Source organism: Providencia sp. PROV189 (assembly GCF_028480065.1).
In the GTDB taxonomy this organism is placed as follows: Bacteria; Pseudomonadota; Gammaproteobacteria; order Enterobacterales; family Enterobacteriaceae; genus Providencia; species Providencia stuartii.
Genome location: NZ_JAMPOG010000004.1, coordinates 230,686 through 346,028, shown reverse-complemented (window position 1 = coordinate 346,028; position 115,343 = coordinate 230,686). Strand labels below are relative to the sequence as shown.

Here is a 115,343-nt window from a genome sequence, read left to right as displayed (position 1 = left end):
ATCATTATTGAACAATATGAAATCCCAGTGTGTCACAGAACTGTTCAATTAGCACGGGTTGAACATCTGGTAATGTCAGGTTGGGAATGAAATGACACATCTGTGTCATCTTTAATTGCGAATAACCACAAGGGTTGATGCGGTTGAAAGGTTCTAGATCCATATTGATATTGAGCGCTAATCCATGGAAAGAGCAACCTTTTCGAATGCGTAGACCTAGCGAACAAACTTTATCACCATTGATATACACGCCGGGGGCATCAGGGCGTGGATAAGCTTCAATTTGGTAATGTGCAAGTGTCTTCACAACCGTCGTTTCAAGAGCCGTGACTAAATCGCGAACGCCTAACTTGTTACGTTTGAGATCAAGCATGACATACATCACTTGCTGACCAGGGCCATGATAAGTGACTTGGCCGCCCCTATCACTTTGGATCACGGGGATCTCTCCGGGAGCGAGCAGATGTTCAGCCTTACCTGCTTGGCCTTGGGTAAAGACGCGAGGATGTTCGACAAGCCATAGCTCATCGGCGGTCTCTTTGTCGCGGTTTTCAGTGAACTGGTGCATCGCATCAGAAACGCGTTGATAAGGGGCAAGCCCTAATTGACGTACAATAATGGTTCGTGCTGACAATGTTTTAACATCCACATTAGAAATGTGCCAGTAGTATAACGCTGGTAGCGGGTTATCGCCAGTTTTGTCATGTTATGAAAATGTTATATTGAGGGTTGACGCAATCTATTTGTGCTATGCAAAGTAACCTGTAACGCTATCTAGCGGGAAAAAAAGGCGGGTATTTGGACCCAGAAACGGTGAAAGTTTTTATATAGGGGGGAGTAACATAAAAGACGTTAGGAAAAAACCGAGTGGGTTTAAGCCACCCGATTTTTGATAAGACACAAAGTGAATTACAGAACCATTCTAACGCGCTCTAATGCACCAAGCTCTTCATATAATTTTTCGATTTGCTCAATATGTGTTGCATTAATGGTAATCGAAACGGAGTGGTAATTGCCTTTGCTACTCGGCTTCACTTCTGGAGAATAGTCGCCCGGAGCATGGCGCTGAACCACTTCAACGACCTGATCAACCAGCTCCGGCTCCGCTAATCCCATCACTTTGTAAGTGAATGAGCAGGGGAACTCAAGTAGTTCGTTTAATTTCGTTTTCATGGGCGCTCCTAATAACAATAATAGTGTTTGAAGGGGGATTCCCCCCTTCAAACTTTCAGATATACACTATATGGGGATGATATATATCTGATTCAAGGGTTAGCCAAACCAGCGATGGAACAGTAACTTAATATAGTCAATTAAACGACTGAAAAAGCCACCTTCTTCCACATCTTTCAGCACGACCAGAGGGCGTTGTTCGATGGTTTTACCATCAAGTTGGAAATTAATAGTTCCAACTGCTTGCCCTTTTTTCAGTGGTGCTTCTAGCTCGGATGTTGAGATATCATAGCTTGCTTTAAGATCTTTTAAACGTCCACGAGGGATAGTTAAGAACAGATCTTCTGTTACCCCAAGTTTAACGTTATTTTCATCACCAAACCAAACAGGCTCGGAGGCAAACTCAACCCCCGCTTGTAGCGGCTTGACGGTTTCATAAAAGCGGAAGCCATACGTGAGCAGTTTTTTACTTTCTGCATCACGGCCTTTCATACTTTTACCGCCCATTACGACGGAAATAAGGCGCATTTGGCCCTCTGTTGCGGAGGCAACTAAATTATACCCCGCAGCATTAGTGTGGCCTGTTTTAATGCCATCAACTGAGAGACTTTTATCCCATAACAAACCATTACGGTTAGTTTGGCGAATATTGTTAAAAGTGAACTCTTTTTCTTTGTAGATAGCATATTCATCGGGAACATCACGTATCAGAGCCTGTCCGAGTAATGCCATGTCACGTGCTGAGCTATATTGGCCTTCAGCATCTAAACCATGAACGGTTTGAAAATGGGTATTTTGTAAGCCCAGTTTGCTGACGTAGCCATTCATCAATTGGATGAAATTCGCTTGGTCACCCGCGACATAGTCCGCCATGGCAACACAAGCATCGTTACCTGATTGTAAGTTAATTCCACGAGTTAATTGAGAAACACTCACGCGGTCGCCGGGTTTCAGGAACATTAATGAGGAACCCTTAAATATTGGGTTACCTGTTGCCCATGCATCTTCGTTGACAGTGACAATATCCTCTGCACCGATTTTGCCTGACTTGATCGCTTGACCAATAACATAGCTGGTCATCATTTTAGTCAAACTCGCAGGGTCACGGCGTTGATCCGCATTCTTTTCAGCAAGCACTTTACCTGAGTTGTAATCAATCAAGATATAGGCTTCTGCATCAATTTCAGGTACTGCTGGAACAGGGCTATTTGGGAATGGCTCGTTAGCATTTGCCTGTGTCATAGTGAAAAGTAGCGATGCACCTAGCAAGGTATGACGAAGGGTGCGTGATGGGGCAAAATTTTTCATGTTTGTATTGTTACATCCGGAATTCGGTTAACACAAGGAGGCGCAGTTTAGCAAAAGTACAAGGATTGATTAATGCTTGCGCCAATGTTTTTACAATATTTTATACAGATCACATTTCAAGTTACTAGTCGGTTATCGAGCAAATAAAAAAGCCCCTTGATATGTTTAGGTTAAGAGGCGTCATTATTGTTGGTACTGATAATTTGAATAGTGATGAATACCTACCTTATGGAGCGACAACCATCGACGTTTGATTTAGTTCAGCCTGAATTCGGCCTTGTAGATCCACAGCCTGTTGCCTATCTGCAAATGGCCCTAATTGAACACGATAAATATTGTTGTAGGGCTGTAAGCGGCCGGGAACACCAAACTGACTTTTCAATTTTTCCAACATAGTTTTGGCGTTGCTTTGATTTCCGATAGCACCAACTTGAACTAAATAACCTCTTTCAGGAACGGCAGGAGTACTTGGCGTCGCTTGAGGGGCTTCTGGCTCAGGGGTTTTTAAGCTGCTTTCAGGCACAACGGGCTCCATTGGGGCTGTTGGCTGTTTCACGGGGAGCACATTTTCAGGGGTTGGTAAATTTTCCATTACAGGCGTTCCCATTGGGCCGGAGCCTAGCTGAGGGCGCCCTGGCAGGGCATAACTTTGTTTAACAAAGTTTGAGCCAACCGTACCTGGTCCTGATAGAGAGCCATCTTGAGCGACTTGGATAGCATCAATTTTGATGCGTGTGGTTGGCATTAAATTGAGGCGATCAGCAACGGCGCGAGAAACAGCGATGCTTTTGCCTTGTGTATAAGGGCCTCTATCATTCACACGAACAACCATCATTCGGCCATTCATCATGTTAGTGATACGCACATAGCTTGGAATAGGTAAAGTCGGGTGGGCTGCTGTTAATTCAATAGGGTTAACTCGCTCACCAATTGCTGTCATATTCCCTGCTGACTCTGAACCAAAGATAGAGGCATAACCTACTTGTGAAAATTGCGATGCGTCGCGAACAATTTGGTATTGCTGGCCGTTACGCTGATAGTCACTGTTGGCTGTTGGATGAAAAGGCTCATAATGAGGCTCTGCGCCAAGCACGTCTTGAGCAGGTACAGCCGGTACATTACTAGGCTGCTTAATGTTCTCTTCTGTGACACAACCACTAAGCAATGCAGTCGTAATGCCAAGCATAATCCATTGAAAACGCATACTAAGCCTCTTTTATAAACTCTTGGAAAGAAATTTTCTGTGTGTATGAATAGACATGATAATACCGAATCCGGCCATTAAAACAATCAGTGCCGATCCCCCATAACTGACGAGCGGTAGAGGTACTCCAACCACAGGTAAGATACCACTAACCATGCCAATATTAACGAATACATAAACAAAGAGGATCAACATTAAGCCACCAGCCATGACGCGACCAAAGGTGTTTTGTGCGTTTGCTGCGATATAAAGCCCACGCATGATCAGTAACAGATATAAGCCGAGTAAGACCAATACACCAATTAAGCCAAGCTCCTCCGCTAATACGGCAAAAATAAAGTCAGTATGGCGCTCAGGTAGAAACTCAAGCTGTGATTGTGTTCCATGTAGCCAGCCTTTACCCATCAGCCCCCCAGAACCAATCGCGATTTTTGATTGGATAATATGATAGCCAGCGCCTAATGGGTCGGTTTCAGGGTCGAGTAGCATCATGACGCGGGTTCGTTGGTAATCATGCATCAAGAAAAACCACAATAGCGGAATAAAAGCGGCAAGGGCGGTTGCGGCGATAGTGATTAAACGCCAGCTCATTCCTGCTAAAAAGAGCACAAATATCCCCGATGCGGCAACTAAGATAGAGGTACCAAGGTCGGGTTGGGCGGCAACTAACAAGGTAGGCGTAAAAATAAGCACGAGCGCTATCATGGTATTTTTTAGTGATGGCGGACAGAGGTCTCGGTTCATAAAGCGTGCCACCATCAAAGGAACCGCTATTTTAGCAATTTCGGAAGGCTGGAAGCGGATAATCCCCAGATCGAGCCACCGTTGTGCCCCTTTACTGATTTGCCCGAAAACATCGACAAAAATTAGCAAAATAACGCAAAAGATATATAAATGAGGGGCAAGGTTTTCATATAGGCGCGGAGGAATTTGCGCCATGATGATCATGACGATAAATCCTGAAGCGATTTGCCCCAATTTTCTTTCCATCATTTCAGGGTCTTGCCCGCTAGCACTCCACATAATAAACGCACTGTAAGCAAGTAACGCTAAAATAATTAACAGCATAGGCACATCGATGTGCAGGCGCGCTGAGAGTGATAATTTTTTCTTATCGTCTGTCATAGTGTTAACGGTCTTCCTCAGTGCCTGTTGGTACGCTATTAACCTCTATTTTATTATCACCTAATAAAACATGGTCAAATATTTGCCTAACGATATCGCCGACAGAAGGGCCAGCGCCACCATTTTCTAAAATAATGGCGACCGCAACGGTTGGTTTATCGTAGGGGGCATAGGCAATCATTAGTTTATGATCGCGTAAATGCTCGGCTAATTTGCTGGCGTTATAGGTTTCGTAACTAAACACCTGAGCAGTTCCTGATTTCGCTGCTGCCTTATATGGCGTGCCGATAAAACTACGTCTTCCTGTACCGTTTGGTGCATTGGCGACACCGTACATTCCTTGCTTCGCGAGCTCCCAATAACCTGAATGGATATCACCAATCTGAGCCGTCTCTTTATCTTCGTAAGGCACCATCGCATTGCCGAGCTTGGTGCCATACAATAAATGAGGGGTTTTCACTTGACCGTCATTGATGAGTGTCATCAAGGCTTTTGACATTTGAATTGGCGTTGCGGTCCAGTAGCCTTGTCCAATGCCGACAGGTATAGTATCCCCTTGATACCAAGGTTTTTTATAGCGTTTTTGCTTCCACTCTCGAGTCGGCATAATACCTGCTCGCTCTTCGGCAAGGTCGATACCAGTATAATCGCCAAAGCCAAATTTCTTCATCCAATCGGATATTCTATCAATCCCCATATCATAGGCGACTTGATAGAAGAACGTATCCGCAGACTCAATGATTGACTTCACCACATTTAATTTGCCATGCCCCCAACGCTTCCAGTCACGATAGCGTTTTTCAGAGCCTGGAAGCTGCCACCAACCTGGGTCAAAGATAGTCGTTGAAGGGGTAATCACTTTTTCGCTTAACGCCGCAACCGAAATAAAAGGTTTTACGGTTGAAGCGGGAGGATAAAGGCCTTGAGTTGTTCGGTTAATTAACGGCCTATCAGGGTTGTTTAAGAGTGCTTGATAGTCTTTGTTTGATATACCGTTAACAAATAAGTTCGGGTCATAGCTTGGGTTAGAGACCAATGCCAATATTTCACCATTACGCGGGTCAGTGACAACCACCGCGGCACGACTCGTTGTCAGCAGTTTTTCAATATAAATTTGCAGTTCAAGATCGATAGTTAAGTAGATATCTCGGCCTGCTTGCGGCGGTTGCTCATGTAGCTGGCGGATAACACGCCCGCGGCTATTCACTTCAACCTCTTCATAGCCTGTTTTCCCATGCAACACATCTTCATAGTAGCGCTCGATGCCTAATTTACCGATATCATGGCTGGCGGCATAGTTAGGCAGTTTTCCTTCTTTATCAAGGCGCTCTACGTCTTTATCGTTGATCTTAGCAACATAACCAATGACATGGGTCAATGCCGAGCCATAAGGATAGGAGCGACGTTGGTAGCTTTTTACTTCAAGCCCAGGGAAACGGTATTGGTTAACGGCAAAGCGCGCTACCTGTACTTCGTTTAGCTGTGTTTTTAGGGGGATAGAGGTAAAACGGCGGGAGCGTTTACGCTCTTTTTCAAAGTTAGCAATATCCTCATCGGTTAGACCGATGACATCACGCAGTTTATCCAGCGTGTCTTGGAGATCGGCCACTTTTTCAGGCACAATTTCTAATTGGTAAAAGGTGCTATTTAAGGCTAATTGTCTGCCATTGCGGTCATAAATAATCCCGCGGCTAGGGGCAATGGGAACGAGTTTTATCCGGTTATCATTCGATCTTGTTTGATAATCCTCGTGGCGAACAACTTGTATATGATAGAGATTAGTAACAAGAACAGCAGTTAATAGCACAATGACGCCGAATGCAATTAATGCTCGGCGAATAAATAACATTGATTCTGCTGTATGGTCGCGAAAAGGGGTGCGTTGATTTTTCATCCCACTGCCATATTGAACATATTAAAAACTGACTATTCCCGATGATAAGGGTGGTTAGTCGTAATACTCCACGCACGATAAAGACTTTCTGCAACAAGTACTCTAACAAGAGGGTGGGGCAGTGTCAGTGGAGATAATGACCAACTTTGCATGGCGGCTTCTTTACAAGCAGGTGCAAGTCCTTCAGGGCCACCGATGAGCAGGCTAACATTGCGGCCATCTTGTTTCCAATTTTCAAGTTGGTTAGCAAGTTTTGGGGTATCCCACTTCTCACCGGGTATATCCAATGTGACAATCCGATTACCTTTGCCGACGGCTGCCAGCATCAGTTCACCTTCTTTCTCGAGAATGCGTTTAATATCTGCGTTTTTCCCGCGTTTCCCTGCTGGGATCTCAATCAGTTCGAAAGGCATATCTTTAGGGAAACGATGGAGATAATCCATAAAGCCGGTCTGAACCCAGTCCGGCATTTTTGTACCTACAGCAATGAGTTGTAATTTCAAACTCAGCTCCAGAGTTTCTCAAGTTCATACATACGACGGCTTTCGTCTTGCATGATATGAACAATAGCTTCACCAAGATCAACCACAATCCAGTCAGAAACCCCTTGGCCTTCAACACCGAGTGGGTGCAAGCCATTTTTACGGCAAGCTTCAATTAACCGGTCTGCAACAGACATTAAGTGACGACTTGATGTCCCAGTGCAGATGATCATTTGATCAGTGATACTTGATTTACCATGAACATCGATCGAGATGATATCTTCAGCTTTTGCATCGTCAAGCTGATTGATAATAAATTGTTGGAGTTCAGTTCCTTGCAAAAGGTTCACCTTTTATTCTAATTATACTCAGCCAATACATAATGCCAGTAGCTATCCCTTAGAAGCTATTGGCGCCACTAATTAGGAGACAACTCGAAGTATGACGGGTATAACGTTAAACACTGTTTGTAATATACCTGTTAAGGCAGGGACATTTTACCCTAGATTTTCAGAAAAATCGGCTAAATTATTTTATATTCCTTAAGGTGTGTGATTTATATGGATAACTGGCGTTCAGGGCAAGAAATTTGTACAAACTTTACAAAGTGATAAATCAATAATCAGCTATCGTGAGTTTTATCTCACAAAGCAAAGGAGTCATGCGTGGAATCAATAATGTTTAATGTTGTTCTGTTTGGGGATGTTGAATTTCCTGCCGAGGATATCACCTCATTAACGGAGTCACATATTAAGTTGATTCCCATTACGGCCCTGACAGAGATAAAGTTTGCATATCAAGGGGTAATTTGTGATGAGGGAGCTCGTCAGCAACTCCTTGAACAACTTCCTGAAAACACACCACTGTTAACTACGCATGAATGGTCATGTCCAGAGCATCTCGATCGGTTTCTTATTCAACTGTATACCGGATATCGATTAACGCAATTAGCTAAGAATTTAACGCACCACCAAATTATTTGTTTTCACAGTCGTCATAAATATTTATTGATGGCTTATTCCCCGAAGGGATATAAAGCAACAGGTAAATTTGTGGCGGGTATTCAAAAAAATAGCGAACTCACTGAGGTTTACACCCAATATCGTTATCAACTACTGGATATTTTAGCCACAACACCAGCTCGCAAGTTACAAGTCAATGCGCTTCAACATATACAAGGCTATTTTAAATATAAAGCGACAAGAGATGAAAAAGTCCGTTTGGGGTGGCTAATCAATGATTATCAAGCGGGTTATCTTTCTATTAATAATCCGTTATCGATGATATTGCAGTTGCTCACTCAATACCCTGATAGTTATATCAGTGAGCAACTTTACTTATCACCATATCCGGGATGTGAAAAAATCAGAGCATTACTTCAATTTTGATAGAGGTGCTGCTGTTTGATATAAGCCATGACAGAAGCGGGGATCAAATCATCATTTAGATGGCCGGCACTTAAGCTATGACGGATTTCGGTGGCTGAAATATCAATGAGTGGCGTATCACCAAGGAAAATATACCCGTTCGGTGCTTGGCTCAGCTTATTGGTATCCTCTGTTCTGTGTTTTTTTAACCATGCTTGCATTTGCGGCTCACTGAAATTGGTCGCATAACCGGGGCGTGAGCAAACTAATAAATGGCATTTATCCAACAGCTGTTCCCAACCATTCCATGTATGGATCGACAATAACGAATCTTGACCAATAATGAATGCTAACGGCTGCTCTGGCCCCATCTCAGTACGTAATGAGGTTAAGGTTTCTATCGTGTAGGATGGGCTATTACGCTCAAGCTCTCTGGTATCGATGGTAAACAGCGGGTTATCTTGTATCGCTAGACGTACCATGTCTAATCGTTGAGCTGGGCTAGCTTCTGGTTGAGGTCGGTGCGGCGGCACATGATTTGGCAACAAAATCACTTTTTGTAAGCCAACTTGCTTGGCTAATGCTTCTACTGGGTGTAGATGGCCATAATGTATCGGGTCAAATGTCCCACCAAATAACGCTTGAAGGCCTTTGGTCTTAAAGGTCATGGATAAAACTCTCTGGTAAGGCTTTGGTACATACTAACATAGACAAGGATTGTAGGTCAGGCCACACCGAGTGGCTAAAGTCTTGTTTGGCATGTAGCTCTGCTTGTGTTAGCAACAAAAGTGCGGATTGTAATTGATGTAAGCTTAGACGTTGTAATGCTGCGCTCAATAATGGTCGGCGGCTTTGCCAAATCTTATGCTGATCAAACAAGGTTTTTAATGGCGTGGTAACCGATTGGCGTTTTAATGTCAGTAGTAGCATTAATTCACGTTGGATAGCCCGTAAGAGGATGACTGTTTCAGTATCTTCACGTTGAAGCTGTTCGAGAATATGCCAAGCGCGCCGTGATTTGCCGGCTAATAAGGCATCAACCCAATGATATGGCGTAAAATGTGCAGCATCATTCACGGCAGTTTCGACACGTGGCAAGGTTAATTTACCATCGGGGTAGAGTAGCGATAATCGCTCAAGTGCTTGTGCCAACGCGAGTAAATTCCCTTCATAACAGTAGCAAAGGAGTTGGTTGGCCTCTGTTTCTAAAGAGAGCTGCATATTGTGCGCCCGTTTTGCAACCCATTGAGGTAGGCGCTGATATTCAGGCGTTAGACAACTGATATAGACAGCTTCATGGCTGATAGCTTTAAACCAAGCACTGTTTTCTTGTGCTTTGGTGAGTTTTTGCCCGCGAAGCAATAGCAGGATATCTGGGTGAAGAAGTTGAGATAATTGAATCAGCTTTTCCGCCATGGCAGCACTAGGGCCATTTTCTGGCAGGATCAACGTCAGTGATTGACGGCTTGTAAATAAGCTCAGGGCTTGGCAGAGGCTGAATATTTCGTCCCAATCAGTGTGCTGTTCAAGTGAAAAGGTGAAATGCTCTTCAAACCCTTGAGTTTGAGCCGTTTTTCGGATGGCATCTTGGCTTTCTTGAATTAATAGGGGCTCATTGCCCCAGATTAAATAGCGGCCTCTCAGAGACTCTTGTAACTGAGAGGCCAACTGTTCAGGATAGATACGGATCATTATGGTTCAACAACAGGAACAACAGCTTTAGCGTTAGCTTTCTCAAGTTCGGCAGTATGAACAATTAACAGTTTACGGACTAATATCCGCGCTGCTTGTTCCCGCATCTCTTGTTTAACCAATTCATTTTCAGCATCTTTTGCAAGAGCTTCTAATGGGTTATCAAAGAAAGTACGCTCAACTTGGCTTTGTAACGGGTAAACCGAACCATTTGGCATCATGACTTGAGCATTGAGCACAAAGGTCAATTGTTTCTCTGCCGCTTTACCATCTTGGTAAATCGATACGGTTTCTGTTTTTTCTGACGATCCCGTAATTTTTAAAATTGGGATATCAGCGCTGCCATTTTCAACAAGCGTCACATTATTGAGTCTGAGTTGCTCCCTAACGGCTCTGGTTAGAGAGCTATAAGGTGCATTAGAACTTAACTGTAACGTCTTCAGTTCCTCAGGGATCTGTGTCGTTCCTTGAAGGCGAAAACCGCAACCTGCGGTGACTAGCACCGACAGGCTCAGTAATAAAGTTATCAGATAGCGCACCTGGCCTCCTTATCAGCCAACAACCAAGTTTAGTAATTTACCTGGTACATAAATTACTTTACGAATAGTAACGCCTTCGAGGTATTTCGAGACGCTATACTCTTTTGTTGCCATATCTAACACAAAGTCTTGCACTGCATCAGCAGGTACAGTGATACGACCACGCACTTTACCATTAACTTGGATAACGACTAATTTAGTGTCATCAACCATGGCTTTTTCGTCAGCGACAGGCCAGCTTGCAAAATCGACATCATCGGTGTGACCTAATGCTTTCCACATTTCGAAACATGCATGTGGAATAATAGGTGACAGCATCAAGGTGATCGCTTCAAGTGACTCTTGCATCAATGCACGATCTTGTTCGGTCTCTTGTGGTGCACGAACTAATTTGTTCATGAACTCCATGATAGCGGCAATCGCGGTGTTAAACGCATAGCGACGGTCAAAATCATCAGTCACTTTAGCAATGGTTTTATGTAAGTCGCGACGTAAGTCTTTCTGCTCTGTCGTTAATGTGCTGACATCAAGCGGCTGAGTTGCCCCTTTTTGTGAGTGCTCATGAACGATACGCCATACACGACGGACAAAACGGTTTGCCCCTTCGACGCTAGACTCTTGCCATTCAAGGGTTAGCTCTGGTGGTGCCGCAAACATCATAAATAGGCGCACGGTATCGGCACCGTATTTTTCAACCATCAATTGTGGGTCAATACCATTGTTTTTCGACTTAGACATTTTGCTCATGCCAGTATAAACCAGCTCATGTCCTTCGGTATCAACGGCTTTGATAATACGGTTTTTGTCGTCGCGCTCTACAGTGACATCACTTGGCGAAACCCAAACACGCTGACCATCACTGCCGGTATAGTAGAAGGCATCTGCCAGTACCATACCTTGACATAATAGGCGTTTTGCTGGTTCATCTGAGTTGACTAGACCTGCATCACGCATCAATTTGTGGAAGAAACGGAAATACATTAAGTGCATGATGGCGTGTTCAATACCACCAATGTATTGGTCCACTGGTAACCAGTAATTCGCAGCAGCCGGATCCAACATGCCTTCATCAAATTGAGGGCAAGTGTAACGAGCATAGTACCAAGATGACTCCATAAAGGTGTCAAAGGTATCGGTTTCACGTAAAGCTGGCTGACCATTGATGGTGGTTTTCGCCCATTCTGGATCCGCTTTAATTGGGCTGGTGATACCGTCCATTTCGACATCTTCTGGCAAAATCACTGGCAGTTGATCTTCAGGAACAGGAACAACTGTGCCATCTTCTAATGTTGCCATTGGAATTGGTGCGCCCCAGTAGCGTTGGCGAGAAACACCCCAGTCACGTAAACGGTAGTTCACTTTACGTTGACCCACGCCGATAGCGACTAATTTGTCTGCGATAGCATTGAAGCCAGCGGTATTATCTAAGCCGCTAAATTCGCCTGAGTTGATCAGTGCAAATTTTTCAGTCATCGCTTCTTGAGAAATATCAGGCTCATTGCCTTCAGCGTCGGCAATAACCACTTTTAGTGGCAGGTTATATTTATGGGCAAACTCCCAGTCACGTTGGTCGTGAGCAGGTACAGCCATCACCGCACCGGTGCCATATTCCATCAACACAAAGTTGGCTACCCAGATAGGTAATTTTTCTTGGGTGAGTGGATGAATAACATAAAGGCCAGTTGGCATCCCTTTTTTATCCATGGTCGCCATATCAGCTTCGGCTGTTTTGGTATTACGGCATTCATCGATAAAGTTGGCTAATTCGGCATTTTTTTCTGCGGCTTCGAGTGCTAATGGGTGACCCGCAGCAACCGCCACATAAGTTGCACCCATGAAAGTATCAGGGCGAGTGGTATATACGGTTAATTTGTCATCACGATCGGCAACGTTAAAGGTGATTTCGACACCCTCAGAGCGCCCAATCCAGTTACGTTGCATGGTTTTGACTTGCTCAGGCCAATCATCAAGCTTATCAAGATCGTTTAGCAACTCTTCAGCATAATCGGTGATTTTAATAAACCATTGAGGAATTTCTTTACGCTCGACGGGCGTATCACAGCGCCAGCAGCAGCCATCGATAACCTGTTCGTTGGCGAGTACGGTTAAATCATGTGGACACCAGTTTACAGCAGAGGTTTTTTTGTAGACTAAGCCTTTTTCATAGAGCTTAGTAAAGAACCATTGTTCCCAACGATAGTATTCAGGCGTACAAGTGGTAACTTCGCGATCCCAATCGTAGCCAAAGCCCAGCATTTTTAACTGGCCTTTCATGTAATCGATATTGGCATAGGTCCATGGTGCAGGTGCTGTTTTATTTTTGACAGCCGCGCCTTCAGCAGGTAAGCCAAACGCATCCCAACCGATTGGTTGTAAAACGTTTTTACCTAATAGGCGTTGATAACGGGAGATCACATCACCCATAGTGTAGTTGCGCACATGGCCCATGTGTAGTCGACCAGAAGGGTAAGGTAGCATGGACAGGCAGTAGTATTTCTCTTTGCTGTTGTCTTCTGTCACTTTAAATGTGGCTTTTTCATCCCAGTGACGCTGTACTTTTGGCTCTATATCTTCTGGACGATATTGTTCTTGCATGGCACCGATAATCCTATGGTGAATAAATGCTACTCAGTAGCGTTAATGTCTTTCTATAAGTTAGATCCGCATAGCATAGCGGATCCTACCCTAAAACAACAATAGTTGATTAGCTGAACCGACGGGGAAAGCTGGATATTGTTTTTGGGGGGCGGTGTCAGAATATTTTATTCCGATGAGCATCAAACTTAACTAAAAAACAGTAAGATTGGTAGTGTTTCACGCAAAAAAACTCAAAAAGCCAGCAAATATTGGGCAATACATAGGGAGGGGTATTTATTCACTCTATTTTATTAGCACTAAAGTGCAAAGATCCCCTAGAAACATAAAAAAGCATCAATAAATTATATCAATTAACAAAACCTATTTGAGTTGTTTGAGTACCTTAATCCACTGATTTCATTTTTGCCTATGCTATTAGGGAGGGCGTTGTGATTGAAAAACAAGTTCAGAGCCATTGTGGTACAGTGAAATTTAAGGTTGCGTTGACTGATAGATATAACACAGCAAGAAGATGTCACTGCCCTTTTTGCCGAATGCGTGGGGCAATCGTAATCTTTGCGCTCTTGTCAGAGACACTATTTTAGAAGGAAAAGATAAACTAACGGAATATCGTTTTAACACAAAGCAAGCCGCCCTCTTTTTATTCAATCTGCGGAATTTATACTTTTCATCAAAGACGCTCAACCCCACAAGAGTATGGAGTAAAGGTTGCTTGCATTGAAGGTGTCTCTCCCTTTGATTTTGCATCGGTCAATGTGATGGATGGAAGACATCTTCCGAAAGAGAGGGAGGTGTTGTTGGTCAACTTATTTATAAAAGTAAACATTGAACGCTAATGTTTATAATGTCTTATACCAAAATAATGCGACTTCATGGGCATTTTCCGTGCATAAATAGAGCGCTTTATCATAACCATGAATGCGAAAACCGTGTTTGTGATAGAACTTAGCGGCTGTGGTATTCGTAGATTGAGATTCTAATCTGATGTGATGTAAACCATTGTCGGTTGCCCAAGCTTCAATTTTTTCTAGTAATTGTTTGGCGATACCTTTACCTCTATATGGCTCATCGATGGCCAATTCATCAAGTTGAGCCATTCCATTCCAGCAAAGACTTGCACAGGCATAGCCAATCGTTTTATCCCCCAATTTCGCAACATATAAAACACCTAAACTTTCTTGTTCATTCAACCACTGCTCTGGAGAGAAATGATAATCCTTTAGGTAGGGCTTAATCGCTTTTTTCCTGTTTATATCGTCATAGGGATGGAGTAACTCATCAGTTATCATCACATTAAAATTACAGGCAGAAACATCCAGAACCGTATCGTCTTGTAAAGGGATAATTGTTATTTGTTGATCATTTTTCATCATGAGGCTTAGATTATTAGATTGATATTAATTGGGTTTTTAATCTATATCTGTATGTATTGTCGGGCAACAAATATTTAGATAAAACAAAATAGAAAGGTATAAGAGTGTCGTGCAGGGGGCAGCCATAGAGAGGTAGTCTCTCCCTATGGCTTGCAATAATTAATGCAGTATTTTCGCGAGGAAATCTTTAGCTCTATCAGATTGCGGATTAGCAAAAAAGTCTTCTTTTTTACTGTCTTCAACAATCTTTCCTTCATCCATAAAAATCACACGGTTAGCGACTTTCTTAGCGAAACCCATTTCGTGGGTAACGACCATCATAGTCATACCCTCGTTTGCTAATTCGACCATAACATCAAGCACTTCATTGATCATTTCAGGGTCAAGTGCTGATGTTGGCTCGTCAAATAACATTGCAACGGGATCCATACACAAGGCTCGAGCAATTGCCACACGCTGCTGCTGCCCACCCGAAAGCTGGGAAGGAAACTTATTTGCATGGCTTGCTAGCCCAACGCGTTCGAGTAATTTCAACCCTTTTGCTTCAGCCTCTTTTTTATTTCTATTTAGCACCTTTACTTGAGCCAGTGTTAAATTTTCTATAATAGAAAGATGCGGGAATAGCTCAAAGTGTTGGAATACCATGCCAACTTTAGAGCGAAGTTTTGCCAAATCAGTTTTTTTATCATTGACTTGGATACCATTTACAAAAATTTCACCCTGTTGAACTGGCTCAAGGCCATTCACTGTTTTTATTAATGTGGATTTACCAGAGCCTGATGGTCCACAGACAACCACGACTTCGCCTTTTTTGACTTCAGTTGTACAGTCTGTGAGTACCTGAAACTGGCCATACCATTTAGAGATATTTTTCAGGGTAATCATGTAACAGTCCTTTTCTTAAGATAATTCACCAGCATTGAAGCGCCGAAACTGATAATAAAGTACACGAAACCTGCAAACAATATCATTTCTACTTGTGTACCATCACGCTCACCAATATTGGTTGCCGTACGGAAGAAATCCGTCAAACTCAGTACATAAACTAATGATGAATCCTGAAATAGCACAATGCCTTGTGTTAATAACAGAGGGATCATCGCTTTAAAGGCTTGAGGTAAGATGACTAACCTCATTGTTTGCATATGCGTCATGCCCAGTGCAAGTGCGGCAGATGCTTGGCCTCGTGAAATACTCTGAATACCTGCTCGAATAATCTCAGAGTAGTAGGCGGCTTCAAAAAGCGAGAAGGCTACCATTGCTGAAATTAAACGGATATCACTTTTTGGTGATATGCCTAGAACATTTTGGACTAAGTTAGGCACAATCAGATAGAACCACAACAATACCATGACTAATGGGATAGAGCGGAACGTATTTACGTACAGTGCAGCGAACCAACTGATAGGTTTAAAAGTAGATAGACGCATCACGGCGAGAACCGTTCCCCACAATATCCCTACGACAATAGCCGTAATGGTAATTTTAGCGGTGACGACTAACCCATCAAGAAGAAATGGCCAACTTGGGGCGATGGAGCTCCAATCAAATTCATAGAACATATTATCGCCCTCCTAATGTGCCGGGTAAGCGAACTTTACGTTCTAACAAATTCATTAACAGCATAATGATCAAATTGATGCCGACATAGGCAAGCGTGATCGCAGTGAATGATTCCCAAGCATGGGCAGAATAATCAAGCAACTTACCTGCTTGGGCTGCCATATCAACGAGGCCGATAGTGGAAGCTATCGCCGAGTTTTTCACTAAGTTAAGCATCTCGGATGTCATTGGTGGCAAAATGACACGATACGCATTGGGTAAAAGCACATAGCGATAAGTTTGTGGCAAGGTCAGCCCCATAGCGAGACCAGCGTTTTTTTGCCCTCTTGGTAATGATTGTATTGCCGCTCTTACCTGTTCAGTCATACGGGCGGCGGTAAATAAACCAAGGCACAGTGTTGAAGAGATAAAAAATTGATAGTTAGGATCTAAGTCCATTTTGAACCAGTCGCCGATAGAACGGGGTAACAGCTCTGGGATCACTAAATACCAAGTAAAAAATTGAACAATTAAAGGGACATTACGAAATAGCTCGACATAAACGGTTCCTATCATCGCTAAAAAGCGATTAGGCACGGTACGTAAAATACCAAAGAACGAGCCGACCAGAAAAGCAATGATCCAAGCACAGATAGAAAGTGCGACAGTGACTTCTAAGCCAGATAATAACCAACCTAAATAGGTGGTATTCCCAAATGGGGCTTCCTGTAGGAAAATCCCCCAATTCCAATTGATTGACATAATTCTACTTCCTGTGGGCAATTTAGATTGACCCTACTACTGGTGAGAAAGTGCAAGGCGGGGAACGACCGCCTTGCAAATCCCACTTCAGTAACACCCTGTTTGTCTTTTTATTTAGTTAAGTGCTTTGTCATTAGGTGATTTGAACAACTCTTTCATTTCATCTGATAACGTGAATTTCAAGTTAAGATTTTTTGGTGGGATAGGTTGGTTAAACCAACGGTCAAATGATTTCTCAGCCGTACCAGAAGTTTGTGCCTTCGCGATAGTTTCATCGACTAACGCCTTAAACTGAGGATCATCTTTGCGTAGCATACAGCCATAAGCTTCTTCTGTTTGCGGTTTGCCTACAATCTCCCAAATATCTGGTTTTTTCGCTTTTGCACGTTCACCTGCTAACAACGCATCATCCATCATAAAGGCGACAGCGCGGCCAGATTCAAGGGTACGGAATGAGTCACCATGATCTTTTGCACTGATAATGCGCATTTTCATATTTTTTTCGTCGTTAAGTTTATTGAGCAAAATTTCAGACGTTGTTCCAGAGGTAACAACGACGTTTTTACCCGCGAGGTCGGCGAAGTCTTTGACTCCAGAGTCATTTTTAGTAAGTAGACGAGTACCTACTACGAAAATCGTATTTGAAAACGCAGCTTGTTTTTGTCTTTCTAAGTTATTGGTCGTTGAACCACACTCAAAATCATAGGTACCATTTTGTAATAGCGGTATACGGTTTTGTGATGTAATAGGGATAAGCTTAACTTCGAGATTAGGTTTGTTGAGTTTCTTTTTAACCGCATCAACGATTTCATTGGAGTAGTCTTGAGAGTAGCCGACCACTTTTTGGTTGTTGTCATAGTAAGAAAATGGAACGGATGACTCACGGTGGCCAACAACAATCACACCATTGTCGTTAATTTTTTTTAGAGTACCTGTTAGTTCTTCTGCTTGAACGGCACAAGTTGCTCCTAGCACCATCATCGATAATACAATCTTGCTCATACGCATATTTACAGCTCCTTTCTAAGATCGGAGATTTATCTCGTTTGTTGTGCTTGCTGATGTTTCGTGGATGCTATCAATACCACGATCACCTGCTGTATGTTTTAATATTGTTAAAAATTAAAGAAAAATGTTAAACAATGAAAATGAATTGTTTCAAAATCGGGAGCTATCTCGCATATTATTTGGGCAGTTCCTAATTTGTTGCACTATTACTGGGAAAACTTTCCTAAAAAGGGTATTTATGCACCACTAGTGTGAAAAATAATCTCATTTTCCTGTTGCTAGTGGGTATAATGCATCTTGTATGCCAATTTTTATCTTTAGGGGTGTAAATAGGATTGGGTTTGTAAAGTTAGCTCATGCTACTTGTACCGAGTCGTTTGCTGTGTAAGATGTAACCTTGATTAAATTGGTTAAATTTAAATATTGAATTAACTTATCATTATTTAACAGTGTGATTTCAGGACGAAGAAATAGAGACACGCATGAACAGGCAACTCAAATTAGGCAAAGGATTAGTAGTACTCGCCTGTCTGATGGTTTTACTTTGTATTAATCAAAGAGCCGTTGGAGAGCGTCTTTTCGCCCATTTTTCGCCTCAAGACCCTGTCGTGCAAATGCAATCCAATGGTCAGTCTATGGTGTTTAAAACGGCTGTTTCGAGTGAAAAAAGCGCGCAATTGTCTTCTTGTGAATTGAGTGCAAAATCACTACTGACATTAAGTCCTGCTGCTATTGAACCTCTCTTTTTTGTTTTCCTTTCTATCACTGCGTTAGGTATTTTTTACTCTCATTTATTTTCACGCAGAGCTAAGCGTGAGGATAAACATCCCCCACCAAGAGTTAGGCTCCATTTACAATATTGCAATCTTCGAGATTAGAACACCATCACGTTCAGCTTGTTGGTGTATTTTATTCTGGAGGAATTATGCGTTTTTTAATTAATGCGTTAATTATTTTATCTGCCTTATTTTCGGGAATGCTACAGGCAGCTGATACTGGCTGGCTAACAGATAAACATAATGACCATGCTCAAGTAAGATTGTTAAGTGCTTCCCAAAAAGATGGGAAGGTTGCTTTATTGTTGGATGTACAACTACAAGATGGTTGGAAAACCTATTGGCGTTCTCCAGGAGAAGGCGGTATTGCGCCGGAAATCAATTGGAAATCACCAGTAACAGATATGGATTGGCAGTGGCCAGCCCCTGGTCGTTTTGATGTTGCAGGTATTTCAACTCAAGGTTATATGGGAGACGTTGTTTTTCCTATCGTCGTTAATGCCGATGAAAAACTAGATAAACTTTCGGGAGTTTTAACACTTTCCACCTGTAGCAATGTCTGTATTTTAACGGATTATCCTTTCGAGCTCGATTTGACTGAACCTGAGCCTGAGAATTTTGAGTGGGCATTTAATCAAGCGATGGGGCGTATTCCTCCTACAGCGGGGCTAGTGCAAAACCATAATGTCGGGTTTGATGGTGACAAACTCGTTCTTGAATTACAAAAAGTGGCTGGCGAGCCGTGGAGCCAAAAAGCAGGGGTTTTTACTGATACACCAGAAGGAACCACGCTAGGTGTGCCAAATATTCGTTTATCGGGTGACAAGCTGACGGCGACCGTTGCGGTGAGTGATGATTGGGGAGATAAAGCGCCAGACCTGACAGGAAAACCGTTCTCTTTTGTGGTGACGGATGGCGCGCTTTCACAACAGGTAACAGCGCAAATCACACCTTTTACTGGCGCTACTCAGCAGGATAATGCTGGCGGTGCGATACCTCTTTGGCAGATTTTGGCCTTTGCGTTACTAGGTGGTTTGATTTTAAACCTTATGCCTTGTGTTTTGCCGGTTCTCGCGATGAAGTTAGGCTCGGTCTTGATGGTACCGCAAGGGGAGCAGAAAACCATCCGTCGGCAATTTTTGCTTTCTTCTTCAGGGATCTTAGTCTCTTTCTGGCTATTAGCGTTATTAATGACCCTGTTGCGCGTTGGGCAACAAGCTGTTGGATGGGGGATCCAGTTCCAAAACCCATGGTTTATTGGGTTTATGGTATTAGTGACAGCATTATTTACGGCTAACCTATTTGGTTTGTTTGAGATCCATCTAGGAAGTAAAGCGAGCACTCGTTTAGCGACTGCGGGTGGTCAAGGTAACAGTGGGCATTTCTGGCAAGGTGTGTTTGCAACCTTATTGGCAACCCCTTGTTCTGCACCATTTTTGGGCACAGCAGTGGCGTTCGCACTAGCGGCTCCGATAGGAGAACTCTGGTTAGTCTTTACGGCACTGGGTATCGGAATGAGTTTGCCGTGGCTATTAATCGCCGCTTTCCCTGCTATTTCTCGGCTGTTACCAAAACCTGGGGCTTGGATGAGTAAACTGAGAGTGGTTTTAGGTGTGATGATGCTATTGTCATGTCTATGGTTAATTAGCTTACTGATCCCTCATTTTGGTGAAATGGCTGCCTTAGCTATTGTGATCGTCTTTTTGCTTTTGCTGGTGGTTTTCATTGGCAAAAAATTCAGTTTACGCACTGCGGCAATTTCGTTTGTCCTGTTTGCATTATTAACAGGTGGCTTTGTTTGGGCAACGATGGAGCAAACGACAGGAAGTCGAACCCTTGTTCAGGATAATGTGGATTGGCAACCTCTGAGTGAGGAAGCGATTACACAGGCTCTGTCAGAAAATAAGCGAGTGTTTATTGATGTTACGGCAGATTGGTGTGTAACCTGTAAAGCAAATAAATATAATGTATTGCTAAGAGATGATGTTCAGCAACTCTTGAATGAACCAGATGTGGTCGCATTAAGAGGTGACTGGACTAAGCCATCACCAGAAATTACCGCATTTTTACAAAAACGTGGGCAGGTGGCTGTGCCATTTAATCAAATTTATGGCCCTAGGTTGGCTGAGGGTGAAATACTGTCAACGATACTTGATCGTGAAGTTTTATTATCAATTATGAATGAGGCCAAAGGAGCCGAAAAATGAAAAAAACAATTGTAGCTGTTCTGTTCTCGTCGCTAATGCTAGGTGCAACTGCTCATGCGGCTCCATTAACGTCTGACCAAGAAGCACAAGTGCGTAAGTTGGTACGTGATACCTTGGTTGAAAACCCTGAAATTTTAGAAGAAGCGATTGTTGCACTACAGGCTAAGCAAGGTGAAAAACAGCAAGCTCAAATGAAGGCAACGATTAAAGCCGAGCACGATAAGCTGTTTAATGATCCAGCAAGCCCACGACTGGGTGCCAAAGATGCAAAACTGGTGTTGGTTAACTTCACCGATTATAACTGCCCATTCTGTAAGCGTTTTGATCCACAGCTTGAAGAGATTGTGAAGAAATACCCTGATGTTGCTGTGGTGATAAAACCTCTGCCATTTAAAGGCAAAACATCGCTGGAGTCTTCTCAACTGGTTCTGACATTGTGGGAAAAAGATCCAAAAGCATTCCAAGCACTGCATCAAAAATTTATGCAAAAGCAAGGGATGTTAACTGAAGAAAACATCAAACAGGCGTTGAAAGCGACAGGTAATGAAAAATTAGTCGCTAATGATAAGAGCGAAGAAACTATTCGCACTAACATGATGTTAGCTGAAAAATTAGGGGTTAATGGTACACCTGCAACACTCATTGGTGAAGAAATGATCCCAGGTGCTGTAGATGCTCAACAATTAGAAATGATTGTTAAAGAGCAATTAGCAAAAGTGAAATAAGGTAAATATGGCTAGACTGAAAAAGTGGTCAAAAGAAATTATTGGGTTGGTGGTGATCTTGTTCGTCGTCTTTACCGTAATGGATTTTTGGCGTAAACCTGAAAGCCTAGCACCTATTTTGCTTGAGCCGCAATTACTTGCGACGGGTGAAACCGTATCATTAGCAGAGTTGAGTAAAGAACAACCTGTTTTAGTCTATTTTTGGGCGACATGGTGTGGGGTTTGCAAAATAACCTCTCCAACGGTAGCCGACTTAGCTAAGGCCGGTGTTCCCGTTGTTTCTGTGGCAATACGTTCTGGCAATAGTGAACGTCTGTTATCAGGGATGGAGAAAAAAGAGCTAAATTTCCCAGCAATCAATGATACACAAGGCTCGCTTGCGAATCAGGTTGGCATTAGTGCCACACCGACCTTTATGATCATCGATAACGGTAAAATGGTCAGTTTTACCAGTGGTTATACAAGCTATTGGGGAATAAAAACACGTATGTGGATGGCTTCTTTTTAGTTAATTTCTCGCTAGGCTATTTCAGGCCCTCTTGAAGATATGTTTCAAGGGGGCCTTTGTTTTACCCATCAGGGTTAAAATTCTAAATTACGAATAAAACGGTAATCAGCTGACTCAGGTTTCAGACGATATAAATTAGCTGGTCGGCCTGTTTCTTGCCGTTTTTCTCCTGTATCAATCAGTAAATCAGCCTGCTCTAAGCGACGGCGAAAAGATTTTTTTTGCAATGTTTTGCCGATTAATACTTCATGCACATGTTGCAGCTCTGTCAAAGTAAAGACTTCAGGTAAGGCAAAGCCGGGAACAATAGAATAGAGTGATTTTTGTTTTAATCGCTCTCGTGCTTGCTGATAAAGCATTGAGTGGTCAAAGGCTAATGACATGTTTTCAATGTCGCTGATAGCGACCCATTTTGCTGATCCGACACTATCAATGTAGTGCTGACATGCCTGATAGGCGATAAGGGCTGTATAACAAACGGTGACAGACCAACCTCGTTTATCACGAAAATGGTTACCGACAGTACAAAGCTGTTCAATGTAGGGGGGAATGACGCCCGTTTTTTCTTTTAGCTTTCTCAAGATAGCTTGCTCAAGAGTACTATCTTGCTCTTCATCGATAAACCCGCCAGGTAGCCCCCACATCCCTTTATCTGGATGATTTGCACGCTCAACAAGGAGAACCTTTAACGTCTCTTCATGGTAAGTAAATAGCACCGCATCTACCGTCACTAGCGGCGAAAGATATGCATTCCTATCGTATTTAGATAAATATTCTTGTTCATTCATGAGATGACAACCCACTAAGCTATTTCATGGTTAATAGGGCGATGATACGTTAAAAAAATATTTGTGTCATTAAGACACTTAATGCTTGACACCTTGGTGTCCATAAGACAATAATTTATTATTGTCATAAGGACACTAATGAGGTTAACTATGTTTAATATTAATTATTTCAAAGCAGACTCTTCGACTTTCATTATTAAATCCGTCAACGGAAAAGTGATTAAGCAAGGGAAGGGATTAAGTTTTTGGTATAACTCAGCAACAACATCTATTGCGGCACTACCATTAAATGCGCTTGAAGCGCCGTTTATTTTTAATTTACAAACGGCGGACTTTCAAAGCTTGCGTATTCAAGGGCAAATCTCATTTCGAATTAGCCAACCGGAAAAAACAGCAGAGGTATTGAATTATAACCTGACTCAAGATGGCAGCTCGTATGCGTCTGAGGACCCATTAAAATTAAGCGATAGGGTTGTGCGTAGTGCACAGACTTTAATTCAGGCAAAAATCCAACGCACTGCGATGCGTGATGCATTGTTGATAAGTCAAACATTGATCACAGAGGTCGCCAATCAGTTATCGATACATTCGGCGCTACAAGCATTAGGCATCGATATTCTTGATGTTTCGATTGCAGCCATTACACCATCACCTGAAACATTGAAAGCTCTTGAAGCAGAAGCGAGAGAATCGATTCTAAAAGAGGCCGATGATGCGATTTATGCGAGACGTAAGTTTTCTGTCGAACAAGAGCGTATGCTTAAGGAAGCCGAGCTGGAAACCGATTTATCCGTTCAAAATAAGCAGCAACAAATTGAAGAAGCACGTTTAGAAAATGAACGTCATTTATTGCGTGAACAGGCTGAAATTGAGCAGGAAAAGTTAGCCGCTCAAGTCAATGCCGAAGCTAAACGTAATGAGCTTGTGGCATTAAGCGTTGAAAACCAACGAATTCAATCGGATGCGGATGCTTACGCTATTGAGGTGAAAATGCGTGCTTATCGAGAACTGCCTGTCGAGAATTTAAAAGCGATGGCATTGGCAAAAATGGCACCGGAGCAGTTAATGGCTATGGCGTTTGAATCATTAGCGCTAAATGCAGGGAAAATTGGTGAGTTGAATATATCCCCCGATCTCTTTAGCCAAATATTTAAAAAAGGAGCTAAAGTATGAAAAGAGGAGAGGATGTCCGTTTTGTTTTAATTATGCGTAAAACGCGGTTACAGGCACTGATTGAACGTTTTAATACTTGGCCGCAAGCCAAATTTTATTTAGAGCATAATCATGTTGAGGTAAACGATTATCTTGAAGAGCACGATCACTATCAAAAACAATTAGTACAAGCAGAGGCGGTTCTGAAATCAATGGGGCGATTTCAATTGTTAGAACGTTCTTTACTGCCTAGCTACCAATTTACGGCTCGTGATATTGTGATTGTGATAGGACAAGACGGCTTAGTGGCAAATACATTGAAATATTTAAATGGTCAGCCTGTTATCGCAATTAATCCTGATCCTGCAAGATGGGATGGCAAATTATTACCTTTTGAAATAGGCCAACTGCGTGAAGTCGTTTTGAATACGTTAAAGGAAAAGATGCCAAGTAGAACGGTGACTTTTGCTCAGGCGACAACTAATGATGGGCAAACATTACTTGCGGTTAATGATCTATTTATTGGCCCTAAAACCCACACATCGGCACGCTATATTATGAGATGGAATGGGGAACAAGAATTTCAATCCTCCTCGGGGATCATTATTTCAACAGGCTTAGGGTCGACAGGGTGGTTTCAATCGATTTTAGCGGGTGCTCAAGCCGTTATGGGGGTAGCTCATCACCCGTTGTCACAAGGATTTTCTTGGCAAGAAAGGCGACTTCAATTTAGTGTTAGGGAGCCTTTTCCTAGTAAGACAACAGGAACTTCATTTGTTTTCGGTGCGATTGAGGAGAATTCACCGCTGCAACTTGAATCATTGATGCCGGAAAATGGCGTGATTTTTTCCGATGGCATTGAAGATGATTATTTAAATTTTAATGCAGGTTGCATCGCTTCTATTAGCGTTGCGGATGTACAAGGGCAATTGATTGGTTAAATGATAAAATTTAGGCGATGTAAAATAAAATCCCAGTCGTGTGCAATTAATGCAAAGACTGGGATTTTTGTTATTTATCTGAACTTGTTTTTGACCTGCGGCCTCGTGATATGGCTATCAGCATAAATATGATAACAACGCCCCACATTGGCCAATTACTCCAGCGTGCATAAGGTGTTAACCCCGTTGTTGGGGTAATAGATGCAGATAGTGTAGCAGCGGTAAATTGAGGCAACTTAGCTTGGACGGTACCATCTGCTCGAATAATTGCGGTGACGCCATTATTGGTAGCTCTAAGTAGTGGGCGACCAAGCTCCAGCGCTCTCATGCGCGCCATTTGGAAATGTTGCCATGGCCCAATCGACTTACCAAACCACGCATCGTTAGAAATGGTTAAGAGGTAATCGCTATTAGGTTGGAAATTATCGCGAACCTGTGTTCCAAGGATAATTTCATAGCAGATGGCGGCTGTTAGATGCATATTGCCTACAGCAAGCTGAGCTTGTTGATAATCGCCCCGGCTAAATCCTGACATTGGTAAATTAAATAATGGTGCGATAGGGCGTAAAATATCCTCTAACGGTACAAACTCACCAAAAGGCACTAAATGGTGCTTGTTATAGCGATTTTTTGATGGGTACAGATAGGGAGTTGTATCCCCTAATACAATGATGGTGTTATAAAACTGATAGTCACCGTCAATAGGACGGGCATCAACAATACCCGTGATCAGTTTGGTCTGGGATTCAGCTAATATTTTGTCCAGTGATTTTAGCCATGCTTGGTTATCTAATTCGACTGACGGCACTGCGGATTCAGGCCAAACAATTAAGGAAGCTTTGCCAATATAAGGGCTAGAAAGCTTAATATAAGTATCTTTGATTTTTTGTAAGTAGCTTGTTTCCCACTTCATGGATTGGGGAATATTGCCTTGTACAAGCGCCACTTCCGTAGTTTTTGACTCCAGAGGGGTATACCACTGATAGCTCTTGATGATTAAAGGAGCGAAAAGTAGTACGGCAGCGGCGACTAACGGCGTAATACGGCGACGTACCAACGCAAGCACGAGTAACCCACTAATACTAAATAATATTAGAGTTATCAGTTCTACACCAAAGATGGGGGCAAGGCCTTTCATTGGGCCATCAATTTGGCTGTAACCGAATTGAAGCCATGGGAAGCCTGTAAGAACCCAACCTCGTAAAAACTCGGTGAGCTGCCAAATGGCTGGAGCGGCAAAGACTAATCGCCATATTGTTGATTGGGGAAAGAATTTGCTGAGTAGATAACCAAATAACCCAGTGTAGAGGGAAAGGTAAGCTGCAAGCAGGATCACCAATAGGACATTAACAACCTCTGGCATTCCACCAAAGTCAGCAATGCTGACATACACCCAATTAACGCCCGAGCCAAATAGCCCAAAGCCCCATGCAAAAGCAATCGAAAAAGCTTGTTTAGGGGAGCGTTGTAGGGTCAGTAGTTGGAGAAATAGGATGGAAAGGAGAGCTGCAGGCCAGAGGTCAAATGGCGAAAAAGCCAGTGTACCACTGGCTCCGAAAATGAAAGCCAGTAGTAGTCTTAACCACTGACTTTGATAGTATAACGTTAAGTTCATTAACTCTTTTCTTCATCTAAGTTTGGTGCAGGCGCGCCATCTGGAATTTTTACGTGAAGTAAAATAATTCGGCGGCTATCCGACATGGCAACTTTAAATTGATAGCCATCTATAGTGATGGATTCACCTCGAGAGGGTAGATGACCAAAGGCTTGCATAACAAGGCCACCGACAGTATCCACTTCTTCGTCGCTAAAGTGAGTCTCAAACGCATCATTGAAGTCTTCAATTTGGGTTAAGGCTCTAACTGAGTAGGAGTGCTGACTTAGCTGACGAATATCGACATCATCTTCATCATCGTACTCATCTTCAATTTCGCCAACAATAAGCTCTAAAATATCTTCAATGGTAACAAGACCAGAGACACCGCCAAACTCATCAATGACAATAGCCATATGATAGCGTAGTGAACGGAACTCTTTTAACAACCGGTCGACCCGTTTGCTTTCAGGTACAACAACCGCTTGGCGCAACACTTTATCAATACTGAATGGCTCAGCGTCTGTACGCATAAATGGCAGCAAATCTTTTGCCATTAGTAGCCCTTCAATATGATCTTTATCTTCGCTGATGACAGGGAAACGTGAGTGTGCGGATTCGATAATAACATCAAGGCACTCATCCAGAGTTTGATTACGTTTTAAGGTTACAATCTGGGAGCGCGGGATCATAATGTCACGTACCCGCTGATCGGCAATATCCATGACGCCTTCTAACATGTCACGGGTATCAGGATCGATAAGGTCGTTCTGCTCGGAATCACGGATCAGCTCGACCAAGTCACCACGGTTTTTAGGTTCAGCGTGGAAGAGTTGGTTTAATAGTGCAAAGAACCCTTTCTTAGGACCAGGGTTGTCACTACTCGAAGAGTTATCGTCGCTCATGGCGTTTTATTAATTATTCCTCAATTGATGATAATGGTTAATTTAGCTAAATAAGTCAATTGCTTAGGTTTTTAACTCTGCCAAATATACATTCAACGGCGTGAGATAACTATGGTATTTACTCCCAAAAACGCGATTAGACTTATTCAGCTAATATTTAACATAAAAATAGACCGTGGGTCATTCTTTTTCTGCAAGATAAGGATCAGCATAGCCCAATTCAGCTAAAATTTCCGTTTCTAGGCTCTCCATTTCTTCTGCTTCATCGTCTTCGATATGATCATAACCAAGCAGATGCAGACAGCCATGTACAACCATGTGCGCCCAATGCTCCTCGGCACTTTTTTGCTGTTCGATGGCTTCCTGTTCAACCACTTGACGACAAATAATCAGATCGCCAAGTAGAGGTAATTCTACCTCTGGTGGCGCTTCAAAAGGAAAAGATAACACATTTGTTGGTTTATCTTTCCCCCGATAAGTCAGGTTTAAATGGTGACTTTCTTCTTCATCAACGATGCGGATTGTCACTTCACTTTGTGGTTGAAACTTAGGGAGTACGGCTTCTAACCAACGTTGAAACAGTGCTTCATCAGGTAGCCCTGTTGTTTCTTCGCAAGCGAGCTGTAAATCAAGAATGACTTCACTCATTTAATTATTTCCTGCTTTTCTAACGCTTTTTGCTGTTCTTTTTCTTCTCTAATTTGTTGACGGCGTTTGTTGTCTTGTTCTTCCCATTTTTCATAGGCAATAACAACTTTTGCGACAACAGGGTGACGAACAACGTCTTCGCTGTGGAAGAAATTAAAGCTAAGTTCATCAACATCAGAAAGCACTTCAATGGCATGACGTAGGCCTGATTTATTACCGCGAGGCAAGTCGACCTGAGTAATATCCCCCGTGATGACGGCTTTTGAATTAAAACCGATACGGGTCAGGAACATTTTCATCTGCTCAATGGTGGTGTTCTGGCTTTCATCTAAAATAATGAAAGCATCATTGAGGGTGCGACCGCGCATATAAGCCAGTGGTGCTACCTCAATAACATTACGTTCAATCAGTTTTTCAACTTTTTCGAACCCTAGCATTTCAAATAATGCGTCATACAGTGGGCGCAAATAAGGATCTACTTTTTGACTGAGGTCACCGGGTAAAAAGCCAAGTTTTTCCCCCGCTTCAACAGCAGGGCGAGTCAGCAAAATACGCCGTACTTCTTGGCGCTCTAAAGCATCTACGGCGGCTGCAACGGCAAGGTATGTTTTACCTGTACCCGCGGGGCCAATGCCAAACGTAATATCGTGATCTAAAATATTCGCTATATATTGCGCTTGGTTTGGTGTGCGAGGCTTGATAACACCACGTTTGGTCTTGATATTAACGGCTTTACCATAATCTGGAATACTATCGGCAGCCTGCTCTAATACGCGGCTTTCAGAGATAGCAAGGTGGATTTGCTCAGGGTCAATATCGGGGATCACACCGCGTATTGGAGCGGTATCAACATACAATTGGCGTAAGATTTTACTGGCCGCTTGGATATTGAGTGGTTTGCCTGATAGCTTGAAACGGTTATCACGACGATTAATTTCAATCGCAAGTCTACGCTCAAGTTGCTTGATATTATCATCAAATGGCCCGCAAAGGCTCATTAAGCGTTGGTTATCTGCGGGCTCTAGAAAGATTTCTTGTGTTGCGATTTGCAACGGTTTTTTATCGGTCACTGAGTATCCTATCGTTAGGGTTGGTAACTACCAACACCAAGCTCATCTTCTTTACGAGTACGTGCGATGACAGAAGCGGGTGATTCGTGAACGCGCAAGCCCATTTGGTCTTCTGTGCGGATCACTTTACCGCGTAGTGAATTGGCATAAACGTCAACGATCTCTACATCAACAAACTTGCCAATCATATCAGGTGAACCTTCAAAGTTCACAACACGGTTGCTCTCTGTACGACCTGAAAGCTCCATAACGTTTTTACGTGAAGGGCCTTCGACTAAAATACGTTGTACCGTACCTAACATAGCACGGCTGTAGCTCATTGCTTGTTGGTTTATGCGCTGTTGAAGGAGATAGAGACGCTGTTTCTTCTCATCTTCGCTCACGTCATCGGGTAGATCAGCGGCTGGTGTACCTGGGCGTGGTGAGTAGATAAAGCTAAAGCTCATATCGAAGTTCACATCAGCGATCAGTTTCATGGTTTTTTCAAAATCATCATTGGTTTCACCAGGGAAGCCAACAATAAAGTCAGAGCTAATGAGAATATCCGGACGTGCTTTACGTAATTTACGGATGATAGCCTTGTATTCAAGCGCGGTGTGTGCGCGTTTCATTAATGTCAAAATACGATCTGAACCGCTTTGCACTGGCAAATGTAGGAAGCTAACTAGCTCAGGCGTATCTTCATAGACTTCAATGATGTCATCAGTAAATTCAATTGGATGGCTAGTCGTGAAACGAATTCTGTCGATACCATCAATCGCGGCAACCAAACGAATTAATTCAGCAAAAGTACAGATTTCACCATCAAATGTTGCGCCACGATAAGCGTTAACGTTTTGACCCAATAGGTTTACTTCACGTACACCCTGCGCCGCTAATTGAGCAATTTCAAACAGGATATCATCACAAGGACGGCTAACTTCTTCACCGCGTGTATAAGGAACAACGCAGAATGTGCAATATTTATTGCAGCCTTCCATGATGGAGACAAAAGCGGTAGGGCCTTCCGCGCGTGGTTCTGGCAGACGGTCAAATTTCTCAATTTCAGGGAAACTGATATCGATAACAGGGCTACGGCTTCCTTTAACCTGATTAATCATTTCAGGGAGACGGTGTAGCGTTTGTGGACCGAAAACAATATCGACGCTTGGTGCGCGCTGGCGGATAAAATCACCTTCTTGAGACGCAACACAGCCGCCGACACCAATAATGATATCAGGGTTGCTATCTTTGAACGATTTCCAGCGACCAAGCTGATGGAAAACTTTTTCCTGTGCTTTTTCACGGATTGAACACGTGTTCAGCAGCAGTAAATCTGCTTCTTCTGGAATCTCAGTGATCTGATAACCATGGGTGCTTTCTAATAATGAAGCCATTTTTGATGAGTCATACTCATTCATTTGGCAGCCCCATGTTTTAATATATAACTTTTTATTCGTCGACATGTCTATATCCGGTGTTTTCGAAGTGGCTTAGTATAATGGACTCCGAAACGCGTTGTATACCCGTTATACTTTGAGCATAGAGCCTTTATGCGTAGCTGCTCGAAATATAATGGATATAAATCCAAAGTCCTGTCCCGTTTTGGGAAGGCGCACGCATTTTTGATCATAAACATCACTCTATGATATGAAAAATGCCAAAATAGCCTGAGTTAGTACCCAAAGGCTATGTAATACGCGGTCTCAAAGACAGGTTATCGCCTATTTTTTTCAAGATTAACCTGTATTGTATTCATTTGCAGCATCAGTGACCAGAGTCTCTGAAAGAGATATTCCCTGTCAGCGTAACAATTTTTCGGTACACTACGTAAATCAAATAGTTAATAGTAGCTAATGTAATGAATAAATTAACAGAATATTATGATGTTGTCGTCGTTGGTGCGGGTATGACTGGTGCCGCCGCGGCTCTTGGGTTTGCTCAAGAAGGGATGCGAGTTGCATTACTGGAAAAAGCAGAGCCAACCGCTTTTGACGCCAATAGTGCTCCTGATGTCCGTATTTCTGCCATTAGCCGTTCCTCTGTCGATTTACTTAAACAGTTAGGTGCTTGGCAACATGTTGAAGCAATGCGCAGTGCGCCTTATCGACAACTTGAAACATGGGAAGAAGAAGGGAGCAACGTTGTTTTTGACGCCCATGACTTAGGGTTGCCTGAACTTGGTTTTATGGTAGAAAACCGAATATTGCAGCTGGCTCTGTGGCAGGAGTGCGAAAAATACGCCAATCTTGAACGTATTTGCCCCGCTCAATTACTGTATCTTTATCAACCTAAAGGCCAAAAAGAGTGGGTAGTCTCTCTGGATGATGGGCGTGAGCTACAAGCGAAATTAGTCATCGGTGCGGATGGCGCAAACTCCCAAGTACGTAAATTAGCAGGAATTGGCAGCCGTGGTTGGCAGTATCGCCAGTCTTGCATGTTGATCACCGTCCAAACAGCAGGGCCGCAGCAAGATAAGACATGGCAGCAATTTTTCCCGTCAGGCCCTCGGGCATTTTTACCGCTTTATGATCATTGGGCCTCGCTGGTGTGGTATGACAGCCCAGCCAAAATCCGCCGATTACAATCAATGTCGATGGAGCAACTGACTGGGGCGATTACGGAAGCTTTTCCTGAGCGTTTAGGGAAAGTCACCGCATATGCTTCCGGCGCATTTCCGTTGACACGCCACCATGCGAATCGTTATGTGATTGAGGGGCTTGCGTTGGTTGGCGACGCCGCACATACCATAAACCCACTGGCAGGACAGGGGGTTAACCTAGGCTATCGAGATGTTGATGTTTTGCTGAAAGTGGTTACACAGGCAAAAGAGTACCTTGAACCTTGGTCTTCCGTAGAGGTATTAAAACGCTATCAACGTCGACGCTTGCCAGATAACTTAGTCATGCAAGCGGGGATGGATGCATTTTATATGGCATTTAGTGAAACGCTACCCGGCTTGAAAATGTTAAGAAATCTTGGTCTTATGGCTGCTCAACGTGCCGGTGAAGCGAAGAAAATCGCATTAAAATACGCATTAGGATTATAAATTTCATCCTAAATAACCTAAGTTGCGGATAGAAATTGCATTAATGCCCAAGTTGCGATTAGAAAGTTTGACGAGAACCTCAATAATCGCAAGAACTTGGGCAATGATTAATGTTGAAAAAATACACACCGACTCAAAGTCGTATGGATGATTACAGCGCAGATGATATGCGCTGTAATGACTTGAGCGGTAACCAACTTATTTGCAGTTAACAAATACGCTGCTTATTTTTTGCTAATATCCACCGGTTTTGGTTGGTCAGCTACAACATCAAAATTTTCTTCAGTAATAATTGAATCAATGCTTTCGCCTTTTGCAGCAAACGCATTGGCTAATTTTTCAGTATCTAACTCTTTTTCCCAACGAGCAACGACGATACAAGCACAAGCATTACCCACTAAGTTAGTTAGTGCACGACACTCAGACATGAAACGGTCGATACCTAGAATCAAAGCCATACCTGCAACAGGAATGCTTGGCACCACCATTAGAGTCGCTGCCAAGGTAATAAAGCCAGCGCCTGTCACACCTGCTGCGCCTTTAGAACTGATCATTGCAACCAGTAACAGTGAGATTTGTTCCCAAATAGTCAGATCAATATTTGTCGCTTGAGCAATAAACAGTGCGGCCATGGTCATGTAGATGTTGGTTCCATCAAGGTTAAATGAGTAACCTGTTGGGATAACCAAGCCAACTACGGATTTTTCACATCCTGCATGTTCCATTTTTCTCATTAAGCTAGGCAATGCGGCTTCAGACGATGAGGTACCTAATACTAGCCATAGTTCATCTTTAATGTATTTGATCAGTTGAATGATCGAAAAGCCATTATATTTAGCGACAGCACCAAGCACTATCAGAACGAACAGTAATGATGTGATATAGAAGGTCATAATCAGCATCATTAAGTTGCCGATTGAAGAAATACCGTACTTACCTATAGTAAATGCCATGGCTCCGAATGCACCAATAGGAGCAAGTTTCATCAGCATGGCAACCATCTTAAAGACAGGCTCTGAGAAGTTTTGCAGTAATTTAACGATAGGCTCGCCATGCTTACCCGTTGCAGCAAGAGCCAAACCAAAAATGACGGCAATAAACAGTACTTGCAGAATATTACCGTTAACGAGCGGGCTAATAACGGTATCAGGAATGATATTCATTAAAAAGCCAACAATAGAGGATTCATGGGCTTTTTCTACATATCCTGCCACTTTACTGCTATCGAGTGTTGCTGGGTCAATGTTAAGCCCCGCACCGGGACGAATGATATTCGCGACAATTAGGCCGATAATCAGTGCGATGGTTGAGAAAGTGATGAAATAAAGCATCGCTTTCCCTGCAACGCTACCAACCGCCTTCATATTGCTCATACCGGCTATACCAGTAACAACGGTTAAGAAAATAACAGGTGCGATGATCATCTTAACAATTTTAATGAAAGCATCACCGAGTGGTTTTAAGGATTCTCCAATATCAGGGAAAAAGTGACCAAGTGCGATACCAAATAAAATGGCAACAATAACTTGGACATAAAGGATCTTATAGAGTGGTTGTTTTATAATGTTTTGCATAAATCTTCTCTGTAAAATATTGCATCACTGCAAATTATAATTATTAGGATTTGAGAACGTTTTTATTTTGGGAATGATAGGTTGGATGAAATTTGAGTCATGGCAGAAGGCAGAGTGCTCCTGACGCCATTAACCGAGTCTAACCAAAATTCACGCGGAGATTATCACTATTATTAGTTACGATAAAATGATTAAAGTCACATATTCGATAATGAAGTTATCTAAAGGTAAATAAAATTAACTAAGTGTTACTTTTCGAAGCTAAGTGATAAGTGTAGATGACTATTCGAAAGTCAAAAATAGAGAAGTAAGATGAGATGATACAAAGAGGTTAAACAGGGAGTAGCAAGCGTCTAGAGCAGGCGTAGCCTAATCTTGAGATACTTTTCTGTACTGATAAGCGGAAAAGAGAAAAGATATCCATTTAGGCCATTCGGCTCGTTATTCTTTATAGTTATTAGTTATAACAAAAAGTTCAATTCACTGAATAAAGCCATCGTCTATAAGGTCATCATAAACATAGCTTATCCAGTGAATTGAATACGTGATTATAGCAGCTCAACAATACCTTTTTGACCGTCGACTTTAACACGCTGACCATTTTTAAGCGTATTCATCACACGACGGATACCCATAACCGCCGGTAATCCTAATTCGCGAGCGGTTACTGCGCCGTGAGAAAGCGGGCCACCACTTTCGGTGATAACGCCACTTGCTCGATAAAAAAGTGCTGTCCATGCAGGATTGGTGGTACGAGCAACCAAAATCGCGCCTTGAGGGAATTGGGCAAAATCTTCAGGCCCATGAACTAAAAAGACTTCACCTTCAACGGTGCCAGCGCTGCCAGCTAACCCTTTTAGGGATGACCCATCGTCTTCGGTTTCTTCTGATATTTCGCCATAAACCCATTGTGGTGTTGTACTTCTAGCCTGTTCATAGCCTGCTTTGTTGCTGCTTATATGTTGGCGTAATTCGCTAAATGCTTGAGTAGTTTCAGCGTTAATAGCGTCTGCTAACTGCTGTTCTTTCGCAAAATAGATATCCGAGGCTTGATCAATGACACCGCGGATCACCAAGCGCTCACCTAGGGCATGTAAGCCCCTGCGCATAGGTAAAGCCAGGCGAGTGGTTTGGTAATGCTCTAAATCATCTAATGCAGTGTATACCCGTGCCAACCTAATTAACTCTTGCATAAAATAACGCAACTCTTCTGGCGTTTGCGAAATGATCTCAAATTCGGTTTTTGACTGAGCAATTTTTTTACTTAACGCATCGCTGGTTTGTCCATCATTTTCTAAATCCGCCATTGCGCTTATTTGTGTAAGAACAATATGAGGGGCATCTAGCCATGTAGGGTGGTAGGCATCAAAGTCCATTTCACGATGACCATGGTTAGTTAAAAATGCGGTAAATTCAGTGAAAAAGTCGGGATGCGCTTGCTTCAATGTATCCATAATTGAATCTGCATCGATAGCTTTTAATAGCGCAAATAATTTCGCATCATGGCGAACAAGGCGTGATAAGCTCCATAATTCGTTATTCACTTGCCCTGTTTTGGTCTCTGACATTGCAATTAGACTATCAAGTGTCTTATGAGCTAACTGTTCATCCCCTTGATAAAGCATTTTCAGTAAGGCGATTAAGGCTGCGTATAATGAGCGTTGAGTAAGTGAAATCGCAATGTTCGGTAAAAAGTAATCAGAGCCTAATTTATTGATCCTTTGTATGTAATCCCACAGTTCACTCAATTTTTTCTCTTGGAGAGGCTCTTGGTTAAGGGCGCCAATTCCAATCAAATATCGGTCGAGGTCTCGCATCCAAGTAATAGGTAGCTCTTGTACCCATGCAAATTTACGGGCAATTTCAGGCAATGAAGATAAGAGAGTGGGTAAATCATTCATCATTGATGTAGGAAGACGGTTATGGTAAAGCGCAACGGCGTTTTGGTTACCATAAATATAATAATCTTTCATCGTGAACCATTTACCATTAAAGGAAGGTAGCCCCATTAAATTTAAACTGTAGTTCAAAGAGGCATGGAAACCCGCCTCACACATATCCCATGTCAAAGGTGTGATTGGATTAGGGAAACGTTCTGCCGACTCGTCGCGTGTCCAAATTGGGGCAATTTGAGTCACATTACGTGATTGTAATAACCATAATTGTTGGTCATGAAATGCCCACTCAATATCTTGAGGGAACTGAAAATATTGCTCTGCACGAATGGCGAGCTCGGCGACTGCTTGGCACTGTTCAGAAGTTAGTGTTGTTTGATTTTTGGCTGGGCTCACTAAAGGGAGTATTTCCGTTCCCTTATCGGTCATAACAATTGCACGCTGCTTCTCGGCGATTTCTTGGTGAACGATTTGCAAGGAATCGCGATCAACTTGGTATTCATCAATAGGCTCTTCACCACCAACAACGGTTTCTCCTAATCCAAAGGCAGCGTTAATCAGTACAGATGATAAATTACCCCGTACAGGATCAATTGAGAAGGCAACCCCGGCGGCTTCATTTTCACGTACGTCTACCATACGCTGTAATACAACCGCCATCGCGGCATGTTGATGGGGTAACTGTAAATGTTGTCGATAAAGCATGACATGGGTATGCCAAAGGGAAGCATAGCATTGGCGGATCGCATCATGAAGCGACGGGAGATCGCGTACGCCTAAAATAGTATCGTGTTGGCCTGCAAATGCGGCTCCTGGCATATCCTCTAGTGTCCCTGAAGAGCGTACAGCCAGAGGAACATGAGTTAATTGACTATCATGTAAGCGGGTTGATAACAGGGTGGTCAGGCTATCAGGCAATGGCGCCGAGAGTATGAGTTGTCGGATAGATTCGCTGGCATTTTGTTCATTGTCAGGGTGTTGAGCAAGGAGTGAACTAATTTGTCCAAATAAAGGGGAAATGAATTGCTTGTAGGCTTCGCAAGAGAGGATTAAGCCGTCAGGAACAGGGAGGGCTTGGATTGTTTTTGCCAAACTAGCCCCTTTACCACCACTGATAGCAATATCTGCCGCTTGAGTATCATTTAGACTATAGATGAGTTCCATTTTCCACCTTCTTTTTCTTAAATAGGAAATGCAGTACAAGTAATGCCAACAAAGCACCAACAATGACGTCGATACCGTAGTGGTAGTGAAGATAAACCGTTGCAACAATGAGACCTGCTGCTAAAGGGGTTAGGCACCATGCGATTTTTCGGTAGCCTGTTTTGAATAAAAAACCAACGATATACAGGGTGATCCCTGTGTGTAAGCTTGGGAAAACATCCATTCCAGTGATCCCTTTTTCCACCATACCCGTCAGAAAAAGGGTCATTGCACCATTGTGGACAGGGTAAGTAAATAATGTTGGGAAAGCACCGTATGGCCCGACAGCAGGCAAAATGAAATAGCCAATAAATCCAAAAAAATACATCAACATTAAGCCCAAAAAGTAATGCTCAGAGGTGTTTTTTTTGCGTTGTAAAAAGAAAAATAGAGCACTACCAATAACTAAAAAGTAAAAGCTGAAATAACAAAAAGCAATTAACTCACTGAACCATGGGGCTTGAAGAGCGATCATATGCTCTGGAAGGCTTTTATTAAGCCAAAGATAACTGTCTATGGTGTATAAGAGATGATCCGCGCTCCATGAATAAAAATGAATTCGAATGGCTTTAAACAGTGGGAAGATGGACCAGCAAGCGATAAGTTGTAATAAACCTACCCAATAGAAACGCGGGGATTGCCATTTGGGAAGTTTGCTACAGGCGACTAATAGGATCCAAAAGATGCCGCCAGTGAGTACCGATGGCCAAAGAGTCTCTGTCAGATCTGAGCCAAAAACCCCAATGCACCCTAAAAGCCAGATAATAAATAATTGAATGGCAAATAGCCGATTAAATAAATGTAGATAGTGTGTTTTTAGCATGGAGCAGAGCCTTTGTATTGAATAATTTTATAACCAATAAAGGCACTGATAAAACTCGGAATAAGTACCGTAGGCCAGATGAAGGTAAAACAAGCAAGTAAGGGTAACCAAACTAAACTGGCTAATCCTCCTCCTAATATTTTAAAAAAAGTGATGGTGTTACGTGCATCGGCATAAGTCGCTGCAAACCGAGAGGCCAGTAAAATAGGAATAAAGATAAACATTAAAAAGAAGCCAAGCCAACGCCAAGTTGTACTGTGAGTTGAGGGGCGAGCGTCGGGAAGTAATTGGGGTGTTGGGTTGTGTTGGTAACGTAAAAATGCCTCTGCATAGGAATCGCCTTGCATGAAAGCGTGGCTAGCATACTGTTCAGCGTGTTTAAAGGTTTCTTCATCAGGGCAATTAACGGAAACATCATCCAGAGATTGTGAGATTTGAGTATGGATGCGTTTTTCCCATTCGCGATCGGACTCTTCATTTTCTTGGGCAGTAATCTGGATTGGTTTGCCAACATAGATTTCGGCATGACTCGCAAAGCGGTCGGGCATGGCATAAAACAGCCCTAATGGCACGATATTAAATTCAATCTGTTGAGAGAGTAAAGTGCGAATGATCCGTGCTGCACCACGTTGATAAGGCAATGGTCGGTGGCCCCATTCACTACTTCCCTCTGGGAAGAGAAACAGTGAGCCTCCTGCTTTGAGATGCTCAACACCCGCATCAACCGGGTTTTCGAAGCTGCTTGCACTGATCCCTAAACGTTCTTTATCTTTTTTGCGTACGACGGGAATACCCGTGAAATAAAGGCGCATGATAAAGCTATTGAGCAGTTGGATGGATGCGAGTGCTTGCCCCAGTGGAGAGACTTTTAAGGTTAAATAGCCATCAAAGGCACTGTTGCGATGACTACACAAAAAGAGAGTTGGTTTATTAGTTTGCTGTAGTGGCACATGACCGACAAGGGAACAATTTGGGTAGTATATGCGACGAATAGTTGATGAAACTATGCGGTAATAAAGGGGCAATGGCTTCCCTGCAAGAACTAAAGGTACTTCTTTATTTTGACCCATGAGACTTTTTTACCTTTGTGTATACCTGAAAAACACACATAAAATTCGAATAATCAATCTTGCCAGTGTCACATTAAATTGCGACATCATAAGTGTTTAGCTGTTTATCATTATGTATGTTTATCTACGGATAAAGTTATATATGAGCTCACTTAATACATATTTGAGATAAGTCCGAACGGAAAGCCATCTTAATCAGCACGCTTTTTGATTTAATGTCGCAATATCAAAAGCGAGCGTGCGTAAATTAGGAATATGTCCAACTAATCCTCGGTGAGTACGAGCTTGATTAATAAACACATAATTTTCACCTAATGGCGGTGTTTCTGTTTCACATAAAATGGGGTGCTCCCATCCTTTAAGTAAACCATCGATCGGAAGGTGGTCATCGCCTTTGGTGAGCGCCTGTTCAACTAAATTAGGGTAGTGCTTTTGTATCGCTTTTGCGTTCAAAAATAGTTGCCCTTGGTCATAGACGGCGCATTTGACTGTTTGATGGTTATCACTCAAAAACCAGGTTTGAGGAACTGACTGTTCGGCGGCATGGCGTACAGACACACATTGACTAAAGGCTTTTGCATTCATTAGGTTATTTGCTAGCTCTTCACGTAGGTGTTCCGTGGAGGCAGAGATATTGGCTGTGGGTGAGCGATAAGGGCCGAGAGAGAAGCTTTTCCAGCATTCTTCATCATAAATATCAAATTCTTCGACTAGATTACCTTTTTTATCTATGACTTGAGGAGAGCTAGGAAGCAGCTGGTAGGCACTAGGGCAACTGGCAATATCATCAGCAGAAAACCCATGAAAGAGTTTCCCTGCTGGGTAATACCCCGATTGAATCAAGGCTAAAGATTGAAATGTTCCAACCCAAGGAGGACCAAAAGCATACCATTTAGCAATGCTGTCGCGATTTTTTTGTGTTGCCGATAGTTGTAGATAGTAGCGGATCGCACAGTTTGATGATGAATGAGCAATCAGTAATATTTTTTGCTGCTCCCCATAACGTTGTTTTACTTGATGGATTTTGGCGTCAAGTTGAGCGGCTAAATGGCGGTGATCTGCGCGCCAATCATATGCAAGGAAAAATAGGTCAATACCATCGCGATAGCCTAATGCTTTTTCTAAGAGCTGCTTTAACGGTGCGGTGATTAAATTCTCGATTAAACCAGGAATAACTGAGAAGCTGTGTAGTTGTTGGACACCAATATGAGCAGCGGAGTCCGTATATTGATAATGATTCTGTCGAATTAAGCTACGATAGTCTCCCCAAATTAAGGTTTTTTTCTGCCTATCGTATAACTGACTTCCTAAAATACCTGGTAGGTAAATAATGGGCAAATTCAGTGTATGGTCAATTAATCCAGCATGACGCAGTTGTTTTGCAATGGCTGCTATCTTAATCGCGTAATAAGCCCGATTTAACGGCATAATTCACATCTCTTATTGAAAACATGAAAATGAGAAAAGTGCTAATTAGAATGAGAGTAAAATAAAAGTTAATTGCACTTTTCCAGATTGTAATATTCGTTTTTCTCTTCTACTTGTTCGTTTACCTATGCGCGAAACTGGATTGGTATCACTAAGAAGTTGTAGAGCTGCTCGGGCATACCGTTCGAGCAATTTGAAATATCTTTTATAATATACTTTTTTCAGGTGTGATAGATATTTTGTGTCATTTCAGTAAACACATTAAAAAGGAATGATGCATGGCACAATCTTTCATTTTCGGTAAAATCCTAAAAGTATTTTAAGAGGATAGTATTTTGACTTCATTGATTAAATAACGCAATGACGCCACATTATCTGCGGAACCCCTCGAATAACAAGCCTAGTGAAGCTCATATGGGGAATGTTGGAGTAAAGACCTCATGTGACATAAGGCTGCTTTCGAGTCTCAACAAGTGAGAAAGCACCAAACTAAGATATTGAATAAAATTGACTACGAGCACACACTTCTTTTATTTTCGGCACAAGCCATTCAAATAGTTACTGAAAAATTGAGAATACTGATCGGCTCTTTTTTATCTTTAATGTATTACTGTGAAATATTGTCAAATGTAATACCGTAAATGTTAATCTTCTTTGTTATTAAAAAATAGGAGTGTGAAGGATAGTGTTAAGCTCATTGTTTTTTTACTCGTAAAAAAGAGTTATGATAATTACTTGGAAGTAAAAAACTAATAATATGCAGAGGGATTATGAAAAAGAAAATATTAGTTTCGATATTAAGCCTTTTATTAATATCAGTTACGGGGTGTAATGATTCTAATGAAAGCTCAAATACCACTCCATCTCAGAAAAATAAAGCAGAACAATCTGAGTCAAAACAGAAAAACACTAACTTCAATGAAGCTAAATTGGCCCAAAAGATTGAAAAAGGTAATTTATGGACATATGCCATTGAGGAGGAATTTGGCAATATAATAAGGAAAGAAACATCAGTGATATCAGGTGGTTTAAATCCTAATATTTTAAATAATACAAAAAGTGTATTAGATTCATTCAGTTCTGATAAAAATATGACACTTAACCTTCCGGCTTTTAAAGCAATTGATAACAAAACGGATCTAAAAAATAGGGCAGAAATAAGTGGAAGCTTACTGTCATTGGACATTACTTTTTCAATGCATTTCAATAATTCAGAACTAAATAATATCAAAGAAGCATTTGATTATATGGCGACGCTTTCCCCAGAGATCCCTGAATTAGACGCTGCAGGTATTGCTTATGGTAAAAGTTATGTTGATTTATATGAAAAAATGATAAAATTAGGTGATTATGCCATTATCAAAAAAACATATCGTTTAGATGATTATGCGCAAATGCAAGTGTTATACGACGATGCTAAAAAAGCCTACATCAAACTTATTGATGAAAAAGAAAAATTAGAAAATGCATATGAAAATTATTATCAAGATATGCATGTTGAAGAGCTTAAATTAGTGAAGGAAAAAGGCTTAATTATTCGTTTTCAAATTATGAACTCATTGGATCTACTGTCTAATACTATTGAGTCAATGGAGCCAGAGAAAATTGATTTGAAAGTACTTTCTGATGAAATTGCTAAAATTGAAGCTGAGTCAGTCGAGTTAGAAAAATTATTCGGCAATGAAGTGTTACTCAATAAAGAAAACATAAAAAGCTCAGATTATGCAGTTAAAGAATATTTAAGAAAATATCAACAAATTGTTATCGAATTAAAAGTGTTAGAGAAAAAAGCTAAGGAAGGCAAGAATGTGTCGAATGATATTGATACGATTTTTATAAACTATGAATCCTTGATAAAGGATTATAATTCATTAATAACAAAATAATAAATTTTTAATAGAAATGTTAATTGGGCTAACTCAGTTTTGAGCTAGCCCTACGAACTAAGTATTAATATCATCAGTGTTAATTCTTAACGGAAAATTATTAAGATAAATCAAAGATCGTGAGATATCACGGGAGAAACAATTTTGGAATGAGTCAATGATTTCTCATTAAAACGTGTCAATAATGCTACCTTGTTATTACCTGATAGGTATGCGGATAAAATATAGATATTTTTGTTTTCTGCGAAAAATGCTGACATACCAAAGGGAATGGCTACAGGGTTTTGCTGTTAGATGATTTCTCTCTGGTGTTTGATATACAGCAAAAGGCGTTAGAGTAAGTCAAAACTATTGTACCTGATAGTCTGGTGAATCAATGGCTCCCTAGTTAGCTTAGCTAGCCAATAAGCGCTGAGGGCTATCAAACAAAATTAAGCATCTTTTTGCTCTAAGAATAAGCGACTCAGCCGCGACTATCCGCGTGCGCCAAAGCAGTGGCAACAGAAGCCACAAGAAACGCTTTATACGCCCCATCCTATATAAAGTGAAAGAAGACGGCGGCGATGTGAAGAAGGCTGCTTAAACTGCTCTCGTTTCAAATTTAAAAGATAAGCAGCTCTACCTCTATGAAAGTGGAGTGGTAATTTATGGCTTTCTGTGGTGATTAAACGGCAAATTCTCGGGGTAAGCGATCTCCTTATTGCTCGTGTCGATGGGCTAATGGGCTTTCTTGAAGCATCAAATAGCCTCTATCCTCAAGCAAAGCACTATGCCGCTTAAAACACTACGATGTGTTTATGGTAGGTTTGAAACCTGTTTATTGAGCTAGATGAACAGGAGAATAAATCAGGCAATAAGATTTGGTTATAGGGATGACACTGTAATGGATACACTGTCTGATTATTTTTGTTTCTCTGAAAATATCTCAAGGTCATCTATACGATAGGTGCTGTTCATCGTTTTGCCGCTGACGAACACTAAGTGGGTATACGGAACGAAAATAGTATCTGAAATGGCTGTACATTGGTCTACTTAAGGCTCAGAAAAATAGATGATGCAAACCTGTAACTGAGCTTGAGTGATAAATGAAGTTGTCTCTTTTGAGAAAGTATAAGGGATGGCCCAAAGGTATATTAGGTGAAAATTTTACTTTGAAGTGGAGTAGGGGGAGGGATGGCTGGGGTACCAGGATTCGAACCTGGGAATGCCAGGATCAAAACCTGGTGCCTTACCGCTTGGCGATACCCCAATATATCAGATTTTTTATCCCTAGTTAGGGATGGTGCGGGAGGCGAGACTTGAACTCGCACACCTTGCGGCGCCAGAACCTAAATCTGGTGCGTCTACCAATTTCGCCACTCCCGCAAAACATGGTGGCTATGACGGGATTCGAACCTGTGACCCCAACATTATGAGTGTTGTGCTCTAACCAGCTGAGCTACATAGCCATGTCATACAGTAAAACTGCTTTTTTAACTTCACTGCATGGGATTCAAGACAACCTACGAAGAGGAGAAGATGGCTGGGGTACCAGGATTCGAACCTGGGAATGCCAGGATCAAAACCTGGTGCCTTACCGCTTGGCGATACCCCATCCGAGGATGTCTTCTAAATTCGTTAATTTAAGATGGCTGGGGTACCAGGATTCGAACCTGGGAATGCCAGGATCAAAACCTGGTGCCTTACCGCTTGGCGATACCCCAATCTTAAATTCAATAACCGAGAAGGAAATGGTGCGGGAGGCGAGACTTGAACTCGCACACCTCGCGGCGCCAGAACCTAAATCTGGTGCGTCTACCAATTTCGCCACTCCCGCAAACATGGTGGCTATGACGGGATTCGAACCTGTGACCCCAACATTATGAGTGTTGTGCTCTAACCAGCTGAGCTACATAGCCATCTTTTTTGCATTACCTTCATCGGCGTTGCGGGGCGCATTATGCTAATTACAGCTAAGACAGTCAACTGCTTTTTTCACTATTTTTGTGAAAATGCGTCCGTTTGTTTGATGAATAATCATTTTGTCGATAAAGACAGCAAAAAACAAGTCATTCATCGAAAAAACTGTGACATGTCACATGAGAGTAATTGTATCCATCTTAATATGTTGGGATGCCAAACTAACAGTGAAATGGTGATCCAAAAGATCTATCAACGCACGATTTGCCTGTTTTTGGCGTTAAGGAAAAAGAATCTAATCCAGAGCAAAAACCAGAAATGGAGCAACAGTTTCTGGTTTTTGCTGGTGGGATTGTGAGATCAGTTATCAAGGAGTTTTTGGAGCAATTCCCCATTGAGCATAGCGCGTTTTGTTAAGGCGAAGGCGCCGATTGCCGAGGTATGCACTAATTGTGAGGTAACTACCGGTAAGTTTTCACGGAACTCTTTGAGTGTTTGGGTATCGATACAACTTTGGATAGCTGGCAGTAGGACTTGCTCGGCTTCCGTAATATCACCTGCAATAACCACCTTTTCAGGGTTAAACAGGTTGATTGCGATAGCAATGGCTTTACCGATTTGGCGGCCGACATGCTGTATCACCTCTGTCGCCAGAGGGTCATTTTTATTTGCAGCTTGGCAGATATGCTGTATAGAGCAACGTTCTAGTGTGAGTGAGCTAGTAAAACCTTGTTCTAGGCGCTGTTGAACACGGTTTTCAATAGCTTGATTTGAGGCGATAGTTTCGAGGCAACCAAAATTACCGCAATGGCACAAATCACCTAGAGGGTCCACTTGGATATGACCGATTTCACCGAGGTTACCACGGTGATTTAGTAAGATTTCATTATCAATGACCAGTCCAGCACCTGCACCGCGGTGGATCCGAACAAGTAGCGAGTCTTTGCAATCTTTTGTGGCTCCAAAGTAGCTTTCTGCTAAGGCAAGGCTACGGATGTCGTGCCCAACATAGCAGGTAATTTTGAAATGAGCCTGCAAATTATCAATAAGGTGCCAGTTATCCACTTTAATGTGTGGCATATAGTGAACAATGCCGCTGTGTGGGCTAACGAGGCCGGGTAAAATGACTGAGATGGCTATAAGCTCTTTAAGACGGCGTTGATTGAGCGCAATAAAGTCTTCTATCGCTTCAATCAGTTTTTGCTCTACTGCTTGCTGAGAAGGCGCTGAGATTGGATAGTGGGCATCGACAAGTAGCTTGCCGCTTAAATCATAAAGGGCGATAGTGGCATCATAACGACCTAAGCGCACACCTATCGTATGAAAGTTTTTATGCTCTGATACGATAGATATGGCACGTCGCCCCCCTGTAGAGGCTTGCTGGTCGACTTCTTTAATGAGGCCGCGCTCGAGTAGCTGACGAGTAATTTTAGTGACACTTGCGGGGGCAAGTTGGCTCTGCTCTGCAATTTGGATGCGAGATATAGGACCATGTTGGTCAATGAGGCTATATACCACGGCACCGTTGAGTTGTTTTACCAGATCAATATTACCAATTTGCTTTAGCGAGTGACTATGGTTCATCAGCTATATACTCATTTTTTGTAGACTTCCTCTCCGTTGACATAGGTTGAAAGGATTTGGAAGTCGTGGTTAAACGCAGTTAAGTTCGCAACTTTACCCGGCGCGATAGACCCTAAGTGGGATTCGACGCCAATCGCTCTAGCGGGGTAAAGTGTTGCCATTCTTAATGTTTCATCTAATGCGATACCGACATGTTCTACCGTATTTTTAACTGCTTCAATCATGGTTAGTGACGATCCACTGAGGGTTCCGTTCTCATCAACACATAATCCATTCCGGTAGTATATGGTTTTGCCTGCAAAGATAAAATGATCCATTTCACCAGTTTGAGGATCAATACCAGCAGGCGCGGTAGCGTCCGTAACTAAAACTAATTTATCACCTTTCAACCGTTTACTGTTACGAATATTTGCCCATTGTACATGAAGACCATCTGCGATAATGCCAGCGTACACTTCTGGAGTATCATAAATTGCCCCTACTAAACCAGGTCCGCGACCTGAAATATATGGCATGGCATTAAAGAGATGGGTTGAGAAACGGATACCCGCTTTAAAGCCGAGGCGCGCTTCTTCGTAAGTTGAATTTGAATGGCCCGCAGAAACGATAATGCCAGCATTGGTCAATTGGCGAATATAAGACTCACCCACGATTTCCGGTGCTAAGGTGACCTTGGTAATCGCATCTGCATGAGCGGCTAAATAATCAATCATTTGCGCAGAAGGCTGACGAATGAATTCAGGATTATGCGTGCCTTTTTTCACGATGTTGATGTAAGGGCCTTCTAAGTGTAGGCCGAGCGCTTGATGACGATGTGTTTTTAAGTACTCCGTCATCACTTCTACACCATGCTTCATCAGTTCATCGGAACAGGTAATTAAGGTTGGTAGAAAACTTGTGCACCCAGAACGCTCATTGGCTTTTTGCATTATCTCCAGATGCTTCAATGTCACATTTTCTTTGTTATCATTGAATTGGACGCCACCACAGCCATTGACTTGTAAATCAATAAAGCCGGGAGAAAGAATAGCACCTTGTAAATCGTGCTGCTCGATATCAGAGGGAAGTTCATCTAATGGGCAGATATCTTTAATAAGAGCACCATCTATGATGACAGCATGGTTATCTAATCTTTCATGACCTGTATAAATAATACAATGGGTTAATGCGTACATGGTATTTGGCTCCTGACTTCTGGAGAGATAAAACATCGGGTCACCGACCTGCTTCAACAGGTCGGGTGATCGAATGATTATGAGTTAAATTTTTCGATAATGTCAGATTCTAGCTGCGTAAAATATTTGAGTGTTTTTACTTTTAGCTCAAGCGTTGCGGGTTCATCACAGACGATCAATGCTTTTTGGTGCATTTGCACACAACTGATAGTCCATAAATGATTGACTGAACCTTCAACCGCAGCTTGAACGGCGTTGGCTTTGTTGGCACCCGTTGCCAATACCATCAGCTCTTCCGCATCCATTAATGTTGCGACACCTACAGTAAGGGCAAACTTCGGTACTTGATTGACATCATTATCAAAGAAACGTGAGTTAGCGATGCGCGTCTCGGGGGTTAATGTTTTGATACGAGTACGAGAGCGTAATGATGAGCCGGGTTCATTAAAGGCAATATGACCATCATTACCGACACCACCCATAAATAGATTAATTTTGCCATAAGACTTAATTTTATCTTCGTAGCGTTGGCATTCAGCATCCACATCCGATGCGTTACCATTTAGCAAATTGATATTTTCTTTTTGAATATCAATATGGTTAAAGAAGTTTTCATGCATAAAAGTATGGTAACTTTGCGGATGATCTTCTGGGATACCCACATATTCGTCCATGTTGAACGTTACAACATGTTTAAAGCTCACTTTGCCTGCTTGATACAACGCGATAAGCGCTTTGTATGTCGCAAGCGGAGTTCCACCGGTCGGCAAACCTAAAACAAAAGGGCGCTCGGCTGTTGGGTTAAAAGCGTTGATTTTATCTGCAATATATTGTGCAGACCAAATCCCAACGTCGTGAGCAGTTTTTAGTGGGAGAAGCCTCATGATACTTTACCTCTAGTAACAGTCTGTTAATTCTATGAAATCTGAAAGATCGCCATACTCTTTATGGCTTAAGTTACATGACATTTGTTGCAAATCAGCGATTGTACTCAATCGCCAGCATGTAACTTTGCTATTTTGAGTTGCTATGCCCCTGACTTTTTATTAACTAACTATAGGAAATTTCAGGGAGTATCGATTCTCTATTAGCTATACAGCTAAATCCAGTAGATAAGTTATTTTTAATCATAAAATAAGTTTTCAATAATAGCCACTAATTTAGGTGGATAATGAAAATTATCATTGACATTTATCACAAATCGAACCTATTTATTTTGTATCGCGAAAAAATTCATCTAGACTATGAAATTGCTACACTCAGACACCTAAATTATTATTATGGTGTATGAACAATAAGATCCTGTGAATGGGGCAATAATAGGGCTTTAAAGGGGGAGTTCGTGAATATTCTTAGCTACTTACAGCGGATCGGCAGGGCATTGATGGTGCCTGTGGCTGTACTGCCAGCCGCCGCAATCCTTATGGGGATTGGATATTGGATTGACCCAGATGGGTGGGGCGCCAATAGTGCAATCGCAGCGTTACTTATTAAATCAGGCGCAGCTATTATTGATAATATGTCTGTGCTGTTTGCCATTGGTATTGCCTATGGTATGTCGAAAGATAAAGATGGTGCAGCGGCGCTGACAGGGTTTGTGGGGTTCTTAGTGGTGACAACGCTGTGTTCACCAGCTTCTTACTCCATGATTATGAATGTTCCGCTTGAAAACGTTCCTGCTGCCTTCAATAAGATTAATAACCAGTTTGTGGGTATTCTGGTCGGTGTGCTCTCGGCTGAGCTGTATAACCGTTATAGCGGGGTGGAATTACCTAAAGCGTTATCATTCTTTAGTGGACGTCGTCTGGTTCCAATCCTGACTTCTTTCTTAATGATTATCCTTGCTTTCATTCTAATGTACGTATGGCCAGTCGTTTATAATGCATTAGTCTCATTCGGTGAAAGTATCAAAGATTTAGGTTCAGTGGGCGCAGGTATCTATGCCTTCTTTAACCGTTTATTAATCCCAGTTGGTCTGCACCATGCCTTGAACTCTGTATTCTGGTTTGACGTTGCAGGTATTAACGATATTCCTAACTTCCTCGGTGGCGCGAAGTCAATTGAAGAAGGTTTAGCGACGCCAGGCATCACAGGACGTTATCAAGCTGGTTTCTTCCCTATTATGATGTTTGGTCTACCAGGCGCTGCTTTGGCTATCTACCATTGCGCTCGTCCTGAAAATAAAGCCAAAGTTGCAGGTATTATGCTTGCGGGTGCTTTTGCTGCCTTCTTTACAGGTATTACAGAGCCACTTGAATTCTCATTCATGTTTGTGGCGCCTGTACTGTATGTGATCCACGCCTTATTAACCGGTATTTCTATCTATATCTCTGCCACAATGGAGTGGATCTCAGGATTCGGCTTTAGTGCAGGTTTAGTGGATATGTTACTGCAATCACGTAACCCTCTTGCGCTGCAATGGTGGATGTTGATTGTTCAAGGTCTCGTTTTCTTCTGTATTTACTATGTTGTTTTCCGTTTTATGATCACCAAGTTCAAACTGTTAACGCCAGGTCGTGAAGTGAGTGCAGGTGATGAAACAATTGACGGTTATGATGAAAACTTGAGCTCAGCTGATAGCACAGATAGTGATATTCAGAAAGAAGCCCGTCAATATGTCGCAGCTGTCGGCGGAAGTGACAATATTACAGGTATCGACGCATGTATTACTCGTCTTCGCTTGAATGTGAAAGATTCCAGTATTGTTAATGATGCGATGGCTAAACGCCTTGGTGCTTCAGGGGTTATTCGTTTGAATAAACAAAGCGTGCAAGTCATTGTAGGTACACGTGCTGAACTGGTCGCATCGGCGATGAAAGAAGTGATTGCGAAAGGCCCAATTGCAGCTTCTGCTTCAGCAACAGAAACTGAAAAAGCCAAGATAGCCGAGCCTGTGAAAACAAAAGGTGAAACAATTCTTTCACTGGTAGCACCTGTCAGTGGTGAAGTGTACTCCCTTGATGATGTGCCAGATGAAGCTTTTTCTAGTCGTATCGTTGGCGATGGTATTGCCATTAAACCAACCAGTGATGAGGTGCTTGCACCAGCATCAGGAACCGTCGTGAAAATTTTCGAAACTAACCATGCGTTCTGTTTAGAAACAGAAAATGGTGTTGAGTTAATTGTTCACATGGGTATCGATACTGTTGCTCTAAAAGGTGAAGGTTGTGCGCGTTTAGTGGAAGAAGGCAGTGAAGTGAAAGCCGGTACACCAATTCTGAAGTTGGATATCGCTTTCCTAGAAGCTAACGCTAAATCGATGATCAGCCCTGTTATTATCAGTAATATCGATGATTTTGCTGGTGTTGAAATTTTAGCTAACGGAAATGTGACCGCGGGTGAAACCGTGATCTACAACGTGCTAAAATAGTGGTTTGCTAATCAGTTATTGACAGAGTCAAAGGGAGGCGTAAGCCTCCCTTTTTTATTTATATACTCAGGGCTATATAAGGGCTGCCACTATACTTCGTCGTTGCCTTACTGAAGGGGCGATACTCACCGCGCAAAGTTGCTATTATGCGTATGCGATTTCGGATTTAAAGAAAAGTTTTGATTACAGTATCGCAATAAACACAGAAGAATCGATAACAGAAGCATTGAGCTATTTTTCAATGCTCCATGCAAAACATCATCGCAAAGTGGCCTTATGGTCATTAATTCAAGATAAAATCACTAAGTTATGGATAATTAACAACTAATTTATCTATAACAATAAAGTATAGCCGAAACCATACTGCAAATTGGCGGCTTGATTTGGCATAAGAATAATATCCCAACTATTCTTATGCTCTTCACGTGACAATGAGACTACTCATGACAGTCAGCATCGCAGTGACAAACCGGAAAGAAACATTTTTCACACATAAAATAGGTATCAACCATTAAATTTCCTTACATTACTTTTCTAATTGATAACATACAACACAGCCTTGAATGCGCCAACATGGCTTCTTAAGTCCGTCTTCACTCCAAATTATTTCATTCTGTTACCTTACAATACATTTTATGTCTAATTCGGCTAGTGAATAATGCTCATTATGCGTATTTGTGACTACATAAGAGAAATTGATAAAAATAATTGCTGACTTAATCCTTAATTCCTATAATTTGAGCACTATATTTAGGATATGGACGTTTGGATTCAAGCGGTCCATCAATTGCATTCATCATTTGATGGGCCACGGGTTATTTTTAAGTGCCATTTTTTATTAATTTGGATTGATTTGTCAGGACAGTATTAGCGTATTTTAACCTTATGAGCCTTGGGTGACGGCTAAGGGCGGTAGCGTATCAAAATATCAGAAATGCTTTACTTTCCAAATTTGAGTGAATACATCACCTCGCCGCCGAATTGTTTCGGGAAAATGAATCACAATGCCAATTGCTTTTGCTTAAATAAAAGGATCATCGAATGAAAATTTACCGCCCATTATGGAATGAAGTCGCATTGCTCTCTCCGCAACAATTTCAACAGCAAGCGCAATGGGAGGCTTTCACTAACCAAGGTGTTTCCGGTTTATTCTCTCCCTTTAACTGGGGAGTGAAAAGTTGAACTGGATGAGTCATTTTTGTCGTCCGGTCGTTTACAAGTTCATCAACTAAGGGCATGGTTGCCGGATGGGGCGTTAATAGATACCCAAGTCAGTGATATCACTCCAGAGCCCCGAGAGTTAAATTCCACCGCGTTATCTCAAACTGACAGCATTGTGCTGGTGCTGGCCTTGCCACTCCTTCAACAAGGGATCATCAATGTTCAGAAAAAAGGGGGCTTTTCTGAACGTTCCCTTCGTTATCAGGAAGAGTGGGTGAATGTGCCGGATGTGTTTGGTCAGGATGATGAATCCATGGCAGTTGCCCGTTTTAATATTGCTGTCCGTTTTCAGCATGAAAATAATGATGCGTGGCAAACGTGTCCTATTGCACGCCTAACTCGTGATGGTCAAGGTGGCTGGGCAATAGATAGAACATTTATTCCCCTCCATGACGCAATTTTCAGCAAGCCGAGAATTATAAGAGCGATTAGCCTTGCTGAATCGCCAAATACGCTCCCGTTGCCAACGACTGATGTCCATGCGCCGTGAGAGCAATGAACGTTTAGCTGATTTTGCCGTCGCCGATGTTTCCTTATTTTGGTTGTTAAACGCCTTAAACTCCCATGCTAATGTCCTCATGAGTTATGAACGCTACCCACAGCGCCACCCTGAAATCATTTGGGCTGAATTGACCCGTTTGGCGGGGAGTTTATTAACCTTTTCGTTAGAGCATGATCTCGCGACCATTCTTGCCTATGTCCATGACGACCTCGAAAATACGTTTCCACCGTTGTTTGACTTGCTGAGCACCTTGTTAGAAACCAGCTTGCCGTCTCGTGTGATTGCACTTGAAATGACGCGCCCAGATCCACAAACTTGGCGAGCTTCATTGCATGACCTCCGACTCAGAGAGGAAGCGGACTTTTACCTGTCTGTCCGTTCAGATAAAACGGCGTGGGAAATTGCCGAAAAATTCCCAACGCTATGCAAAATTGGTGCGCCCGATACTGTTAACACACTTTACAGCAAAGCCTTAAATGGTATCCCACTCACCCCGGTTGATCGCGTGCCTGCGGCACTGCCTGTGCGCATGGAAAACCAATACTTTGCGCTGGATATGGAGGCGCCGGAGATGCGTGAAATGTTGGAAGAAGGCGTCTGTATGCTGTATGTGCCATCTTTATTTGGTTTCTTAGAGTTAGAACTGTTTGCGGTATTACGCTCATGAGCCAATACATTGATATCGATAAACTCATGGCAAAAACCTGGCTGATGGTGACCCAGCTAAAATACGGTCGGTATGACCACGATTCAGAGTCCCTTTACGATACGTGTTGTCAACAAATTGAGGTCGTAAAAAGTGCATTGGGACAAACAAAGTTGGCTCCCGAAGATGTTGAACACATTATTTACGCGCAATGTGCATTATTGGATAAAACGGCGATGGAACTATTGGCTCAAGGTGATGAAGAGGGGGAAGCATTCTACGCTTGGCGAGTTGCGCCCTTGCAAACGCGCTATTTTTCATCGCTGGATGCAGGGGAAGCGTTATGGGATCGTATCCGGTCAGTGTTGGGACAGTCTCAACCGGACGATACCGTATTAACCTGTTTTCACCGCGTCTTGATGCTCGGTTTTAGCGCCCATGAGGCAACAACTGAAACGCTAAGTTCCGAGCAGAAAGTATTGATGGATAAACTCTTTGCACAGATTTCACCGCCGGAGTCTACTTTGCCATTAGTTATCCAACATCAGCAAAAATCCAGCCTGAAATTAATACGCTCTTTCGGGTTTTGGAGCGCGTTGTTGCTTATTGGTATTGCCGTCATCACTTGGGGCGGTCAAACATGGCTCAATCAATTGCTTTCTGTGATGTAACCGCTTCGTCCATCGATTTCACTTCTTATCCATTTCTGAGGGAATAGAATATGCCTAATTCAGTCATCAATGCATTAACACAAACTGTGAAGAACGCAGTTTCTCATGCCCGTTATCACTTAACGGTTCAAGACTGTCCTGATTTCTTAGATGTACTCAGCTTTGAGTCTGAAGAGGCCCTCAGCCAACCTTGGCGATATGAAGTGACATTAACGTGTATAAATGCGCATATTACTCCCGAGCAGATGCTACTGAAGTCGGGAACATTTACCTATCAAACGCCATTATTGCCCGGTTTTCCTAATCAATCGATACGAACGGTGTATGGAGTTATCTGTGAATTCAAACACTTGAAAACGTCTGCGGATGAAACTTGGTACAGCTTGATATTAGTTCCGCGTGTTGCCTTACTTCAGTACACCAAACGCAGTGAAGTGTATTTAAATCAATCGGTGACAGAAGTGGTTGAAAAGGTACTGCGCCGTCATGGTTTGGAAGGTGCCGACTTTGAGTTTCAGCTTTCTCGTGAATATCCAGTTAGAGAACTGATTACGCAGTGGCGGGAAACGGATTTAGCCTTTATTCAACGGCTTCTCGCCGAAATTGGTATCTATTGGCGAATGGAAATGGACACTCAATTAGAGTTGGATAAAGTGATATTCCATGACGCACAAGAGCACTATCAGTTTGGGGTCTCACTTCCTTATCGCCATGAGTCTGGCATGAGTGACAGTGGTCAAGATAGTGTGTGGGGATTGCAAATTTCGCATCAGGTGGTCAGTAAGGGCGTCGCAACCCGTGATTATAACTACCGTCAGGCATTAACACCACAGGACAGTACCGAAGCGATTTCAGGGTTTGAAGGAGTCACTACAGGGGAAGTGTACCACTACGCGGAACCTTTCTTGAATGTCGGTGATATTGATACCCCAGAGAGTGGGGCCTTTTTTGCCCAGCTACGCCATGAACGCCTACTCAATAGCCAATCTTTGGTATCTGGGCAATCGATCTGCCCGATACTGGGTCCAGGGCAAGTCTTAGAAATGAGCGGAGGTTTTCCTCAGCTGGCGAAAGACGGTGTGTTAATCACCCATGTTCACCATCGTGGCGCTCGGGATTCTAGCCTTCAGGTGCAATTTACCGGGCAACTCTACCGTGAAACCTTCTGTTTCAGACCCCCTTTACTCCCTCGACCTATCATTGCCGGTACGTTGCCCGCACGAGTGGAAAGCAGTGAAAAAGGCGATACCTATGCGTGGCTCGATGAATTCGGACGCTATCGTGTGAAGTTGGATTTTGATAGAGAGTCGTCTGAGGCCGGTTTCGCCTATTTATGGCTACGTTTAGCAAAGCCCTATGCCGGGGAGGCTTACGGTTGGCATGCACCACTGCTGGATGGAACTGAAGTTTCGGTGCAATTTGACGGTGGTGACCTTGACCGACCATATATTGCTTATGCGCAGCATGACTCTGAACATCCCGATCACGTGACACGAGATAACCATACCCGAAATGTGTTGCGTACGCCTGCCAATAATAAGCTGCGCATGGAAGATAAGCGTCAAGAAGAGCATATCAAGCTGGCGACGGAGTATGGCAAAACTCAACTTAATCTAGGCCACTTGGTTAATGCACAGCGAGAACAGCGCGGAGCAGGGTTTGAATTACGTACTGACGAACACGGTGCAATTCGCGCAGGAAAAGGGTTATTTATCAGTGCAGATGAGCAACCAAAAGCGCAAGGGGAAGTGCTGGACATGACCCAAGCCGTGCAGCAAATCCAGCAAGCTAACCAACAGATGCAAACGTTGTCACAAACAGCGGAAAAAGCCGGTGCACTCGCAGCTGATATTCAATCGCAAATTGAGCTCTTAGACTTTCGCTTACAGCAGTTGCAATCTGCCGTGTTACTTGCCAGTGCGCCGCAAGGGATTGCATTAACGTCCGGTGAACACCTTCAATTAAATAGTTTAGGTAACACGATGGTTAACGCAGGGCAACATCTTGATATGGGCGCGATGCAAAACTTATCCGTCGCTGTTGAAAAAGCCTTAGGGTTATTTGCACACAAAGACGAAGTGAAAGTGATAGCGAATCAAGGTGCTGTCGAAATCAGTGCTCAACATAATACGATGGATTTATTTGCCCAGCAGCAAATCACTATCACCAGCAGCGAAGATGAAATTGTGATATCAACACCCCACACGCTAACCCTTAACGGCGGCGGCTCATACCTAAAACTGAGCGGACAAGGTGTTGAACATGGTTCATCAGGCGATTACATCATCAAAGCCGCAAATTATGTGGTGCCAGGCTCGGGGGCCGATATCGCATGCGAAACGTTGCAGTTCGATGTGACGGATATTGAAACACAGAAGTTAGTGTCTAATCGTGCATTGCATGATTAAAGATAGGAATATTAATGTGAACAAACATATCAGCAACTTATTGATAATAATGATTTCTATTTTCTTTGTTTCTACCGTGCAAGGAAAAAGCAGTACGTCTCCAGAGAGTACAGTTTTTGAGTTTTACTCTAAATATCTAGCAGGTAATAGTGGTAGCCTATTCAAACTACAAAAAGAATATATGACATCAGAGTTGGAAATGAAACTGACGGATTCGACTGATTGTAATTATGATTCAGATAGATCTAAAGATGAATTAAAAAAAATATGTAAAAAAGACAGAGAATGTAAGGTGAATAATGGAAATACTATTTGTAACTGGCAGGGAACGTGGATTGAAACTGATGTTAACTATTTTTTAAAGTCACAGGACGATTCTTTATCGTGGCAGAAGAATATTAATGTGTTCCCTATTTCAGAAAATAAAAATCTAGCTTATGTTTTCTCTATTTTAGGAGATGGTTCAGATGAGAATAGATACCTTCTTATTGAACTAAAGAAGGATAAAAATGAATGGAAAATAAATAAAGTAATAAATACATATGATCAGGGGGATAAGTAATTGCTATGTGGGATCAAAATAAATCAGTTGAGTACATCAAGAATAATGCAGAACCCTCAGCCTTGGCCAATGCGCATCTTATGTAAAAAAAGCACTAATTCATGGAGGGGCATCAATAAAAAATTCAGGTATAAACTCAGCTAAAGACTACGGCCCTTGGTTAATTGAAAATGGGTTTACCCCTGTTCCCGGCGCTGAAGCACAAAAAGAAGGCATAAGTTATTCAGTTTTAGGTCAGCAAAAAGGTGATGTTGTTATTATTGAGCGGCTTAAAAACCCAAAAAATGCTAGAAGCATCCATGGACACATGGCTATGTTTGATGGAAAACATTGGGTTTCTGATTTTGTGCAACAAAGAGGCTTTTATCCAAACCAAGAGTATCGAGATGAGAGTACTCCATTTGTATTATATCGCTACGCTGGCAATCAACCCGCAGACGAAAAAAAAGAAGAAAAAACAGGTGCCAAGTTAATTAAAATTGTGTATCCCATTCCTAAAAATGAGCGTGGTCAAGAATTCTCAAATTTAGATGACATTATGGCGCATCTCAATGGTGAATCAACGGGGAGTTATTTACTGGGCCGTAATGGAATATGGCATAGCGGTATCCATATTACCAATGCGACGACCCCTTGGTGTGCCTTAAGTGCTAAAAAGTTTGAAGAACGCAGTGTGTTTGCGGGAGCCTATACAGGAGAACAATCGATACGTTGTATGGCTGACGGTGAAATTATTGCTTATCGAATCAATAAAGAGTATCAAACAATCCCATGGAAAAACTTTATACTTCAATTATCTGCTTCGTTTGTACTGGTTCGTCATACGCTTCAGTTAGGGGATAGTGAACGTAGCCGATTGCGATTTTATACGTTGTATATGCACTTAGCGCCTCATAGTGCGTATCAAAAAGAAGAAACAACGCCAGTTTGGAAGCTACAAAATACTCTTAATGCCTACCCAGCTGTCTGGCGAGAACAACCTAAAACACCGCGTTCAACTACGTTAGCGAAAGGCTCACTGGTAGAGTGGTCGCCAGAAAAAAGTGAAACCAAATTAACCATTACGAAAAAAAATCAATCACGAGAGTATGGACTCGTTACCGTTAAATCGAATGAAGGCAGTCGTCAGCAAGTCTGGATTTTAGTGGATAACAACAACATTGCTCGTCATGATGAAAATGATATTACGCCGTCTTGGTGGAAGGGTTTTCGTTTGGCACCCGCACAGGATGTGATGGAATTTGATAAAGTCGTCAGTTTGAACACACCGATAGCAATTAAAGCGGGGGACAGTATCGGTCATATGGGCTTTTATCAAGCACCCAAAGAGCAGGGGATTGAGTCACGCTATCAAGTGCATATTGAATGTATTAGTCATGATGACAATCTCCCGCAGTTTTTAAAAAATCCTGACGCCGTTGGTATTAATGACCCATACTATTTAAAATGCTTACCTGGATTAATGTTGTGGGAAAAAAAAAGGTGAAAATGAATTTGTTAAAACAGAACGGATAACAAAATGGGAAAGTCTGCATAAATTAAGTGAATTAAAAATAGAAACAGACAAACAACAGCAAAAATACTATTTTTTACCTGAGCATCTAGGGTATTTTCCCAAACAGATTGATATCAGTGACACAGATAAAGATAAAATCGGCTCACTGATAAAGCGTGTTGAAGAAATTCAAGCCGATGAAACAAAACAAGCGGAATACCAAAATATTACCCAACATGCGCTTTTTCTGTCGCGTTATGATTTAGAGAAAATAGGCTTTAGGGCCTTAACCAGTGAAACAACAACGTTTGATTATTTAAACGGGTACATTCAACCCAAAGCCACTTATATCAGTGCGATATTTGATACTATTTTGGCTGAAGCTAAAGTGTCACCACGCCCTGAAAAAGGGATTATTGCCCATAATTATCAACGTTTAATTAATAAAATCAAAGGCAGTGCAACGGAGCACTACAATCCAGAAGAATACCGTCGCGCTTTCCATAACCCCATGTTTTCCCATATCGTGAATAAAACTATTGTCAAACACCCTAGTGATTGGTATTACAAAAAAAACGATAGTGTATGGCAAAATTTTCTAAACATGCTGAGTGAAGAGGCTCCCTTATGGCGTTCTTACAGCGAAGAGTTCCTTGATAGCATGGTTTGGATGCAGGATGTGACTAAAGAAAAATTAGGTCCTGAAGTGTGGCATATGCATCCGTTAGTGTTTTTGGATTCATTCCATAGTAAAAAGTATGATTTTTCAACTAAAGAAGGCACGATCCATGCAATTATTAGTGAGTGTAAAAATCAGGGAATTTCTTTAAACACACAAATAGCATACATTTTAGCAACTGTAAAAAGAGAGACGGGGGATGCATTTCAGCCTGTACGAGAAGGAAATTACGGAGGAAGAACGGTTAGTGATGAATATAGAAAGAAAAAATTCAGGTATTACCCATATTATGGTAGAGGTTATGTACAGATAACATGGAAATACAATTATGAGAAATACTCACAAAAACTAAATGTCGACATGGTTAATGAACCAGATTTAGCATTAAATCCAGAGTATTCATTGTTTATTTTAATTGATGGTTTTAAATATGGTGAATTTACAGGTAAGAAAATAACCGATTATATTAATGAGTCTAAAACTGATTTTTATAATGCAAGAAAGTGTATCAATGGATTAGATCAAGCAGATCAAATAAAAGGCTTTGCAGAGGATTACTTGGAAAAACTAAATAATGGCTTATTAGCATGAAAAAAAATTATTTTATATGTCTCCTTCTATTTATACAATTTTCTGTACATGGGCAAGAAATTCGTTGTGGCTGGTTAGATAATCCTACACCAGGAAATCTTTGGCTTATCGATCGTGATGCTGAGTGGAGTATATCTCAGCAAGGAGGGCGTGAATCGGAAGGAATTGAAAAAATTATTGATAATTCTATTGACCCTTCAGAAATAATTTACACTAACGGTAATTATGGTGTCAGGTGTGCCTGTTTATCTGTAGAGGTTGATAATAAATCAAAAACAATTATAAAGATATACTCTTTTGATCTGCTTAATATCAAACAATGCCGTGATGATAAAAAAATACAACATTTTATCAATTAAACTTAATGGTGATTATGCTTTGATATTACTGACTTAGTAGAAAACTAAGTGATAATAGTCATGAAATTTAAAAAAATGTTTCTTATGATGTTGCTGCCTTTAAGTGCTTTCTCAAATAATAAAATATTCTTTCAATGTGCGACTGAAAATGGCTCAATTAACTTGGCGTTAGTTGGTGAAAATTTAAAGTTAACAATGAAAAATAACGATTCTATTTTTATTGAGCAGTCTTCTAAATTATTGGAGAGTAAGGGCTTCTCATATAATTATTATTCTAGGTATAATACTGAGTATTACAGGGTTACTTACTCAAATAACAATATGGGTTACGCAATATATAAAAATTACGAAGATGGCCAATATAATAGCGGGTTACAAGTGACAGACTTGAGTGTTAATAAAGAATATAATTTTGATTGCAATAAAATAAAGGTCGATAAATTAGATGAATTATTCAACATTCTTGATTGTGATAAAGAAAGCGCGTTAGGCTGTATGCATTAACTCATTTATTTTGAAGGGGAACGATAAATCGAATTATTATAACCAGAGAACTAACATGAACAATGTAATTGCGCTACCATTAAAATTTTTACGAGAATATTCAGCAAGGGAAATACTCTCTAGCCCAGGCAATAAAAGAATTTCAACGCAAAAATAAGGCGGTTATTTAATGCAGTGGATTAAACGAAATAATGAAAAATCATTATGGTTTCTATGGTTACCCTTTGTGATAGCGATTGGGATATGGAGCGTATTTCACTCAACGGCTAGCGCAGAGACATCTATTGAAGATGAAGAAGTTCGATTAATTATTCATAGTCAGATAGATAGGCCAATATCTGGATTTAGTGTAAATGGTGTTCACGGAGGAAATGCTTCAGCTTATGGTGGCGGTGCTGTCACATGCTGCGGAATTATTAAAGGTGATATAGCCGTAGTTAAATGGACATTAAGCGTAAAAGGCTCTCAATATGATGCTGGAATGCGCCCAGAAAAAAGAAAAGTTGAAATATTATTACCAGAAAGAAAAAAAGGTGAAAACAACCTTCACGTTCTTTTTCTACCAGAGAATAGAGTTTCATTGAAATGGAGCAGTTACATTTTTAAATCACCTTTTGAAAAATAAAATATAAATGGTTATATGGAATATAAAATTATGAGCGAAAATTCAAGTTATCATCAGAAGGAACAAGCTAGCCCAGATGCTATCATAGCGGGTACCAGTCGGGCGAAACAGCAAAGAGAAGGGAAGTTAGGTAATTGCTCAAAAACATTACATATAGCTTTATTTTTTGATGGTGTTGGAAAAAATATAGATCAAGATCAGCCTAAAGAAAAAATGAGTAATATTGCTAAACTATTTCGGACTTTTAAGGATAGCGCGTATAAAATTGACACTGAAATATTCCATAAATATTATATTTCCGGTCTAGGGACTCCTTATCAAGCTCTAGCGGGTAAAAAAGCCAGTCAAGTCGCATCGGAAATCTATAGTGATTTTAAAGATGAGGCATTGGATGAAATTATCAGTGCTGAGATTGATGCGTTTAAAGATATTGGCATTGATTCTTTATTTGGGGAAGGTGGTGTTAAAGATATTGAAGAATTATTGTCTCCCAAAGGTCAAATGAAATTGATGGGAGAGACTCTTATCGATTATACAGCCAAAATAAGCAAAAAAGGCATTGAGGAACACCTTTTTTAAGAGATAACGAGTTTATTGCTTATAATTTTGTGACTGGTGTTGAAACGCGGATTAATGATTTAAAAGAGGTCATAAAAAGGGCTTACCAAGAAGCGAAAAATACTGGTGACATTCCACTTCATCGCATATCAGTTTCTGTGTTTGGCTTTGATATGGGCGCGACATTAGCGCGATACTTTATTGGCGTTTTAATTAACCAAATTTGCCAAAAAGATTATGATACGGGTCTCTATTTTTACGGGGGCGTTCACGGTGGTGCTTGGGTTGACATTCCTTTTGTGGGCCTATTCGATTGCTCTCGTGACACGCCTGAAAGTGAGGATAACGGATTAGATTATGGATTAAATATACTAACACTTCCGGCAAAAAGTAATAAGGTAACGGAAGTTGCTATTGACTCATTAATTACTATGGTTGCAGGGCGTAAATACATTGACCATATGACACCGCTGCCTACAATAGTTAAAAAGTCTTTACATTTGATAGCTGCCCATGAAAAACGCAAATGGCGTTGTCTCTATTTAACGGGCAGAAGTGGGGAACATCATCAGGAAGAGCTATTACCCGGTTGCAGTGAGGATATTGGCGGGGGATTAAGAAATAATGAACAAAAGCCCAATGAAGAACTCGCTAAAGTCGCCTTAAATAAAATGCATTTAGCCGCATTTCATGCTGGAGTTCCATTTCCTGAACTCGATGCATTGCGCGAAATGGATTTTGATACGTGGCTCTATTTCCAATATGAACAAAAGGTGGAAGGAAAAAAGGCAACAGAATGGGTAGATTATTATCAATCAGGCATTCCATTAAAAAAATTGACATTTACGGCCTTGAATGCTCACCTCGACAGTTATTTTGCGTGGTTAGGCCAGAAGCATTATGAATATAAAAATGAGCTACGAAAATTAGAGGATCAAGAGAAAGCCGAATTATTATCCGCAGGTTCACATCAAGGTGGTTTTAATATTTCAGCTAAGTCTAGACAAGCTGCGTTCGGTGCTTCTGAAAAAATGGCGTTATTGAAGAAAGATTGGGGGTGGTTATCTGAAGTAGCAAAAATGGCATGGCAAGTCAAAACACGAAAGCTTAGCCCTGTTCCACCTGAAATTTTTGATAAAATATACTGGCCCGCTAAACGTCGGGCACAATACTATATCGACTGTGGCACGGCGGGATATGATAATATGCCATTTCCGATATCATATGTTCCTGTTTCAAATGAGCTCTATAGTTGGTTTGTCCACGATATACAGCGCGCAGAGGGAATAAATTATCACTATTTTTATATTCGTTTAATGGAACCACTCTCTGGGGATTTTCCGCCAGATGAACCTGAAGTAAATACACCTCCAGAGCCACCACTGTATGTTGGTAATGATTTTATATTCACTGGGTGGCCTAAATTTTAAAATTTCACACTCAATCAATATTATAAGGAAGTTATGACTGAAGGAAAAATAGGTACCGCATTTTTATATACTAAAAGAAAGTCACTTTCATTTTTTTGTTATTATATTTTAACTGCAATTTTATTGACATTATCAATTAAGGTGGTTAATTCTTTATTTGTAAGCGCTAATTATCGATACACTCATGAGGCCCTATCAAAAAGTATTGACTTGGATTTGGGGTTTTCTATTTCATTTGCCTATGGTTTGGTTATTCTGATCATTTATGGTCTCGCTTATTGTACTTTTTCATTACTGGAAATCCAGCGATTGCGCAGTATTGGCTATCGGTATCCTATCGCTATCTGTTTCATTATGTTCTTACTGAATAGAGTATCTAATTACTTTTATACACTAGTTGGATTAAATTGGATTTCGATTGTTATCGGTGTTATTTCATTCATTTATTTTATTGTATTGATTTTTCTTTCAGAAAAGGAAATGTATATAAACCAGAAAACCAATGTAACGAAGCCATAGTGTGAATAGTGTGAGTCTGAATCTAAAACCATTGAGGATTTTGGACTCACATAAAAACATTTAGAAGTATTCAAATTATTGTGAATTCTCAATTTTTTTAAATATCACAGTCAAATTTATTTCCTTTTAATGAATTAAGCGTATTCGTTACATTTGCCTGAATAAAATATTGTCCTGATATTCCGAGGTTACGCTTTACGCCAATTCCTTCTTGATAAATATATCCCAACCGCGAATAAGCTTGTGAAGTGACTTGCTTGGCATACGCAACAGGCGGCATATCGTTCAGTGAACTATATGGGCGAACATGGTTGTAGTGTTCACGCCATAGCTCGATTTCGTATCTGGCTTCGTCTAAGGTTCTGAACCCATGAGGGTTCAGACATTTATTCCTGAATTTACCATTCAGGCTTTCCGCAAAGGCGTTTTGCGTGGGGTTTTCTGGCTGGATAAAGCCCAATGTTATACCGGTTTCCTTGCTCCAAAAAAACATCGCTTTGCTGGTAAATTCGGTCCCATTATCGCAGGTAACCTTGTTGGGTTTGCCTCGTTCTTCCATCAATTGGTCCAAGGATCTGGCGACCTGCCTGCCACTGATGGCCACAGAGACTAATTGACCGACCATTTCCCGCGAATAATCATCCACGACATTCAGTACCCGAAAGCACCGACCATTGCTGAGTTGGTCTGAAACAAAGGCCATAGACCAACGTTAATTGGGAGCCGTTGGTACTTCCATGGGCTGCTTTGACTGGGTTAGCTTCTTGCGCTTCTTCGTCCTGACCTGCAAGCCTTCCTCGATGTAGAGGCGATATGTACGTTTACGGTTCTGGACTCGGCCTTCACCTCTGAGCAAACCATGCAGCATCAGATACCCATAGCGGGGATCTGGTATCCGCCATAATGTGCCATCGACAGCCATCAAGGTTAATCCGTTCCAGTGTGATAATGGCAGTTTATCAAGCCAGAGCTGGCTTGTTTTTTCAAATACTTTGCGAACGGCATCTTCCCCTAACCGTTGCCGAGCCTGAACAACGGCACTTGGTGCAACGTAAGGTCGGTTGCTCGGTAAAACAATATCGAGATGAAAAACGAGTTGAGCCATGGAAAGAGAACGAAAAAGAGACATTCGTCAATGAGTTCTGCGGAAAGGAGGTCAGAAAGGGCTGTAAATTCTTTTGGCGAGAAAGCCAGAACAGTCTCGAAAGCTTGGCTAAGTAACATAAAAAATCTGTAATCTTCGGATGATTACGTATTTTTGCAGAACTGTAGGATCATTCAATCCATTATTTAGTTCTTAACTGATCAACATTAAGGCGTAAGCCTCCCTTTTTTATTCCCTTAAATTTGGCGAAATTTCAAAACACATTGTCCGTTATGCGTAAGTTAATCACGGCTCTTCACAATAAGATAACAACGTTATCTTGAATGGAGATGTATTGGTGACTCTACTACTTTGTCTTTTTGGTTTTATTTCTGGGATCACGACGGCACTTTTTGGTTTCGGTGGGGGCTTTATTACGGTTCCTCTACTCTATGCGCTCATTACCTTGGTGTGGGGGCCAGAGAGCGAAGCAAGTGCAGTTGCGATGCAAATTGCCGTCGCAACTTCAACCTGCGTGATGATTTTCTCTGCCTCACTATCAAGTAGGGCGCATTATCGGAAAGGTCATTTAAATTGGAGCATTATTCGCCCGTTTATTATTCCTATCTCTTTAGGCGGTATTTTGGGGGCTTTTATTGCGCTCTCTGTTGATAGTGAATGGATCCGTTGGCTCTTTATTGGCTATCTTGTTATTACGATTTTAGATTGCCTGATAAGACCCGGGTTTATGAAAACACACACTGAGGGCATAACGCCTTCAGGCGGCGGTGTTTTTGCTGATATACCTATTGGTTTAGTCATAGGGGCGGTTGCTGCATTTCTCGGTGTGGGGGGGAGTGTGATGACGGTGCCACTAATGCGACGTCGTGGGGCGACGATGATCCAAGCTGCTGCGTTTGCAAACCCACTAACATTACCGATGGCGATAACAGGAACGTTGACCTACTTTTATTTTGCGTTAACGGAACATGTTCAATTAGGTGCTGGCTTTATTGGGATGGTTTATATCAAGGGGGCATTAATTCTGATTGTGACATCATGGCTAGGAATTCGTTTTGCCAGTTTATTGATGCCATACTTGAGCGATAAGCGCCATGCTCAAAGTTATCCACTGCTCCTTCTTATTGTGTTAAGTGTTATGCTATTAACCTAATATATTGCTTTAATATCATTGTTTCAGGTGCGAAATACAGGGCAATATGTGTTTAATCAATACATAGTTGATCAAACGGTTGTTTCTTGACAGATTATGGTAGAATATATTTTGCTATTACGCGCTTTTGGCATTGAGGAATGATGACAATGAATGAGGCAGAGACTCGCCCAACAAATTTTATCCGTCAGATCATTGATGAAGATCTGGCGAGCGGGAAACACACTTCGGTGCATACACGTTTCCCACCTGAACCGAATGGCTATTTACACATTGGTCATGCAAAATCAATTTGCCTGAATTTTGGTATAGCGCAGGATTATCAGGGTCAGTGTAACTTACGTTTTGACGACACCAACCCAGTCAAAGAAGATGTTGAATATGTCAACTCGATTCAAGAAGACGTTCAGTGGCTAGGTTTCCAATGGAGCGGTAAGGTTCACTACTCTTCTGATTATTTCGATATTCTATATCAATACGCTATTGAGCTTATCAACAAAGGCTTAGCGTATGTGGATGAACTGAGCCCAGAGCAAATTCGTGAATATCGTGGCACTCTAAAAGAGCCGGGTAAAAATAGCCCTTATCGTGACCGTAGTATTGAAGAGAACTTAGCGCTATTTGAAAAAATGCGTGCGGGTGGCTTTGAAGAAGGTAAAGCTTGCTTACGTGCAAAAATCGATATGGCATCACCTTTTATCGTTATGCGTGATCCCGTTTTGTATCGTATTAAATTTGCAGAGCACCACCAGTCAGGTAATAAATGGTGTATTTACCCAATGTATGACTTCACGCATTGTATTTCCGATGCATTAGAAGGCATTACACATTCACTGTGTACATTGGAATTCCAAGACAACCGCCGTTTATATGATTGGGTGCTTGATAACATCACGATTGACTGTCATCCACGTCAATATGAGTTTTCACGCTTAAACCTTGAATATACGGTCATGTCTAAGCGTAAGTTGAACCAATTAGTGACAGATAAATTAGTTGATGGTTGGGATGACCCGCGTATGCCGACAATTTCGGGTTTGCGTCGCCGTGGTTACACCGCTGCATCTATTCGCGAATTCTGTCAGCGTATTGGCGTGACTAAGCAAGATAATAACGTGGAAATGGCGTCGCTGGAATCATGTATTCGTGATGATCTTAACGAAAACGCGCCGCGTGCGATGGCGGTGATCGATCCTGTACGCCTAGTCATTGAAAATATGCCAGAAGGCGAAGAGATCTTGACCGCACCTAACCATCCAAATAAACCTGAGATGGGAACTCGTGAAGTGCCGTTTAGCAACGAGTTGTATATTGATCGCGCAGATTTTCGCGAAGAGGCTAACCGTCAATACAAACGTTTAGTGTTAGGTAAAGAAGTTCGCCTACGTAATGCTTATATTATTAAAGCAGAGCGCGTGGAAAAAGATGCAGAAGGGAACATCACAACGATTTACTGCACCTATGATCCACAAACCCTAAATAAAGACCCTGCCGATGGTCGTAAGGTGAAAGGCGTTATTCATTGGGTTAGCGCAGCGCACGCACTACCTGCTGAAATTCGTTTATATGACCGTTTATTCACCGTACCAAACCCAGCGGCGGAAGAAGATTTCTTATCGGTCATTAACCCAGAATCATTGGTTATTCGACACGGGTTTGTTGAGCCGAGCTTGCGTGAAGCTGCAACAGATAAGCCATATCAGTTTGAACGAGAAGGCTATTTCTGTGCAGATAATCGTTTAAGCAGCGCAGATAAACTGGTGTTTAACCGTACGGTAGGCTTGCGCGATACTTGGGCGAAGATAGAGAAACAATAATTGCCCCCTTGTGTGTGTCGAGTCTATAGGGTTTTCCTATGGCTCGATGCGAGAACACGTTAGGTATAATAAAAAAGCTTCAGGGCTATATTCAGCCACTGAAGCTTTTTTTATGGGAGAATAGCCGATATCACCAAGACTAAGGCTTTTGGGTATCCACTTTTTCTTTTAGTAATTGATGTAAATATTGATTCGCGGAAGTGACTTTCCCTTCGCTGTCTTTGACCTGATACTCTTCACCTGTGATAGAGGATTTGGACGCGACGTTATCAATAAATTGTTCAGTGGTGCTCAAGCGTTTGTGTGTTTTGCTTAACTTTAAGCGTAGATGAGACTCCGCATCGGTTGCACTGTGCTCAGAGCCATTACGGGTAAAGGTTAAATTCTGCTGTTTACCTAGTTCAGTTAACAGTGCTTCTGTGCGCGTGCGTTCTTCAGGGCTTAGTGCCAGTGCTTGTGTGGCCACAAACAGACCTAATAATAAAACGAAAACAGTAGAAAAACGGCGGACTAGATAAGTCATGTTTGATTGCAAAATTTGCTCTCCTTAATTTGATATAAGGAAGATTATAGCGAGTCACTTTACAGCAGCTAGAGGAAATAATCTGAGAATAAGAGGTTATGGCATAAATCGGTAGCCAATCCCCGTTTCCGTTAATAAATGAATAGGGCGAGCGGGATCATTTTCCAGTTTTTGGCGTAAATGCCCCATATAAATACGTAAGTAATGATTATGTTCAACATAATTAGGCCCCCAAACTTGTAACAATAGGTGGCGTTGCGTTAGAACTTTGCCACTGTTTGCTACGAGTTCACTGAGCAAGCGAAACTCAATAGGGGTGAGATGTAACTCTTCATTTTGTTTGGTGACGAGACGATTGATAAAATCAATTGTGACATCACCAAATTGGAATATTGCGTTTTCTTGAGTGACTTTACCGAAGCGACGTAAAGCGACTCTGACCCTTGCAAGTAATTCGCTAACACCAAAAGGTTTAGTCAGGTAATCATCTGCTCCGGCATCTAATGCCGCGACTTTCTGTGACTCCTCCTCGCGAGCGGAGAGAACGATGATCGGGATACTACTCCATTGGCGCAGATCACGGATCAGATCTAAGCCATCACCATCCGGTAAGCCAAGATCCAGTATTAACAGATCAGGTTGGCGAGTTCCCGCTTCAATTAACCCCCGATGACGGTTTTCCGCCTCAAAAACTTTCCAGCCTTCCCCCTCCAAAGCTAATCGGACAAAGCGACGGATCTCTTTTTCATCTTCAATGATCAGTATTTGATGGGGATTCACAATAATTATCTAGCTCTTCAATATCTGGAAGTTGTTTAAAAGGTAGAACAAAGTGGAAGCTAGCTCCACCTTTTTTATTATTTTCGGCCCAAATGTTGCCATCATGCAATTGAATAATGGCTCGACAAATTGCTAACCCAAGGCCTACACCGGGAATAGCCGACTCTTTTTGGGCGCGAGAAAATTTATCGAAAATGATTTTTTCCTGCCCATCAGGGATAGCGTTGCTCGCATCCCAAACTTCAATATGTACTTGATTATCCTCTATTTGAGCACAAATTCCCATCGGGGTATCTTTATCACTGTATTTAGTCGCATTCTCCAGTAAGTTAATTAATACGCGCTCGATTAAATTGCCATCGCAATAGAGCAATAAGTTGGCAGGAATATCAATAGATAGAGGGTGGCTATGCAAGGTGTAATCAAGGGTTCTAACCGCACTGCCTGTGATCTCTTGCAGTGATTGCCACTCAAAATTAGGTTGAATACTGCCGGATTGCAGCCGTGCCATATCTAATAAATTGTTAACTAAACGTGAGGTGCTCAGTATCTGCTGGCGCATTTGATTCACTTGCTCAGTATAAGGAGAATTTTCAGCGCTCAGATTCAAGGTCAAAATTTCCGCCTGGCCAAACAGCACCGTCAAGGGGGTTTTAAGATCATGAGATAATGCGGCTAATAACGAATTTCGTAACTGCTCACGCTCAATATCTAATTTTGCACTTTCCGCTTGCTTTGACAATTGCAAACGCGCTAAAGCGCTAGCAATCAGCCCTGTAAAAGTTTGCAACATGCGCTGCTGTTCAGGGATCAGCAACTGACGGAGATTGTTGGGTTCAATGGCGAGTACAGCCAGTGTTTGATCGGCGGTTGTAATGGGTTGTAATTGATAAGGTACACTTGGGAGGGTATCTGTCCCCGCACCAGCAGGTTGCCGCTTCTCGAAACTCCATTTAGCAATAGCCTGATCAATTTGCATAGGGCTATGACCTTCACATAACAAAGGGGAGAGCTGATTGTTTTCATCTGGTAACAATAAACAGGTTTTTGCTTGAAAGGCATTATTGATAAAGTGATAGCCAGTTTTACCAATATCTTGCTCTGTGAGTGCTCGGCTTAATTCTTTTGTCATTTCATATAGATGACGAGTTCGTTGCTCACGGTAGCGCGCGATCCTCGCTTGATATCGCATACCCGCAGTTAGATTCCCGACCACGACACCGACAATTAGCATGACGGTAAAGGTGACCAAGTACTGCATATCCATAATGGCGAGTGAAAAATGGGGTTGTACAAAAAAGAGGTCAAAGCTAATTACATTGATTAGCGCAGCAAAGATGGATGGGCGACGTCCATAAAAAAGCGCGACTAATACAACACCCAGTAAATACAGCGTAACAAGGTTGGCTTTATCGAGAGCCAGCAAAAAAGTACGTGAAAACAGGGTAATCACCGTACAGATAGCGATAGCCACTAAAAACCCATTAACATCACTCCGCCATTTTTCAGAAAAAGGCTTACGTTCAGGCTCCTTAACCCAATCATTTCTCTCTTCGAGTGCAACAATAACTAAATCAAGATCTGGGCCTAATGCGCCTAAACGTTCAGCAAAGTTTGTATGAGTACCAAAGTCTAGCCAGCGGCGACGCTTCGTGCGCCGACCTACCAATATTTTGCCTAGATTGTGTTCGCGCGCATAGCGTAAAACCGCTTTTTCTTCGTAAGGATCGGATAACGTTGTTGTCTCGGCTCCCAAGTCCTGAGCCAAGCGGAGCGCTTTAAGGATAGCCCTACGGTGCCCTTCAGGAAGGCGATGTAACTTTGGTGTTTCGACATAAATGGCGTGCCAAACAGAGCCTAGTTTTGCCGCTAACCTTGCTGCCGCTCGCACCAGTTTTTCGTTGCCATTATGGTGACCAATACATAACAGTAAACCATCTCGAGTATGCCAAACAGGAACGTGCCCTTTACCATCGCGAAACTCTCGCATTTGGTCATCGACTCGGTCGGCAGTACGGCGTAAAGCCAACTCTCTAAGGGCTATCAAATTACCTTTACGGAAAAAATGTTCGATCGCACGCTCGGCTTGTGCGGGGATATAGACCTTACCTTCTTTTAGGCGCTGGCGGAGATCGTCTGGGGGAAGGTCGACTAAAACGATTTCATCGGCGGCATCGAATATGTGATCGGGAACCGTTTCACGTACGTGGATCCCTGTAATGCTACCCACAATATCATTCAAACTTTCAATATGTTGCACATTGATAGTCGTTAAAACATCAATACCCGCATCAAGAAGCTCTTCAACGTCTTGCCACCGTTTCGGATGGCGGCTACCTGCTGGGTTACTAAATGCCAACTCATCCATCAAAATGATAGCAGGGTGCCTTGCAATAGCAGCATCAATATCAAAAGCACTCATACGACGGCCTCGATGGTTTAAGCGGCGCGGCGGTAACTGAGATAAACCATCAAGGAGCGCGGCGGTTTCTTCCCTTTCATGGGTTTCGACGACCCCCACTAAGACATCTAGGCCTTGTGCCCGCAGGCGCTGTGCCTCCTGTAGCATCGCATAAGTTTTTCCGACGCCTGCACAGGCGCCGAAAAATATTTTGAGTTTGCCACGACCACTTTCATTGGCTTTTGCCAGCAATTCATCTGGATTTGGACGTACAGGATCTTGATTGTCCATAACTAACCTCAGTAAGTAGGGAGATTGGCCTGCTGCTTAAACTCATCCAATGCCACGTTCAGTTGCAACACGTTCACAACGGGTTCCCCCATAAAGGCAAGGAGTGGCTTTTCTGTTTGTGCCGCTATCAATGATTCTACTGCTTTTAGTGGGATCTGTCTGTTCTTTGCGATACGCGGTGCTTGATAGAGTGCTGCCGCAACAGAAATTTGTGGATCTAAGCCACTGGCAGAGGCGGTGAGTAGATCGACAGGGATAGCTTGTCCCGCATCTGGATTTTGCATCCTCAACTGTTGACTACGCTGTGCGAAATCTTCGTTTAAAAGTGGGTTACTTATTGCAAGATTACTCCCACTTGAGGCTAACGCATTGTAAGGATAATCAGCCGTCGCTGAAGGTCGGCCGAAAAAATAGCGGTCAGATTGGTAATTTTGACCAATCAAAGTAGATCCAATAACACGCTCTTCTTGCTGGATGAGCGAACCTTGGGCTTGCCAAGGAAATAGAACATTCGCGAGCCCAGTAACCAATAGAGGATAAGCGACACCCGTTATAATCGCCAATAAAATTAATACCACAATGGATGAACGGATCGTGTTCATAATTGATTCCTTATAAACCAAAGAGGCTAATGACCATGTCAATAAGTTTGATGCCAACAAAAGGAACGATCAGACCGCCAAGGCCGTAAATACCAAGGTTGCGTTGTAATAACGATTGTGAGCTCATAGGGCGATAATTGACCCCTTTTAATGCCAATGGGATCAGAAACACAATGATCAAGGCATTAAAGATCACCGCCGATAATAATGCGGAAGCTGGTGAATGGAGCTGCATGACGTTGAGGGCATTAAGTTGTGGCCAAGTTACCGCAAAGGCGGCTGGAATAATGGCAAAATATTTGGCAATGTCGTTTGCAATACTAAATGTGGTGAGCGATCCCCGAGTCATCAACATCTGTTTGCCTATGTGCACCACTTCAATCAGTTTGGTTGGGTTTGAATCTAAATCCACCATGTTACCCGCTTCTTTCGCGGCCTGTGTACCAGAGTTCATGGCAACGGCGACATCGGCTTGTGCAAGGGCAGGGGCATCATTGGTGCCGTCGCCTGTCATGGCAACCAAACGGCCTTCCGATTGATATTGTCGAATTAAGGCTAATTTGGCTTCTGGCGTCGCTTCTGCTAAGAAATCATCAACACCCGCTTCTGCAGCGATAGCGGCTGCCGTTAGGTGGTTATCCCCAGTGATCATTACCGTTTTGATCCCCATGCTACGCATTTGAGCAAAACGCTCTTTGATGCCACCTTTTACAATATCTTTTAAGGCAACGACACCAAGAACAGTTTGGTTATCTACGACGACCAATGGAGTTCCCCCTTGATGAGCAACTTGTTCGACTAACTTGTCTGCTTCGAGTGGGAATTTGCCATGATTAGCTTCAACATAACGGCGAATGGCATCGGCTGAACCTTTGCGGATCATCCTGTCACCAACATTGACGCCGCTCATACGGGTCATTGCCGAAAAAGGAACAAAAGTGGCATTTAAGGCGTGAATATCTCTTTCACGTAAATTAAATTTTTGTTTCGCGAGTACTACAATGCTGCGACCTTCAGGTGTTTCATCGGCTAACGATGAGAGTTGAGCTGCGTCAGCTAATTGTTGTTCAGTGACACCTGATAACGGTAAAAAGGCAGAGGCTTGGCGATTACCTAATGTGATTGTGCCTGTTTTATCCAGTAATAGCACATCAACATCCCCAGCAGCTTCAACCGCACGCCCGCTGGTGGCGATGACATTCGCACCTAACATGCGGCTCATCCCTGCAACACCAATAGAGGAGAGTAATCCACCAATGGTGGTTGGGATCAAACAAATTAATAGCGCAATCAGCACTAAAATAGAAACTGCATTGCCAGCACCTGCATATTCTGCTGCAAAGAGAGTAAAGGGATACAGGGTTGCGCAGGCGAGCAAGAAAATAATGGTAAGCGCGGTCAATAGAATAGTCAGTGCGATTTCATTAGGTGTTTTGCGACGTTGCGCTCCCTCAACCATGGAGATCATTCGGTCAAGAAAAGTTTCACCGGGATTAACGGTACACTCAACGATCAGCCAGTCTGACAATACACGGGTGCCCCCCGTCACTGAGGAGAAATCCCCACCAGATTCACGGATCACGGGTGCTGATTCCCCCGTAATTGCACTTTCATCGACGGAGGCACCGCCTTCAAGCACTTCACCGTCACAAGGAATGGTTTCACCCGCACGGATCAAAACGATATCACCTTTGCGTAGCTGGTCTGAATTGACGGTTTCTTGCGGGGCATCCAAGCTAGGGTTAGCAAGACGTACCGCACTGCTGAGTTTCTTAACCCCTTTGAGACTAGCCGCTTGTGCTTTGCTGCGCCCTTCTGCGAGCGCTTCAGCAAAATTAGCAAATAAGACAGTAAACCATAACCATAAGGTTATCATGCCACTAAACCAAGCATCCCCAGTACTATAATGGGTGAGCATCGCTAGCCATAACAGCGTGGTAATAAGACTACCGATATAGACCACAAACATGACGGGGTTTCGCCATTGAGCTTGCGGTGTACATTTTTTTATCGCATCAATAATCGATTGACGAACGAGTTTACGGTCAAAAAGCTGAGTTTTTTTACTGTTCATTTTATTTCCCTCATTATGCTGCTAACCCAATTTGCAAATGTTCTGCTATCGGACCCAGCGCAAGTGCGGGCACGAAAGTTAGAGCACCGATGAGTAAAATGGTTAAAATTAATAAGCCAATAAAAACAGGCCCATACGTCGGTAAACTGGCGGTACTTGCCATTTGAGGTTTTTTCATTGCTAATGAACCCGCGATAGCAAGAACAGGGAAGATGACACCAAAGCGGCCTAAGAGCATGGTGATTGCCAGTGCAACATTGTAGAACGGTGTGTTTGCACTAAGCCCTGCAAAAGCACTTCCGTTGTTGTTGGCAGCAGAAGAGAAAGCGTATAGCACTTCACTAAAACCATGAGCACCAGGGTTAAAAATGGCAGCGCGGCCCACATCTGTCATTAAAGCGAGTGTAGTACCGTAAAGTACTAATGTCGGTGTAACTAAAATAGCAATAGCCACCATTTTCATTTCTCTCACTTCAATTTTTTTACCCAAATATTCGGGAGTACGGCCAATCATTAAACCGGCAATAAATACGGCAAGTAAAACAAAGAGCAACATGCCATACAGACCGGAGCCGACGCCACCAAATACCACTTCACCAATCTGCATTAGCCACATTGGCACCATACCGCCTAACGCAGTAAAAGAGTCATGCATGGCATTGACGGCACCGCATGACGCTGCGGTAGTCACAACGGCGTATAATGCTGAGCCAAGGATCCCAAATCGGCTCTCTTTTCCTTCCATATTGATTGAGCTATTTGCCGCAAAATCAGCTAAAAAAGGGTTGCCAACATACTCGGCATAAATCACCGTTGTAGCCGCGATGACAAAAATAATCGCCATGACCCACAACAGGGCATTTCCTTGTTTGTTATCCCCCACGGAGCGACCAAAGGCAAAACATAAGGCTGTTGGGATCAAAAAGATCGCTAACATCTGTACGAAGTTAGTCAACGCCGTTGGATTCTCAAAGGGATGAGAAGAGTTTGCGGCGAAAAATCCGCCTCCATTTGTGCCCAAGAGTTTTATCGCTTCTTGAGATGCCACAGGCCCCATTGGAATGAGTTGAGCTGAACTATCTAGATTATTGCTTAAGACATAAGGCGAGAAATTCTGGATCACACCTTGGCTAACAAAAAAGAGCGCAAAAATAACCGCTAACGGTAAGAGTAAATAGAGCGTAATACGCGTGAGATCCACCCAAGCATTACCCAGCGTCTTACTGCTGTGGCGTGCAAAAGCACGGATCAGAGCGAACACGACTGCGATGCCTGTTGCTGCGGATAAGAAGTTTTGTACGGTTAATCCAGCCATTTGGCTCAGGTAACTTAAGCTGCTTTCACCACTGTAAGATTGCCAGTTGGTATTGGTTACAAAACTAATTGCAGTATTAAAAGCGAGATCCCAATTCATCCCTTGAAATTTTTGTGGGTTAAGAGGGAGGTTGCCTTGAAATAGCAGCAGAATAAAAAGTAACGCAAAGCCCAATGTGTTAAACAGCAAAATGGCGAATGCGTAACGTGACCAATTCATCTCTGCCATTTCTCGACCTGGCTGTTTTAGCCCACTGAAACGCCAAATGATCGTCTCAGTTTTGGCGATAAAGTGTGGCATATCGCCTTCTATTAATCGGGCAATAAATAGTCCGAGTGGTTTCGCGAGTACAAATAGCACCAGTAAAAAACTGGCAATAAGTAGTAATGCACTTGTGGCCATCTTAGAAATCCTCCGCGTTAAGCAGGGCATAAATGAGATAAACCAGCAGTAAAACAACGAAAACTGCCCCAATAATGGAAAGTAATGACACAGTCGTTTCTCCTTATTATTTCCATAGGAGTAGGGTAAGGATTACGTTGTAAAGAAGCTGATAAAAAGTCAGTTAGGGGTGTAAAAAAAGTATAAAAATCGCAATAAAAAGCGGCAGTGTGACGCTTTGTTAATCGATGTTGTTAATTTATTGTGATCGTTTTGTTGTTTTTATTCATTTTGCTGTTAATTATTGTAATAAACCTACATTTTTTCTCAAAATTGACGATTTTTTTATCTTTTAAGTGGTCAGATCAGTAGTAAAATTACCAATAGAAGAGTATTATTAAGGCAGTTAATTTATCTTTCATACTATCTGTACGATTTTGGTCACTCTTGAATGGGTACTATGTGTAAGTTAGGGGCAAACTAAAATCGGCAAATAATGTGGCTACTGACAGGAGGATATCGATGTCCGCATATCACGAATACTCCCGGAATCAGGTGCTTTTACGCCGCACAGCAGCGTTAACCGCTGGCATACTTGCATTTCCGGTTATGGTTTTTCATCCACAACGCGCAAAGTTTTATAGCTACCTTTATAAAGTGTGGGCTAAAACAAGTGATAAGCCTGTTTGGCTTGAGCGCTCAGAAATGACCATGAATACTCATCGCTAATTGGCGATCCCGCTCCCCGCAACACTAGGTTGTGGGGGGGAATATTAATTTCAAATGCTAGATTATTTAACCTGATCTATCTCCACCATTCCCTCTTTTTCTATGCCGATGAGGCGCTCATTAGCGCATCACTTTTCCTTTTTCATGGACCAAAGTATAATGCCAACTATGAAGCGACGGCGCGCCTTTAAATTTCAATTAAGACTCAATAGTCAGTAATGGCATGACATAGCGCACTTTGCAGGGCTTGTTGCTTTTTTCAACCACGCCTCCTTAGCGCTCCAAAATGAAAACCATGAGGCAGGAAAAACGATATCCTGTATACAAAAATGGCTTCATGGCTGATCCTCACGACCATTATGAATATAGTAGGGATCTTACCCTTTAGGGTGGGGAGGATGTCAAAAGCTAGACACTCTAGATAGCTTGTCACAAAACCAACCATTTTTGCTAGAACAGGCAAAACCGATGCAGTAAAAGGACAATATTATGCGTAACTTAGCGTTGGAAGAACTTATTAATAATGAGCTGAAAGTCAGCGAATTCCAAGACTATGCGCCGAACGGTTTACAAGTCGAAGGGCGTTCACATGTACAAAAAATTGTAACGGGAGTCACTGCCTGCCAAGCATTACTTGATAAAGCCGTTGAAATGAATGCGGATGCTGTCATTGTTCATCATGGTTACTTTTGGAAAAATGAACCCGTTGTGATCAAAGGGATGAAAAGAAAGCGTCTAAAAACGCTCCTCGAAAACGATATTAACTTATATGGCTATCATTTACCTTTAGACGCACATCCTCACTTAGGAAATAATACCCAGTTGGCGCATATCATGGGGGTTAAAATTGATGGTCATATTGAGCCATTAATGCCATTTGGTTACTTTGATCAGCCGATTACGCCTGCTGAATTAACAGAACGACTGGAAACGCATCTTGGGCGTAAAGCACTCCATTGTGGTGATACGGGGAAACAAGAAATTCGCCAAATTGCATGGTGCACAGGGGGGGGACAAGGCTTTATTTTGCAAGCCGCGGAATTTGGTGTAGATGCTTTTGTAACAGGGGAAGTATCTGAGCAGACGATCCACATTGCAAGAGAAATGGGGATCCATTTTTACTCAGCGGGGCATCATGCGACTGAGCGTTATGGGATCAAAGCACTTACTCAGTGGCTGGTAGATAACCACGGGCTAGATGCGGTATTCATTGATATTGATAATCCTGCTTAAGCGTTATTTAAAATAAACATGTGCAGCCCAATCAATATTGGCGCTGCACATAGACAGTGAGTTGAATTTACTGTGTGCGATAGCGAAGGGATGATAGGCTGAGAATAATGCTGCCTATTACCAAAACCCCACCTAAATGTTGGCTCCAGCCTGCCACCATCAAACCTACCGCAAGTCCTATATAATAAAATAGCCCTAAAATGGCACCCGCAGTGCCTTTATTGTCGGAATAGCGGCTAAGTGCATGAGCTAGAATATTAGGGATTGCAATACCATAGCCAATGACGACCCCTATTACAGGCGCGATAAACCACACTGAATGCATTAGGATAAAAACTAGGCAACCACTTATTAGTGAAACAAAGCTTGATAGCTTAACTAATTTTTCTGGTGACCAATTTTTACCCAATAAATGGCGATTTAACGTCGAACCAATTCCTACACCTAACGCTAATAAGATCCCAGTTAGGCCAAATTGTTGTTGAGATAGCCCTAATTGTTCAAAATGAAAGGGCGCCAGTTGGTAATAACTGAATAAATTAATGTTGAAAAATGCTATCAATATCACATTTCTGACAATTTCTTTATCCCTAATCATGGTGAATAAAGTGGTTAAAAATGGGCTGTGTATCACATTTGCTGGTCGAGTTTCTGGAAGTCGATAACAAGACCACAACAATAACCCAATAGCTAAAACCGCTAAGCCAATAAAAACGGCTTGATAACCGCCACTACTGACTAATAATGAACCTGCTAACATACCCATTGCTGGGCTAATGGCTAGAGCGATCCCCATAATAGAGAATACTTTAGATAATTCATGGCCTTGATAACAATCACGCATGGCTGTTTGGGTGCCAATAGAGCCTACAGCTGCACCAAAAGCGGATAACATGCGCATAAGCAATAATAAATAAAAATGCGTTACAAATAAGGCTCCAATCGAGGCAACTCCATACAATAAAAGCCCTGCAAGTATTGTTGGGCGGCGGCCTAGTGTGTCACACATTCTTCCCCAAAATACGACGCCGAATGCAAATGCAAAGAAATAGAGTGAAAGCGTCTGTGAAGCTTGTTCTGCATTAACATGGAAAGCGATAGCAATCCCCGTTAATGCTGGGCTGTATATGGTTTCAACGATTTGTGGAAACATCATTAAGGCAACAGCCAGCCATAATGAAAGAGGGCGTTTCATATTAATAATCCTATATCTGTCACTGATGGCGAGCAGTTTAGTTGTATTTTTACTGTCTTATTACAATAATAAAGACAATAAACATCAAAAATAGGACATGTTATGGCATGGCTTAATCAGCAAGATAAGTTTGAGACACATTGGTATCAAGCTCCGATATTAGGGATTGCAGCGGAGATGGGGCAACACGACTCAGGCTTTCATGCTCACGATATGGGGCAATTACTGTTTACGCAGCAAGGTTGTATCCGTATTTCATTGGAAAACTGCTTATCATTACTTCCTCCTGGCAGAGTGGCTTGGATCCCCGCACAGGTTGTTCATCGTGCGCAAATGCGGGCGTCTGTTGGCTATCGCTCCGTTTATCTAAGCCAACAGTTTGCTCAGCAAATTGGTAGTGAAGTCATGGTGTTAACGGTAACACCGCTATTGAGAGAGCTTCTTGAACGTATTGCTATTGCACCTTTTGATAGCCAGTGGCAAACAGGGCGGTTAGCCAATTTATTACCTGTGTTTATCGATGAATTGCAAAATGCGAGTAAAGAGCCGATGTTTATCGCTATACCGCAAGATCGCAGACTGAAACATGTCAATATGGAGCAGCTTCCTCCACCATTAGTCGCGCTGGCCCAAACTGTTGGAGCAAGTGAAAAAACGATTACACGTATTTTTTTGCGTGAAACAGGCATGAGTTATCAGGTTTGGCGCCAACAATGGCGTTTTATAAAGGCTGTAGAGCTTCTTGCTCAAGGGAAGCCCTACCATTTTATCACTCAAGAATTAGGGCTAACGAGTGATAGCGCATTTATTAGTTTTTTTAAAAAAATGAGTGGTGTTACACCAAAAGAATACCAATCAACTAGCTAAATCATGCGATAGAAAAGCCCCGATTTTCGGGGCTTTGGTATGTAGGGAATCGAATCGTTTTAGTGAGAATATTATTTTTTTGATAGGTTAGAGTTAAACTCACGTTTCCCGTAGCCAGTATATAGCTGGCGAGGACGTGCGATTTTCAGACCATCATCATGCATTTCGTTCCAGTGTGCAATCCAGCCGATAGTCCGTGCAATAGCAAAGATCACGGTGAACATAGATGATGGAATACCCATTGCTTTCAGGATGATACCTGAATAGAAGTCAACGTTAGGATACAGTTTTTTCTCAATGAAGTATGGGTCGTTTAGTGCAATACGCTCCAGTTCCATCGCCACTTCGAGTAGGCTATCGTTCAGGCCAAGCTCATTTAGAACTTCATGGCAGGTTTCACGCATAACAGTCGCGCGTGGGTCATGGTTTTTATAAACACGGTGACCAAAGCCCATCAGACGGAAAGAGTCATTTTTATCTTTCGCACGCTCAATGAATGCTGGAATGTGTTCAACAGTTTGAATCTCTTCCAACATACGTAGACAAGCTTCGTTAGCACCACCATGAGCAGGTCCCCATAGCGAAGCGATACCCGCAGCAATACATGCAAATGGGTTTGCACCGGAAGAGCCAGCAGTACGTACGGTTGACGTTGAAGCGTTTTGTTCGTGGTCGGCGTGTAGGATTAAAATACGATCCATTGCGCGCTCAAGCACTGGGTTAACCACATACTCTTCACATGGTGTAGAGAACATCATGTACAAGAAATTACCTGCATAAGACAGGTCATTACGAGGGTAGACGAAAGGTTGACCGATGGAGTACTTGTAGCACATCGCCGCAACCGTTGGCATCTTAGACAGCAGACGATACGCAGTGATTTCACGGTGGCGAGGGTTGTTAACATCCAGCGCATCGTGATAGAAGGCTGCTAGCGCACCTGTCACACCACACAATACTGCCATAGGGTGTGAGTCGCGGCGGAAGCCTGTAAGCATACGGGTAATTTGCTCATGGATCATGGTATGGCGAGTTACCGTATTCTTAAAGGTATTGTATTGTTCTTGCGTTGGCGCTTCGCCGTATAACAGGATGTAGCAAACCTCTAAGTAAGAGGCTTCGGTTGCCAATTGGTCAATTGGAAAACCGCGGTGCAGCAGAATGCCTTTATCACCATCAATGTAAGTGATTTTTGATTCACATGAAGCAGTAGAGGTAAATCCAGGGTCGTAGGTGAAATACCCTTTTGAACCTAAAGTTCGGACATCGATAACGTCTTGACCGAGAGTTGGGGTTAGAATGTCTAGTTCAATTGTACTTGCACTCTCAGTCGTTAGCTTAGCTTTGTTATCAGCCATTTACGGTCTCCTTAGCGCTTGATAATCAACACCCAACAACCAGAACTCAGCGTTATACTGCGTCTTTACACATTGTTCTACCGGTGTGTTGTGGAAATCAGCTAGCTATCACATTAAATCCTGAAATCTGACTACCGATGACAATGTCTTTTAGGTTGTTTACGAGTGTGTAGATGTTATGTTCTTTTTGTTGTTTTCCCTACAATATCATTATTTTTAGTAAGGGAAACTAGTTTCATAACTTTTCAGTTTTCTTTCACGCCGATTGAGATATTGGCGACGTTCAGATAATTCTACCAGCCATATATGTAAGATAAATGTTGAATCATTGTCAAATAAGATAAGCACATTTATATAAAATGTTTAAATCGTGATCCCTCTCACTGTTCGGGCTAAATGTCACCAAACATTTTGTGTGGGAATTGTAATAGCAATGTGAAGACTTTATACTGGCAGCAGGTCTCCGGATTACCCTGATGTAGGAGTTCCAGCGTAATCAGTATGCAACTCTACTTGAACATGATGGACTAACGTTTAGCTTAAGTTGCATTTTGTACCCCTGTCGCTGTCCATTTCCGCCCCAGGTCCGGAGGAAGGAAAATAATAAAGAGCTGTGTGGGCAAAATTGTGAAAAAACAAAGACCTGTCAATCTTGATCTGCAGACGATCCACTTCCCGATCACTGCAATCTCTTCGATCTTGCACCGTGTCTCTGGCGTCATTACTTTCATCGCAGTTGGTATTCTGCTTTGGTTGTTAGGGACATCTCTCTCCTCTCCAGAAGGCTTTCAATACGTATCCGAAATAATGACCGGCTTTTTTGCTAAGTTCATTCTTTGGGGAATTCTAACAGCATTGGCTTACCACATTTGTGGTGGTATTCGTCATATGCTGATGGACTTCGGCTGGGTTGATGAAACACTAGCCGCAGGTAACTCATCTGCAAAAATCACGTTTGTTATTACTGTCGTTCTGGCAATTCTGGCGGGGATATTAGTATGGTAAGTAATGCTTCAGCTTTAGGCCGCACTGGTATTCAGGACTGGCTGTTAATCCGTGGTTCAGCGATCGTTATCGTACTCTACGTACTGTATCTTGTTGGCTTTATTGCCATCAACGATATCACTTATGAAACATGGCGTGGTTTCTTCGCATCTTCTGTGACGAAAGTATTTACTATCCTCACATTGTTCTCGATTTTAGTGCATGCCTGGATTGGTTTATGGCAGGTGCTCACTGACTATGTTAAGCCATTGGCACTACGTTTAGTGTTGCAGCTTGTTATTGTTGTTGCGCTGCTGGCTTACTTAATTTACGGAACAATTGTGGTGTGGGGTGCATAAATGAATCTGCCAATAAGAGAATTTGACGCTATCGTTATCGGTGCAGGTGGCGCAGGTATGCGCGCTGCATTGCAAATTTCGCAACTTGGCTTATCTTGCGCCTTGTTGTCAAAAGTTTTTCCAACCCGTTCTCATACGGTATCAGCGCAAGGTGGTATCACTGTTGCACTAGGTAACACTCACCCAGATAACTGGGAGTGGCACATGTATGACACCGTAAAAGGGTCTGACTATATCGGTGACCAAGATGCCATCGAATACATGTGTAAAACGGGTCCAGAAGCGATTCTTGAATTAGAACATATGGGCTTACCATTCTCTCGTTTGGACGACGGTCGTATTTATCAGCGTCCATTCGGTGGTCAGTCTAAAAACTTCGGTGGTGAGCAAGCGGCTCGTACCGCTGCTGCTGCTGACCGTACTGGTCATGCTCTGTTGCATACGTTGTATCAACAAAACCTGAAAAACCACACCACTATTTTTTCTGAGTGGTATGCCCTTGATTTAGTTAAAAACCAAGATGGCGATATCGTTGGTTGTACGGCAATTTGTATGGAAACTGGCGAGCTAGTTTACTTCAAAGCTAAAGCAACGATCCTTGCAACAGGTGGTGCAGGCCGCATCTATCAATCCACAACAAACGCTCACATCAATACGGGTGACGGTGTTGGTATGGCTGCCCGTGCGGGTGTGCCACTACAAGATATGGAAATGTGGCAATTCCACCCAACAGGTATCGCAGGTGCAGGGGTTCTGGTAACAGAAGGCTGCCGTGGTGAAGGTGGATACCTATTGAATAAAGACGGCGAGCGTTTCATGGAGCGTTATGCGCCTAACGCGAAAGACCTTGCTGGTCGTGACGTTGTTGCTCGTTCAATTATGATTGAAATTCGTGAAGGCCGTGGCTGTGATGGCCCTTGGGGACCTCACGCGAAATTGAAATTGGATCACTTGGGTAAAGAAGTTCTGGAATCACGCCTACCGGGTATTCTTGAGTTATCTCGTACCTTTGCTCACGTTGACCCAATCAAAGAGCCAATCCCAGTTATCCCAACGTGTCACTATATGATGGGCGGTATCCCAACTAAGGTTACAGGTCAAGCGATTCGTTATAACGAAAAAGGCGAGGATGAAGTCATTCCAGGTCTGTTCGCTGTGGGTGAAATTGCGTGTGTATCTGTACACGGTGCTAACCGCCTTGGTGGTAACTCATTGCTCGACTTAGTGGTATTTGGTCGTTCTGCGGGTCTACACCTGAAAGAGTCACTGATGGAGCAAGGTTCAATGCGTGAAGCATCTGAATCTGACATTGATGCTGCAATGGCTCGCTTTAACCGCTGGGAAAATGCACGTACGGGTGAAGATCCTGTTGAAATCCGTAAAGCGCTGCAAACCTGCATGCAACATAACTTCTCGGTATTCCGTGAAGGTGATGCAATGGCGAAAGGTTTAGAAGAGCTGAAAGTCATCCGCGAGCGTTTGAAAAATGCACGTCTTGATGACACATCGACCGAGTTCAACACTCAACGTATTGAATGTTTAGAGCTGGATAACTTGATGGAAACAGCTTATGCAACAGCACAAGCTGCAAACTTCCGTACTGAAAGTCGCGGAGCGCATAGCCGTTTCGACTATCCAGATCGTGATGACGTTAATTGGCTGTGTCACTCATTGTATTTACCGCAATCTGAAACGATGACGCGTCGTGAAGTGAACATGCAACCTAAGTTGCGTGAACCCTTCCCGCCGAAAGTACGTACTTATTAATGCGTGGTGTTAATCCAGTTGCGGAGAAATGAACTATGAAACTTGAATTTTCGATTTATCGCTATAATCCGGACGTAGATAACGCGCCACGTATGCAAGATTACACGCTCGAAGTGCCTGAAGGGCGTGACATGATGTTGCTGGATGCGTTGATCCAACTGAAAGAGAAAGATCCAACATTGTCATTCCGTCGTTCTTGCCGTGAAGGTGTATGTGGCTCTGACGGCGTTAACATGAATGGTAAAAATGGTCTGGCTTGTATCACACCCCTGTCTGCGTTGACTCGTAGCGGAAAGAAAATTGTGATCCGTCCATTACCAGGTCTGCCTGTTATTCGTGACCTGATTATCGACATGAGCCAGTTCTATACTCAATACGAAAAAATTCGTCCGTATCTTATTAATGATAATAAGAACCCACCGGCGCGTGAGAATTTACAGTCACCGGCACAGCGTGAAAAACTCGATGGATTATATGAGTGTATTTTGTGTGCATGTTGCTCAACTTCTTGCCCATCGTTCTGGTGGAACCCGGACAAATTTATTGGTCCAGCAGGTCTTTTAGCTGCATACAGGTTCCTAATTGATAGTAGAGATACTGAAACAGATGCTCGATTAGATGATCTGAACGACGCTTTTAGTGTTTTCCGCTGTCATAGCATCATGAATTGTGTCAATGTATGTCCTAAAGGACTAAATCCAACGAAAGCTATCGGGCATATTAAATCTATGTTACTAAAACATAGTGCATAAAACCGATTTAACCTGCGGTACGAAAGTACCGTAGGTTATTAAATAGTAAAAAGTAAAAGCAAAAAAGTGAAAGTAATAAGCCAAACTGCAAATGATGAAGACGCGAGCAAACTCGAGGAACCTTTAAAAACTGCAGTCAGTTTTTAAAGGTTCCTTAAAAGGGGAGCCCGGAGTGATAAAGGGAAACCCAAAGTGAGAACATGCATAAAGCACGTCCAGAAGAACCTTTATCGAGGCCGCTTAAACGCGGCAATTAGTTAACCACGGCGAAAACTAAAGCTGTAAAAGCTTAAGGGATCACAATGCAGAACGGCGTAATGAAGGACTGGCTGGATTCGAGCTTTCTGGCAGGCGCGAACCAGGCTTACATAGAACAACTCTATGAAGATTATCTAACTGACCCCAATTCTGTTGATGCTGGCTGGAGAGAAATCTTCCAGCAACTGCCTGGAGCAGGCACCAACGCTGAGCAATTCCACTCACAAGCACGCGAATATTTCCGTCGCTTAGCAAAAGACTCGACTCGTTATCATACCTCTGTTAGCGATCCTGCAATCGACGCAAAACAAGTAAAAGTTTTGCAGTTGATTAACGCATTCCGCTTCCGCGGGCATCAAAATGCAAATCTTGACCCATTAGGTTTATGGAAACGTGAATCTGTTCCCGATTTAGATCCAGCATTCCATAATCTAACGAAAGAAGATTTCGACGAAACATTCAATGTGGGTTCTTTTGCGATTGGCAAAGAGACCATGAAACTTAGCGACCTGTATGATGCACTGAAACGTATTTATTGCGGTTCTATTGGTGCTGAATACATGCATATCACAAATACTGAGGAAAAACGCTGGATCCAGCAACGCCTCGAGTCTGTGAATGTCGCTGAGCAATTTACGAAAGAAGAAAAACGTCGCTTCTTAGCTGAATTAACAGCAGCAGAAGGGCTAGAGCGTTATTTAGGCGCTAAATTCCCAGGTGCAAAACGTTTCTCATTGGAAGGTGGTGATTCACTGATCCCAATGCTGAAAGATTTGATTCACCATGCGGGTAAACAAGATACGCGTGAAGTTGTACTAGGTATGGCTCACCGTGGTCGCCTTAACGTTCTTATCAACATTTTAGGTAAAAAACCGGCTGAACTATTCGATGAGTTCGCAGGTAAACACAAAGACCACTCAAGTGCTGGTGACGTTAAATATCACCAAGGCTTCTCTTCTGATTTCCAAACCGAAGGCTCACGTGTTCACTTAGCATTGGCATTTAACCCATCTCACCTTGAGATAGTTAGCCCAGTTGTTATTGGCTCTGTCCGTGCTCGTCGTGACCGTCTTGATGAAGGCCGTAGCAATATGGTGCTACCAATCACCATCCATGGTGACTCTGCGGTAGCAGGCCAAGGCGTTGTTCAAGAAACACTGAACATGTCTCAAGCGCGTGGTTATGAAGTTGGTGGTACTGTACGTATCGTCATTAACAACCAAATCGGTTTCACAACGTCTAACCCGAAAGATACTCGTTCAACAGAGTATTGTACTGACATCGCGAAGATGGTCCAAGCACCTATCTTCCACGTGAACGCTGATGATCCAGAAGCGGTAGCATTTGTCACTCGCTTAGCACTAGATTTCCGTAATACCTTTAAACGTGATGTGATGATTGACCTCGTTTGTTATCGTCGTCATGGTCATAACGAAGCTGATGAGCCAAATGCAACTCAGCCAATTATGTATCAAAAAATCAAAAAACATCCGACCCCACGTAAAATCTATGCTGACCGTCTAATTGAAAGTGGTGTTGTGACTGCTGATGAAGTCACTGAGATGGTTAATTTGTACCGTGACGCGCTAGATAGAGGCGACTGTGTCGTTGAAGAGTGGCGTGAAATGGGGCTACATTCTTATACATGGGAACCGTACCTGAACCATGAATGGAATGAAGAATACAAATCCACATTTGATTTAAAACGCTTGCAAGAGCTTGCGGTTAAAACCAGTACTATCCCTGCTGAAGTTGTCACTCAGTCTCGTGTTGAGAAAATTTACTCTGACCGTGCTGAAATGGCAAAAGGCGAAAAACCTCTTGATTGGGGCGCAGCAGAAACATTGGCATATGCAACCTTGGTTGATGAAGGTATTCCTGTTCGTCTATCTGGTGAAGATGCTGGCCGTGGTACGTTCTTCCACCGTCATGCTGTTGTTCATAATCAAACGAACGGTTCAGTATATGTACCGCTGCAAAATATCCATAACGGGCAAGGCGTGTTTAATGTTTGGGACTCAGTTCTGACAGAAAACGCGGTGTTGGCATTCGAATATGGTTACGCGACGACAGAACCACGCGCTCTGACGATTTGGGAAGCTCAATTTGGTGACTTCGCAAACTGTGCACAAGTGGTTATCGACCAATTTATTAGCTCAGGTGAGCAAAAATGGGGTCGTATGTGTGGCTTGGTAATGCTTTTACCACACGGTTATGAAGGCCAAGGCCCAGAGCACTCCTCTGCACGTTTAGAGCGTTATCTGCAACTGTGCGCAGACCAAAACATGCAAGTGTGTGTGCCGTCAACGCCTGCTCAGGTTTATCACATGTTACGCCGTCAGGCACTACGCGATATGCGTCGTCCTCTGATTGTGATGTCACCTAAATCACTGCTGCGTCATCCATTAGCGGTATCAAGCATGGAAGAGCTGGCGAATGGTAAATTCCTGCCAGTAATCGGTGAAATAGATGAAATCAATCCGAAAAACGTGAAACGCGTCATTCTGTGTTCAGGTAAAGTTTATTACGATCTGTTAGAACAGCGTCGTAAGAATGAACAAACAGATGTTGCTATCGTGCGTATTGAGCAGCTATATCCGTTCCCACACGAAGATATTCAGCAAGCGCTGGCGCAATATGCGCATGTTAAGGATTTCGTATGGTGTCAAGAAGAGCCATTGAACCAAGGCGCTTGGTATTGCAGCCAACACAACTTCCGTGAAGCTATCCCAGCAGGGGCGACTTTACGTTATGCAGGTCGTGCTGCTTCTTCATCTCCAGCAGTTGGTTATACGTCCGTTCACCAAGAGCAGCAACAAGCTCTGGTTAATGACGCGTTGAACATTGAATAATTAAAGGATAGAAAATGAGTAGTGTAGAAATTCTTGTTCCAGATCTTCCTGAATCCGTTGCTGATGCTACGGTTGCCACATGGCATAAAAAACCAGGTGATAGCGTTGAACGTGACGAAGTGCTGGTTGAAATCGAAACGGATAAAGTTGTACTAGAAGTTCCTGCAAGTGAAGCGGGTGTACTAGAAGCTATCGTTGAAGACGAAGGTGCAACAGTGTTATCTAAACAACTGTTAGGCCGTATTCGTTTGGGTGATAGCACTGGCATGCCAGCGGATGTGAAACCTGCTCAAGAAGCTGCACCTGCACAACGTCAAACGGCGAGCTTGGAAGAAGAGAGCAATGATGCACTGTCTCCAGCGATCCGTCGCTTAGTTGCAGAGCATGATCTTAACCCAGCAGATATTAAAGGCACGGGTGTTGGTGGTCGTCTGACTCGCGAAGATGTTGAAAAACATTTAGCAGCGAACAAATCAGCGCCTGCTGCTAAAGCACAAGCACCTGCTGCTCCACAAGCGCCACTGGCACATCGTAGCGAAAAACGTGTACCAATGACACGTCTGCGTAAACGTATTGCTGAGCGTCTGTTAGAAGCGAAAAACAGCACTGCGATGTTAACAACCTTTAACGAAGTTAACATGCAGCCAATCAAAGATCTGCGTAAGCAATATGGTGAAGCGTTCGAAAAACGTCACGGTGTGCGTTTAGGCTTTATGTCTTTCTACATTAAAGCAGCGGTCGAAGCACTGAAACGTTATCCAGAAGTGAATGCTTCTATTGACGGTACAGATGTGGTTTACCACAACTATTTCGACATCAGTATTGCGGTATCGACACCTCGTGGTCTGGTAACACCAGTATTGCGTGACGTTGATGCGATGAGCATGGCTGATATCGAGAAGACAATTAAAGAACTGGCTGTTAAAGGTCGCGACGGTAAATTAACGGTTGAAGACTTAACTGGTGGTAACTTCACTATCACTAATGGCGGCGTATTTGGTTCTCTCATGTCCACACCTATCATTAACCCACCACAAAGTGCAATCTTAGGCATGCATGCTATTAAAGATCGCCCTATGGCGGTTAACGGTAAGGTCGAAATTCTTCCAATGATGTACCTTGCATTATCTTATGACCACCGCCTAATTGATGGTAAAGAGTCAGTTGGCTTCTTAGTGGCTATCAAAGATATGCTGGAAGATCCAACTCGTTTACTGCTGGACGTATAGCAACATAACAGGGCAGGGGCATACCTGTCCGGTCTGAAGTAACCGATGCAACCGGCTCCCGCCGGTTGCTAAATCAGTAACAATTGCAGGAGGCGAATAAACGCCTCTTCAGACTCAATTATGGATAGAACATCATGAATTTACACGAGTATCAGGCAAAACAGCTTTTTACACGCTACGGTTTGCCAGCACCAACGGGTTATGCCTGCTCATCAGCAGATGAAGCTGTAGAAGCGGCTAAAAAAATCGGAAACGGCCCATGGGTTGTTAAATGCCAAGTTCACGCAGGTGGACGTGGTAAAGCTGGCGGCGTTAAAGTCACAAGCAATATCAACGATATCAAAGAATTTGCTGAAAAATGGTTAGGTAAAAACCTTGTTACTTACCAAACAGATGCAAATGGTCAGCCTGTTAACCAAATTCTTGTTGAACATGCGACAGATATTGCTAAAGAGCTGTATTTGGGTGCAGTAGTTGACCGTGGCACACGTCGTGTTGTGTTTATGGCTTCTACCGAAGGTGGTGTTGAGATTGAGAAAGTTGCTGAAGAAACGCCAGAACTGATCCACAAAGCAGTTATCGACCCATTAACAGGTCCTATGCCTTTCCAAGGCCGTGAATTAGCATTTAAATTAGGCTTAACGGGTAAACAAGTTAGCCAATTCGCTAAGATCTTCATGGGCCTAGCGACTATGTTCTTAGAGCGTGACCTTGCTCTAATCGAAGTCAACCCATTAGTTATCAATACTGAAGGCGACCTAGTTTGTTTGGATGGTAAATTAGGTGTTGATAGCAACGCACTATATCGCCAAGCAGAAATGCGTGAAATGCATGACCCATCTCAAGAAGATGCGCGCGAAGCACAAGCTGCACAGTGGGAACTGAACTATGTTGCACTTGATGGCAACATCGGTTGTATGGTTAACGGTGCAGGTCTTGCAATGGGAACCATGGATATCGTTAAACTGCACGGCGGTGCACCAGCTAACTTCTTAGACGTTGGTGGTGGCGCAACTAAAGAACGCGTAACTGAAGCATTTAAAATTATCCTTTCAGATAAGAGCGTTAAAGCTGTTTTCGTTAACATTTTTGGTGGTATCGTTCGCTGTGACCTGATTGCAGACGGCATCATTGGTGCAGTAGAAGAAGTTGGCGTGAATGTACCAGTAGTGGTTCGTTTAGAAGGTAACAATGCAGAGTTAGGTGCGAAGAAACTGGCTGATAGCGGTCTGAATATTATCGCAGCAAACAGCCTGACGGATGCAGCTAAGAAAGCAGTAGCAGCGGCGGAGGCCAAATAATGTCTATTTTAATCGATAAAAACACCAAAGTAATTTGCCAAGGTTTCACTGGCGGTCAAGGTACTTTCCACTCCGAACAAGCGATTGCTTACGGTACTAAAATGGTTGGTGGTGTGACTCCGGGTAAAGGTGGCACAACTCACTTAGGCCTACCTGTATTTAATACTGTTCGTGAAGCTGTAGAAGCGACAGGCGCAACCGCTTCTGTTATCTATGTTCCAGCACCATTTTGTAAAGATTCTATCTTAGAAGCAATTGATGCAGGCATTAAACTGATTATCACTATTACTGAAGGTATCCCAACGCTGGATATGCTGACTGTGAAAGTGAAATTAGATGAAGCTGGCGTACGCATGATCGGTCCAAACTGCCCAGGTGTTATCACGCCGGGTGAATGTAAAATTGGTATCCAACCAGGTCATATCCATATGCCAGGTAAAGTCGGTATCGTTTCACGTTCAGGTACGCTGACTTATGAAGCGGTAAAACAAACGACAGATGCAGGTCTTGGCCAATCAACTTGTGTTGGTATCGGTGGTGACCCAATCCCAGGTTCAAACTTCATTGACATCCTGAAGATGTTCCAAGAAGACCCACAAACCGAAGCAATCGTCATGATCGGTGAAATCGGTGGTAACGCAGAAGAAGAAGCGGCTGCTTACATCAAAGAGCACGTAACTAAGCCAGTTGTTGGTTACATTGCAGGTGTAACAGCGCCTAAAGGTAAGCGTATGGGCCACGCTGGTGCGATTATCGCTGGCGGTAAAGGTACAGCTGACGAGAAATTTGCTGCATTAGAAGCTGCGGGCGTGAAAACAGTACGTAGCTTGGCAGACATTGGCGATGCTGTGAAATCAATGTTGGCAAAATAAGCTCTCGCTTAGCATAAACATTTAAAACAGTGAGGCTCGTATTCCAAAAGAATACGGGCCTTTTTTGTTGTGCGTGGAGCGCTAGACACAGAGGGATAACACAGGTGCTGTTATCGATAAATTAGCGGATTATCGCAGTGTGGATACGTGAGATGGAGTGTCGTACTCTTTTTGGCGGCCTAGTTTTTTTAGATTTAATTGTACTATGCAACTACCCTCTAACGGGTTCCAATTATCGCCGTTTGACGGTTATTTATACTGCTTAAATGTTGTACTCTAGTCTTAAGTTGGGTGTTTTTCACTCAATGTGATTAAATATACTACTAAAGTGCCATTTTTAATAACGGATGCTTAGTCTTAATTAATAAATCTAAAATAGTCAAATAAGCAGAGATTATTTAGTAATTAATAAAATTCATAATAAAAACCAAATAGGCTAATATTATAAATTAAATTATCTTTTTATGAAGTTTTAAATAAAAAGTTAATTTTTTAGGCTCTCTTTTAGAAAATTAAGAATATTTGTACTATTATCAATAACAGACAATTAACATTTAAATAACCATTAATTGATGATAAGGATAATCGCTTAACAACAATCAAAAAAGTTGACGCAAATCAATTCATTAGTACTAGCATTATTTTTATAATTTGCTTAAATTGGTGTGCGATCAAATACTCATTTTTCTATTATAGGGTATAATTATTGATATATATTCAGAATTCAAATCTGAATCACGCAAAAGAAGTTTATTGTATGTGAAGATAAGCGTACTATTATTATAGTGTCGTTAGAGTTTTTGATTTTGTTAATTATTTGTTGTTTTGAGGCATTTTTTGCTGGTAGTTAAGAGGCTTTCTTTAATTGTATTGGAAGCTGGGTTGCCGCAAGTCGGTGTCTTCCTGCTAGGAGCAAGGAGTCAAGATGTTTGATATTGTCGAACTGTCAAGATTACAGTTTGCCTTAACTGCGATGTATCACTTCCTGTTCGTACCACTAACGCTTGGTATGGCGTTTTTGCTTGCGATCATGGAAACGGTATATGTGCTGTCTGGTAAGCAAATTTATAAAGATATGACTAAATTCTGGGGCAAGTTATTTGGTATTAACTTTGCTCTAGGTGTTGCCACTGGTTTGACTATGGAGTTCCAATTCGGGACTAACTGGTCTTACTATGCCCACTATGTTGGAGATATCTTCGGTGCACCACTGGCAATCGAAGGTTTGATGGCATTCTTCCTTGAATCAACGTTTGTTGGTTTGTTCTTCTTTGGTTGGGATCGCTTAAGCAAAACTCAACACCTTGCGGTGACTTGGTTAGTTGCTTTAGGTTCTAACTTCTCTGCGCTGTGGATCCTCGTTGCGAACGGTTGGATGCAAAACCCTATCGCTGCAGACTTTAACTTCGAAACAATGCGTATGGAAATGGTCAGCTTCTCTGAGCTGGTCCTGAACCCTGTTGCACAAGTTAAATTCGTTCACACAGTTGCTGCTGGTTATTGTACTGGTGCGATGTTTGTTCTGGGTATCAGCTCTTACTATATGCTTAAGGGCCGTGACCTTGCGTTTGCTAAACGTTCATTTGCAATCGCTGCAAGCTTCGGTATTGCCGCTGTACTATCTGTTATCGTTCTTGGTGATGAATCAGGCTACGAAATGGGTGACGTGCAGAAGACCAAGTTAGCCGCGGTAGAAGCTGAGTGGGAAACGCATGCTCCACCTGCAGCGTTTAACCTGATCGCTTGGCCTGACACCGAAAAAATGGAAAACAAATTTGCAATTGAAATTCCATGGGTGATGGGTCTTATCACAACGCGTTCACTGGATACACCAGTTCTAGGTCTGAAAGATCTGATGAAGCAACACGAAGTTCGTATTCGTAACGGTATGATTGCATACGGTGAGTTACAACAACTTCTTGCGGGTAATAAAGACCCTGAGTTGCGTAAATCTTTCGAAGCGAACAAGAAAGATTTAGGTTATGGTCTTCTGCTGAAACAATACGCACCAAATATTGTTGATGCAACAGAAGCACAGATCCAAAAAGCGGTTAAAGATAGTATCCCGAATGTAGGTCCATTGTTCTGGGCATTCCGTATCATGGTTGGCGTAGGCTTCCTGCTGCTGATTATCATCGGTCTATCCTTCCTGTCAGTGGTACGCAACCGTATTGGTCAAAACAAATGGTTACTACGTACCGCATTGTTCGGTATTCCATTACCGTGGATTGCGATTGAATCAGGCTGGTTCGTTGCAGAATATGGTCGTCAGCCGTGGGCTATCGGTGAGGTTCTCCCTGTTTCCGTTGCACACTCAAACTTGACAACCCATGATCTGATTTTCTCTCTAGCTCTGATCTGTGGTCTGTATACACTGTTCTTAATTGCTGAATTGTTCCTGATGTTCAAATTCGCTCGTAAAGGGCCAAGCAGCCTGAAAACTGGCCGCTACCACTTTGAACAGAAAAACAACTCTGCACAAGACGTTCAGTAAACAGGAGTCCACTTATGTTTGATTATGAAGTTCTTCGATTTGTGTGGTGGATTCTAATCGGCGTTCTGCTGATTGGCTTCGCTGTCACGGATGGCTTTGACATGGGCGTCGGCTTCTTATTACCAATTCTAGGTAAAACAGATACTGATCGCCGTATCATGATTAACTCAGTTGCGCCGCACTGGGATGGTAACCAAGTTTGGTTGATCACCGCAGGTGGTGCGATGTTTGCAGCATGGCCACAAGTGTATGCTGCGGCATTCTCAGGTTTCTATGTCGCGATGATTTTAGTGCTTGCAGCACTGTTCTTCCGCCCAGTCGGTTTTGACTACCGTTCTAAGTTGGAGAATCCAAAATGGCGCAACATGTGGGACTGGGGTCTATTTATCGGTGGTTTCGTTCCACCATTAGTTATCGGTGTTGCGTTTGGTAACCTGCTTTTAGGTGTTCCATTCCAAATCGATAGCCAACAATATCTGACTTATACAGGTAACTTGTTCGGCCTACTGAACCCATATGGTCTGTTAGCTGGTGTTGTTAGCTTAATGATGATTGTGACTCAAGGTGCAACATACTTACAAATGCGTACGACTGGTGAACTACACCTACGTGTTCGTAAAGCAACTTATGTAACAGCATTATTAACTCTGCTGGCTTTCGCAGGTGCAGGTGCTTGGTTGGTTATGGGTATCGATGGCTACGTTGTGACTTCAACTATCGATACATTAAGCGTATCTAACCCACTGAACAAAACTGTCGAAGTTGCTTCAGGTGCGTGGTTGACTAATTTCAACAACTATCCTGTGCTGTGGGCATTACCTGCTCTAGGTGTGGTATTGCCACTGTTGACTATGCTGTTTAGTAAAGCAGACAAAAATGCGTTAGCGTTTGTGAGTTCATCTCTCACTATCGCTTGTATCATTTTAACTTGTGGTGTTGCAATGTTCCCATTCATCATGCCATCAAACATCATGCCAAATGCAAGTTTGACCATGTGGGATGCAACATCTAGCCTGTTTACTCTGCAAGTTATGACGGTTGTTGCGATTATTTTTGTTCCAATTGTATTGGCTTACACTGCGTGGTGTTACTACAAAATGTTTGGCCGTTTGGACAAAAACTTCATCGAAGGCAACAAGCATTCACTGTATTAAGGAGCATAACATATGTGGTATTTTGCCTGGATTCTTGGCACGCTGTTAGCTTGTAGTTTTGCAGTGATTGCAGCTCTAGCTTTAGAGCATGCGGAAGATAAAGCTGCTGCTAAAGATGGCGAGTAATAAATAATGCTGGTGGATAAAAGCTATCAGCTATTGGATAAGGGTCCGGTACGGATCCTTATCCTTATATTAGCGTTAGGGATTGCTGGGAGTGTCATGTGGGATCCAACCCAATTTGCGGCTAAAACCAGCTCATTTCTTATCTGGCAAGGGTTATTACTTATTTGGGCAACCTGTAGTGGCATGATTTTTGGTGTCGGATTTCGACCTAATAAATTGATTTGGCGACTACTTTTCCATCCTTTACCTGCCATCATTATCCTTATCTGGGGCTTGGTTAAAGTCTTCAGCTAATCTAATTGTCAATTATGGGTCTGCGGATCCATAATTTTTTTTTGATAACTTTACCCCTAGGTCATTCCAAAGCGCCACCGTCTTGAGTATAGTGGCACCGTTAATTAATTTAACCTAGGATGGAGTGATTGTTATGTTATTTCGTTGGCCTGTTCGCGTCTATTATGAAGATACGGATGCGGGCGGTGTGGTTTATCATGCACGTTATCTCGCTTTTTTTGAACGGGCTAGGACCGAGATGCTACGGGATAAAGGTATCAATCAACAAAGTTTACTGGCTGAGAATATCGGGTTTGTTGTCAGGAGTATGACAACGGACTTTGTCAGAGCGGCTCGGCTGGACGATTTATTGGAAATTGAGACACAAATCATTGAGATGAAGCGTGCCTCTTTAACCTTTCAACAAAGGTTAATTGATTCACAAGGTAACCTGCTTTGCGGGGCTACGGCCCTGATTGCTTGTGTGGACACATCAAAAATGAAGCCGACAGCGCTTCCTAAGTCTATTGTCGCGGAGTTTAAACAGTGACTGACATGAATATCGTGGATTTATTCCTAAAAGCGAGCCTATTGGTTCAGATCATTATGTTCGTTTTGATTGGTTTCTCTATTGCTTCTTGGGCCATCATTATTCAGAGAACAAAAATTTTAAATGCGGCAGCTCGAGAAGCGGAAGCGTTTGAAGATAAGTTTTGGTCTGGTATTGAGTTATCTCGCTTATACAAAGAAAGTCAGGCTCGCCGTGACTCGCTAAGTGGAGCAGAACAAATTTTCCATGCAGGTTTCAAAGAGTTTGTTCGTTTACACCAAGCGAATATTCATGCACCGGATGCTGTTGTCACCGGGGCATCTCGTGCTATGCGCATTTCGATGAACCGTGAGCTTGAATCCGTAGAAGCGCACATCCCATTTTTAGGGACGGTTGGTTCTATTAGCCCTTATATTGGTCTTTTTGGTACGGTATGGGGAATTATGCATGCCTTTATTGCATTAGGCGCGGTTAAACAAGCAACACTACAAATGGTAGCGCCGGGTATCGCTGAAGCGTTGATTGCAACAGCAATTGGTTTGTTTGCAGCAATCCCAGCGGTAATGGCATATAACCGATTAAATCAGCGAGTCAATAAGCTAGAACAGAGCTACGATAACTTTATGGAAGAGTTTCTGGCTATCTTACATCGCCAAGCATTCTCTGCTGATAAGAAATAATACGGGGAGATAAGCGAATGGCGCGCAATAGTCGCAGACGTGAGCTAAAATCCGAAATCAACATTGTTCCATTGCTGGATGTTTTGTTGGTACTGTTGCTAATTTTTATGGCGACAGCACCGATTATTTCACAAAGCGTGGAGGTTGATCTGCCGGATGCCGCTGAGAGCCAGACCGTATCATCAAGCGATAATCCACCGATTATTTTAGAGGTTGCGGGAGTTGGTCAATACAATATGTTAATTGATGGTGAGCGCTTAGAGCTACTACCACCAGAACAGATTGCGGCTGAAGCGAAAGCTCAGCTAGATAAAAATCCAAAGGCGATTTTCCTTATCGGTGGTGCAAAAGAAGTGCCCTATGATGAAGTGATTAAGGCATTGAATATTTTGCATCAAGCTGGGATCAAATCGGTCGGTTTAATGACTCAACCCATGTAATTGAGTGAGTAATGATTCTTTTTTTGGAAACCAATTGTGGGAAAGACAAAAGAGAAAAAAGATAATTTAAGGCTTTCTCTTCTAACGTCGCTTGCGTTGCACGTTTTATTGATAGGCCTAATTATAATTGGTTCCTTAGTTTCCGTTGTCAAACTTGGCGGCGGAGGGGAGGAGGGGACTGTCATCGATGCGGTGATGGTCGATCCCGGCGCGGTTGTTCAGCAATATAACCAAATGCAACAACAAGAAAATAGCGCTAAACAAGCAGCTAAAGAGCGTAAAGAGAAAGAGCGTAAACAAGAAGCTGAGCTAAGGGAAAAGCAAGAGCAGGAACAAAAACGTCTGCAACAGCTTGAGCAAGAGCGTATTCAAAGTGAACGAGAAGCGCAGGAGCGGCAAAAACAAGTTGAGCAGCAACAAAAACAAGCAGCTGAAGCGGCAAGAAAAGCGAAGGAAGAGCAAAAAATAGCGGAAGAAGCGGCGGCAAAAGCCAAAGCAGAAAAAGAACGCTTGATTAAAGAACAAGCTGCCGCGAAGGAAAAAGCAGAGGCCGAAGCGAAAAAAGAAGCTGAAGCGATAAAAGCGAAAGCAGCGGCTGATGCTAAGGCGAAAGCGGAGAAAGAAGCGAAAGCTAAAGCGGAAAAAGAGGCGAAAGAGAAAGCGGAGAAAGAAGCGAAAGCTAAAGCAGCTAAAGAAGCTAAGGCCAAAGCCGATAAGGAAGCAAAAGCCAAAGCAGCTAAAGAGAAAGCAGAGGCTGCAAAAAATTCCGCTGAGATTGATAATCTACTCGGTGATTTGACCTCTACAGGGCCAAGTCGTGAAGGTGGAGCGGCTTCCGCAGGCCAAGGTGGCGGTAAACGTTCTGGGGCATCCAATGCAGACGTTGAAAATTATGCAAGTAAAATAAAAGCCGCGATTCAGAGTAAGTTTTATGATTCAGATACTTACCGTGGACGTACGTGTGAACTTAAGTTACAAATTGCACCTGATGGCTTATTAGTAAGTATTACCCCTAAAAATAATGCTTCTAATGACCCAGCATTGTGTAGTGCAGCAATCAGAGCTGCAAACCTTGCAACGTTACCACGCCCACCGGCGGATGTGTATGAAGCATTTAAAAAACAAGGAAGTACAGTTGTATTTAGCCCAAAATAAGATAAGTCGGAGCTGTCTGTATTGAATTTATGTCTGCTATAGCATAAATAGTTCTTACAATATCTAGTTTTGTTAGTATACCTTTGTTAAAATTCAGCGAATTATTGTGGCAGTGAATACCACAGTAAGGGAGATAAGGATGAAGCAGGCTTTTAAAGTAGTTCTCGGGTTCCTCATGTTATGGGCAACAGTTGCTCAGGCTGAAATCCGTATTGAGATCACGGAAGGTGTTAATAGTGCTCAGCCAATAGGGGTTGTTCCTTTTAAATGGTCTGGCTCAGGTACACCTCCACAAGAAATCGGGCAAATTGTTGGTGCTGATTTACGCAATAGTGGCAAATTTAACCCTATTGAGCCTAGTCGTATGCCTCAACAACCTGCGACCGCTTCTGAAGTAGTTCCTGAGGCTTGGACAGCATTGGGGATTAATGCCGTTGTTGTCGGTCAAATCCAACCCGCGGCTGATGGCAGCTATGTGGTTAGCTACCAATTAGTTGATGTTGCTGGTAGCCCAGGCACGGTCTTATCTCAAAACCAGTATAAGGTCACTAAAGAGTGGTTACGTTATGCCGCCCATACCGCAAGCGATGAAGTTTTTGAAAAGCTGACTGGTATTCGTGGTGCATTCCGTACACGTATCGCCTATGTTGTGACTAATAAAGGGGGTCAATACCCTTATGAATTACGTGTTTCTGATTACGATGGCTATAACCAATTTACGGTTCATCGTTCTCCGGAACCTTTGATGTCGCCAGCTTGGTCACCTGATGGTGAGCGTTTGGCGTATGTGACGTTTGAAAGTGGCAGTTCAGCACTGGTGATTCAGACGCTATCGACTGGCGCCGTTCGTCAGGTTGCATCATTCCCTCGTCATAATGGTGCTCCAGCGTTTTCTCCAGATGGGACTAAACTGGCTTTTGCTTTGTCAAAAACAGGTAGCTTAAATCTTTATATTATGGATTTAGCGAGCGGCCAAATTCGTCAAGTGACTGATGGTCGTAGTAATAATACAGAGCCAAGCTGGATGCCAGATAGTCAAACATTGGTCTATACATCTGACCAAGCGGGTCGTCCGCAAATTTACAAGATTAATATTAATGGCGGTAGCCCTGAACGTGTGACCTGGGAAGGTACACAAAATCAGGACGCTGATGTTAGCCCGGATGGATCTTTCATTGTAATGGTCAGCTCCGGCGGTGGTCAGCAGCATATCGCCAAACAGGATCTGGCGACGGGTAACGTTGAATATTTAACGAAAACGTTTCTAGATGAAACGCCGAGTATCGCACCTAACGGCACTATGGTTATTTATAGCTCCTCTCAAGGCTTGGGGACTATATTGCAGCTAGTTTCGACCGACGGGCGTTTCAAAGCGCGTCTTCCGGCAACCGATGGACAGGTTAAATCTCCTGCTTGGTCGCCGTATCTGTGATGCATAATAATAATGTGTGGCAAACTATTAAGGATCAAAACGATGCAACTGAATAAAGTGCTTAAAGGGCTGATGATCGCATTACCAATCATGGCTGTCGCAGCTTGTAGCTCTAACAAAAACAATGACCAAAATGGCGCGGATTCTTCAATGAACCAAACTAACAGCGGTCTGTCTGCGGAAGAGCTGGCACGTCAGCAAATGCAAGAACTGCAAAATAACAATATCGTTTACTTCGGTTTCGATAAATACAACGTATCTCCAGAATACGCTGATATGTTAGATGCTCATGCAGCTTTCCTACGTAACAACCCATCTGTTAAAGTTGTTGTTGAAGGTCATGCGGATGAGCGTGGTACTCCTGAGTACAACATCGCACTGGGTGAACGTCGTGCTAATGCAGTTAAAATGTACCTGCAAAGCAAAGGTGTAGCGGGTGATCAAGTTTCTCTGGTTTCTTACGGTAAAGAAAAACCAGCTGTGTTAGGTCACACAGAAGCTGATTACGCTAAAAACCGTCGTGCAGTTATTGCATACTAATCGATAAGCGAAATTATCTCTTATGAACAGTAACTTCAGACATTTATTTGTAGGTCTGTCGTTATTGGTTGGCGTAGCGGCCCCTTGGGCCGCTATTGCCCAAGCGCCAATCATTAATGTCGGATCCGGTTCATCCGGTGATCGTCTTACTCAGCTTGAGACGGCAGTTAACTCTCAAGGCCAGATCTTATATCAAATCCAGCAACAGATCGCTGACAACCAACGCGATATCGATACATTGCGTGGTCAGATTCAGGAAAATCAATATAAACTGAATCAAATTGTTGAGCGCCAAAAAGATTTGTATATGCAATTAGGTCAGGTGAGTGGCGGTACTACAGAATCATCAAATTCATCGGCAGCAGCGGACTCCTCCACTTCAGCACCTGCACCAGAAGCTTCTGGTGGTGGCGAAAAGGAAGATTATAATGCTGCAGTTGCGCTTGCGATGAAAAGCAAATCTAAAGCGCAAATCGATGAGGCCATCGGTGCATTACAAAGCTTTATTAAAAGCTATCCCAAATCCAGCTATCAATCTAATGCTAACTATTGGTTAGGGCAACTTAACTATAATAAAGGTAGCAAAGATGATGCGGCATTCTACTTTGCAACTGTTGTGAAAGAATATCCTAAATCCCAAAAAAGCAGTGAGGCTCTGTATAAAGTCGGCCTGATCATGCAAGACAAAGGGCAGAAGGATAAAGCAAAAGCGGTTTATCAACAGGTGCTGAAACAGTATCCGAATAGCGCTGGTGCTAAACTTGCAGAGAAAAAGCTTAGCTCACTTTAATGATTAACCCCGAAGAAGTAATTACCGAATATTTCGGGGTTAACCGTATGATAAGTGTGCATTCAATCGTTTTTTTCAAAAAAATCATTGCACCATCGTCAGAAATGAGTAATATAAGCCGCCGTTGACGCAAGAATAAGTTGTTAAGTTTAATGGGTCGTTAGCTCAGTCGGTAGAGCAGTTGACTTTTAATCAATTGGTCGCAGGTTCGAATCCTGCACGACCCACCATTAACAGCCTCTATTTCGTTAGTGTGCTTTAAGATGTGTGAGTTAATTTAGTCGGTAGAACAAGAGCTCATTGAACGCTTGTTCGTATTAGGCCTCAAACACAATGAGTCACCCTGCACGACCGCCATCTTAAAATAAAAAAATCAGTTATATCAGATGGGTCGTTAGCTCAGTCGGTAGAGCAGTTGACTTTTAATCAATTGGTCGCAGGTTCGAATCCTGCACGACCCACCATCTTAAGATAACAAAATCCAGTCATATTAGATGGGTCGTTAGCTCAGTCGGTAGAGCAGTTGACTTTTAATCAATTGGTCGCAGGTTCGAATCCTGCACGACCCACCATCTATAGAAATACCATTATCTTCAAATCCATCCATTTTCTAGCGTAGTTAAATTGTGTTATTCAATCTAAAAGCCCATCAAGCAAAATAGCGCTATATTGGTCACAATGGCTCGTATGTGTCGATGATTTCCAGAAATGAGCCTGTATCCTCTCCTAATCGATTAATTATACCGGTATTAGGGTAAGGGGCGGCATTGGGAATGGACCCGTGTAGACGCCGATTTTCAAACCTCTTCGTATGAGTAAGTCGATATTTAGTCGCGATCTTGTGGCTATCATCACCTAACTCTTGAGCAAAAACCATTCAGCCTGAGTTATTGTGTGGGTATTGACTTCTTTTTTTGAGAACTTACGCAAGGTATTACTGACCTACTTGGACTAGTCTAAATAAAACATCAATAACTGATCACCTTGTAAAATATAAATTATTTTATCTATGGCAAAGACTAGGAAAGGACTAGCGGATGAAAAAACTATTAGCAGTATTCTGCGCAGGGGCTTTTGTTTCAACCAGTGTATTTGCGGCGATCCCTCCCGGCAATGATGTGACAACTAAACCCGATCTTTATTATTTAAAAAACTCACAGGCTATTGATAGTTTAGCGTTATTGCCGCCACCACCTGAAGTGGGCAGCATCTTATTTTTAAACGACCAAGCGATGTATGAAAAAGGCCGTTTATTGCGAAATACTGAGCGTGGAGAACAAGCCGCTAAGGATGCTGATCTGGCTGCGGGCGGTGTTGCGAACGCATTTTCTGAAGCTTTTGGTTATCCCATTACCGAAAAGGATGCGCCTGAAATTCATAAATTGCTGACGAATATGATTGAAGATGCGGGGGATTTAGCAACTCGCTCAGCCAAAGAGAAATACATGCGCATTCGTCCATTTGCGTTCTACGGTGTTGCTACCTGTAACACGAAAGATCAGGACAAATTATCTAAGAATGGCTCTTATCCTTCCGGACACACCGCAATTGGCTGGGCATCTGCACTCGTATTGTCAGAAATTAACCCAGAAAACCAAGATAAAATTTTAAAACGTGGTTATGAACTTGGCCAAAGCCGAGTCATCTGTGGTTACCATTGGCAAAGTGATGTTGATGCAGCTCGTATCGTTGCATCGGGTGCGGTAGCAACTTTACACTCCAACCCTGAATTCCAAAAACAGTTACAAAAAGCCAAAGACGAATTTGCTAAACTGAAAAAATAGCTTTACTTAAAAACGATACCGCCCCATCAGTAACAACGAGAGGGGCGGTTTTTTATTGTGTTTTATATGGTAAAATCGCGTCAGATCCCTTCAGGCAATAAACTGTTATCTTGCAACATGCCAACTACCAGTGTTTGCATGCGCTGGCCAAGAGTGTGGTCGATGGTATAATTGAGCTGCTGGGCGACTTCCACCGTGATTTCATCAAAGCATTTCATCAACAGATGTAAGCTGTATGCAGCTTGTTGCGCATTACGGTAATCAAACAAGGTTTCCATTGCTTGGATAATGTGCTCTGGCATCCATTGTTGATATGCTCTGCCGTGATACCAAACATCTTGCTGCCCTTTACTTTTGTTTGAGACATAGCACTCTAACATCGTCAGTAGGGCATTTTTCATATCAACGTCTCTTGACCAAGCGCTCCAGAGTTCATTACGCGAAAGGGCAATCGCAACTTGATGTGATTCATACCAAAATTCGTTCACAATAAACGTGAATTTGTTTTGACTGAGTTGCTTAGGCGGAAGTTGTACCTGATCACTGTCGGGAAGGTTATCCGTGATACCGCTTTTATCGAGTAAAATGGTGTAGCCACGGGCATAAGTATTATCAAGCCCATATTGCTTCATCTTTTGCAATCGACTTGGTTCAGCAAAGGTAAAATCAACTTTTCTTCCTTGCTCGTAAATCGCTAAACAAGTCGGGCATTCAGGCTCATTTTCACCACCATTTGTAAGATGTAGAGCCACTAGAGGCTGACCAAATTGGTGTATCCATTGTTGGTCATGAAAAAGTGCTGTTACACCTGAACCGACTAATTCAATATCAATGTCTGAATAATGATCAATTTGTTGTTCTCTACCTCTTGAGCCAGTCAAAATGACGGCATCAATTCTAGGATCGAGCAAAGAAACGGAAATAATTTTATTGATTAAAGATGCAGGTGATTCCATAGCTAACCCATCGAATTTATTGATGTGGCTAAGATACCTGTAAAATGATTAAAATGCTAAAAAACTCGATAATTATCATGATTATTTAGTGAATAGTGAGAAATCACGCCATCATCACCAAAAATCGAGAAGACTTCCTCAATGAATTGGGGTATCTTGTTTAGTATATAAAACAAAAATGTGGTTTTCGCCCCATTTTATAGGCGATTTTAGATGTAAAATTGCATTATGCTAAACAGAGGCACAAGATGAGCGAGTTTATTGATTTTAACCAGTCGGTTTATCCGTTCCCTGCTAGACCTGCATTGCTAAGCTCAGAAGAGAAAGCATTTTATCGTGAGCGCATCAAAGCGTTATTGCTGGAAAAAAATGCGGTGATAGTTGCACATTATTATACCGATCCTGAAATCCAAGCATTGGCTGAGGAAACAGGTGGATGTGTTGCTGACTCTCTGGAAATGGCTCGTTTTGGCGCCCGTCATAGTGCATCAACCCTGCTAGTCGCGGGGGTACGTTTTATGGGGGAAACAGCAAAAATCTTAAGCCCTGAAAAAACCGTTTTAATGCCAACATTAGATGCCGAATGTTCACTTGATTTAGGCTGCCCAGAGGCGGATTTTGCGCGTTTTTGCGATCAGCACCCTGATCGTACAGTGGTGGTTTATGCGAATACCTCTGCGGCGGTGAAAGCACGAGCAGATTGGGTGGTGACATCCAGTATTGCGGTAGAATTAATCGAGCATCTTGATAGCCTAGGCGAGAAAATTATTTGGGCGCCTGACCGCCATCTTGGCCGTTATGTTCAACAACAAACAGGGGCTGATATTTTGTGTTGGCAGGGCGCTTGTATTGTTCATGATGAATTTAAAACCCAGTCTCTGAGCAAAATGAAAGCGCTGTATCCAGAAGCGGCGGTGCTGGTTCACCCTGAGTCTCCTCAAGCTGTTGTCGAGCTTGCTGATGCTGTCGGCTCGACAAGCCAATTAATCAAAGCGGCGCAAACGTTGCCTCATCCATCAATGATAGTCGCGACCGATAAAGGCATTTTTTATAAAATGCAGCAAGCGTGCCCTGATAAGTCTTTGTATATCGCGCCGACCGCGGGGGAAGGTGCGACATGCCGTACTTGTGCCCATTGCCCTTGGATGGCGATGAATGGTTTAAAAGCGATAGCACAAGCCTTAGAGAGTCACGGGGAGCAACATCAAATTTATGTGAGTGAAGCGCTACGTCAAAAAGCGATGTTACCTTTAAATAGAATGCTAGATTTTGCAGAGAGTCTAAAATAAAAGAGCACTATTGTTTATATCGAGGCCACGCGGAATCATAATGTGGCATGACATAGGGTTGAGAGAAGGATTTTGGGATGGATTTCTTTAGCACAAGTAATGTATTAGTGAATATTCCTCTATGGGATAGTGTGTATGAATTGTCATACATCGAAGCAGTAGGAACAGTGGCTGGTTTGTTATGTATTTTGCTAGCTAGTCTTGAAAAAACCATTAATTACTTGTTTGGTTTAATCAATGTGACGCTGTTTGGGGTGATTTTTTTTCAAATCCAACTGTATGCTAATTTACTTTTACAGGTATTTTTCTTTATCGCCAATATTTATGGTTGGTATGCGTGGAGCCGAGTGGATAACCAGCAACAAACGGAACTGAAAATTCGTTGGTTAAGCCTGCCTAAGGCGACGATAACAGTGATCATCTCTTTATTTGTGATCATTTACCTAACATACAATATTGATTGGGTCTTTGGGGTATTGGCGGAATGGGCAATTAACATTTTGAATCTGTTTGGCGCTAACCTAACAATGCCTGTGTTAGAACCCGATGCATTTCCATTCTGGGATTCGACCATGACAGTATTATCTGTGGTTGCAATGATCCTGATGACGCGTAAGTACGTTGAAAATTGGCTTTTATGGGTGATCATCAACGTAATTAGTATTATCGTATTCTATAAGCAAGGGGTATATGCGATGTCATTAGAGTACCTCATTTTGCTGGGTATCGCGCTGAATGGTTCAAGGCTTTGGGTGAAATCGGCAAAACAAAACGGCTCTGTGCCCCTCTCATAAACCACGGTGACGAAAATTAACAATAAAACGGCTAAAGTAACATTATCGATGTTTTGCCGTTTTTATTGTTTTTTACTCTAAAATTCCCCCTAAATATGGGGCTATTGTGCTGTTTAATCGCCTTTAGCCTCATTTTATAATCTGAAAGCTTAAAACTAACTATTTCATACTAAGCTTGCCTGTTTACAGAAGGCGGCTGAACGGTTAGATTAAAATTTCGATACCTGTCGTCTTTCAAGTTGCAGCATTGTGAGTGGTAAGAGAATCTCTCTTCGCTTAAAAGTAAGTGTTTACCATCGGCCTGCTATTGGAATCCATAGGGTATGTAAATCATCTATATAAAAAAATAAACATTGGATTAACGGGTATGAATTATCAGAACGATGACGTCAGAATTAAACAAATAAAAGAATTATTGCCACCAATTGCGTTGTTGGAGAAGTTTCCAGCGACGGACAAAGCGGCGTTTACCGTTCATGAAGCACGTCTCGCCATCCATAATATACTGTCAGGCGAAGATGATCGCCTTGTGGTTGTGATTGGTCCTTGCTCTATTCATGATACTAAAGCTGCTCTGGAATATGCCGAGCGCCTTAATAAGTTACGAGAAGAACTCAAAGATTCGCTAGAAATTGTGATGCGTGTGTATTTTGAAAAACCGCGTACCACAGTAGGTTGGAAAGGGCTAATTAATGACCCTAATATGGACAATAGCTTTAATATCAATGAAGGGCTACGTATTGCCCGTGAACTATTGGTGAAAATTAATGACCAAGGCCTGCCGACCGCAGGTGAATTTCTCGATATGATCAGCCCTCAATATGTCGCTGACCTAATGAGCTGGGGGGCGATTGGTGCACGCACAACAGAATCGCAAGTACATCGTGAATTGGCTTCTGGTCTCTCTTGCCCAGTTGGCTTTAAAAATGGAACAGATGGCACGATTAAGATCGCTATTGATGCGATTAATTCAGCACGTTCACCGCATTGTTTCTTATCGGTCACCAAATGGGGGCATTCTGCAATCGTCAATACTAGCGGGAACCCAGATTGCCACATTATTTTACGTGGTGGTAAAGAGCCAAACTACAGTGCGGAACACGTTAAGGCGGTGCGCGAAGGGCTAGTGAATGCAGGTCTAACCCCCAGCATTATGATTGACTTTAGCCACGCAAACAGTAACAAGAAATTTGAAAGACAAATGATAGTTGCTGATGACGTCAGTGAGCAATTACGCCAAGGTGATCGCTCTATTACAGGTGTCATGATCGAAAGCCACCTTGTTGAAGGCAATCAAAGCCTAGAGTCAGGTGAGCCTCTGGTTTATGGGAAAAGTGTCACTGACGCATGTATCGGATGGGATGATACAGAAAAAGTATTGCGCCAATTGTCTGATGCGGTGATTGCTCGTCGCCAGAAGTAATCGATAGTATTTCATATAGGAAGCCAGAGTCTTGTTGCTCTGGCTTTTTTACGTTATTAGATAGGAGAGTCGTACTCTTTAGATTGGTAAACCGACAGGCAGCATACCACTCTCCTATTACTTATTATGAGATTAGAATCTCTAAAGCTATTGACCGATATGGTGTGGATAGCGATAGACCAATCTAAACCTACTTTTTGGTTGTGTTGAGCTATTTTCGGATGAGTTCATGATGAACATAATCGCACTACCAAAAATAAAACGCCAAAATACCTTAAATCACGATCCGCTAAAAATACCTGTAAAAGGGGTTTTTGTGGCCTTTCTGCTCATGAATAAATAATGCAAGGAAAAATCAATATTTAAGATTTTTCTTGTCGAGCTATTCACTGTATTTACTCGTTATTATAGTTTGTTTATTTTTATTATCTTAGTTTTATATTTTTTATTTTCAGTAAAAATGAACAAATCATTCAAAAAACTTCTCTTTCTTTAATAGTCGCTAAAGTAAATAATCCCTTTTCGATATTATAACTAAAGGGAAATATTAATGAGGAAGTTACAACTTGCATCGTTAACATTTGTATTAATCAGCACGATGGGAAGTGCTTTTGCGTCAACTAACCAAGAGGGATATTACGGTTCCGCACGACTTTCTAAAGTGTGGCAAAAAGCGGATAGTATGGATACGAGTCTCCGCCCAGGGATTGGCCAGTTTGTTTCTGGTGATGATAAAGATGATTTCTACAATGCTTCTCTTGCAGCGGGTTATCAGTATGGTAATGGCTGGCGTACCGAAGGGGAGTATAGTTTTAATAAAAAAGCGGAGTACACCAGTGGCTCAACCGCTTTTTCAACCAGCTTTAATCATCACAAAACGGAATCGCAGCGTTTAATGCTGAATGTTTATCGTGATTATGATATCTACCAAGGGATTTCAGTGTATGGCACCGTGGGATTGGGTGTTGCAAAAGTGAAATCATCGGGATGGCAAGGTAATGCCGCACGTCAATATGGTAGCAATACTGACACTAACTTAGCGTACTCGATTGGCGCTGGTGTAAGTTACGAGCCTATTGATAAATTAAATTTTGACTTGGGATATCGTTATATTGATTTAGGGAAAATCGAAAGCGGTATGAATCGTTTTGCCAATGCGCGTGGCATACAGGATGAGCAGATGAAAGCGCACCTTAAGTCACAAGAGCTTGTGTTAGGCGTTAGATATCTATTTTAATTTTTAACGTATTATTATTCATTGGAATATGTCATACAAAAAGGGTTGGCGATTAGCCAACCCTTTACTTTATTTAACTTTAATTATTTTGCTTTGCCTTGGTTGGCAACCGCTGCTTGTTTTGCAGCGATTTCATCTTGGTTGCCAAGATAGTAATGTTTGATTGGTTTCATGTTTTCATCAAACTCATAAACCAGTGGCACTGCTGTTGGGATATTGAGGTTAAGAATTTCTTCTTCGCCCATGTTATCCAAGTATTTTACCAGCGCACGCAGTGAGTTACCGTGAGCTGCAATAATCACTTTTTCACCCGCCGCAACACGTGGTTTGATCTCTTGTTCCCAGTAAGGCACAACACGCTCAATGGTTGTTGCTAAGCTTTCTGTTACTGGCAGTTCCTCGCTAGACAGTTTTGCATAGCGTGGATCGTGGCCTGGGAAACGTTCGTCATCTTTTGTTAGCTCAGGTGGCGTGATGGCAAAACCACGGCGCCAGAGTTTAACTTGCTCATCACCATATTTAGCCGCAGTTTCTGATTTATCTAGACCTTGCAGTGCACCATAGTGACGCTCATTTAGTTTCCAGCTCTTTTCAACAGGCAGCCATTGCTGATCAACCTGATCAAGGATGTTCCATAAGGTATGGATAGCACGTTTCAGAACTGAGGTATAGGCGAAATCAAAGACAAAGCCTTCATCTTTCAGCAGTTGGCCTGCATTTTTTGCTTCTTCACGGCCTTTGTCTGACAGCTCAACATCAGTCCAGCCAGTGAAACGGTTCTCTTTGTTCCACTCGCTCTCACCGTGTCTTACCAAAACCAGTTTAGTTACAGCCATAGCTTAAACTCCTATCAGTACATTCAAATTAAAATGAATCATTGCTGACTTACATTATAGGGATAGTCAATCCGAACGCTAGTCACAACTGATGTTTTACCCAAACCAAATCAAAAAAGTGATAGTCAGTCGGTTATTTGGATAAAAATCGTACCTTAATCAGCTTGTTTTTTATCCAGCAACCATTTTGACTGGGTAAGTAAAAAATAACAGATGCAATAGATTTAACCCGAAGTGAAACGATACAGCAAGCCATAATTTGCCACTCCACATCCATGCTAGTCCATAAATAATCCCTGCAAGGGTCGCAAAAAGGATCAGCAACGGGCCTCCCGCGAAATGCACAGCCCCAAACACTAAGGCACACACGATTAATGCAAGATAAGGGGAGCCAAACCATTGAGTGAGGCGCTGCTGGAGATAGCCACGAAATAATGCTTCTTCGGCTAATGAGACAAATAATAAATTGCAAATAATGAATGCAGGTAACCAAGTCGGCAAATGCCACTCAAAACCTAGTCCTCCCGCAATGGCAGCAACAACCAATAACATAGGAACGGCAATGATCAGTAACCACCATTGCCAAGGTTTTGCTGTTTTGGGGGCTTGAGCTGAAAATAGGCTGGGGAGACAAAATAACAAAACAAAAGGAACCAAGGCCTTATCAAAGTTAAAGTACATGGTAAATGGTCTGCTTTGCTCACCAACAATCACGCTATCGAGGTATTTGAGGTTATGAAATCCTGGGAAAAAATGAATCAATAGGCCTACAGCGCAGATAACAAGCGTGACCTCGCTAATAACTTTGACCCAGACATGATATTGAAAGCGCCAACCTATCACGCCAATGACAGTAATAGCGACAAATAAGAGAATTGCTTGCCAACTTAGTACACCCGTAAATAGTGCTATTGTTGTCGCAAGTAAGAGTAAAAATGTGGCAATAAATCGATGCGTTGCAAGTGTTGTGAGTGAAGCCGCCAAAATAAACCAACTGGCCATACGTTGTTCCTAAAATCTATTCGAATTATTTAAAGCGGCACAGTGTAATTGTTTTCAGTTATTTTCCGAGGAAAAAGCACAGCTATTGGTCTGGAATGATAAAAAATTAATATAAATAAACAGGTTATATAGCTGAGTATTAAGTGTGCGAACTAATCATTAGATTAATTTAGGTCGATAATCGAACATTATCGACCCCAATGATGGCGCGGTTAGACCGTTTGTTGCTCGACAGTTTCTATGTCATAACGATATTTGCCGTTATCAGGAACAAACTTCAATCGATGGGTAATGCAAGTTGGCGCATCTTCTTGATGGTGAGTAACAAAAAGAAGCTGAGTCGTGCCTTGGCTGAGCATTACATCAATAAAACGTAGGACTAATAAACGGTTTAAACCATCTAGCCCTTGAAGTGGCTCATCTAAAATCAAAACAGCCGGATGTTTGACTAAGGCGCGTGCGATAAGCACAAGTCGTTGCTGACCCCATGATAAGCTATGGAAAGGTTGTTGTGCTGTTTGTGAGGGAAAACCGAGTAGGGCTAGCCACTCATAAGCCAGTTGAATTTGGCGATCAGAAGGTGTCTGATATAAACCAATTGAGTCGTGGAACCCAGAGATGATCACATTAATCACGCTAGTCGCGACGCGGTACTCTTGATGAATGCTGTTACTAACATAACCAATATGGCGTTTGATATCCCAAATCGTCTCACCTGTGCCTCTGCGACGACCAAATAGCGTTAAATCATTACTATAGCCTTGAGGATGATCACCGGTAATTAGGCTTAATAGCGTGGATTTCCCTGCACCGTTTTCGCCGATAATTTGCCAATGCTCACTGGGATTAACCTGCCAGTTCAAACCATGCAAAATCGGTTTGTCGTTATAGCTGACCACGCCGTTTTTCAAAATAACCCGTGGAATATCGCTAGGAAGTGGGGCTTCAGCCGTTGGATCTTCCATTTCAGGGATAGTGAGATGTTTTAAGCTTTCGCTATGTTGAAGCTGGGTGATTAACGTGTTAGCAAGTACTGACTCACGGCTGCCTGATAAAGTCAGTTTGCAGTCGGCTAATACGCCCATATTGTCAATAAAGTCGGGTAACTCATCAAATCGGTTCAGGATCAATACAATTGTTAACCCTTTTTCAGATAAGCTGCTAAGTAACTCGCTCAGATTATTTCGTGAATAGACATCAAGGCCATCAAAAGGCTCATCAAGCACTAATAAATCAGGTTCCCCCATAAGGGTTTGGCAGAGTAAAACTTTGCGTGTTTCCCCTGTTGACAGATATTTAAAGCGTCGAGAAAGCAGATCGTGAATGCCAAATTTTGTGGCCAGTTCAAGACAGTATTCATTGTCTCGGTGGTGGAGTTGGATAATTTCAGCGGCGGTATATCCGGTATCGTCTTCATCTTCACTAAGCAGATCCGTGTTATTACGCTGCCACTCTTCATTAATCATGTTTTGCAGTTGTTCGAAAGAGAGGCGTACGGGAGATACAAAGCTATTTTCCACAATACCTGAGAGTGGTTTTAGTTCCCCTGATAACGCTTTTGCAAGTGATGACTTACCACTACCATTGGCCCCAATAAACGCCCAACTTTCATGCTGATTAATGGCTAATTCAGGAATATCCAGTGTTTGTGTGTCACTGAGCTTAAAGCTGCTGTGACGAAGGGTGATTGCTTTCATGCCACTTCCTTATTTTTGTCATTATTTTTGTCGTTATTTACCTGTCACCTCAACAAATAATCATGATTACAGATAAAGTCAATCATTCACTGGAGAAAGGCGCACAAAAAACAAGCTTGCACTTATCTATTGGTGAGGAAATGGCGTATTTAGATAAGTGCACGTGGTTAGCATAGTGTGGCAATAATCACTTGATCGGCATTAAATAGCGCTGTGACATTATCGTTGAGCTGCAATTGTTGGCTATCGACTTCTTGGTTACTGAGGGTAGAGCATAGGCTCTCACCACCTAATAGGGTCACGATCACTTCGCTGTTTTCTTGACCACGTTCAAGTGCGGTTATCTTCCCAGCGAGTTGATTGTCAAATTCACTATTTTTTATTGGTTGCTTCGTCAATTTTATCCAAGGTGCTTTAATCAGAGCGAGTACTTCCTTACCTTCAGTAAGGCGTAGACGGTTGGCACTCTGTTCTGTAAGAGCGGCATTAATGATGGTTTTATTGTCGGCCAATAACACTTGGACATGTTGTTGAACTTGGTGATGGTCACGAGCAATCAGAGTACCAAAAAACTGATTACGCGCGCTGGTTTGCAATGAAAAACGGGAAATCGCGGCTAGAAGACTATCAAGAGGTAATGTGTCTTCTTTGAGAACATCAAAGGCTTTTTGCTGAATTTGTGCCAGTAAGTCGTATAGCTGTAGCAGTCTTTCCCCATAGTGGGTCAATGTTGTGCCACCACCACCTTTACCGCCAGTGGCTCTATCCACTAAAATATCGTCAGCAAGCTGGTTCATTTCATTGATAGCATCCCAGGCACTTTTATAGCTGATCCCAGCCAATTTAGCACCTTGGCTAATAGAGCCTGTTGCTTTGATTTGCTTGAGCAATGAAATTCGGCGAGGGTCTGCAAATAAACTCCCTTGTAGCTTTAGTGTCAGTAAGATTTCTGCTTGCATAAATATAACCCTTCCTATCAGATTGAATATACTCAAGTTGTACTTTGTATTAGTGAGAGTATATAAATAAACTGTCATCGCGACGCTTAATAAAAAAGCACGTTTAGTGTGTCGTTAGAAATAGAATTTGTCTACAATAGTGACAGCTATCCCGCTATTATATACGTTATTATTTAAATTCAGCTTTATTTTCCCTCGTCAGCGCATCAGTTGGCTGGTGGGCACAGTATCACTGAAGAGGCTTTAATGTTAGAAATTTTAAAAAGCATGGGCTTTGCCCTGTTGATGGTTCCCGTTGTGATGTTTTTGATTATGGGGCTAATTTACGGCCTCGGGGCTTTCTTTAATCTGCTATCTAAAGCTCACGTTCCGCACCATCATACAGAGAAGGAATAACTCTCCTCCCTATTTAAGTTCGCCTGTTTTTTAGTGGTATACTGAGAAACAGGCAACTCTATCTATTTGTCTTTGGTTGATACGCTTTTAAAGCAAGTCTTCCCTCACTTTTCTGCTTCTGGTATAAGTTTTGATGCAATTCATTGCGCTAGCACACTTTTCTGCACGCGATGACTTTAAGTTATCGTTATATCCTGTTATATATAGCGTGATAACTAATATTAGGGTGGACTGAAATGAAAAAAAATTTGATCACGTTGTTGGCGGGTGTCACGATAACACTTTCTATGGCAAGCCATACGGTTGCAGCAGAGAAAATAACTGTTTTTGCTGCCGCCTCTTTGACAAATGCGATGAATGAAATTTCTGAACAATATCAGAAAGAAAACAAAGTAGAAGTTGTCTCATCATATGCATCATCATCGACACTTGCTCGTCAAATTGAGCAAGGAGCGCCTGCAAATCTATTTATTTCTGCCGATCAGCAATGGATGAATTATGCTATTGATAAGCATTTGATGGTTGAAAACACGCGCTACACTTTATTAGGTAATGAGTTGGTATTGATCGCACCCAAAGATTCCAAAATTGAAAAGGTGGAGATCAATAAACAAACGGATTGGAAAAAGCTGCTTGATGGCGGCCGTCTGGCGGTAGGCGATCCGGAGCATGTTCCTGTTGGGATTTATGCGAAAGAAGCATTGAGCTATTTAGGGGCATGGGATACGGTCAATCCGTTATTAGCACGTACCAATAATGTGCGTAGTGGTATGGCCTTGGTTGAACGCGATGAAGCGCCTTTAGGGATAGTGTATGGCTCCGATGCCGTTGCTAGCCAAAAAGTCAAAGTCGTTGGTATTTTTCCAGCAGACTCGCACAAACCCGTTGAATATCCAATGGCTATTGTGAAAGACCAAGATAATCAAGCAACTCGTGACTTTTATGAATATTTGAAAACGCCAGCCGCTTCAGAAGTATTCAAACGTTACGGTTTCACCCCACGTTAAGGGATTTTAGTATTGCAGATGTTAAGTGCTTATGAATGGGAAGCCATCTACCTGAGCTTAAAAGTTTCAAGTGTGGCAGTCATGTTTAGTTTGCCACTAGGTATTTTGGTTGCATGGGTATTGGTGCGTTGTCATTTCCCCGGCAAAACACTGCTGGATAGTATTATCCATCTACCATTGGTGTTACCGCCAGTGGTAGTGGGGTATTTATTATTGATCAGTATGGGACGCCGCGGTTTTATTGGGGAATGGCTGTATAGCTGGTTTGGGTTTAGCTTTACGTTTAGCTGGCGCGGTGCCGCATTGGCCTCCGCCGTGGTGGCTTTTCCATTGATGGTGCGGGCGATCCGTTTAGCGCTCGAAGCCGTTGATCGTAAACTTGAGCAAGCGGCTCGAACATTAGGCGCAACGCCATTACGTGTCTTTTTTACGATAACTATCCCATTATCACTGCCCGGTATTATTGTGGGAACGGTATTAGCATTTGCACGCTCATTAGGGGAGTTTGGGGCGACTATCACCTTTGTATCGAATATTCCCGGAGAAACACAAACCATCCCACTTGCGATGTATACCTTAATTGAAACACCGGGGGCGGAAGTGGATGCAGCCCGCTTGTGTGTGATTGCTATTATCTTGGCATTAATTTCACTATTAGTTTCAGAATGGCTGACCCGTTGGGGCAAAAAGCGATTGGGGGTAGCCTGATATGTTAGAGCTGGATTTTTCACAGCAGCTTGGTGAGTTAGCGCTTGAAGTGAATACCTCGCTACCGACAGAGAGCATTACTGCCATATTTGGGTTATCTGGAGCAGGGAAGACCTCATTAATTAATGTGATAGGGGGGCTAACCAAGCCTAATCGAGGGCGCATTGTGCTCAATGGACGGACGCTGGTCGATATCGAAAAAGGCATCTGCTTGCCGCCCGAAAAGCGCCATATTGGCTATGTCTTCCAAGATGCACGGCTATTTCCCCATTATCGAGTCAAGAATAATTTACGTTATGGTATGGCTCCCGAAATGAAAGGGCGCTTCGATGAAATT

At 42.5% G+C, this 115,343-nt stretch carries 100 protein-coding genes, 10 tRNA genes and 4 pseudogenes (1 of these 114 running past the window's edge); 60 read left to right on the top strand and 54 right to left on the bottom strand.

Going from position 1 to position 115,343, the window contains the following annotated elements:
• Positions 1-4 precede the first annotated feature (4 nt).
• From lipB to rsfS, 8 genes are all read right to left on the bottom strand, one after another.
• Positions 5-649 carry a lipoyl(octanoyl) transferase LipB gene (gene lipB / locus PR833_RS03960; RefSeq protein WP_014657709.1) on the bottom strand — a complete coding sequence of 215 codons (645 nt, stop codon included), beginning with the start codon at positions 647-649 and terminating at the stop codon, positions 5-7.
• A gap of 260 nt (positions 650-909) precedes the next feature.
• Positions 910-1,173 (bottom strand): DUF493 family protein YbeD, encoded by a 264-nt coding sequence (gene ybeD, locus PR833_RS03955; RefSeq protein WP_004917614.1) that lies wholly within the window; start codon positions 1,171-1,173, stop codon positions 910-912.
• A gap of 99 nt (positions 1,174-1,272) precedes the next feature.
• Positions 1,273-2,481 carry a D-alanyl-D-alanine carboxypeptidase DacA gene (gene dacA, locus PR833_RS03950; RefSeq protein WP_004917615.1) on the bottom strand — a complete coding sequence of 403 codons (1,209 nt, stop codon included), beginning with the start codon at positions 2,479-2,481 and terminating at the stop codon, positions 1,273-1,275.
• 226 nt (positions 2,482-2,707) lie between these two features.
• Entirely contained in the window at positions 2,708-3,685 is a 978-nt protein-coding gene (rlpA, locus tag PR833_RS03945; protein ID WP_014657710.1) for an endolytic peptidoglycan transglycosylase RlpA, read from the bottom strand.
• Between the two features lie 12 nt (positions 3,686-3,697).
• Positions 3,698-4,810 carry a peptidoglycan glycosyltransferase MrdB gene (mrdB, locus tag PR833_RS03940; protein WP_004917618.1) on the bottom strand — a complete coding sequence of 371 codons (1,113 nt, stop codon included), beginning with the start codon at positions 4,808-4,810 and terminating at the stop codon, positions 3,698-3,700.
• Between the two features lie 4 nt (positions 4,811-4,814).
• A complete protein-coding gene (gene mrdA / locus PR833_RS03935) occupies positions 4,815-6,704 on the bottom strand; it encodes a peptidoglycan DD-transpeptidase MrdA (protein WP_004917620.1) in 1,890 nt (629 codons plus the stop codon).
• A 32-nt stretch (positions 6,705-6,736) separates the two neighbouring features.
• Positions 6,737-7,207 (bottom strand): 23S rRNA (pseudouridine(1915)-N(3))-methyltransferase RlmH, encoded by a 471-nt coding sequence (gene rlmH, locus PR833_RS03930; RefSeq protein ID WP_004917624.1) that lies wholly within the window; start codon positions 7,205-7,207, stop codon positions 6,737-6,739.
• A 2-nt stretch (positions 7,208-7,209) separates the two neighbouring features.
• On the bottom strand, positions 7,210-7,536 hold the full coding sequence (gene rsfS, locus PR833_RS03925; protein WP_004917626.1) for a ribosome silencing factor: 327 nt from the start codon (positions 7,534-7,536) through the stop codon (positions 7,210-7,212).
• 315 nt (positions 7,537-7,851) lie between these two features.
• Here rsfS and PR833_RS03920 point away from each other — a divergent pair, with 315 nt between their 5' ends.
• Positions 7,852-8,574: a YbgA family protein gene (locus PR833_RS03920; RefSeq protein WP_272525896.1), complete on the top strand. Its 723-nt coding sequence runs from the start codon at positions 7,852-7,854 to the stop codon at positions 8,572-8,574.
• On the opposite strand, the gene nadD is transcribed toward PR833_RS03920, so the two are convergent.
• Genes nadD through leuS form a run of 4 tightly spaced genes read right to left on the bottom strand, consistent with a single transcriptional unit; the run spans position 8,565 to position 13,379 of the window.
• A complete protein-coding gene (gene nadD, locus PR833_RS03915; RefSeq protein WP_036943458.1) occupies positions 8,565-9,221 on the bottom strand; it encodes a nicotinate-nucleotide adenylyltransferase in 657 nt (218 codons plus the stop codon). The genes PR833_RS03920 and nadD overlap by 10 nt on opposite strands.
• Positions 9,211-10,245 (bottom strand): DNA polymerase III subunit delta, encoded by a 1,035-nt coding sequence (holA, locus tag PR833_RS03910; RefSeq protein ID WP_014657714.1) that lies wholly within the window; start codon positions 10,243-10,245, stop codon positions 9,211-9,213. The genes nadD and holA overlap by 11 nt, the downstream gene beginning before the upstream one ends.
• Positions 10,245-10,784, bottom strand: coding sequence for an LPS assembly lipoprotein LptE (gene lptE / locus PR833_RS03905; protein WP_014657715.1), 540 nt, complete (start codon positions 10,782-10,784; stop codon positions 10,245-10,247). The genes holA and lptE overlap by 1 nt, the downstream gene beginning before the upstream one ends.
• A gap of 12 nt (positions 10,785-10,796) precedes the next feature.
• Positions 10,797-13,379 carry a leucine--tRNA ligase gene (leuS, locus tag PR833_RS03900; protein WP_004917635.1) on the bottom strand — a complete coding sequence of 861 codons (2,583 nt, stop codon included), beginning with the start codon at positions 13,377-13,379 and terminating at the stop codon, positions 10,797-10,799.
• 431 nt (positions 13,380-13,810) lie between these two features.
• Between leuS and PR833_RS03895 the strand changes: the two are divergent.
• Positions 13,811-14,211 (top strand): annotated as a pseudogene (locus PR833_RS03895) (GFA family protein).
• Positions 14,212-14,221: 10 nt separating this feature from the next.
• On the opposite strand, the gene PR833_RS03890 reads toward PR833_RS03895, so the two are convergent.
• From PR833_RS03890 to PR833_RS03870, 5 genes are all read right to left on the bottom strand, one after another.
• Positions 14,222-14,755, bottom strand: a complete 534-nt coding sequence (locus PR833_RS03890; protein WP_036943465.1) for a GNAT family N-acetyltransferase — start codon at positions 14,753-14,755, stop codon at positions 14,222-14,224.
• 159 nt (positions 14,756-14,914) lie between these two features.
• Positions 14,915-15,640, bottom strand: coding sequence for an amino acid ABC transporter ATP-binding protein (locus PR833_RS03885; protein ID WP_004917638.1), 726 nt, complete (start codon positions 15,638-15,640; stop codon positions 14,915-14,917).
• Positions 15,637-16,317 carry a glutamate/aspartate ABC transporter permease GltK gene (gene gltK / locus PR833_RS03880; protein ID WP_004917639.1) on the bottom strand — a complete coding sequence of 227 codons (681 nt, stop codon included), beginning with the start codon at positions 16,315-16,317 and terminating at the stop codon, positions 15,637-15,639. Before gltK ends, PR833_RS03885 begins: the two co-directional genes overlap by 4 nt.
• 1 nt (position 16,318) lies before the next feature.
• Positions 16,319-17,059, bottom strand: a complete 741-nt coding sequence (locus PR833_RS03875; protein WP_004917640.1) for an amino acid ABC transporter permease — start codon at positions 17,057-17,059, stop codon at positions 16,319-16,321.
• A 114-nt stretch (positions 17,060-17,173) separates the two neighbouring features.
• Complete coding sequence (locus PR833_RS03870) at positions 17,174-18,067, bottom strand: amino acid ABC transporter substrate-binding protein (RefSeq protein ID WP_014657717.1); 894 nt, start codon at positions 18,065-18,067, stop codon at positions 17,174-17,176.
• Between the two features lie 482 nt (positions 18,068-18,549).
• Between PR833_RS03870 and PR833_RS03865 the strand changes: the two genes are divergently transcribed.
• Genes PR833_RS03865 through PR833_RS03850 form a run of 4 tightly spaced genes read left to right on the top strand, consistent with a single transcriptional unit; the run spans position 18,550 to position 22,283 of the window.
• Complete coding sequence (locus PR833_RS03865) at positions 18,550-18,945, top strand: hypothetical protein (RefSeq protein WP_040132901.1); 396 nt, start codon at positions 18,550-18,552, stop codon at positions 18,943-18,945.
• 47 nt (positions 18,946-18,992) lie between these two features.
• Positions 18,993-21,050 carry a protein-disulfide reductase DsbD family protein gene (locus tag PR833_RS03860; protein ID WP_272525895.1) on the top strand — a complete coding sequence of 686 codons (2,058 nt, stop codon included), beginning with the start codon at positions 18,993-18,995 and terminating at the stop codon, positions 21,048-21,050.
• A complete protein-coding gene (locus PR833_RS03855) occupies positions 21,047-21,775 on the top strand; it encodes a DsbA family protein (RefSeq protein WP_004917644.1) in 729 nt (242 codons plus the stop codon). Before PR833_RS03860 ends, PR833_RS03855 begins: the two co-directional genes overlap by 4 nt.
• Before the next feature lie 7 nt (positions 21,776-21,782).
• Entirely contained in the window at positions 21,783-22,283 is a 501-nt protein-coding gene (locus PR833_RS03850) for a protein disulfide oxidoreductase (protein WP_272525894.1), read from the top strand.
• A 74-nt stretch (positions 22,284-22,357) separates the two neighbouring features.
• On the opposite strand, the gene PR833_RS03845 is transcribed toward PR833_RS03850, so the two are convergent.
• Positions 22,358-23,071 carry an NUDIX hydrolase gene (locus tag PR833_RS03845; protein WP_004917646.1) on the bottom strand — a complete coding sequence of 238 codons (714 nt, stop codon included), beginning with the start codon at positions 23,069-23,071 and terminating at the stop codon, positions 22,358-22,360.
• 150 nt (positions 23,072-23,221) lie between these two features.
• Between PR833_RS03845 and PR833_RS03840 the strand changes: the two genes are divergently transcribed.
• Both PR833_RS03840 and PR833_RS03835 read left to right on the top strand, forming a co-directional pair.
• Complete coding sequence (locus tag PR833_RS03840; RefSeq protein WP_014657721.1) at positions 23,222-24,244, top strand: SPFH domain-containing protein; 1,023 nt, start codon at positions 23,222-23,224, stop codon at positions 24,242-24,244.
• Positions 24,241-25,164, top strand: coding sequence for a sugar kinase (locus PR833_RS03835; protein ID WP_040132903.1), 924 nt, complete (start codon positions 24,241-24,243; stop codon positions 25,162-25,164). The genes PR833_RS03840 and PR833_RS03835 overlap by 4 nt, the downstream gene beginning before the upstream one ends.
• Positions 25,165-25,234: 70 nt before the next feature.
• On the opposite strand, the gene lnt is transcribed toward PR833_RS03835, so the two are convergent.
• The 5 genes from lnt to miaB all read right to left on the bottom strand — a co-directional run bounded on the left by lnt (position 25,235) and on the right by miaB (position 30,826).
• The gene (gene lnt / locus PR833_RS03830; RefSeq protein WP_004917650.1) at positions 25,235-26,779 is read right to left on the bottom strand and encodes an apolipoprotein N-acyltransferase; all 1,545 of its coding nucleotides are present in this window, start codon (positions 26,777-26,779) and stop codon (positions 25,235-25,237) included.
• On the bottom strand, positions 26,779-27,663 hold the full coding sequence (gene corC / locus PR833_RS03825) for a CNNM family magnesium/cobalt transport protein CorC (protein WP_014657724.1): 885 nt from the start codon (positions 27,661-27,663) through the stop codon (positions 26,779-26,781). The genes lnt and corC overlap by 1 nt, the downstream gene beginning before the upstream one ends.
• A gap of 180 nt (positions 27,664-27,843) precedes the next feature.
• Positions 27,844-28,311, bottom strand: coding sequence for an rRNA maturation RNase YbeY (gene ybeY / locus PR833_RS03820; protein ID WP_004917654.1), 468 nt, complete (start codon positions 28,309-28,311; stop codon positions 27,844-27,846).
• A complete protein-coding gene (locus PR833_RS03815; protein ID WP_223854883.1) occupies positions 28,308-29,309 on the bottom strand; it encodes a PhoH family protein in 1,002 nt (333 codons plus the stop codon). Before PR833_RS03815 ends, ybeY begins: the two co-directional genes overlap by 4 nt.
• 86 nt (positions 29,310-29,395) lie before the next feature.
• Positions 29,396-30,826 (bottom strand): tRNA (N6-isopentenyl adenosine(37)-C2)-methylthiotransferase MiaB, encoded by a 1,431-nt coding sequence (gene miaB, locus PR833_RS03810; protein WP_004917657.1) that lies wholly within the window; start codon positions 30,824-30,826, stop codon positions 29,396-29,398.
• Between the two features lie 395 nt (positions 30,827-31,221).
• Here miaB and ubiF point away from each other — a divergent pair, with 395 nt between their 5' ends.
• Positions 31,222-32,409, top strand: coding sequence for a 3-demethoxyubiquinol 3-hydroxylase (gene ubiF, locus PR833_RS03805; RefSeq protein ID WP_053110333.1), 1,188 nt, complete (start codon positions 31,222-31,224; stop codon positions 32,407-32,409).
• Between the two features lie 110 nt (positions 32,410-32,519).
• A complete protein-coding gene (locus PR833_RS20390; RefSeq protein ID WP_219725107.1) occupies positions 32,520-32,621 on the top strand; it encodes a DUF3289 family protein in 102 nt (33 codons plus the stop codon).
• 12 nt (positions 32,622-32,633) lie between these two features.
• Here PR833_RS20390 and PR833_RS03800 read toward each other — a convergent pair whose 3' ends face one another.
• The 5 genes from PR833_RS03800 to PR833_RS03780 all read right to left on the bottom strand — a co-directional run bounded on the left by PR833_RS03800 (position 32,634) and on the right by PR833_RS03780 (position 40,402).
• Positions 32,634-33,983, bottom strand: coding sequence for a dicarboxylate/amino acid:cation symporter (locus PR833_RS03800; protein WP_004917663.1), 1,350 nt, complete (start codon positions 33,981-33,983; stop codon positions 32,634-32,636).
• A gap of 548 nt (positions 33,984-34,531) precedes the next feature.
• Complete coding sequence (locus tag PR833_RS03795; protein ID WP_272525893.1) at positions 34,532-37,042, bottom strand: PEP/pyruvate-binding domain-containing protein; 2,511 nt, start codon at positions 37,040-37,042, stop codon at positions 34,532-34,534.
• Positions 37,026-37,904: a phosphatase PAP2 family protein gene (locus PR833_RS03790; RefSeq protein ID WP_040132906.1), complete on the bottom strand. Its 879-nt coding sequence runs from the start codon at positions 37,902-37,904 to the stop codon at positions 37,026-37,028. The genes PR833_RS03795 and PR833_RS03790 overlap by 17 nt, the downstream gene beginning before the upstream one ends.
• Positions 37,898-38,974, bottom strand: a complete 1,077-nt coding sequence (locus tag PR833_RS03785) for a lysophospholipid acyltransferase family protein (protein WP_004917668.1) — start codon at positions 38,972-38,974, stop codon at positions 37,898-37,900. The genes PR833_RS03790 and PR833_RS03785 overlap by 7 nt, the downstream gene beginning before the upstream one ends.
• A gap of 195 nt (positions 38,975-39,169) precedes the next feature.
• On the bottom strand, positions 39,170-40,402 hold the full coding sequence (locus PR833_RS03780; RefSeq protein ID WP_272525892.1) for a lipase/acyltransferase domain-containing protein: 1,233 nt from the start codon (positions 40,400-40,402) through the stop codon (positions 39,170-39,172).
• 770 nt (positions 40,403-41,172) lie between these two features.
• On the opposite strand from PR833_RS03780, the gene PR833_RS03775 reads away from it, so the two are divergent.
• The gene (locus PR833_RS03775; RefSeq protein ID WP_272525891.1) at positions 41,173-42,288 is read left to right on the top strand and encodes a DUF3829 domain-containing protein; all 1,116 of its coding nucleotides are present in this window, start codon (positions 41,173-41,175) and stop codon (positions 42,286-42,288) included.
• 1,174 nt (positions 42,289-43,462) lie between these two features.
• Here the strand turns inward: PR833_RS03775 and PR833_RS03770 are convergent.
• The 10 genes from PR833_RS03770 to nagB form a co-directional block, all read right to left on the bottom strand.
• A tRNA-Gln gene (locus PR833_RS03770) sits at positions 43,463-43,537 on the bottom strand.
• Between the two features lie 31 nt (positions 43,538-43,568).
• A tRNA-Leu gene (locus PR833_RS03765) sits at positions 43,569-43,653 on the bottom strand.
• 6 nt (positions 43,654-43,659) lie between these two features.
• Positions 43,660-43,736 (bottom strand) — tRNA-Met (locus PR833_RS03760).
• A 71-nt stretch (positions 43,737-43,807) separates the two neighbouring features.
• A tRNA-Gln gene (locus PR833_RS03755) sits at positions 43,808-43,882 on the bottom strand.
• 34 nt (positions 43,883-43,916) lie between these two features.
• Positions 43,917-43,991 (bottom strand) — tRNA-Gln (locus PR833_RS03750).
• Between the two features lie 28 nt (positions 43,992-44,019).
• Positions 44,020-44,104 (bottom strand) — tRNA-Leu (locus PR833_RS03745).
• A gap of 5 nt (positions 44,105-44,109) precedes the next feature.
• Positions 44,110-44,186 (bottom strand) — tRNA-Met (locus PR833_RS03740).
• Between the two features lie 361 nt (positions 44,187-44,547).
• Positions 44,548-45,771 (bottom strand): DNA-binding transcriptional regulator NagC, encoded by a 1,224-nt coding sequence (nagC, locus tag PR833_RS03735; RefSeq protein ID WP_004917681.1) that lies wholly within the window; start codon positions 45,769-45,771, stop codon positions 44,548-44,550.
• Between the two features lie 11 nt (positions 45,772-45,782).
• The gene (gene nagA, locus PR833_RS03730; RefSeq protein ID WP_036943497.1) at positions 45,783-46,946 is read right to left on the bottom strand and encodes an N-acetylglucosamine-6-phosphate deacetylase; all 1,164 of its coding nucleotides are present in this window, start codon (positions 46,944-46,946) and stop codon (positions 45,783-45,785) included.
• A 77-nt stretch (positions 46,947-47,023) separates the two neighbouring features.
• Complete coding sequence (gene nagB / locus PR833_RS03725; protein WP_004917685.1) at positions 47,024-47,830, bottom strand: glucosamine-6-phosphate deaminase; 807 nt, start codon at positions 47,828-47,830, stop codon at positions 47,024-47,026.
• Positions 47,831-48,288: 458 nt separating this feature from the next.
• On the opposite strand from nagB, the gene nagE reads away from it, so the two are divergent.
• The 13 genes and pseudogenes from nagE to PR833_RS03660 all read left to right on the top strand — a co-directional run bounded on the left by nagE (position 48,289) and on the right by PR833_RS03660 (position 63,086).
• A complete protein-coding gene (gene nagE, locus PR833_RS03720) occupies positions 48,289-50,316 on the top strand; it encodes an N-acetylglucosamine-specific PTS transporter subunit IIBC (protein WP_014657737.1) in 2,028 nt (675 codons plus the stop codon).
• A gap of 1,041 nt (positions 50,317-51,357) precedes the next feature.
• A pseudogene (gene tssK / locus PR833_RS03715) lies at positions 51,358-52,706 on the top strand (type VI secretion system baseplate subunit TssK).
• Positions 52,703-53,356: a type VI secretion system protein TssL, short form gene (gene tssL / locus PR833_RS03710; RefSeq protein WP_014657738.1), complete on the top strand. Its 654-nt coding sequence runs from the start codon at positions 52,703-52,705 to the stop codon at positions 53,354-53,356. The pseudogene tssK and the gene tssL overlap by 4 nt, the downstream one beginning before the upstream one ends.
• 50 nt (positions 53,357-53,406) lie before the next feature.
• Positions 53,407-55,764, top strand: a complete 2,358-nt coding sequence (locus PR833_RS03705; RefSeq protein ID WP_272525890.1) for a type VI secretion system Vgr family protein — start codon at positions 53,407-53,409, stop codon at positions 55,762-55,764.
• Positions 55,765-55,780: 16 nt separating this feature from the next.
• On the top strand, positions 55,781-56,326 hold the full coding sequence (locus tag PR833_RS03700; protein WP_158514054.1) for a DUF3828 domain-containing protein: 546 nt from the start codon (positions 55,781-55,783) through the stop codon (positions 56,324-56,326).
• Between the two features lie 313 nt (positions 56,327-56,639).
• Positions 56,640-57,812, top strand: coding sequence for a hypothetical protein (locus tag PR833_RS03695; RefSeq protein WP_272525889.1), 1,173 nt, complete (start codon positions 56,640-56,642; stop codon positions 57,810-57,812).
• A 382-nt stretch (positions 57,813-58,194) separates the two neighbouring features.
• The gene (locus tag PR833_RS03690) at positions 58,195-59,091 is read left to right on the top strand and encodes a glycoside hydrolase family 19 protein (RefSeq protein WP_272525888.1); all 897 of its coding nucleotides are present in this window, start codon (positions 58,195-58,197) and stop codon (positions 59,089-59,091) included.
• Positions 59,088-59,450, top strand: coding sequence for a DUF4087 domain-containing protein (locus PR833_RS03685; protein ID WP_272525887.1), 363 nt, complete (start codon positions 59,088-59,090; stop codon positions 59,448-59,450). The genes PR833_RS03690 and PR833_RS03685 overlap by 4 nt, the downstream gene beginning before the upstream one ends.
• A gap of 60 nt (positions 59,451-59,510) precedes the next feature.
• Positions 59,511-59,954: a hypothetical protein gene (locus PR833_RS03680; protein WP_004917703.1), complete on the top strand. Its 444-nt coding sequence runs from the start codon at positions 59,511-59,513 to the stop codon at positions 59,952-59,954.
• Between the two features lie 169 nt (positions 59,955-60,123).
• Complete coding sequence (locus tag PR833_RS03675) at positions 60,124-60,579, top strand: DUF3304 domain-containing protein (RefSeq protein WP_061064311.1); 456 nt, start codon at positions 60,124-60,126, stop codon at positions 60,577-60,579.
• 30 nt (positions 60,580-60,609) lie between these two features.
• Positions 60,610-61,158 (top strand): DUF2235 domain-containing protein, encoded by a 549-nt coding sequence (locus tag PR833_RS03670; protein WP_272525886.1) that lies wholly within the window; start codon positions 60,610-60,612, stop codon positions 61,156-61,158.
• Between the two features lie 29 nt (positions 61,159-61,187).
• Positions 61,188-62,567, top strand: coding sequence for a DUF2235 domain-containing protein (locus PR833_RS03665; protein ID WP_272525885.1), 1,380 nt, complete (start codon positions 61,188-61,190; stop codon positions 62,565-62,567).
• 33 nt (positions 62,568-62,600) lie between these two features.
• Positions 62,601-63,086: a hypothetical protein gene (locus PR833_RS03660; protein WP_004917717.1), complete on the top strand. Its 486-nt coding sequence runs from the start codon at positions 62,601-62,603 to the stop codon at positions 63,084-63,086.
• Positions 63,087-63,336: 250 nt separating this feature from the next.
• Here PR833_RS03660 and PR833_RS03655 read toward each other — a convergent pair.
• Positions 63,337-63,972 (bottom strand): annotated as a pseudogene (locus PR833_RS03655) (IS3 family transposase); the annotation flags it as partial.
• Between the two features lie 122 nt (positions 63,973-64,094).
• Positions 64,095-64,310: pseudogene (locus PR833_RS03650) on the bottom strand (transposase domain-containing protein); the annotation flags it as partial.
• Between the two features lie 218 nt (positions 64,311-64,528).
• Here PR833_RS03650 and PR833_RS03645 point away from each other — a divergent pair.
• Both PR833_RS03645 and glnS read left to right on the top strand, forming a co-directional pair.
• A complete protein-coding gene (locus PR833_RS03645) occupies positions 64,529-65,344 on the top strand; it encodes a sulfite exporter TauE/SafE family protein (RefSeq protein ID WP_014657754.1) in 816 nt (271 codons plus the stop codon).
• 149 nt (positions 65,345-65,493) lie between these two features.
• Positions 65,494-67,161 carry a glutamine--tRNA ligase gene (gene glnS, locus PR833_RS03640; RefSeq protein WP_014657755.1) on the top strand — a complete coding sequence of 556 codons (1,668 nt, stop codon included), beginning with the start codon at positions 65,494-65,496 and terminating at the stop codon, positions 67,159-67,161.
• Positions 67,162-67,300: 139 nt separating this feature from the next.
• On the opposite strand, the gene PR833_RS03635 is transcribed toward glnS, so the two are convergent.
• The 7 genes from PR833_RS03635 to kdpF form a co-directional block, all read right to left on the bottom strand.
• Positions 67,301-67,696, bottom strand: coding sequence for a DUF5329 family protein (locus PR833_RS03635; RefSeq protein ID WP_223854703.1), 396 nt, complete (start codon positions 67,694-67,696; stop codon positions 67,301-67,303).
• Between the two features lie 84 nt (positions 67,697-67,780).
• Positions 67,781-68,464: a two-component system response regulator KdpE gene (kdpE, locus tag PR833_RS03630; RefSeq protein WP_004917729.1), complete on the bottom strand. Its 684-nt coding sequence runs from the start codon at positions 68,462-68,464 to the stop codon at positions 67,781-67,783.
• Positions 68,436-71,156 (bottom strand): two-component system sensor histidine kinase KdpD, encoded by a 2,721-nt coding sequence (gene kdpD, locus PR833_RS03625; RefSeq protein ID WP_272525884.1) that lies wholly within the window; start codon positions 71,154-71,156, stop codon positions 68,436-68,438. The genes kdpE and kdpD overlap by 29 nt, the downstream gene beginning before the upstream one ends.
• Positions 71,157-71,164: 8 nt before the next feature.
• Positions 71,165-71,758 (bottom strand): potassium-transporting ATPase subunit KdpC, encoded by a 594-nt coding sequence (kdpC, locus tag PR833_RS03620; RefSeq protein WP_014657757.1) that lies wholly within the window; start codon positions 71,756-71,758, stop codon positions 71,165-71,167.
• Between the two features lie 10 nt (positions 71,759-71,768).
• The gene (gene kdpB, locus PR833_RS03615) at positions 71,769-73,832 is read right to left on the bottom strand and encodes a potassium-transporting ATPase subunit KdpB (protein WP_004917733.1); all 2,064 of its coding nucleotides are present in this window, start codon (positions 73,830-73,832) and stop codon (positions 71,769-71,771) included.
• A gap of 13 nt (positions 73,833-73,845) precedes the next feature.
• Positions 73,846-75,549 (bottom strand): potassium-transporting ATPase subunit KdpA, encoded by a 1,704-nt coding sequence (gene kdpA / locus PR833_RS03610; protein ID WP_272525883.1) that lies wholly within the window; start codon positions 75,547-75,549, stop codon positions 73,846-73,848.
• A 1-nt stretch (position 75,550) separates the two neighbouring features.
• Positions 75,551-75,640 carry a K(+)-transporting ATPase subunit F gene (gene kdpF, locus PR833_RS20385; protein WP_071243399.1) on the bottom strand — a complete coding sequence of 30 codons (90 nt, stop codon included), beginning with the start codon at positions 75,638-75,640 and terminating at the stop codon, positions 75,551-75,553.
• A 410-nt stretch (positions 75,641-76,050) separates the two neighbouring features.
• On the opposite strand from kdpF, the gene PR833_RS03605 reads away from it, so the two are divergent.
• On the top strand, positions 76,051-76,257 hold the full coding sequence (locus tag PR833_RS03605) for a YbfA family protein (protein WP_014657758.1): 207 nt from the start codon (positions 76,051-76,053) through the stop codon (positions 76,255-76,257).
• A gap of 489 nt (positions 76,258-76,746) precedes the next feature.
• Positions 76,747-77,490, top strand: coding sequence for a type 2 GTP cyclohydrolase I (locus tag PR833_RS03600; protein ID WP_004917742.1), 744 nt, complete (start codon positions 76,747-76,749; stop codon positions 77,488-77,490).
• 67 nt (positions 77,491-77,557) lie between these two features.
• On the opposite strand, the gene PR833_RS03595 is transcribed toward PR833_RS03600, so the two are convergent.
• Positions 77,558-78,685: a multidrug effflux MFS transporter gene (locus PR833_RS03595; RefSeq protein ID WP_014657759.1), complete on the bottom strand. Its 1,128-nt coding sequence runs from the start codon at positions 78,683-78,685 to the stop codon at positions 77,558-77,560.
• Positions 78,686-78,787: 102 nt separating this feature from the next.
• Here PR833_RS03595 and PR833_RS03590 point away from each other — a divergent pair, with 102 nt between their 5' ends.
• Positions 78,788-79,552: an AraC family transcriptional regulator gene (locus tag PR833_RS03590; RefSeq protein WP_272525882.1), complete on the top strand. Its 765-nt coding sequence runs from the start codon at positions 78,788-78,790 to the stop codon at positions 79,550-79,552.
• 71 nt (positions 79,553-79,623) lie between these two features.
• Here the strand turns inward: PR833_RS03590 and PR833_RS03585 are convergent, their stop codons facing one another.
• Positions 79,624-80,910, bottom strand: a complete 1,287-nt coding sequence (locus PR833_RS03585; RefSeq protein WP_004917748.1) for a citrate synthase — start codon at positions 80,908-80,910, stop codon at positions 79,624-79,626.
• A gap of 615 nt (positions 80,911-81,525) precedes the next feature.
• Between PR833_RS03585 and sdhC the strand changes: the two genes are divergently transcribed.
• The 23 genes from sdhC (at position 81,526) to phoC (ending at position 102,702) form a co-directional block, all read left to right on the top strand.
• A complete protein-coding gene (gene sdhC / locus PR833_RS03580) occupies positions 81,526-81,915 on the top strand; it encodes a succinate dehydrogenase cytochrome b556 subunit (protein ID WP_004917750.1) in 390 nt (129 codons plus the stop codon).
• Positions 81,909-82,253, top strand: a complete 345-nt coding sequence (gene sdhD / locus PR833_RS03575) for a succinate dehydrogenase membrane anchor subunit (protein ID WP_004917752.1) — start codon at positions 81,909-81,911, stop codon at positions 82,251-82,253. Before sdhC ends, sdhD begins: the two co-directional genes overlap by 7 nt.
• Complete coding sequence (gene sdhA, locus PR833_RS03570) at positions 82,254-84,020, top strand: succinate dehydrogenase flavoprotein subunit (protein ID WP_004917753.1); 1,767 nt, start codon at positions 82,254-82,256, stop codon at positions 84,018-84,020.
• Between the two features lie 35 nt (positions 84,021-84,055).
• Positions 84,056-84,772 (top strand): succinate dehydrogenase iron-sulfur subunit, encoded by a 717-nt coding sequence (locus PR833_RS03565; RefSeq protein ID WP_004917754.1) that lies wholly within the window; start codon positions 84,056-84,058, stop codon positions 84,770-84,772.
• Between the two features lie 302 nt (positions 84,773-85,074).
• Complete coding sequence (gene sucA, locus PR833_RS03560; protein ID WP_272525881.1) at positions 85,075-87,882, top strand: 2-oxoglutarate dehydrogenase E1 component; 2,808 nt, start codon at positions 85,075-85,077, stop codon at positions 87,880-87,882.
• Positions 87,883-87,896: 14 nt separating this feature from the next.
• A complete protein-coding gene (gene odhB / locus PR833_RS03555) occupies positions 87,897-89,111 on the top strand; it encodes a 2-oxoglutarate dehydrogenase complex dihydrolipoyllysine-residue succinyltransferase (protein ID WP_004917758.1) in 1,215 nt (404 codons plus the stop codon).
• Positions 89,112-89,245: 134 nt separating this feature from the next.
• Positions 89,246-90,412: an ADP-forming succinate--CoA ligase subunit beta gene (sucC, locus tag PR833_RS03550; RefSeq protein WP_004917759.1), complete on the top strand. Its 1,167-nt coding sequence runs from the start codon at positions 89,246-89,248 to the stop codon at positions 90,410-90,412.
• A complete protein-coding gene (gene sucD, locus PR833_RS03545; protein ID WP_004917763.1) occupies positions 90,412-91,284 on the top strand; it encodes a succinate--CoA ligase subunit alpha in 873 nt (290 codons plus the stop codon). The genes sucC and sucD overlap by 1 nt, the downstream gene beginning before the upstream one ends.
• Before the next feature lie 925 nt (positions 91,285-92,209).
• Positions 92,210-93,778: a cytochrome ubiquinol oxidase subunit I gene (cydA, locus tag PR833_RS03540; protein ID WP_004917765.1), complete on the top strand. Its 1,569-nt coding sequence runs from the start codon at positions 92,210-92,212 to the stop codon at positions 93,776-93,778.
• Positions 93,779-93,792: 14 nt separating this feature from the next.
• A complete protein-coding gene (cydB, locus tag PR833_RS03535; RefSeq protein WP_004917768.1) occupies positions 93,793-94,932 on the top strand; it encodes a cytochrome d ubiquinol oxidase subunit II in 1,140 nt (379 codons plus the stop codon).
• 12 nt (positions 94,933-94,944) lie between these two features.
• Positions 94,945-95,058: a cytochrome bd-I oxidase subunit CydX gene (gene cydX, locus PR833_RS03530; protein WP_008912071.1), complete on the top strand. Its 114-nt coding sequence runs from the start codon at positions 94,945-94,947 to the stop codon at positions 95,056-95,058.
• A gap of 6 nt (positions 95,059-95,064) precedes the next feature.
• Complete coding sequence (gene ybgE, locus PR833_RS03525) at positions 95,065-95,352, top strand: cyd operon protein YbgE (protein ID WP_004917770.1); 288 nt, start codon at positions 95,065-95,067, stop codon at positions 95,350-95,352.
• Positions 95,353-95,485: 133 nt separating this feature from the next.
• Positions 95,486-95,881: a tol-pal system-associated acyl-CoA thioesterase gene (ybgC, locus tag PR833_RS03520; protein WP_004917771.1), complete on the top strand. Its 396-nt coding sequence runs from the start codon at positions 95,486-95,488 to the stop codon at positions 95,879-95,881.
• Positions 95,878-96,561 (top strand): Tol-Pal system protein TolQ, encoded by a 684-nt coding sequence (tolQ, locus tag PR833_RS03515; RefSeq protein ID WP_004917773.1) that lies wholly within the window; start codon positions 95,878-95,880, stop codon positions 96,559-96,561. Before ybgC ends, tolQ begins: the two co-directional genes overlap by 4 nt.
• Positions 96,562-96,578: 17 nt before the next feature.
• Positions 96,579-97,001 (top strand): colicin uptake protein TolR, encoded by a 423-nt coding sequence (gene tolR, locus PR833_RS03510; RefSeq protein WP_004917775.1) that lies wholly within the window; start codon positions 96,579-96,581, stop codon positions 96,999-97,001.
• A 36-nt stretch (positions 97,002-97,037) separates the two neighbouring features.
• Positions 97,038-98,156 (top strand): cell envelope integrity protein TolA, encoded by a 1,119-nt coding sequence (gene tolA, locus PR833_RS03505; protein WP_004917777.1) that lies wholly within the window; start codon positions 97,038-97,040, stop codon positions 98,154-98,156.
• A 139-nt stretch (positions 98,157-98,295) separates the two neighbouring features.
• Positions 98,296-99,588, top strand: coding sequence for a Tol-Pal system beta propeller repeat protein TolB (gene tolB / locus PR833_RS03500; protein WP_036943517.1), 1,293 nt, complete (start codon positions 98,296-98,298; stop codon positions 99,586-99,588).
• A gap of 42 nt (positions 99,589-99,630) precedes the next feature.
• Positions 99,631-100,128: a peptidoglycan-associated lipoprotein Pal gene (gene pal / locus PR833_RS03495; RefSeq protein WP_014657760.1), complete on the top strand. Its 498-nt coding sequence runs from the start codon at positions 99,631-99,633 to the stop codon at positions 100,126-100,128.
• A 22-nt stretch (positions 100,129-100,150) separates the two neighbouring features.
• Positions 100,151-100,918, top strand: coding sequence for a cell division protein CpoB (gene cpoB, locus PR833_RS03490; RefSeq protein WP_004917784.1), 768 nt, complete (start codon positions 100,151-100,153; stop codon positions 100,916-100,918).
• A gap of 154 nt (positions 100,919-101,072) precedes the next feature.
• Positions 101,073-101,148 (top strand) — tRNA-Lys (locus tag PR833_RS03485).
• A gap of 158 nt (positions 101,149-101,306) precedes the next feature.
• Positions 101,307-101,382 (top strand) — tRNA-Lys (locus PR833_RS03480).
• 32 nt (positions 101,383-101,414) lie between these two features.
• A tRNA-Lys gene (locus tag PR833_RS03475) sits at positions 101,415-101,490 on the top strand.
• Between the two features lie 465 nt (positions 101,491-101,955).
• Entirely contained in the window at positions 101,956-102,702 is a 747-nt protein-coding gene (gene phoC, locus PR833_RS03470) for an acid phosphatase PhoC (RefSeq protein ID WP_004917790.1), read from the top strand.
• 80 nt (positions 102,703-102,782) lie between these two features.
• Here phoC and PR833_RS03465 read toward each other — a convergent pair whose 3' ends face one another.
• Complete coding sequence (locus PR833_RS03465; RefSeq protein ID WP_004917792.1) at positions 102,783-103,658, bottom strand: aminoglycoside 6-adenylyltransferase; 876 nt, start codon at positions 103,656-103,658, stop codon at positions 102,783-102,785.
• 248 nt (positions 103,659-103,906) lie between these two features.
• On the opposite strand from PR833_RS03465, the gene nadA reads away from it, so the two are divergent.
• The 4 genes from nadA (at position 103,907) to PR833_RS03445 (ending at position 108,401) form a co-directional block, all read left to right on the top strand.
• Positions 103,907-104,947, top strand: a complete 1,041-nt coding sequence (nadA, locus tag PR833_RS03460; protein ID WP_004917794.1) for a quinolinate synthase NadA — start codon at positions 103,907-103,909, stop codon at positions 104,945-104,947.
• Between the two features lie 77 nt (positions 104,948-105,024).
• A complete protein-coding gene (pnuC, locus tag PR833_RS03455; RefSeq protein WP_004917797.1) occupies positions 105,025-105,741 on the top strand; it encodes a nicotinamide riboside transporter PnuC in 717 nt (238 codons plus the stop codon).
• 367 nt (positions 105,742-106,108) lie between these two features.
• Positions 106,109-107,164, top strand: a complete 1,056-nt coding sequence (gene aroG, locus PR833_RS03450; RefSeq protein ID WP_014657762.1) for a 3-deoxy-7-phosphoheptulonate synthase AroG — start codon at positions 106,109-106,111, stop codon at positions 107,162-107,164.
• A 550-nt stretch (positions 107,165-107,714) separates the two neighbouring features.
• Complete coding sequence (locus PR833_RS03445; protein ID WP_272525880.1) at positions 107,715-108,401, top strand: outer membrane protein; 687 nt, start codon at positions 107,715-107,717, stop codon at positions 108,399-108,401.
• Between the two features lie 83 nt (positions 108,402-108,484).
• Here PR833_RS03445 and gpmA read toward each other — a convergent pair whose 3' ends face one another.
• The 4 genes from gpmA to modE form a co-directional block, all read right to left on the bottom strand.
• Complete coding sequence (gpmA, locus tag PR833_RS03440; RefSeq protein ID WP_004917803.1) at positions 108,485-109,237, bottom strand: 2,3-diphosphoglycerate-dependent phosphoglycerate mutase; 753 nt, start codon at positions 109,235-109,237, stop codon at positions 108,485-108,487.
• Positions 109,238-109,408: 171 nt separating this feature from the next.
• Positions 109,409-110,239 carry a CPBP family intramembrane glutamic endopeptidase gene (locus tag PR833_RS03435; RefSeq protein WP_004917804.1) on the bottom strand — a complete coding sequence of 277 codons (831 nt, stop codon included), beginning with the start codon at positions 110,237-110,239 and terminating at the stop codon, positions 109,409-109,411.
• A gap of 212 nt (positions 110,240-110,451) precedes the next feature.
• Entirely contained in the window at positions 110,452-111,936 is a 1,485-nt protein-coding gene (modF, locus tag PR833_RS03430) for a molybdate ABC transporter ATP-binding protein ModF (protein ID WP_053110327.1), read from the bottom strand.
• A 167-nt stretch (positions 111,937-112,103) separates the two neighbouring features.
• Positions 112,104-112,895: a molybdenum-dependent transcriptional regulator gene (gene modE, locus PR833_RS03425; RefSeq protein ID WP_014657765.1), complete on the bottom strand. Its 792-nt coding sequence runs from the start codon at positions 112,893-112,895 to the stop codon at positions 112,104-112,106.
• A gap of 246 nt (positions 112,896-113,141) precedes the next feature.
• Between modE and PR833_RS03420 the strand changes: the two genes are divergently transcribed.
• The 4 genes from PR833_RS03420 to modC all read left to right on the top strand — a co-directional run.
• Positions 113,142-113,291 (top strand): AcrZ family multidrug efflux pump-associated protein, encoded by a 150-nt coding sequence (locus PR833_RS03420; protein WP_014657766.1) that lies wholly within the window; start codon positions 113,142-113,144, stop codon positions 113,289-113,291.
• A gap of 236 nt (positions 113,292-113,527) precedes the next feature.
• Positions 113,528-114,298 (top strand): molybdate ABC transporter substrate-binding protein, encoded by a 771-nt coding sequence (modA, locus tag PR833_RS03415; protein WP_014657767.1) that lies wholly within the window; start codon positions 113,528-113,530, stop codon positions 114,296-114,298.
• A gap of 18 nt (positions 114,299-114,316) precedes the next feature.
• Positions 114,317-115,006, top strand: a complete 690-nt coding sequence (gene modB, locus PR833_RS03410; protein ID WP_004917815.1) for a molybdate ABC transporter permease subunit — start codon at positions 114,317-114,319, stop codon at positions 115,004-115,006.
• A 1-nt stretch (position 115,007) separates the two neighbouring features.
• On the top strand, positions 115,008-115,343 hold the start of the coding sequence (modC, locus tag PR833_RS03405; RefSeq protein WP_072502923.1) for a molybdenum ABC transporter ATP-binding protein ModC. 738 nt of this gene lie beyond the right edge of the window; only the first 336 of its 1,074 coding nucleotides appear in the window; it begins with the start codon at positions 115,008-115,010; its stop codon lies beyond the right edge, outside the window.

Bases quoted from the DNA above. Each gene is read 5' to 3' on its own strand.
- ybeD (WP_004917614.1), bottom strand. From the start codon at position 1,173: ATGAAAACGAAATTAAACGAACTACTTGAGTTCCCCTGCTCATTCACT.
- dacA (WP_004917615.1), bottom strand. From the start codon at position 2,481: ATGAAAAATTTTGCCCCATCACGCACCCTTCGTCATACCTTGCTAGGT.
- rlpA (WP_014657710.1), bottom strand. From the start codon at position 3,685: ATGCGTTTTCAATGGATTATGCTTGGCATTACGACTGCATTGCTTAGT.
- mrdB (WP_004917618.1), bottom strand. From the start codon at position 4,810: ATGACAGACGATAAGAAAAAATTATCACTCTCAGCGCGCCTGCACATC.
- mrdA (WP_004917620.1), bottom strand. From the start codon at position 6,704: ATGAAAAATCAACGCACCCCTTTTCGCGACCATACAGCAGAATCAATG.
- nadD (WP_036943458.1), bottom strand. From the start codon at position 9,221: ATGACCTTTAAGACCAAAGGCCTTCAAGCGTTATTTGGTGGGACATTT.
- holA (WP_014657714.1), bottom strand. From the start codon at position 10,245: ATGATCCGTATCTATCCTGAACAGTTGGCCTCTCAGTTACAAGAGTCT.
- leuS (WP_004917635.1), bottom strand. From the start codon at position 13,379: ATGCAAGAACAATATCGTCCAGAAGATATAGAGCCAAAAGTACAGCGT.
- PR833_RS03890 (WP_036943465.1), bottom strand. From the start codon at position 14,755: ATGATGAAAAATGATCAACAAATAACAATTATCCCTTTACAAGACGAT.
- PR833_RS03885 (WP_004917638.1), bottom strand. From the start codon at position 15,640: ATGATTACCCTGAAAAATATCTCTAAATGGTATGGCCAGTTTCAGGTA.
- gltK (WP_004917639.1), bottom strand. From the start codon at position 16,317: ATGTTCTATGAATTTGATTGGAGCTCCATCGCCCCAAGTTGGCCATTT.
- PR833_RS03875 (WP_004917640.1), bottom strand. From the start codon at position 17,059: ATGTCAATCAATTGGAATTGGGGGATTTTCCTACAGGAAGCCCCATTT.
- PR833_RS03870 (WP_014657717.1), bottom strand. From the start codon at position 18,067: ATGCGTATGAGCAAGATTGTATTATCGATGATGGTGCTAGGAGCAACT.
- PR833_RS03865 (WP_040132901.1), top strand. From the start codon at position 18,550: ATGAACAGGCAACTCAAATTAGGCAAAGGATTAGTAGTACTCGCCTGT.
- PR833_RS03860 (WP_272525895.1), top strand. From the start codon at position 18,993: ATGCGTTTTTTAATTAATGCGTTAATTATTTTATCTGCCTTATTTTCG.
- PR833_RS03855 (WP_004917644.1), top strand. From the start codon at position 21,047: ATGAAAAAAACAATTGTAGCTGTTCTGTTCTCGTCGCTAATGCTAGGT.
- PR833_RS03850 (WP_272525894.1), top strand. From the start codon at position 21,783: ATGGCTAGACTGAAAAAGTGGTCAAAAGAAATTATTGGGTTGGTGGTG.
- PR833_RS03845 (WP_004917646.1), bottom strand. From the start codon at position 23,071: ATGAATGAACAAGAATATTTATCTAAATACGATAGGAATGCATATCTT.
- PR833_RS03840 (WP_014657721.1), top strand. From the start codon at position 23,222: ATGTTTAATATTAATTATTTCAAAGCAGACTCTTCGACTTTCATTATT.
- PR833_RS03835 (WP_040132903.1), top strand. From the start codon at position 24,241: ATGAAAAGAGGAGAGGATGTCCGTTTTGTTTTAATTATGCGTAAAACG.
- lnt (WP_004917650.1), bottom strand. From the start codon at position 26,779: ATGAACTTAACGTTATACTATCAAAGTCAGTGGTTAAGACTACTACTG.
- corC (WP_014657724.1), bottom strand. From the start codon at position 27,663: ATGAGCGACGATAACTCTTCGAGTAGTGACAACCCTGGTCCTAAGAAA.
- ybeY (WP_004917654.1), bottom strand. From the start codon at position 28,311: ATGAGTGAAGTCATTCTTGATTTACAGCTCGCTTGCGAAGAAACAACA.
- PR833_RS03815 (WP_223854883.1), bottom strand. From the start codon at position 29,309: ATGAGCCTTTGCGGGCCATTTGATGATAATATCAAGCAACTTGAGCGT.
- miaB (WP_004917657.1), bottom strand. From the start codon at position 30,826: ATGTCGACGAATAAAAAGTTATATATTAAAACATGGGGCTGCCAAATG.
- ubiF (WP_053110333.1), top strand. From the start codon at position 31,222: ATGAATAAATTAACAGAATATTATGATGTTGTCGTCGTTGGTGCGGGT.
- PR833_RS20390 (WP_219725107.1), top strand. From the start codon at position 32,520: ATGTTGAAAAAATACACACCGACTCAAAGTCGTATGGATGATTACAGC.
- PR833_RS03800 (WP_004917663.1), bottom strand. From the start codon at position 33,983: ATGCAAAACATTATAAAACAACCACTCTATAAGATCCTTTATGTCCAA.
- PR833_RS03795 (WP_272525893.1), bottom strand. From the start codon at position 37,042: ATGGAACTCATCTATAGTCTAAATGATACTCAAGCGGCAGATATTGCT.
- PR833_RS03790 (WP_040132906.1), bottom strand. From the start codon at position 37,904: ATGCTAAAAACACACTATCTACATTTATTTAATCGGCTATTTGCCATT.
- PR833_RS03785 (WP_004917668.1), bottom strand. From the start codon at position 38,974: ATGGGTCAAAATAAAGAAGTACCTTTAGTTCTTGCAGGGAAGCCATTG.
- PR833_RS03780 (WP_272525892.1), bottom strand. From the start codon at position 40,402: ATGCCGTTAAATCGGGCTTATTACGCGATTAAGATAGCAGCCATTGCA.
- PR833_RS03775 (WP_272525891.1), top strand. From the start codon at position 41,173: ATGAAAAAGAAAATATTAGTTTCGATATTAAGCCTTTTATTAATATCA.
- nagC (WP_004917681.1), bottom strand. From the start codon at position 45,771: ATGAACCATAGTCACTCGCTAAAGCAAATTGGTAATATTGATCTGGTA.
- nagA (WP_036943497.1), bottom strand. From the start codon at position 46,946: ATGTACGCATTAACCCATTGTATTATTTATACAGGTCATGAAAGATTA.
- nagB (WP_004917685.1), bottom strand. From the start codon at position 47,830: ATGAGGCTTCTCCCACTAAAAACTGCTCACGACGTTGGGATTTGGTCT.
- tssL (WP_014657738.1), top strand. From the start codon at position 52,703: ATGAGCCAATACATTGATATCGATAAACTCATGGCAAAAACCTGGCTG.
- PR833_RS03705 (WP_272525890.1), top strand. From the start codon at position 53,407: ATGCCTAATTCAGTCATCAATGCATTAACACAAACTGTGAAGAACGCA.
- PR833_RS03695 (WP_272525889.1), top strand. From the start codon at position 56,640: ATGTTTGATGGAAAACATTGGGTTTCTGATTTTGTGCAACAAAGAGGC.
- PR833_RS03685 (WP_272525887.1), top strand. From the start codon at position 59,088: ATGAAAAAAAATTATTTTATATGTCTCCTTCTATTTATACAATTTTCT.
- PR833_RS03680 (WP_004917703.1), top strand. From the start codon at position 59,511: ATGAAATTTAAAAAAATGTTTCTTATGATGTTGCTGCCTTTAAGTGCT.
- PR833_RS03675 (WP_061064311.1), top strand. From the start codon at position 60,124: ATGCAGTGGATTAAACGAAATAATGAAAAATCATTATGGTTTCTATGG.
- PR833_RS03670 (WP_272525886.1), top strand. From the start codon at position 60,610: ATGAGCGAAAATTCAAGTTATCATCAGAAGGAACAAGCTAGCCCAGAT.
- PR833_RS03660 (WP_004917717.1), top strand. From the start codon at position 62,601: ATGACTGAAGGAAAAATAGGTACCGCATTTTTATATACTAAAAGAAAG.
- glnS (WP_014657755.1), top strand. From the start codon at position 65,494: ATGAATGAGGCAGAGACTCGCCCAACAAATTTTATCCGTCAGATCATT.
- kdpD (WP_272525884.1), bottom strand. From the start codon at position 71,156: ATGGACAATCAAGATCCTGTACGTCCAAATCCAGATGAATTGCTGGCA.
- kdpC (WP_014657757.1), bottom strand. From the start codon at position 71,758: ATGAACACGATCCGTTCATCCATTGTGGTATTAATTTTATTGGCGATT.
- kdpB (WP_004917733.1), bottom strand. From the start codon at position 73,832: ATGAACAGTAAAAAAACTCAGCTTTTTGACCGTAAACTCGTTCGTCAA.
- kdpA (WP_272525883.1), bottom strand. From the start codon at position 75,549: ATGGCCACAAGTGCATTACTACTTATTGCCAGTTTTTTACTGGTGCTA.
- PR833_RS03605 (WP_014657758.1), top strand. From the start codon at position 76,051: ATGTCCGCATATCACGAATACTCCCGGAATCAGGTGCTTTTACGCCGC.
- PR833_RS03600 (WP_004917742.1), top strand. From the start codon at position 76,747: ATGCGTAACTTAGCGTTGGAAGAACTTATTAATAATGAGCTGAAAGTC.
- PR833_RS03595 (WP_014657759.1), bottom strand. From the start codon at position 78,685: ATGAAACGCCCTCTTTCATTATGGCTGGCTGTTGCCTTAATGATGTTT.
- PR833_RS03590 (WP_272525882.1), top strand. From the start codon at position 78,788: ATGGCATGGCTTAATCAGCAAGATAAGTTTGAGACACATTGGTATCAA.
- PR833_RS03585 (WP_004917748.1), bottom strand. From the start codon at position 80,910: ATGGCTGATAACAAAGCTAAGCTAACGACTGAGAGTGCAAGTACAATT.
- sdhD (WP_004917752.1), top strand. From the start codon at position 81,909: ATGGTAAGTAATGCTTCAGCTTTAGGCCGCACTGGTATTCAGGACTGG.
- sdhA (WP_004917753.1), top strand. From the start codon at position 82,254: ATGAATCTGCCAATAAGAGAATTTGACGCTATCGTTATCGGTGCAGGT.
- PR833_RS03565 (WP_004917754.1), top strand. From the start codon at position 84,056: ATGAAACTTGAATTTTCGATTTATCGCTATAATCCGGACGTAGATAAC.
- sucA (WP_272525881.1), top strand. From the start codon at position 85,075: ATGCAGAACGGCGTAATGAAGGACTGGCTGGATTCGAGCTTTCTGGCA.
- odhB (WP_004917758.1), top strand. From the start codon at position 87,897: ATGAGTAGTGTAGAAATTCTTGTTCCAGATCTTCCTGAATCCGTTGCT.
- sucC (WP_004917759.1), top strand. From the start codon at position 89,246: ATGAATTTACACGAGTATCAGGCAAAACAGCTTTTTACACGCTACGGT.
- sucD (WP_004917763.1), top strand. From the start codon at position 90,412: ATGTCTATTTTAATCGATAAAAACACCAAAGTAATTTGCCAAGGTTTC.
- cydA (WP_004917765.1), top strand. From the start codon at position 92,210: ATGTTTGATATTGTCGAACTGTCAAGATTACAGTTTGCCTTAACTGCG.
- cydB (WP_004917768.1), top strand. From the start codon at position 93,793: ATGTTTGATTATGAAGTTCTTCGATTTGTGTGGTGGATTCTAATCGGC.
- cydX (WP_008912071.1), top strand. From the start codon at position 94,945: ATGTGGTATTTTGCCTGGATTCTTGGCACGCTGTTAGCTTGTAGTTTT.
- ybgE (WP_004917770.1), top strand. From the start codon at position 95,065: ATGCTGGTGGATAAAAGCTATCAGCTATTGGATAAGGGTCCGGTACGG.
- ybgC (WP_004917771.1), top strand. From the start codon at position 95,486: ATGTTATTTCGTTGGCCTGTTCGCGTCTATTATGAAGATACGGATGCG.
- tolR (WP_004917775.1), top strand. From the start codon at position 96,579: ATGGCGCGCAATAGTCGCAGACGTGAGCTAAAATCCGAAATCAACATT.
- tolB (WP_036943517.1), top strand. From the start codon at position 98,296: ATGAAGCAGGCTTTTAAAGTAGTTCTCGGGTTCCTCATGTTATGGGCA.
- pal (WP_014657760.1), top strand. From the start codon at position 99,631: ATGCAACTGAATAAAGTGCTTAAAGGGCTGATGATCGCATTACCAATC.
- cpoB (WP_004917784.1), top strand. From the start codon at position 100,151: ATGAACAGTAACTTCAGACATTTATTTGTAGGTCTGTCGTTATTGGTT.
- phoC (WP_004917790.1), top strand. From the start codon at position 101,956: ATGAAAAAACTATTAGCAGTATTCTGCGCAGGGGCTTTTGTTTCAACC.
- PR833_RS03465 (WP_004917792.1), bottom strand. From the start codon at position 103,658: ATGGAATCACCTGCATCTTTAATCAATAAAATTATTTCCGTTTCTTTG.
- nadA (WP_004917794.1), top strand. From the start codon at position 103,907: ATGAGCGAGTTTATTGATTTTAACCAGTCGGTTTATCCGTTCCCTGCT.
- pnuC (WP_004917797.1), top strand. From the start codon at position 105,025: ATGGATTTCTTTAGCACAAGTAATGTATTAGTGAATATTCCTCTATGG.
- aroG (WP_014657762.1), top strand. From the start codon at position 106,109: ATGAATTATCAGAACGATGACGTCAGAATTAAACAAATAAAAGAATTA.
- PR833_RS03445 (WP_272525880.1), top strand. From the start codon at position 107,715: ATGAGGAAGTTACAACTTGCATCGTTAACATTTGTATTAATCAGCACG.
- gpmA (WP_004917803.1), bottom strand. From the start codon at position 109,237: ATGGCTGTAACTAAACTGGTTTTGGTAAGACACGGTGAGAGCGAGTGG.
- PR833_RS03435 (WP_004917804.1), bottom strand. From the start codon at position 110,239: ATGGCCAGTTGGTTTATTTTGGCGGCTTCACTCACAACACTTGCAACG.
- modF (WP_053110327.1), bottom strand. From the start codon at position 111,936: ATGAAAGCAATCACCCTTCGTCACAGCAGCTTTAAGCTCAGTGACACA.
- modE (WP_014657765.1), bottom strand. From the start codon at position 112,895: ATGCAAGCAGAAATCTTACTGACACTAAAGCTACAAGGGAGTTTATTT.
- PR833_RS03420 (WP_014657766.1), top strand. From the start codon at position 113,142: ATGTTAGAAATTTTAAAAAGCATGGGCTTTGCCCTGTTGATGGTTCCC.
- modA (WP_014657767.1), top strand. From the start codon at position 113,528: ATGAAAAAAAATTTGATCACGTTGTTGGCGGGTGTCACGATAACACTT.
- modB (WP_004917815.1), top strand. From the start codon at position 114,317: ATGTTAAGTGCTTATGAATGGGAAGCCATCTACCTGAGCTTAAAAGTT.